At 71.2% G+C, this 115,343-nt stretch carries 83 protein-coding genes, 1 tRNA gene, 1 rRNA gene and 2 pseudogenes (1 of these 87 running past the window's edge); 27 read left to right on the top strand and 60 right to left on the bottom strand.

All coding sequences use genetic code 11. The features are described from left to right. The 6 genes from fxsT to ACFVQG_RS33675 all read right to left on the bottom strand — a co-directional run. Positions 1–1,236, bottom strand: the 5' end (the start) of a protein-coding gene (gene fxsT / locus ACFVQG_RS33700) for an FxSxx-COOH system tetratricopeptide repeat protein (RefSeq protein WP_383390953.1). 1,821 nt of this gene lie to the left of the window's left edge; 1,236 of the gene's 3,057 nt are visible here — the first part of the coding sequence; it begins with the start codon at positions 1,234–1,236; its stop codon lies off the left edge, out of view. A gap of 138 nt (positions 1,237–1,374) precedes the next feature. After that, on the bottom strand, positions 1,375–2,862 hold the full coding sequence (locus ACFVQG_RS33695) for an HEXXH motif domain-containing protein (protein ID WP_383390951.1): 1,488 nt from the start codon (positions 2,860–2,862) through the stop codon (positions 1,375–1,377). Beyond that, entirely contained in the window at positions 2,859–4,055 is a 1,197-nt protein-coding gene (locus ACFVQG_RS33690) for an FxsB family cyclophane-forming radical SAM/SPASM peptide maturase (RefSeq protein WP_383391335.1), read from the bottom strand. Before ACFVQG_RS33690 ends, ACFVQG_RS33695 begins: the two co-directional genes overlap by 4 nt. A 469-nt stretch (positions 4,056–4,524) precedes the next feature. Then, positions 4,525–4,707, bottom strand: a complete 183-nt coding sequence (gene fxsA / locus ACFVQG_RS33685) for an FxSxx-COOH cyclophane-containing RiPP peptide (protein WP_383390947.1) — start codon at positions 4,705–4,707, stop codon at positions 4,525–4,527. A gap of 102 nt (positions 4,708–4,809) precedes the next feature. After that, positions 4,810–6,423, bottom strand: a complete 1,614-nt coding sequence (locus ACFVQG_RS33680; RefSeq protein WP_383390944.1) for a hypothetical protein — start codon at positions 6,421–6,423, stop codon at positions 4,810–4,812. 228 nt (positions 6,424–6,651) lie between these two features. Further along, positions 6,652–6,780: a hypothetical protein gene (locus tag ACFVQG_RS33675; protein ID WP_383390941.1), complete on the bottom strand. Its 129-nt coding sequence runs from the start codon at positions 6,778–6,780 to the stop codon at positions 6,652–6,654. A gap of 385 nt (positions 6,781–7,165) precedes the next feature. On the opposite strand from ACFVQG_RS33675, the gene ACFVQG_RS33670 reads away from it, so the two are divergent. The 4 genes from ACFVQG_RS33670 to ACFVQG_RS33655 all read left to right on the top strand — a co-directional run bounded on the left by ACFVQG_RS33670 (position 7,166) and on the right by ACFVQG_RS33655 (position 12,089). Next, complete coding sequence (locus ACFVQG_RS33670; RefSeq protein WP_383390938.1) at positions 7,166–8,449, top strand: citrate/2-methylcitrate synthase; 1,284 nt, start codon at positions 7,166–7,168, stop codon at positions 8,447–8,449. Positions 8,450–8,531: 82 nt separating this feature from the next. Next, positions 8,532–9,509, top strand: coding sequence for a sucrase ferredoxin (locus ACFVQG_RS33665; RefSeq protein ID WP_383390936.1), 978 nt, complete (start codon positions 8,532–8,534; stop codon positions 9,507–9,509). A gap of 232 nt (positions 9,510–9,741) precedes the next feature. Continuing rightward, positions 9,742–11,412, top strand: a complete 1,671-nt coding sequence (locus ACFVQG_RS33660; RefSeq protein ID WP_383390933.1) for an ATP-binding protein — start codon at positions 9,742–9,744, stop codon at positions 11,410–11,412. Continuing rightward, positions 11,409–12,089, top strand: coding sequence for a response regulator (locus ACFVQG_RS33655; protein WP_383390931.1), 681 nt, complete (start codon positions 11,409–11,411; stop codon positions 12,087–12,089). The genes ACFVQG_RS33660 and ACFVQG_RS33655 overlap by 4 nt, the downstream gene beginning before the upstream one ends. A gap of 155 nt (positions 12,090–12,244) precedes the next feature. Here ACFVQG_RS33655 and ACFVQG_RS33650 read toward each other — a convergent pair whose 3' ends face one another. From ACFVQG_RS33650 to ACFVQG_RS33640, 3 genes are all read right to left on the bottom strand, one after another. Continuing rightward, positions 12,245–13,837 (bottom strand): cation acetate symporter, encoded by a 1,593-nt coding sequence (locus ACFVQG_RS33650; RefSeq protein WP_383390929.1) that lies wholly within the window; start codon positions 13,835–13,837, stop codon positions 12,245–12,247. Next, positions 13,834–14,304, bottom strand: a complete 471-nt coding sequence (locus tag ACFVQG_RS33645) for a DUF485 domain-containing protein (protein ID WP_383390927.1) — start codon at positions 14,302–14,304, stop codon at positions 13,834–13,836. The genes ACFVQG_RS33650 and ACFVQG_RS33645 overlap by 4 nt, the downstream gene beginning before the upstream one ends. Before the next feature lie 96 nt (positions 14,305–14,400). Then, positions 14,401–16,524, bottom strand: a complete 2,124-nt coding sequence (locus ACFVQG_RS33640) for a type IIA DNA topoisomerase subunit B (RefSeq protein WP_383390924.1) — start codon at positions 16,522–16,524, stop codon at positions 14,401–14,403. Between the two features lie 444 nt (positions 16,525–16,968). Between ACFVQG_RS33640 and ACFVQG_RS33635 the strand changes: the two genes are divergently transcribed. Then, complete coding sequence (locus ACFVQG_RS33635) at positions 16,969–17,199, top strand: hypothetical protein (RefSeq protein WP_097269750.1); 231 nt, start codon at positions 16,969–16,971, stop codon at positions 17,197–17,199. Positions 17,200–17,291: 92 nt separating this feature from the next. On the opposite strand, the gene ACFVQG_RS33630 is transcribed toward ACFVQG_RS33635, so the two are convergent. From ACFVQG_RS33630 to ACFVQG_RS33595, 8 genes are all read right to left on the bottom strand, one after another. Further along, complete coding sequence (locus ACFVQG_RS33630) at positions 17,292–18,149, bottom strand: S1 family peptidase (RefSeq protein ID WP_383390921.1); 858 nt, start codon at positions 18,147–18,149, stop codon at positions 17,292–17,294. A 247-nt stretch (positions 18,150–18,396) separates the two neighbouring features. Then, positions 18,397–19,938: an RNA polymerase sigma factor gene (locus ACFVQG_RS33625; RefSeq protein ID WP_383390920.1), complete on the bottom strand. Its 1,542-nt coding sequence runs from the start codon at positions 19,936–19,938 to the stop codon at positions 18,397–18,399. 446 nt (positions 19,939–20,384) lie between these two features. After that, entirely contained in the window at positions 20,385–21,272 is an 888-nt protein-coding gene (locus ACFVQG_RS33620) for a FadR/GntR family transcriptional regulator (protein ID WP_383390917.1), read from the bottom strand. A 162-nt stretch (positions 21,273–21,434) separates the two neighbouring features. Further along, positions 21,435–23,261, bottom strand: a complete 1,827-nt coding sequence (locus ACFVQG_RS33615; protein WP_383390914.1) for an ATP-binding cassette domain-containing protein — start codon at positions 23,259–23,261, stop codon at positions 21,435–21,437. A gap of 94 nt (positions 23,262–23,355) precedes the next feature. Continuing rightward, positions 23,356–24,111, bottom strand: coding sequence for an NUDIX domain-containing protein (locus ACFVQG_RS33610; RefSeq protein ID WP_383390911.1), 756 nt, complete (start codon positions 24,109–24,111; stop codon positions 23,356–23,358). 356 nt (positions 24,112–24,467) lie between these two features. Continuing rightward, positions 24,468–26,879, bottom strand: a complete 2,412-nt coding sequence (locus tag ACFVQG_RS33605) for a glycogen debranching N-terminal domain-containing protein (RefSeq protein ID WP_383390908.1) — start codon at positions 26,877–26,879, stop codon at positions 24,468–24,470. A 341-nt stretch (positions 26,880–27,220) separates the two neighbouring features. After that, positions 27,221–28,729, bottom strand: a complete 1,509-nt coding sequence (locus tag ACFVQG_RS33600) for a DUF4192 domain-containing protein (RefSeq protein WP_383390904.1) — start codon at positions 28,727–28,729, stop codon at positions 27,221–27,223. 120 nt (positions 28,730–28,849) lie between these two features. Beyond that, a complete protein-coding gene (locus ACFVQG_RS33595) occupies positions 28,850–31,009 on the bottom strand; it encodes a RecQ family ATP-dependent DNA helicase (RefSeq protein WP_383390902.1) in 2,160 nt (719 codons plus the stop codon). A gap of 277 nt (positions 31,010–31,286) precedes the next feature. Here ACFVQG_RS33595 and ACFVQG_RS33590 point away from each other — a divergent pair, with 277 nt between their 5' ends. Further along, positions 31,287–31,922 carry a hypothetical protein gene (locus ACFVQG_RS33590; protein ID WP_383390900.1) on the top strand — a complete coding sequence of 212 codons (636 nt, stop codon included), beginning with the start codon at positions 31,287–31,289 and terminating at the stop codon, positions 31,920–31,922. 606 nt (positions 31,923–32,528) lie between these two features. Here ACFVQG_RS33590 and ACFVQG_RS33585 read toward each other — a convergent pair. The 3 genes from ACFVQG_RS33585 to ACFVQG_RS33575 form a co-directional block, all read right to left on the bottom strand. Next, positions 32,529–33,170: a hypothetical protein gene (locus tag ACFVQG_RS33585; protein WP_383390898.1), complete on the bottom strand. Its 642-nt coding sequence runs from the start codon at positions 33,168–33,170 to the stop codon at positions 32,529–32,531. A 68-nt stretch (positions 33,171–33,238) separates the two neighbouring features. After that, positions 33,239–33,940 carry a ribonuclease HII gene (locus tag ACFVQG_RS33580; RefSeq protein WP_383390896.1) on the bottom strand — a complete coding sequence of 234 codons (702 nt, stop codon included), beginning with the start codon at positions 33,938–33,940 and terminating at the stop codon, positions 33,239–33,241. A gap of 81 nt (positions 33,941–34,021) precedes the next feature. Beyond that, on the bottom strand, positions 34,022–34,645 hold the full coding sequence (locus tag ACFVQG_RS33575; RefSeq protein WP_383390893.1) for a TetR/AcrR family transcriptional regulator: 624 nt from the start codon (positions 34,643–34,645) through the stop codon (positions 34,022–34,024). Positions 34,646–34,830: 185 nt separating this feature from the next. Between ACFVQG_RS33575 and ACFVQG_RS33570 the strand changes: the two are divergent. Further along, positions 34,831–36,374: pseudogene (locus ACFVQG_RS33570) on the top strand (MFS transporter). Between the two features lie 386 nt (positions 36,375–36,760). Here the strand turns inward: ACFVQG_RS33570 and ACFVQG_RS33565 are convergent. The 3 genes and pseudogenes from ACFVQG_RS33565 to ACFVQG_RS33555 all read right to left on the bottom strand — a co-directional run bounded on the left by ACFVQG_RS33565 (position 36,761) and on the right by ACFVQG_RS33555 (position 39,070). Then, the gene (locus tag ACFVQG_RS33565; RefSeq protein WP_383390890.1) at positions 36,761–37,666 is read right to left on the bottom strand and encodes an ADP-ribosylglycohydrolase family protein; all 906 of its coding nucleotides are present in this window, start codon (positions 37,664–37,666) and stop codon (positions 36,761–36,763) included. A 12-nt stretch (positions 37,667–37,678) separates the two neighbouring features. Continuing rightward, a pseudogene (locus ACFVQG_RS33560) lies at positions 37,679–38,339 on the bottom strand (histidine phosphatase family protein). Between the two features lie 125 nt (positions 38,340–38,464). Then, a complete protein-coding gene (locus tag ACFVQG_RS33555) occupies positions 38,465–39,070 on the bottom strand; it encodes a YdbC family protein (protein ID WP_383390888.1) in 606 nt (201 codons plus the stop codon). 148 nt (positions 39,071–39,218) lie between these two features. On the opposite strand from ACFVQG_RS33555, the gene ACFVQG_RS33550 reads away from it, so the two are divergent. Continuing rightward, a complete protein-coding gene (locus ACFVQG_RS33550) occupies positions 39,219–39,752 on the top strand; it encodes a TerD family protein (RefSeq protein WP_383390886.1) in 534 nt (177 codons plus the stop codon). Positions 39,753–39,854: 102 nt separating this feature from the next. On the opposite strand, the gene ACFVQG_RS33545 is transcribed toward ACFVQG_RS33550, so the two are convergent. Together ACFVQG_RS33545 and nrdR are read right to left on the bottom strand one after the other, a co-directional pair. Beyond that, the gene (locus ACFVQG_RS33545) at positions 39,855–42,749 is read right to left on the bottom strand and encodes a vitamin B12-dependent ribonucleotide reductase (protein WP_383390883.1); all 2,895 of its coding nucleotides are present in this window, start codon (positions 42,747–42,749) and stop codon (positions 39,855–39,857) included. A 164-nt stretch (positions 42,750–42,913) separates the two neighbouring features. Next, on the bottom strand, positions 42,914–43,465 hold the full coding sequence (nrdR, locus tag ACFVQG_RS33540; RefSeq protein WP_383391333.1) for a transcriptional regulator NrdR: 552 nt from the start codon (positions 43,463–43,465) through the stop codon (positions 42,914–42,916). A gap of 668 nt (positions 43,466–44,133) precedes the next feature. Between nrdR and lexA the strand changes: the two genes are divergently transcribed. Beyond that, positions 44,134–44,913 (top strand): transcriptional repressor LexA, encoded by a 780-nt coding sequence (gene lexA, locus ACFVQG_RS33535; RefSeq protein WP_383390881.1) that lies wholly within the window; start codon positions 44,134–44,136, stop codon positions 44,911–44,913. A 177-nt stretch (positions 44,914–45,090) separates the two neighbouring features. Here the strand turns inward: lexA and ACFVQG_RS33530 are convergent, their stop codons facing one another. The 5 genes from ACFVQG_RS33530 to ACFVQG_RS33510 all read right to left on the bottom strand — a co-directional run bounded on the left by ACFVQG_RS33530 (position 45,091) and on the right by ACFVQG_RS33510 (position 56,009). After that, complete coding sequence (locus ACFVQG_RS33530) at positions 45,091–47,067, bottom strand: ATP-dependent DNA helicase (RefSeq protein WP_383390878.1); 1,977 nt, start codon at positions 47,065–47,067, stop codon at positions 45,091–45,093. A 242-nt stretch (positions 47,068–47,309) separates the two neighbouring features. Further along, entirely contained in the window at positions 47,310–48,008 is a 699-nt protein-coding gene (locus ACFVQG_RS33525) for a GNAT family N-acetyltransferase (RefSeq protein ID WP_383390875.1), read from the bottom strand. Positions 48,009–48,048: 40 nt separating this feature from the next. Then, positions 48,049–50,058: an IucA/IucC family protein gene (locus ACFVQG_RS33520; RefSeq protein WP_383390873.1), complete on the bottom strand. Its 2,010-nt coding sequence runs from the start codon at positions 50,056–50,058 to the stop codon at positions 48,049–48,051. Between the two features lie 1,001 nt (positions 50,059–51,059). Beyond that, a complete protein-coding gene (locus tag ACFVQG_RS33515; RefSeq protein ID WP_383390871.1) occupies positions 51,060–52,064 on the bottom strand; it encodes a helix-turn-helix domain-containing protein in 1,005 nt (334 codons plus the stop codon). A 138-nt stretch (positions 52,065–52,202) separates the two neighbouring features. Next, complete coding sequence (locus tag ACFVQG_RS33510) at positions 52,203–56,009, bottom strand: S8 family serine peptidase (protein ID WP_383390868.1); 3,807 nt, start codon at positions 56,007–56,009, stop codon at positions 52,203–52,205. A gap of 335 nt (positions 56,010–56,344) precedes the next feature. On the opposite strand from ACFVQG_RS33510, the gene ACFVQG_RS33505 reads away from it, so the two are divergent. Then, positions 56,345–57,565, top strand: a complete 1,221-nt coding sequence (locus ACFVQG_RS33505; RefSeq protein ID WP_383390865.1) for a trypsin-like serine peptidase — start codon at positions 56,345–56,347, stop codon at positions 57,563–57,565. A gap of 202 nt (positions 57,566–57,767) precedes the next feature. Beyond that, positions 57,768–58,985: a trypsin-like serine peptidase gene (locus ACFVQG_RS33500; protein WP_383390863.1), complete on the top strand. Its 1,218-nt coding sequence runs from the start codon at positions 57,768–57,770 to the stop codon at positions 58,983–58,985. A 74-nt stretch (positions 58,986–59,059) separates the two neighbouring features. Here ACFVQG_RS33500 and hflX read toward each other — a convergent pair whose 3' ends face one another. The 6 genes from hflX to miaA form a co-directional block, all read right to left on the bottom strand. Further along, positions 59,060–60,553: a GTPase HflX gene (gene hflX, locus ACFVQG_RS33495; protein ID WP_383390860.1), complete on the bottom strand. Its 1,494-nt coding sequence runs from the start codon at positions 60,551–60,553 to the stop codon at positions 59,060–59,062. 216 nt (positions 60,554–60,769) lie between these two features. Further along, on the bottom strand, positions 60,770–62,293 hold the full coding sequence (locus ACFVQG_RS33490) for a M1 family metallopeptidase (RefSeq protein WP_383390857.1): 1,524 nt from the start codon (positions 62,291–62,293) through the stop codon (positions 60,770–60,772). A gap of 68 nt (positions 62,294–62,361) precedes the next feature. Further along, positions 62,362–64,584: a RelA/SpoT family protein gene (locus ACFVQG_RS33485; RefSeq protein ID WP_383390854.1), complete on the bottom strand. Its 2,223-nt coding sequence runs from the start codon at positions 64,582–64,584 to the stop codon at positions 62,362–62,364. 278 nt (positions 64,585–64,862) lie between these two features. Further along, complete coding sequence (gene dapF / locus ACFVQG_RS33480) at positions 64,863–65,732, bottom strand: diaminopimelate epimerase (protein WP_383390851.1); 870 nt, start codon at positions 65,730–65,732, stop codon at positions 64,863–64,865. 45 nt (positions 65,733–65,777) lie between these two features. Further along, positions 65,778–66,317, bottom strand: a complete 540-nt coding sequence (locus ACFVQG_RS33475; protein WP_383391330.1) for a hypothetical protein — start codon at positions 66,315–66,317, stop codon at positions 65,778–65,780. Between the two features lie 107 nt (positions 66,318–66,424). Then, a complete protein-coding gene (gene miaA / locus ACFVQG_RS33470; RefSeq protein ID WP_383390849.1) occupies positions 66,425–67,363 on the bottom strand; it encodes a tRNA (adenosine(37)-N6)-dimethylallyltransferase MiaA in 939 nt (312 codons plus the stop codon). Between the two features lie 220 nt (positions 67,364–67,583). Here miaA and ACFVQG_RS33465 point away from each other — a divergent pair, with 220 nt between their 5' ends. Together ACFVQG_RS33465 and ACFVQG_RS33460 are read left to right on the top strand one after the other, a co-directional pair. Continuing rightward, positions 67,584–67,883, top strand: a complete 300-nt coding sequence (locus ACFVQG_RS33465; RefSeq protein ID WP_383390846.1) for a hypothetical protein — start codon at positions 67,584–67,586, stop codon at positions 67,881–67,883. 23 nt (positions 67,884–67,906) lie between these two features. After that, positions 67,907–68,176, top strand: a complete 270-nt coding sequence (locus tag ACFVQG_RS33460; RefSeq protein ID WP_383390844.1) for an antitoxin — start codon at positions 67,907–67,909, stop codon at positions 68,174–68,176. A 246-nt stretch (positions 68,177–68,422) separates the two neighbouring features. Here the strand turns inward: ACFVQG_RS33460 and ACFVQG_RS33455 are convergent, their stop codons facing one another. The 3 genes from ACFVQG_RS33455 to ACFVQG_RS33445 form a co-directional block, all read right to left on the bottom strand. Next, positions 68,423–69,157 carry a class III extradiol dioxygenase subunit B-like domain-containing protein gene (locus ACFVQG_RS33455; RefSeq protein ID WP_383390841.1) on the bottom strand — a complete coding sequence of 245 codons (735 nt, stop codon included), beginning with the start codon at positions 69,155–69,157 and terminating at the stop codon, positions 68,423–68,425. 51 nt (positions 69,158–69,208) lie between these two features. Continuing rightward, the gene (gene miaB / locus ACFVQG_RS33450) at positions 69,209–70,738 is read right to left on the bottom strand and encodes a tRNA (N6-isopentenyl adenosine(37)-C2)-methylthiotransferase MiaB (protein WP_383390838.1); all 1,530 of its coding nucleotides are present in this window, start codon (positions 70,736–70,738) and stop codon (positions 69,209–69,211) included. Positions 70,739–70,809: 71 nt separating this feature from the next. Further along, on the bottom strand, positions 70,810–71,214 hold the full coding sequence (locus ACFVQG_RS33445) for a MazG nucleotide pyrophosphohydrolase domain-containing protein (RefSeq protein ID WP_383390835.1): 405 nt from the start codon (positions 71,212–71,214) through the stop codon (positions 70,810–70,812). 111 nt (positions 71,215–71,325) lie between these two features. On the opposite strand from ACFVQG_RS33445, the gene ACFVQG_RS33440 reads away from it, so the two are divergent. Then, a complete protein-coding gene (locus ACFVQG_RS33440) occupies positions 71,326–72,327 on the top strand; it encodes a TAXI family TRAP transporter solute-binding subunit (RefSeq protein WP_383390832.1) in 1,002 nt (333 codons plus the stop codon). A 57-nt stretch (positions 72,328–72,384) separates the two neighbouring features. On the opposite strand, the gene ACFVQG_RS33435 is transcribed toward ACFVQG_RS33440, so the two are convergent. Beyond that, positions 72,385–73,863 (bottom strand): sensor histidine kinase, encoded by a 1,479-nt coding sequence (locus tag ACFVQG_RS33435; protein WP_383390826.1) that lies wholly within the window; start codon positions 73,861–73,863, stop codon positions 72,385–72,387. A 10-nt stretch (positions 73,864–73,873) separates the two neighbouring features. Next, positions 73,874–74,560, bottom strand: a complete 687-nt coding sequence (locus tag ACFVQG_RS33430) for a response regulator transcription factor (RefSeq protein ID WP_383390823.1) — start codon at positions 74,558–74,560, stop codon at positions 73,874–73,876. 316 nt (positions 74,561–74,876) lie between these two features. On the opposite strand from ACFVQG_RS33430, the gene ACFVQG_RS33425 reads away from it, so the two are divergent. The 8 genes from ACFVQG_RS33425 (at position 74,877) to ACFVQG_RS33390 (ending at position 81,344) form a co-directional block, all read left to right on the top strand. Then, the gene (locus ACFVQG_RS33425) at positions 74,877–75,653 is read left to right on the top strand and encodes an amino acid ABC transporter ATP-binding protein (RefSeq protein ID WP_383390820.1); all 777 of its coding nucleotides are present in this window, start codon (positions 74,877–74,879) and stop codon (positions 75,651–75,653) included. Positions 75,654–75,729: 76 nt separating this feature from the next. Next, the gene (locus ACFVQG_RS33420; RefSeq protein ID WP_383390818.1) at positions 75,730–76,575 is read left to right on the top strand and encodes a glutamate ABC transporter substrate-binding protein; all 846 of its coding nucleotides are present in this window, start codon (positions 75,730–75,732) and stop codon (positions 76,573–76,575) included. A 138-nt stretch (positions 76,576–76,713) separates the two neighbouring features. Then, on the top strand, positions 76,714–77,391 hold the full coding sequence (locus ACFVQG_RS33415; RefSeq protein ID WP_383390815.1) for an amino acid ABC transporter permease: 678 nt from the start codon (positions 76,714–76,716) through the stop codon (positions 77,389–77,391). Next, positions 77,388–78,290: an amino acid ABC transporter permease gene (locus ACFVQG_RS33410; RefSeq protein WP_383390813.1), complete on the top strand. Its 903-nt coding sequence runs from the start codon at positions 77,388–77,390 to the stop codon at positions 78,288–78,290. The genes ACFVQG_RS33415 and ACFVQG_RS33410 overlap by 4 nt, the downstream gene beginning before the upstream one ends. 186 nt (positions 78,291–78,476) lie before the next feature. Beyond that, positions 78,477–80,195, top strand: coding sequence for an FAD-dependent monooxygenase (locus tag ACFVQG_RS33405; protein ID WP_383391328.1), 1,719 nt, complete (start codon positions 78,477–78,479; stop codon positions 80,193–80,195). A gap of 57 nt (positions 80,196–80,252) precedes the next feature. Next, entirely contained in the window at positions 80,253–80,339 is an 87-nt protein-coding gene (locus tag ACFVQG_RS33400; protein WP_313960178.1) for a putative leader peptide, read from the top strand. 67 nt (positions 80,340–80,406) lie between these two features. Further along, positions 80,407–80,946, top strand: coding sequence for a cysteine dioxygenase (locus ACFVQG_RS33395; protein WP_383390811.1), 540 nt, complete (start codon positions 80,407–80,409; stop codon positions 80,944–80,946). After that, positions 80,943–81,344, top strand: coding sequence for a rhodanese-like domain-containing protein (locus tag ACFVQG_RS33390; RefSeq protein ID WP_383390809.1), 402 nt, complete (start codon positions 80,943–80,945; stop codon positions 81,342–81,344). Before ACFVQG_RS33395 ends, ACFVQG_RS33390 begins: the two co-directional genes overlap by 4 nt. Positions 81,345–81,359: 15 nt before the next feature. Here ACFVQG_RS33390 and ACFVQG_RS33385 read toward each other — a convergent pair whose 3' ends face one another. The 5 genes from ACFVQG_RS33385 to ACFVQG_RS33365 all read right to left on the bottom strand — a co-directional run bounded on the left by ACFVQG_RS33385 (position 81,360) and on the right by ACFVQG_RS33365 (position 86,383). Next, on the bottom strand, positions 81,360–82,319 hold the full coding sequence (locus tag ACFVQG_RS33385) for a sugar ABC transporter substrate-binding protein (protein ID WP_383390806.1): 960 nt from the start codon (positions 82,317–82,319) through the stop codon (positions 81,360–81,362). Positions 82,320–82,683: 364 nt separating this feature from the next. Continuing rightward, complete coding sequence (gene recX / locus ACFVQG_RS33380; RefSeq protein WP_383390804.1) at positions 82,684–83,436, bottom strand: recombination regulator RecX; 753 nt, start codon at positions 83,434–83,436, stop codon at positions 82,684–82,686. Between the two features lie 3 nt (positions 83,437–83,439). After that, positions 83,440–84,570 (bottom strand): recombinase RecA, encoded by a 1,131-nt coding sequence (gene recA / locus ACFVQG_RS33375; RefSeq protein ID WP_383390803.1) that lies wholly within the window; start codon positions 84,568–84,570, stop codon positions 83,440–83,442. Positions 84,571–84,881: 311 nt separating this feature from the next. Next, entirely contained in the window at positions 84,882–86,129 is a 1,248-nt protein-coding gene (locus ACFVQG_RS33370; RefSeq protein WP_383390801.1) for an AI-2E family transporter, read from the bottom strand. A gap of 59 nt (positions 86,130–86,188) precedes the next feature. Continuing rightward, positions 86,189–86,383 carry a DUF3046 domain-containing protein gene (locus tag ACFVQG_RS33365; RefSeq protein WP_383390798.1) on the bottom strand — a complete coding sequence of 65 codons (195 nt, stop codon included), beginning with the start codon at positions 86,381–86,383 and terminating at the stop codon, positions 86,189–86,191. A 77-nt stretch (positions 86,384–86,460) separates the two neighbouring features. Here ACFVQG_RS33365 and ACFVQG_RS33360 point away from each other — a divergent pair, with 77 nt between their 5' ends. Then, positions 86,461–87,405 (top strand): hypothetical protein, encoded by a 945-nt coding sequence (locus ACFVQG_RS33360; protein WP_383390796.1) that lies wholly within the window; start codon positions 86,461–86,463, stop codon positions 87,403–87,405. 6 nt (positions 87,406–87,411) lie between these two features. On the opposite strand, the gene ACFVQG_RS33355 is transcribed toward ACFVQG_RS33360, so the two are convergent. Genes ACFVQG_RS33355 through ACFVQG_RS33345 form a run of 3 tightly spaced genes read right to left on the bottom strand, consistent with a single transcriptional unit; the run spans position 87,412 to position 89,479 of the window. After that, positions 87,412–87,720 (bottom strand): AzlD domain-containing protein, encoded by a 309-nt coding sequence (locus tag ACFVQG_RS33355; RefSeq protein WP_383390793.1) that lies wholly within the window; start codon positions 87,718–87,720, stop codon positions 87,412–87,414. After that, on the bottom strand, positions 87,717–88,433 hold the full coding sequence (locus ACFVQG_RS33350) for an AzlC family ABC transporter permease (RefSeq protein WP_383390791.1): 717 nt from the start codon (positions 88,431–88,433) through the stop codon (positions 87,717–87,719). The genes ACFVQG_RS33355 and ACFVQG_RS33350 overlap by 4 nt, the downstream gene beginning before the upstream one ends. After that, positions 88,427–89,479, bottom strand: coding sequence for an AraC family transcriptional regulator (locus ACFVQG_RS33345; RefSeq protein ID WP_383390788.1), 1,053 nt, complete (start codon positions 89,477–89,479; stop codon positions 88,427–88,429). The genes ACFVQG_RS33350 and ACFVQG_RS33345 overlap by 7 nt, the downstream gene beginning before the upstream one ends. 133 nt (positions 89,480–89,612) lie before the next feature. On the opposite strand from ACFVQG_RS33345, the gene ACFVQG_RS33340 reads away from it, so the two are divergent. The 3 genes from ACFVQG_RS33340 (at position 89,613) to ACFVQG_RS33330 (ending at position 96,536) form a co-directional block, all read left to right on the top strand. Beyond that, on the top strand, positions 89,613–94,562 hold the full coding sequence (locus ACFVQG_RS33340; RefSeq protein ID WP_383390786.1) for an ATP-dependent helicase: 4,950 nt from the start codon (positions 89,613–89,615) through the stop codon (positions 94,560–94,562). A gap of 178 nt (positions 94,563–94,740) precedes the next feature. Next, positions 94,741–95,598 (top strand): Fpg/Nei family DNA glycosylase, encoded by an 858-nt coding sequence (locus tag ACFVQG_RS33335; RefSeq protein WP_383390784.1) that lies wholly within the window; start codon positions 94,741–94,743, stop codon positions 95,596–95,598. A 32-nt stretch (positions 95,599–95,630) separates the two neighbouring features. Beyond that, positions 95,631–96,536: an SDR family NAD(P)-dependent oxidoreductase gene (locus ACFVQG_RS33330; RefSeq protein WP_383390781.1), complete on the top strand. Its 906-nt coding sequence runs from the start codon at positions 95,631–95,633 to the stop codon at positions 96,534–96,536. Between the two features lie 640 nt (positions 96,537–97,176). On the opposite strand, the gene ACFVQG_RS33325 is transcribed toward ACFVQG_RS33330, so the two are convergent. The 8 genes from ACFVQG_RS33325 to ACFVQG_RS33290 all read right to left on the bottom strand — a co-directional run bounded on the left by ACFVQG_RS33325 (position 97,177) and on the right by ACFVQG_RS33290 (position 111,090). Beyond that, the gene (locus ACFVQG_RS33325) at positions 97,177–97,557 is read right to left on the bottom strand and encodes a helix-turn-helix domain-containing protein (RefSeq protein ID WP_003993396.1); all 381 of its coding nucleotides are present in this window, start codon (positions 97,555–97,557) and stop codon (positions 97,177–97,179) included. 109 nt (positions 97,558–97,666) lie between these two features. Continuing rightward, positions 97,667–98,212, bottom strand: a complete 546-nt coding sequence (locus ACFVQG_RS33320) for a CinA family protein (protein WP_383390779.1) — start codon at positions 98,210–98,212, stop codon at positions 97,667–97,669. After that, complete coding sequence (gene pgsA / locus ACFVQG_RS33315; RefSeq protein ID WP_383390777.1) at positions 98,209–99,030, bottom strand: CDP-diacylglycerol--glycerol-3-phosphate 3-phosphatidyltransferase; 822 nt, start codon at positions 99,028–99,030, stop codon at positions 98,209–98,211. The genes ACFVQG_RS33320 and pgsA overlap by 4 nt, the downstream gene beginning before the upstream one ends. Beyond that, positions 99,027–100,511, bottom strand: a complete 1,485-nt coding sequence (gene rimO / locus ACFVQG_RS33310; RefSeq protein WP_383390774.1) for a 30S ribosomal protein S12 methylthiotransferase RimO — start codon at positions 100,509–100,511, stop codon at positions 99,027–99,029. Before rimO ends, pgsA begins: the two co-directional genes overlap by 4 nt. A 94-nt stretch (positions 100,512–100,605) precedes the next feature. Next, positions 100,606–101,445: a helix-turn-helix domain-containing protein gene (locus ACFVQG_RS33305; protein ID WP_383390771.1), complete on the bottom strand. Its 840-nt coding sequence runs from the start codon at positions 101,443–101,445 to the stop codon at positions 100,606–100,608. Positions 101,446–101,727: 282 nt separating this feature from the next. Then, the gene (locus ACFVQG_RS33300; protein WP_383390770.1) at positions 101,728–104,496 is read right to left on the bottom strand and encodes a DNA translocase FtsK 4TM domain-containing protein; all 2,769 of its coding nucleotides are present in this window, start codon (positions 104,494–104,496) and stop codon (positions 101,728–101,730) included. 144 nt (positions 104,497–104,640) lie between these two features. Continuing rightward, positions 104,641–105,321: a two-component system response regulator gene (locus tag ACFVQG_RS33295; RefSeq protein WP_383390767.1), complete on the bottom strand. Its 681-nt coding sequence runs from the start codon at positions 105,319–105,321 to the stop codon at positions 104,641–104,643. A 309-nt stretch (positions 105,322–105,630) separates the two neighbouring features. Next, positions 105,631–111,090 carry a HAMP domain-containing protein gene (locus ACFVQG_RS33290; protein ID WP_383390764.1) on the bottom strand — a complete coding sequence of 1,820 codons (5,460 nt, stop codon included), beginning with the start codon at positions 111,088–111,090 and terminating at the stop codon, positions 105,631–105,633. A 409-nt stretch (positions 111,091–111,499) separates the two neighbouring features. On the opposite strand from ACFVQG_RS33290, the gene ACFVQG_RS33285 reads away from it, so the two are divergent. Further along, on the top strand, positions 111,500–114,253 hold the full coding sequence (locus tag ACFVQG_RS33285) for a SpoIIE family protein phosphatase (RefSeq protein WP_383390761.1): 2,754 nt from the start codon (positions 111,500–111,502) through the stop codon (positions 114,251–114,253). A gap of 50 nt (positions 114,254–114,303) precedes the next feature. On the opposite strand, the gene ACFVQG_RS33280 is transcribed toward ACFVQG_RS33285, so the two are convergent. From ACFVQG_RS33280 to rrf, 3 genes are all read right to left on the bottom strand, one after another. After that, positions 114,304–114,376: transfer RNA gene (locus ACFVQG_RS33280), tRNA-Thr, on the bottom strand. A 98-nt stretch (positions 114,377–114,474) separates the two neighbouring features. Continuing rightward, positions 114,475–115,137 (bottom strand): DegT/DnrJ/EryC1/StrS family aminotransferase, encoded by a 663-nt coding sequence (locus ACFVQG_RS33275; protein WP_383391326.1) that lies wholly within the window; start codon positions 115,135–115,137, stop codon positions 114,475–114,477. Positions 115,138–115,251: 114 nt separating this feature from the next. Further along, positions 115,252–115,343, bottom strand: a 5S ribosomal RNA gene (gene rrf, locus ACFVQG_RS33270); the annotation flags it as partial.

Raw genomic sequence — 115,343 nt, 5'->3', positions numbered from 1 at the left:
GGCGGTCTGGAACGCCAGCGGAAAGTCCGCGGAGACCTTGACGACGTTCTGGTCGATGCCGCCTTCGAGGAGTTCGATGTACGCGCCGACCGTGAGGTCGGAGTCGTTGAGCCAGCCCGCCGTCTGGTCGAGCAGCAGGGGCAGGTCCTCCAGAGCATCGGCCAGTTGGTGGGCGTCAGCCTCCGTCAGCCGGGGCGCGCGGCGGCGGATGAACGCCACCGACTCCTCCCGCTCGTAGACCGGTACCTCCAGCATCCTGCTGTTGTACTCACCCCACTCCTGGTTGCGGGAGGTGATCAGCACATGGCCCGGACCGGTCGGCACCAGGTCCGAGATCTGGTCCGGCTCGTCCGCTCCGTCCAGGATCAGCAGCCAGCGTGCGTACCGATCGCCGCGGCGCAGCGAGTCCCGCACCGCGCGCAGCCGTTCGCCGTAGTCCGGCCGGGTGGACAGCCCCAGTTTCGGGGCGAGTTCGGCGAGGTTGCGGCGGTAGGTCACCCGTTTCTCCGCGTTCACCCACCACACCACGTCGTACTCGGAGCCGAACCGGTACACGTACTCCGCCGCGAGCTGGGTCTTGCCCACGCCGGGCATGCCGTACAGGGTGAGCACGCCCGCACCCGGCTCGGCGCTCTCGAGGCGGTGGTAGGCGTCGTTGAGGAACGACTCGCGTCCGGTGAACCGGGTGTTGCGACGGGGTACCCCGCCCCACACCTCGGGCGGGTCGGCCGGGAACCGGGGACCGCGCCGCTCGTTCTCGGCGGAGCGCGGCAGCGGGGCGGTGGGAAGGTCGAGTCTGTCCAGCAGACGTCGCTCCGCCTCGTCGGCGCCCATGTTGGTCAGCTCGACCGCGACGAGGGCGGCGGTGGCCGTGGGCAGGGAGACCGAGGTGGCCGAGGTGACCGAGACCGCGGCGAAACACGACGGGTCGGGCGCGACCACCTCGCGCAAGGCGGTGTTCCACTCCTCGTAGGTGCGGGGGCCCAGTTGGAAGTACCACTCGCTCACGACGATGAGGACCCGGCCCTCGGCGAGCTTCAGGTCCCGCAGGAGGTCCACGAGGGGCGTGTCCGCCGGGGCGTCCCATCGCAGGTACACCACGCGGTGGCCCCGTCGTTCCAGACGGTCTCCGATCCAGGCGGCCCAGGCCCTGTTGAACCCTGCGAAACTGATGGTGATGGTCTGTTTCGCGGCCCGCTTCCCGGCCGGTCCCGCCGACGCGCGAGCTCCAGACATGCAGCAGCCTCCCCGTACGCAGTACGCGATTGTAGAACCCGGACGCGGCGCACCGGGAGGCTTGTACAGGATTCCTGTCCGCGCCCGCAGTCCGCGTTTCTTTCCGCCAGCGCTAACGATCTGCTTCGGTGTCAGAAACTACGGATGCCCCGAGTAGACGTACCCTTCGTCTCCGTAACGCTGTACCCAGAGGTCACGGGCCGCAGTCACGTACGCGGCAGCGCGTGCGGCGTAGCCCTGGGGTACCGGCCGATCAGCCATCTGCGCGAACGTCTCAGCCATCTGGTCCACGAACCGGCGCCCTTGGCGGGTGAGGCACGCTGCCTCCGCGACCGTCGGCAACGCCGCCCTCACCTGCTCCCGGTAGCGGGCGTGTCGGCTCCAGGCGAATTCGCGCTGGACAGGCTGGGAGACGGTGAGCGCGCAGCGCTGGAAGAAGTCCGCGAGCGCCAGATGCGAGTACGTACCCTGCAGCAGGCCGTCGTAGTGACGGGGATCAGGGCGCCACGGCGCCCAGTACCGCTTCTCCTCACCCGCGTGGTGGAGCGCCACCGCCTCGTGGAGAGCCGCCAGCTTGGCGTGCTGAAGCTCGTGGACGATGGTCGCGGCGAAGGTCGCGGCGGTCGGTGGAGTGCTGGTGAGCACGGCGCCGAACGCCTCCCGGCGGGTGCCGCTGCAGCTTCCCCCGGTGCCCGCCTCGGAAGGCGACCGGGGCGGCGCCGACAGCGGGACCAGGCAGCGCAGCAGGGTCACGGCCTCGGTGACGCGGTGCTCACCCCCGGTCCCCAGCAGGTCCGCGGTGCCCTGCCAGGACTCCAGCCAGCGTTTGCGCTCGGCATCGTCGAGGGTGGTCGTGCCGCTGAGCCCGTCGTAGTGGGAACCGGGGGCCACCGAGCGGAACGGGTCGATGTCGTCGAGTTCCACGGGGGCGAACCCCGGCACCAGGGCCGGGAGTGTGTGGACGGGCGTCCACGCGGGAGCGGCCGACGAGGCTCCGGCACCGTGGCTCAGGTGCACGACGGCGTCAGCGGCCCCTCTCTGGCGGATGGTCAGACGACCGCCCCGGTGATCGACGACGACCGGGGTCTCCCCCGCCCCGGCCGTGCGGAACACCCCGAGGGAGGGCAGCATGAGCACGCCGTCGCGGGCCGTCAGCTCCGCCGTGAACGGTATCCCGGAGCGGGCGGCGACCGCGGCGACGAGCGCGCTGAAGTAGGCCAGTTCTCTCCGCAGCACGCGCGCGTCGCGGGACGTGCCCGTGCCCGCTCGCACGGCACGCAGGCAGCTGAGGGCCCACGCCCCCACCATCGGGTAGAAGAGGCGAGCGCGGGCGGGCGACAGGGGTGACCCTCCCGTCCGGTCCCCGTCGGGCGTGGAGTTCCCCGTGATCAGACCGCCCGCGGCCCGGTCCGCCTCCACCAGCAGCCCCCAGTCCTCCCGCAGCCGTCTCCGCGTCGCCGCGGAGCACACCTCCGGGTCCGCTTCCCCCACGGCGTCCAGGACCGCGCGCACGAGGAGCAGGCGACGGACGTGCTGGTCGTGCACCAGGAGAGCGAGGGTGTGCTCGCCGCCTTCGGTGCGGCCCAGTTCGTCCAGGGCTTCGTCCGGAACCACCGTCGTGATCACGGCGTGCCTCCTTCATACGTCCGTACGTCGTCCAGGGCGGTCACCGGGAGACCGGCCGCGCCGAGCCGCTGCGCCACATGCCGGATGAAGCGTTGCAGGTCGGCGCAGTAGACGGACGGGTTGGCGAAGCCGTGACCGGCCCGGTAGCGGTGGGCGTAGTGGCCGCCGCCGCAGACGCCGAGCAGCGGGCAGGCCCGGCAGCTCGCGGCGAGCGCGGCGGCGCCCGCCTGCCGGGCGCGGACGCCCGGGTGCCGCAACGTTTCGTCGAAGTCGTGCCGGAAGACGTCGAGGCCCGTCTCCGCCGCCCCTTCGTAGCAGGACTTCAGGGAGTCCACCTGCTCGATCGTGCCGTCCGTCTCGACGACCACCGCGTCGAAGGGCGCGAGCCCCAGGGACTCCGTCGCGGCGGGCAGCCCCAGCAGCAAGGCCACGGACTCCTCGAAGAGACGGACGCGGGTCTCCCGTCTTCCGGCTCCCCACCAGCGGTCGAAGAGGGCGCACAGCCAGTCTCCGTACGGGGTCCGGCTGTTCCCTCCGGCGTACGGCGCACCCGTGCCGCTCGGGTCCGGTACGGCGTCCGCCGGGCCGGACGTCCGCAGATGGGGCGGCGGGGCCGACCAGTTGCCGTGCGGCAGCAGGAGGTCCAGCGTGGGCGGGCGCAGCGTGAGCAGGGACTCGTACGTCTCCACCGGGTCCGTCGTCGGATCCACGACCGTGAGGATGCCCGCGTACACCTGGGGTCCGTGATCCGCGAGGAGACGTGCCCCGCGCTCGGCCGCCTGCCAGGACGGGCGCCCGGCGTGATCGACACGGAGGGCGTTGTGGGCGGCCGTGCCTCCGTCCAGGCTGATGCCGACGCGGACGCCGTGCCGGGCCAGGGTGTCGAGCGTGCGTCCGGTGAGCAGGGTGGCGTTGGTCTGGATGACGGGGTGGACGGCGCAGACCTCGGGGACGCGGTCCCGCACGAGGCCGGTGAAGCGGACGAGGGTCTCCGTCCCCGCCAGCAGGGGCTCGCCTCCGTGCAGCACGACGGAGACCGCGGGCAGTTGGTGCACGGCCGCGTGCTCCGCGATGCGGAACGCCGTGCGGTCCAGCACACGGTCCGGTGTGGCGGCGGGGCGTTGGCGCCAGCCCTGGTCGGGGCCTTCGTAGAGGTAGCAGTAGCGGCAGGCGAGGTTGCAGCGGCCGTGCATCTTGACGATGAACTGCCGGAAGGGAACGACTCGCCGACTCGACACCGCGGAGGTTCTACGGCGAGACGACACTCCGGCACCCCCAAGACGCGGCCCTCCGGCCGCTCCGTGGCCCCCCTGCCCGTCCGGGACGGCATTCCCGTACGGGAGCGTGGTGCAAACCGCTTCCGCCGAACCCGCATGCTGCCTGCGCGTGACCTGCCGCGACGGAGAGGGCGACGGGAGCCACGCCGCGCCCGCTGTCTCCCTCTCTGCCGAGCCGCCCCGGCTGTCCGCCTGCTCAGCCGTTCCGCCCCGGCTGTCTCCCACGCTGCCGAGCCGCCCCGGCTGTCTGCCTACTCAGCCGAGCCGCCCCCGCTGTCTCCCACGCTGCCGTTCCGTCCCGGCTGTCTCCCACGCTGCCGTTCCGCCCCAGCTGTCTCCCCACGCTGCCGAGCCGCCCCAGCTGTCTCCCCACTCTGCCAAGCCGTCAGAACGCGTTGTTGAATCCCCAGAGCATTTCGTTCGGCCGCATGGCCCGCTCCCTCAGGTCGGCCAGCACCTCGCCCAGCACCGGATGTCGAAGCGTCCTCAGCTCCTCCAGGTCCAGGGCCAGCAGGTCCGGCAGTTCTTCCTGCTGTCCGGTCGTCTCCGCGCCGTCCGAGTCGGCCACGGCCTCCGCCCCAGCGGTGACGCCTTCGCCCCCGGTAACGTCGTCCCTACCACCTGTCTCGCCCCGCATGCCCATCCTTCCGACCACCTTCCGGCGAGCCGGTCACTCCAGCTCCGCCAGCCGCTGCGCTGTCTGCCGGGCACTCGGCTCACCCGTGTCGACGTGGTCCTCGGGCAGCCTTTCCCACTCCGTGCGGGCGGCCCGGTACGCGTCGCGTGCGGCACGCGGACGGGAAGCCGCCTGATAAGAGATACCCCGCCCATGGTGCGCCTGCGCACACAGTCGCACGGCTTCCTGTCGCCGCCCTTCCGTCTCCGGCGCGTCCTCCGCGGCCCGGGCGGCGGCGACCGCCCTTCTGAACGCGTCGATCGCCGCGTCCAGACGCGGTGCCCGGCCCAGACTCTCGTACGCCTCCAGGCGGACCTGGCCGAGTTCCAGCCAACAGCGCGCGGCCGACATCGCGTCCGTGGCCCCGGCGGCCCCGAGCCCGAAGAGATGCTCCGCCTCCCGCAGGTCCACACGGTCGCCCCGGATGCGGTACCGCAGCATCAGGGCACGGCCGAGCAACAGGAGCCGGTGGGCGAGTGCCCCGCTGTCCAGCGCGGTCTCCGCACGGCAGTCGCGCAACACCCGGATCGTCCGGGAGACCAAGTCCCCAGCCGGGGCACCGCCGTGCGCCGACGCCCTGAGCAGCAGGGCCCCACCCCACTCGGCCAGTACGTCCGCGTGGTCGAGGGCGTCGCGGGGCACCTTGCGCGCGGCTTGCCCGAAGCGGTCGGCGGCCTCTTCCAGGTCCCGCGGATCACGTGACTCCGCGTACCGCGCGAGGGCGACATGTCCGGCCCGCACCAGGAGCGGGGCCCGCTGCCCCTGCTCATGAGCGTGCTCCAGTGCCTCGTCGAGCCGGGTCCGCGCCACGCCGAGCCCTTCGCCCGACCTCAGCAGCGCGTCGACGAGATCGAGGACGATCCGGACGCCTTCCCGGGACCGGCCGGTGGTGGGAGCGGAGGCGTACGTCGCCCGGTGCCGTGCCAGCGCGTGGTCCAGCAGGATCGCGGCCCGTGCCGCGTGATGACGACCCTGCTCGGGGTCGGTCGTGGCCCTCGACAGACGCAGGAGGACGCGCCCGTGGGCCAACGGCAGCTCCGGCGGGCGCAGCCGCGGATCCGGCCAGGCGTCGGCGAACGCCTCCAGCATGCCGATCGCGCTCTGGAGCAAGGCGACGTCACCGCCCAGACGCCACTGCTCCTCCAGAGTGCGCACCCGCTCCAGAGCGAACCGCAGGGCGTCCTCGGTGTGCAGGGCAGGTGCCGCGCAGGCCAGGGCGTATTCCTGGTCGGCGCGACGCAACAGGTCAAGGGCTTCCCCGCGGCTGCCGCCGCGCTCGTGGTCCGCCGCGGAAGCCACCAGCACCCGCGCCAGCACCGCCCGTTCCCGCACGGCACGGGGATGTGCGACGGCACGCCCGGCCGCTTCCTCCGCCTCCCGCAACAGACCGGCGCCGCCCTGGACCTCCCACAGGCGCAGCAGGCACTCGGCGTGCGCGGCCCACACACCGGAGCTGACGGCGGCGGACCGGCGGTGCCCCGTGGCCGCGCGCAACAACTGCACCGCGTCCATGAGGTCCTGCACCATGCCGTCCGCCTCGAACTGGGCCACGAGGTAACGCGCTTGGGCCACGGTGGTGTGAAGGGGACGCTCGTCGGTTCGCGTCATCGTCCTGCGTCCCCCGTGCGGTTCCGGTGACGGTACGGAGCCTTCCTGTGCGCGTGCGGCCGCGCGCAGGGTATGAGCGGTGCACCGCTTGCCGCGTACTCAGCCGCCCTGGTCGTCCCTCGGGTCCGACGCCGCGCCCTCCTTGGGGACGGGGTGCGCGACGCCTCACTGGCCGACCAGGACGGGGCGCCGGTCCCGAGCACTGAGCTGAACACCTGGGTCATCACGTCACCTGCCCGAGCGCTCAGTTCCGGCACGGACGGGCGCGACGGTCTCCAGGGCGGGCAACCGGATCGCGCCGAGGCGTCGTTCACCGGCGCGCCGGTGAACGGGCCACCACTCGCCGGACTCGCTCATAGCCTCGTCCTCGCCGTCACTCGTGCACCAGATCAGCCACCTTCGTCCACCGGGTTCGCGCCACCGGCCACGCCACGCATCAAGCTATCGACCGGCCAGGAGCACCACCAGAGGCTCTGACAGGGCTCGTCTCCCGCTCGACGCGTCCTGGAGGGCTGCCCGGAGCACACTCCTGGAGGCACGGGATTCCTCCACGAGATACCCGACGTGGACACGGAGAATGCGCGCGGCTGCCACCTGGCCGAGGGCGCACCACACATCACGGGCGCTTCGGCAAGGGATCAGTGCGCCCCCATAGCGGCTTGATACGACTGTCCATGATTGATTAGCCTGCTTATATATTGACGGAATCAATGTACGAGGGTGGGTCGATACGGTGACCTCCATGCGCGATCAACAACCCGGCCCCGGCCACCCGGAGCGCCGACTGAGCACCAAAGAGGCCGCCGAACTGCTCGGCGTGAAGCCCGCGACCCTCTACGCGTACGTCAGCCGCGGCCAGCTCAGCAGCAGACGCGCGACCGGCGGCCGGGGCAGCACGTTCGACGCCGGGGAGGTCGAGGCGCTGGCCCGGCGCAACAGGCGGGAGGGCGGCGCCAGTACGGGCGGCTCGGGCGGTGAACTCGCGGTGCGTACCCGTATCACCCTCATCGAGAAGGACCGGTACTACTTCCGGGGGGTCGACGCGGTCGAACTCGCCGCCCGGCACTCCTACGAGGAGATCGCCGAGTGGCTGTGGACCGGCAGCCTGCGCCCCGGTGTCACCTTCACCGCGCCCGGGGCCGTCATCGACGCCGCCCGCCGCGCGGTCGACGCGCTGCCCGAACACACCGCCCCCACCGACCGGTTGAGGGTCGCCGCGATCGCCGCCGCAGCCGCCGACCCGCTGCGCTTCGACCTGTCCGAGGAGGCCGTGCTCGGCACCGCGCGCACCCTCATCCCCACACTCGTCGCGGCGCTGCCGCCGGTACGGCTCACCCACCGCGACCAGGGCCCGCTGGCCCCCCGTCTGTGGGGACGGCTCAGCGGGCGCACGGCCGACGAGGCGTCCCTGCGCGTCCTGGACACCGCGCTGGGCCTGCTCGTCGACCACGATCTGGCCGCCTCGACGCTCGCGGTACGCGTCGCGGCGTCGGCCCGCGCCCACGCCTACGCGGCCGTCTCCGCCGGGCTCGGCGTGCTCGAGGGCCCGCTGCACGGCGCGGCCAGCGGACTGGCCCACCGGATGCTGCTCGACGTGCTCGACCAGGGCGACGCGGCACCGGTGATCGCCGAGGAGTTGCGGGCGGGGCGGCGCATCCCGGGACTCGGCCACCGGCTCTATCCGGGCGAGGACCCACGCGCGCGTGCCCTGTTCGCCCTGCTGGACGACCTCCCCCACGCCGCGCCCGCGCTCGCCGCGGCCCGCGACATCGAGGCCACCGCGGCCCGCCACACCCCGCTGCACGCCAACGTGGACCTGGCGCTCGCCGTCCTCACCGCCTCCTGCGGCATGCCCGCCACGGCAGGCGAGACGATCTTCGCCGTGGCGCGCACCGCGGGCTGGATCGCCCACGCCCTGGAGGAGTACGGGGAGCGCCCCCTGCGGATGCGTCCGAGCGGGCAGTACGTCGGTCCTCGGCCGCCCCAGCCGCTGCCCCCGATCGAGCCGGAGGCAGACCGGGCCTGAACTGGACAGGAGTGGGAAACCCGGACCGGGACACAAGGACACCGGAAGTCACTCCCGATCAACTCAGGTTAGGCTCACCTCTGTGAGTACGTGCGCGACCGTCTCCCGCGACCTAGACGAGCCCGTTTCCGGCACCGCGGCCACGGCGACCACCTGGTTGCTGCTGGAGCAGCCCGGCCCGTGGGGCCCGCGCGCGCTGACCTCCAGCCACCTGGACCCCGCCCTCGGCCGGGCCCTGGAGGCGGCGGCCAAGGGCACGGGAGTACGGGTCGCGCTCATCCGCCGCCCCGGACGGCACGCCGACTCCGGCACCCCGGCGGAGCGCCAGGTGTACGCGGCGCACACGGTGCCGGGCAACGTCTGGCTGCACTCGGCCACCACCTCCGACCCGGGCGACCTGCTCGACCTCGACTTCACCGCCCTCGGCGAGGGCGACCACCGCACCTTCGGCCGGGCCCTGCGGGGCCGCCCCCACACGGGCGACCCGCTCGCGCTCGTCTGCACCAACGGCAAGCGCGACCGCTGCTGCGCCCTGCTCGGCCGCCCGCTGGCCGCCGAACTCGCCGCGTCCGAGGTGCGGGGCGTCTGGGAGGTCACTCACCTGGGCGGACACCGCTTCGCGCCGACGGTGCTGGTCCTGCCGTACGGATACGCCTACGGCCGCGCGGAGGCGCACACCGTCAAGGCGGTCCTGCACGGCGTGCGGGAGGGCCGGATCGTCGTGGAGGGGTGCCGCGGCAGCTCCGCGTGGGAGCGGCCCGGCCAGGCGGCCGAGCTGGCGGTGCGCACGGCGACGGGCGAGTACGCGGCGGGCGTCCTGAGCGTCGTACGGACGGAGGACGCCGTACGGACGGAGGACGCCGTACGGACCGACGGCGCGGCACCTCGCTGGGAGGTGACCGTGGCGCACGTCGACGGGCGCCGCTGGCGCGTCCTGATCGCCCAGGGCGCGTCCCTGCCGCCCCGGCCCGAGAGCTGCGGCACGGCGGTGCTGGGCTCACCCGCGCGGATGGACGTGGTGGCGGTCCGCGAGCTGGCGACGGCGGCGCTGGCGAGCTGAGGGTCCGGAGCTGGCACTGATGACACGCGCGAGCTGAGGGTCCGGAGCTGGCACTGATGACACGCGCGAGCTGAGGGTCCGGAGCTGGCACTGGTGACACGCGCGAGCTGACCGTCGCGGCGTTGAGACCGGGCCGCGCTCGCGAGCTGACCGCCGCGGTGCGGAACCCCTCGTTCAGGATCCGCGCCACATCCTCTTCGACCGCGCGCCTCCAGCACGTACCGTCATGGCCATGAGCCGCACCACCCCCGTACGCCGCCTGCGCCTCGGTCTGCCCCGCCGGGTGTTCTCGCAGGTGCTGCTGATGCAGGTGGCGATCGCCGCGGGAGTCGCGGTGCTCGCGACCGGGCTGTTCCTCGCGCCCCTCAGTGACCAGCTGGACGACCAGGCGATGCGCCGGGCCCTGGCGATCGCCCAGACCACCGCGGCCCAGCCACGGCTCGCCGAGGAGGTCACGAGCACCCCGCCGACGGCAGACGGGCCGGTGCAGCGGGAGGCGGAGCGGATCCGGGAGGCCACGCGGGCGGAGTACGTCGTCGTGATGGACGCGCGGGGCGTGCGCTGGTCGCACACCGAGCCCGCGCAGATCGGCGGACACGTCTCGACCGACCCCAGCCAGGCGCTGGCCGGGCGGGAGGTCATGCAGATCGACGAGGGCACCCTCGGCCGCACCGCGCGCGGCAAGGTCCCGCTGCGCGACGGGGACGGCGACATCGTCGGCGCGGTCTCGGTCGGCATCGCGTACGACAGCGTGCGCGCCCGGCTGATCCACGCGATTCCCGAGCTGCTGGCGTACGCGGGGGGCGCACTGGCGGTCGGCGCGCTGGCCGCCTGGCTCATCGCGCGCCGGGTCCAGCGGCAGACCCATGACCTGGCCTTCTCGGACATCGCGGGGCTGCTCGCGGAGCGCGAGGCGATGCTGCACGGCATCCGCGAGGGCGTCGTGGCCCTGGACCGCGGCGGCAGGATCCGGCTCCTGAACGACGAGGCGCAGCGCCTGCTGAGCCTCGGCGAGGAGTCCGTGGGCCGCTCCCCGGACGAGGCGCTCGGCGCGGGCCGCACCGCCGACGTGCTGGCCGGGCGGGTGACCGGCACCGATCTGCTCACCGTCCGCGGCCAGCGCGTCCTGGTCACCAACCGCATGCCGACCGACGACGGGGGCGCGGTCGCCACGCTGCGCGACCGTACCGAGCTGGAGCAGCTCGGCCGGGAGCTGGACTCGACGCGCGGCCTGATCGACGCCCTGCGCGCCCAGGACCACGAGCACGCCAACCGGATGCACACCCTCCTCGGGCTGCTGGAGCTGGAGATGTACGACGACGCCGCCGCGTTCGTCGGGGAGGTGGTCGGCGAGCACCGGGCCACGGCGGAGGAGGTCGCCGAGCGGATCGGCGATCCGCTGCTCGCCGCGCTGCTGGTGGGCAAGGCCACCGTCGCCGCCGAGCGCGGGGTCGCGCTGCGCGTGTCGGACCGCACCCGGCTCCCGGACCGGCTGGTCGATCCCAGAGGGCTGGTCACGATCGTCGGGAACCTGGTGGACAACGCCCTCGACGCCGTGGCGGGCACGCCGCACGCGCGCGTGGAGGCCGAGTTGTGCACCGAGGGTCGTACGGCCGTGCTCACCGTGCGGGACACGGGGCCCGGAATCCCGGCCGCGCAGCGTGAGTTGATCTTCACGGAGGGCTGGTCCACCAAGCAGTCGCCCGCGCACCGGGAGCGCGGCATCGGGCTGTCGCTGGTCCGCAGGCTCGCCGAGCGGCAGGGCGGCAGCGCGACGGTGGGTGAGGCGGCGGGCGGCGGCGCCGAGTTCACGGTCGTACTGCCGGAAGCCCTGGCCGAACCGGAACCCGCGCTCGCCCTTCCGTCGACGGGGCGGGCCGCAGCTGAGGAGGGGGCGGGATGATCGAGGTCCTGGTCGTGGACGACGACCTCAGGGTCGCGCGGGTCAATGCCGCGTACGTCGAGAAGGTTCCCGGCTTCCATGTCGCCGGGGAGGCGCACAGCGCGGCCGAGGCGCTGCTGCGGCTGGCGGAACTACCCCGGGTGGACCTGGTCCTCATGGACCACTACCTGCCCGACGACACCGGCCTCACGGTGGTCCAGGAGATGCGTCGGCGCGGCCACCAGACCGACGTGATCATGGTGACGGCGGCCCGGGACGTGGCGACCGTACAGGCGGCGATGCGGTACGGGGCGCTCCAGTACCTGGTCAAGCCGTTCGCGTTCGCCGGTCTGCGCGCCAAGCTGGAGGCGTACGCACAGTTGCGGCGGGCCCTCGACGGCGGCGGCGAGGCCGAGCAGGCCGAGGTGGACCGCATCTTCGGCGCCCTGGCCGCCCCGACCGAGCCCGGCCTGCCCAAGGGCCACTCCCCCACCACCGCCGAACTCGTCCGCCAGTCCCTGATGAACGCCGAGGGCCCGCTGTCCGCCCAGGAGATCGCCGAACGCACGGGGGTGAGCCGCCAGACCGCCCAGCGCTACCTGAAGCTCCTGGAGCGCACCGGACGGGCCACACTGACCCTGAAGTACGGCGACGCGGGCCGCCCGGAACACCGTTACGTGTGGGCGACCCGCGCCTGAGGACACGGCCCATGGGGGCGGGGGGAAGGAACCGTGCCCTCCTCCCCTACGGATCCCGGGCCGCCGTGTCTCGCCGTCCCGACGGATCTCCACCGACTTTTCCTACGGCTCCCAGGCCGCCCGCGTGCCACCGGGCCCGTCTGCCGCCCGCACCGCTACGCCGCCCCCGCCCCCGTCAGCGACCGCACCTCGGTCTCCGCGTGCTTGGCCTCGTCGGGTCCTTCCGGCGAGGTGACCGTGCCGAGCCAGCCCGCGACGAAGCCCAGGGGGATGGAGACCAGCCCGGGGTTCTGCAGGGGGAAGTACTGGAAGTCCACGCCCGGGAACAGCGAGTCGGGGCTGCCCGACACCACCGGCGACAGGACGACGAGCAGCACGGCCGGGACCAGCCCGCCGTAGACCGCCCATACGGCGCCTCGTGTGGTGAAGCCGCGCCAGAACAGTGAGTAGAGCAGCACCGGCAGATTGGCGGACGCGGCGACGGCGAAGGCGAGCCCGACCAGGAACGCCACGTTCAGGTCGCGGGCGAGGAGGCCGAGGGCGATGGCGACGACGCCGATGCCGACCGCGGCGACACGGGCCACGGCGACCTCGCCGCGGGGCTCGGTCCGGCGGCGCCGCAGCGACGCGTACAGATCGTGGGCGACGGAGGCGGAGGAGGCGAGCGTGATCCCGGCGACGACCGCGAGGATGGTGGCGAAGGCGACGGCGGCGACCACCGCGAAGAGAACCGTTCCTCCGGTGGAATCCGCACCGCCGCCGAGGTCGAGCGCCAGCAGCGGAACGGCCGTGTTCCCGGCCGCGTTGGAGCCGCGCACGGCGTCCGGTCCGACGATCGCGGCGGCGCCGAAGCCGAGGACGATCGTCATCAGATAGAAGCCGCCGATCAGCCCGATCGCCCAGACCACCGAACGCCGCGCGGCCCGCGCGGTCGGCACGGTGTAGAACCGGGACAGGATGTGCGGCAGTCCGGCGGTGCCCAGGACCAGCGCGAGTCCGAGGCTGATGAAGTCGAAGCGGGCGGTCCAGTCCCCGCCGTACTTCAGCCCGGGGGCCAGAAACGCCGAGCCGTGCCCGCTGCGCTCCGCCGCCGTGGTGAGGAGCCGGTTGAAGTCGCCGTGGAACCGCGCCAGGACGAGCACCGTGAGCGCGATGGTGCCGCCGATCAGCAGGACCGCCTTCACGATCTGAATCCAGGTGGTGGCCCGCATCCCTCCCCACGACACATAGATCACCATCAGCGCGCCGACGCCGATCACGGTCCACGCCCGCGCCGCTTCGCCGCTCCCGCCCAGCAGCAGCGCGACCAGGCTGCCCGCGCCGACCATCTGCGCCACCAGATACAGAACGGACACGGTGACCGAGGAAGTTCCCGCCGCGATCCGCACCGGCCGCTCACGCATCCGCGCGGCGACGACGTCGGCCAGGGTGAACCGGCCGCAGTTGCGCACCAGTTCGGCGACCAGGAACAACACCAGCAGCCAGGCCACCAGGAAGCCCACCGAGTACAGCATCCCGTCGTAGCCGTAGAGGGCGATGAGCCCGGAGATGCCCAGGAAGGATGCGGCGGACATGTAGTCGCCCGCGATGGCAAAACCATTCTCCATCGGGGTGAAGAGGCGTCCCCCGGCGTAGAACTCCTCCGCCGAACCGTGCCGGTCGCGGCTCACCCAGGTGGTGATGCCCAGGGTGACGGCGACGAACACGCTGAACAGCAGCAGCGCCAGCGCCTGGTGATCGCCCGTCACATCGCACCGCCGCGGGCGCCGCGGGTCAGTTCCTGGGTGTCCCAGCGCAGTTCGAGCGCGGCCCGGTCCCGGCGCAGCCGGGCGTGGCGGGCGTAGGCCCAGGTCAGCAGGAAGGTGGTGAGGAACTGGCCGAGCCCCGCCAGCATCGCCACGTTCACCGCGCCGACCACGGGCCGGGCCATGAGGCCGGGTGCGGTGGTGGCGGTCACGACGTAGACGATGTACCAGACGAAGAACCCGGCGACCGCGGGCACCACGAACCGCCGGTACCGGCTGCGTACCTCCTGGAAGGCCGCGCTGCGCTGCACCTCGAGGTAGACATCCGCCGCGGCGACGGCTTCCCGCGCGCCATCGCCGCGGGCGGGCGGCACGGACGCGGCCGGTACGCGCGCCCCGCCCGCCTCGCCCCAGCCGGAGGCGAGCGCGTCATACCAGGGATCGCCGTACCTAGCGTTACTTGAGTGCATGCCCAAGCATGGACAGACCGGGAAGATCCCCGACTCTTCTTCCCTGGGCTCTCACTCCATCAGGTGACGGAGAGTGGGGGCGCCCCCGCGCGGCGGCTACGCGTCGATGCGCGACCGGTCCAGCGTCGCCGCCGAGTTGGAGATGAACTCCTTGCGCGGGGCGACCTCGTTGCCCATCAGCAGGTCGAAGACGCCCTCGGCGGCCTCGAGGTCGGAGAGGTTGATCCGGCGCAGGGTGCGGTGGCGGGGGTCCATCGTGGTCTCGGCCAGCTGGTCGGCGTCCATCTCGCCGAGGCCCTTGTAGCGCTGGATCGAGTCCTTGTAGCGGATGCCCTTGCTCTGGAACTCCATGAGCTTGTCGCGCAGCTCGCGGTCGGAGTACGTGTAGACGTACTTGTCCTGGCCCTTCTTGGGCTGGATGATCTCGATCCGGTGCAGCGGCGGCACCGCGGCGAACACCCGGCCGGACTCGACCATGGGCCGCATGTAGCGGTGGAACAGGGTCAGCAGCAGGGTGCGGATGTGGGAGCCGTCCACATCGGCGTCGGTCATCATGATGATCTTGCCGTAGCGGGCCGTGTCGATGTCGAAGGTGCGGCCCGAGCCCGCTCCTATGACCTGGATGATCGCGCCGCACTCGGCGTTCTTGAGCATGTCGGTCACGGACGACTTCTGGACGTTGAGGATCTTGCCCCGGATCGGCAGCAGCGCCTGGAACTCGGAGTTCCGGGCCAGCTTGGCGGTGCCGAGCGCGGAGTCTCCCTCGACGATGAACAGCTCGCTGCGCTCGACGTCGTCACTGCGGCAGTCGGCGAGCTTCGCGGGCAGCGAGGAGGACTCCAGGGCCGTCTTGCGGCGCTGCGCGTCCTTGTGCTGACGGGCGGCGATGCGCGTCCGGGCGGCCGCGACCACCTTCTCCATGACCACGCGGGCCTGTTGGGCGGCGTCCCGCTTGGTGGCCGTCAGGAAGTCCTTCAGCTCCTTGGAGACCACGTTGTTCACGATCCGGCGGGCCGCCGAGGTGCCGAGCACCTCCTTGGTCTGCCCCTCGAACTGCGGCTCGGCGAGACGGACGGTGACGACCGCGGTGAGGCCCTCCAGGGCGTCGTCCTTGACGACGTCGTCCTCGGCGACGCGCAGCATCTTCTTGGCGCGCAGCACCTCGTTCATCGTCTTGGCGACGGCCTGCTCGAAACCGGCCACATGGGTGCCGCCCTTGGGCGTGGCGATGATGTTGACGAAGGACCTGACCGTCGACTCGTAGCCGGTCCCCCAGCGCAGCGCCACGTCGACGCCCAGCTCGCGCGTGACCTCGGTGGGCGTCATCTGGCCGTGCTCGTCGAGGACGGGGACGGTCTCCTTGAAGGTGCCCTGGCCGGAGAAGCGGAGGACGTCGCAGACCGCCTTGTCGCTGGCCAGGTACTCGCAGAACTCGCTGATGCCGCCGTCGAAGCGGAAGGACTCCTCGCCCTTGCTGCCGCCCTCGCCGAGGCCGTACTCGTCGCGGACGACGATAGTGAGGCCGGGGACGAGGAAGGCGGTCTGGCGGGCGCGCTGGTGGAGGTTCTCCAGGGAGAGCCTGGCGTCCTTGAGGAAGATCTGGCGGTCGGCCCAGTACCGCACGCGCGTGCCGGTGCGGGTCCTGGGGATCTTCTTGGCCTTGCGCAGACCGCTCGTGGCCTCGAACTTCGCGTCCGGCCCCAGCGCGGCGAAGGCGCCGGGCACACCGCGCCGGAAGCTGATCGCGTGGGTGTGGCCGCCGCGGTCGACCTCGACGTCCAACCGGGCGGAGAGGGCGTTGACCACGGAGGCGCCGACGCCGTGCAGGCCGCCGGAGGCGGCGTAGGAGCCGCCGCCGAACTTGCCGCCCGCGTGCAGCTTGGTCATGACGACCTCGACGCCGGAGAGGCCGGTCTTGGGCTCGACGTCGACCGGGATGCCCCGGCCGTTGTCCCGGACCTCCACCGAGCCGTCGTCGTGGAGGATGACCTCGATGTGGTCGCAGTAGCCACCCAGGGCCTCGTCGACGGAGTTGTCGATGATCTCCCAGAGGCAGTGCATCAGGCCTCGACTGTCGGTCGAGCCGATGTACATGCCCGGGCGCTTGCGGACGGCCTCCAGCCCCTCGAGGACGAGCAGGTGCCGCGCGGTGTAGTTGGAACCGTCCCGGTCTGCTCCTGCCAGCAGCGCTGTGGACGGCACGGACGTTTCGGCGGTCACGCGGTTCGCTCCTCGCTGAATTTCAGGTGAGGCCCTGATGGGTAAGGGCCCGGCTTCGGTCGCCGCTCTGAGGGTACCGAGGCCTGGTAGAGCCGTTGTAACGCCACCCTCGTCTGCGGTTTCAGCCTAGACCAACGTCGCATGCTTGTTCGATCCCTCGATGGGGTGAAGTACATATCACGTTCCCTTCGGGGCATGAACCATTTAGGCTCCGGGCACGTCCTCATGAACAAACCGGCAACCCGGCCGGGAGGACCGAATCATGACCGACAGCGCGAAACCGTAAGACACACAGACACGTAATACGGCACATTCGCCGCCAACCGGCAGCAGACGGCCGGCCTCGGAAAGATTTTTCGAGGAAAAGCCCCGAGCGGGAACGTTTTGGGCCTGGTTGGATGTTGACCCTGGTACGACAGCTCGTCGAGCTAGAGAAGAGGCGACGTGACTACTGTTCTGACCCCCGCGAGCCCGCTGACGGCCGCTGATCGCTGCGACCGCTGCGGCGCCCAGGCATACCTGCGCGTCGTCCTGCTCAGCGGCGGAGAACTGCTCTTCTGCGCCCACCACGGCCGCAAGTTCGAGCCGGAACTCAAGAAGATCGCCGCTGAGATACAGGACGAGACGGAGCGGCTGACGACCGCCCCGGCCTCCGCTTCTGAAGAAGAGCGCTGACACCTCGGATCCACGACGAGCCGATCCGGCACAGGCCGGTGTTCGGGCGGTCCCCCGCCTCAGGGGGGCCGCCCGCGCTCGTGGATCCCTCCTTACGCCCCGCCGCGCGGCGCCCTCGCCGCGGTGTCCCACCCGAGCTTCGTCAGCATGTCGGACACCCTGGTGTAGACCCCGGGACTCCCGGACCGCCCGCAGCCGCTCCCCCAGGACACGATCCCGACCAGTCGCCCCTGTGCGACCAGCGGCCCTCCGCTGTCCCCCTGGCAGGCGTCCCGCCCGCCCAGCACCTCACCGGCGCACAGCATGCTGTCCGCCCGGTACTCCCCCTCGCCGCCGCCCGGATACGCACGCTCGCACAGGGCGTCGGACAGCACATGCAGTCGCGCGCCCCGTAGCCCGTTGGCGTAGTCCCCGGAGCCGCTGGCGTCCCCCCAGCCGTAGACCATGGCCGCCGTGCCGGGCTCGTAGGCGGGGTCGCCCGCGGGCGCCATGGTGATGACCGCGTTCCGCGGCAGCGACTCGGCGAGGGTGAGCACCGCGAAGTCCCCGGCGTTGCTGTCCCGGTCGTAGGCCGGGTTCACCCAGGTGTCCCGGACGGCTATCTCCTGCCCCTCCTGGGTCCGCAGGTCCGTGCGCCCCGCGATGACCTTGAGGTCGGTCACCCGCTCCACGGGCCCGCTCAGAACCTCCTCGTCCAGACAGTGGGCCGCCGTGATCACGGTGGTCGGGCCGACCGCCACACCGTCGCAGAACTGCCCCGCCCGCGTACCCCCGAACCGGTCACGGCTGGCCAGGGCCACCGTCCAAGGGCTCTGGGAGACATCGACGGGGAATCCGCCGACGACGATGTTGTCGGCCGCCGCAGGGGCCGTGGAGGCCAGTGGCAGCACGGCTGTCGCAGCGGCCAGGACCAGCGGCCGGGACAGGGCCCGGACAAATGACCGACGCATGCAATCTCCTCACTCCGGGGTGGTCATGGGACACCCAGAGTGATTCACCGGGCACGGCCCCGCACCCGCGCGGGCCAGTGGCGGGTCCGCCGCCCGGGACGGGAAGCTCGCCTCCCGGCACGCGAAAGGCCCGGCTCCCGCCCGGGGACGGGGAAGCCCGCCTCCCGGCACGCGAAAGGCCCGGCTCCCGCTCGGGGAACCGGGCCTTCCGCGTCGTACGGCGCGGTCTCGTCGAGGCAGTCGCGCTTTAGTCGAGGTAGTCGCGCAGCACCTGGGAGCGGGACGGGTGGCGCAGCTTCGACATGGTCTTGGACTCGATCTGGCGGATGCGCTCGCGCGTGACGCCGTAGACCTTGCCGATCTCGTCGAGGGTCTTCGGCTGACCGTCGGTGAGACCGAAGCGCATGGAGACGACGCCCGCCTCGCGCTCCGAGAGGGTGTCCAGGACCGAGTGCAGCTGCTCCTGGAGGAGCGTGAAGCTGACCGCGTCGGCCGGGACGACGGCCTCGGAGTCCTCGATGAGGTCACCGAACTCGCTGTCGCCGTCCTCGCCGAGCGGGGTGTGCAGCGAGATGGGCTCGCGGCCGTACTTCTGGACCTCGATGACCTTCTCGGGGGTCATGTCGAGTTCCTTGGCCAGCTCCTCCGGGGTGGGCTCGCGACCCAGGTCCTGGAGCATCTGGCGCTGCACGCGCGCGAGCTTGTTGATGACCTCGACCATGTGCACCGGGATACGGATGGTGCGGGCCTGGTCGGCCATGGCGCGGGTGATCGCCTGACGGATCCACCAGGTGGCGTACGTGGAGAACTTGTAGCCCTTGGTGTAGTCGAACTTCTCCACCGCGCGGATGAGACCGAGGTTGCCCTCCTGGATGAGGTCCAGGAAGAGCATGCCGCGGCCGGTGTAGCGCTTGGCCAGCGAGACCACCAGTCGGAGGTTGGCCTCCAGCAGGTGGTTCTTGGCGCGGCGGCCGTCCTCGGCGATGATCTCCAGCTCGCGCTTGAGCTTGGGCGCCAGCTTGTCGGAGTTGGCGAGCTTGTCCTCGGCGAAGAGACCGGCCTCGATGCGCTTGGCCAGTTCGACCTCCTGCTCGGCGTTGAGCAGGGGGACCTTGCCGATCTGCTTGAGGTAGTCCTTGACCGGGTCGGCGGTGGCACCGGCCGCCGCGACCTGCTGGGCGGGCGCGTCGTCCTCGTCCTCGTCGGACAGCACGAAGCCCGCGCTCTCGGTGCCCTCGGGCTCCTCGCCCGCCTTGGGCTCCTCGAGCACCTCTTCTTCGATAAGTTCGGCGTCGTCCTTCTTGGCGGCCGTCTTCTTGGCGGTCGTCTTCTTGGCGACGGTCTTCTTCGTGGCCGCCTTCTTGGCGGTCGTCTTCTTCGCAGCCGCCTTCTTGGCGGGCGCGGACTCCTCGGTGGCCTCGGCGACTGCGGGGTCGGCCTGTGCTGCCGGGGCAGCGGTGCTGGCGGTGGCCTTCCTCGCGGACACCGTCTTCGCCGCGACCGTCTTGGTCGCGGTGCGCTTGGCCGGACTCTTCGCTGCGACGCTCTTTCGGGTGCGCTTGGGCTCTGCGGCACTGACCATCAGCGTCACACCCTCTTCCTCGAGGATCTGGTTGAGGCTGCGCAGTACGTTCTTCCACTGAGTGGCCGGAATCTGGTCAGCTTCGAAGGCCCGACGCACGTCGTCGCCGGCGATCTGCCCCTCAGCCTTTCCCCGCTCAATGAGCGCCATGACAGAGACGGACTCGGCGATCTCCGGCGGGAGCGTACGGGATGTGCTGGCCGACACGAACAACCTCTCGGAACGTTGGAAAACGACTTCCGGCTCCGTCCACTGCGGACAGGAGCCGACCACCGGCTTGGGGATGGGCCGACGGCGCGGGCGGGGCCGGGGAAGATGCACAGCGCCTCGTACGGCGTCCGTATTCCCTCCGCGGCTATCACCTCTTAGGTCATCGCGCTGTCCCCACGAGTGTTACGCCCATTCTGCGTGGCCCGAGTCACACCCCGTAAGCATGCAAAAACGGTCAGATGCTGGCAGATGGCTACACCCCTTAGGCGACTACTGTCCGCCATCCCGCCCTTACCGTGCTCTTCCTGATCACCTCTGGCCCCTCGCGCCGTCGGACCCCGCAGGTCGGGAGGGGCCCTGCGGGGTCCGACGGAGGAGGGCGCCGACCGGGCCGTGGCGCAGGAGGAGGGACGCCGCCCGGCCGTGGCGCCCGCGGTGGATGGTCAGTGCTCGCGCGGGGCGGGCACCACGCGCTCCACCTCGGGGTGGACCGTGAGCAGTTGCCGCATGGCCGCCTCGGCGCCCGAGCCGTCGCCCGCGGCGAGCGCGTCGACGATCCTGGCGTGGTGCGCCAGCGTCGTCTCGTTCGGCCGGTCACAGCCGGTGACCGGGCCGCCGGAGACCTGGAGGGCCGCGGACACGATCCCGGAGAGGTGCTCCAGCATGCGGTTCCCGGCGATCTGGATCAGCAGCGAATGGAACTCGGCGTCGGCGCGGGAGAAGGTGAGCGCGTCACCCTGCCCCATGGCGTGGCCCATGATCCCGACCATGTCGGAGAGCCGCTGCTGGACGTCCTCGCGGCCGTGCCCGGCGGCGAGCCGCGCGGCGAGCGGTTCGATGGTCCACCGCAGCTCGCTCAGCTCCCGGCGCTGGTCGTCGCGCTGCGGCCCGAAGGCCCGCCACTCGATGATGTCCGGGTCGAGGAGGTTCCAGTCGCTGACGGGACGCACGCGCGTGCCGACGTTCGGGCGGGCGCTGACGAGGCCCTTGGCCTCCAGGACGCGGAGCGACTCACGGACGACGGTGCGGGAGACCTCGAAGCGCTGGCCGATCTCCTCGGGCACCAGCGGACGGTCGGCGCCCAGGTCGCCGGAGACGATCATCTGGCCCAGCTGCTGGACGAGTTGGCCGTGCAGCCCGCGTCCTCGGCTGCCCGCGGCACGTCGGCCCGCGCGGCCCAGCTCGGGGTCGGCGCCCTCCCACGCGGGGGGCCCGACACGGTCGGGGACCGGGGCCTCGGCGTAGGGGTAGCGGTCGATTTCGCCCGGGCCGGTGAGACCGGAGTCTGCGGAGCGGGCGGAGGTCATCATGGTGTGCGCAAGGGTACTCACGCATCCTTTGTCGGCGCCGTCTCCAACTCCCTTGAGGTCTTTGGTGAAAAGCACACGAAAGGGTGATCGCTCACTTCGTCGCAATTGACGCCTAATCGGAAAGAAATGGGCGTTCCCGGGGGAGTTGTGCGCAGGTCAGGACCGTAAGAGAGCGAACATGCCTCATCGGACCCTGCTCCGCAGGGTCGTGAGCAGGTATGCGCACAGCAGAGCGGTCAGCGACAACGTCAGCGCCCCGCCGACGGGTTGGGCGACCATCCGCGCGAGGGCGGCCACATACCGCTCGCCACCGAAGGGCCACTGCGACAGAAGCACCTCGCGCAAGCGCACGGGCCACCCCGTCGCGGCCCGGACGGACGGCCCTTCCAGCACCCTCTGCACAAGGGGCACCGCGAGGATGGGTACGCCCACCACCGCCGCCAGCCCAGCGGTGGTGGACCGGAACACACCCGCGGCCAGCACCCCGGCCCAGGCGCACCCCACCACCAGCCCGACCCAACTCGCCCCGAGTGACGGCCAGTCCGCGGGAACCTCGGCCAGCTCCGGACCGTAGAAGAGATAGAGCACTTCGGCGTCGCAGACCACGGTGAGGGCGGCCAGGGTGACCGCGGTGACCGCGGCGACGAGGAGCTTCGCGGCCAGCAGCCCCAGGCGGCGGGGCACGGTGCCGCGGTCCGCCGCCAGGGCGGGGTGGCGGAACTCATCACCGAACGCGAGCGCGCCCAGCAGCCCCGCCCCGAGCGCCGCGGGCGGCAACGGCAGCTCCCGCGGCCACGCGGCGAGCAGACGCGGCTGCGGGGTGTGCCCGATGCGGGCGAGGACCACAGCGGCGACGGCGGACACGACGACCACGGCCGCCGTGGTGAGGAAGCCGATGCTGATTCCGGCGGCTCGGCGCAGCTCGTAGCGGAGGGGGCGGAGGGGGGTGGGGGCGGGGCGTACGGAGATGGGGGGTGGGAGGGCTGGGAGGGAGGGGAGGGTCTCGAGGGTGTGGGCGGGGGAGGGGGGGTCGCCAGGGAGAGGTTCGGTGGGGGTCCGTTCCGTTGTCCGGGGTTCGGCTGGGTGCCTGTCATCCGTCGGCAGGGGGACGTCCGGGACGTCCTCCCCCACCCCGGGACCCATGTCCCCAGTCTCGTGGGCGAGTTGGTGTACGAGGACGCCGTGCCGGAACGCGGTCTCGCCGACGTCGGCGCAGCTACTGCCGTACACGGAGAGGCGGTTGCCGCCCTCTCGTACGACCTCTACCGAGCGGTGGGCCGTGCGGGCCTCCTTGGTGAGCAGGGCGGCGAGGCGGGCCGCGTGCGGGCTGCGTACGGCGACCCGGGGGCGCAGCCGGGTGCGGGCGAAGTCCGTGGCGTCCTGGTCGGCGACGAGTCTGCCCCGGTCCAGTGTCACGATCCGGTCGGCGGTGCGGGCGGCCTCCTTCGGGTCGGCCGTGGTGAGCAGGACGGTGCCGCCCTGGCTCGCGTGTGCGCGGAGTGCGCCGTACAGCCAGCGGCTCTCGCGGGCGGAGAGGCCGTCGGCCGGTTCGTCGAGCACGAGTGTGTGAGGGTCGGCCAGCAGTGCGCAGGCCAGGCCCAGGCGGCGGTCCACGCCGCGGGAGAGGGTGCCGAGGCGTTCGTCGCGCAGGCTGACGAGGCCGACGGCTTCGAGCACCTCGTCGGCCCGCCGGACCGGAACTCCCGCTGCCGCGCAGAGCATTCGCAGATGACCCCGGACGGTGCGGCCCGGGTGGCCCGGCACATCGCCGAGAAGCACGCCGACCTCGCGCGACGGGTGGGCGATGCGGTGCAGCGGGCGGCCTCTGAAGTAGGTGATCCCACGGCCCCGTTGCAGCTCGAGCATCAGCCGGAGTGCCGTCGTCTTGCCCGCGTCCGCCGCCCCGAGCAGCGCGGTGACATGGCCCGCGCGCGCTTCGAAGGAGACATCGTCCACGGCGGGGGCGAGGCCCTTGCGGGGGGTGCTGGTCAGTCCGAAGGCCTGGATCACTCTCAGCAAGATAGCGCGCTATATCCCGATTTTCGGGCATCACGAGCCCGCTCCCCGAGCCTGGTCCGGCATCGGGTCATGGCTCCGCCGGGTGCTACACCTCGGGCCGCAGCATCGGAGGGTTGAGCAGGGTGGCCCCGCCCGCCCGGAAGAGCTGGGCCGGTCGTCCGCCCTGGCGCGTGGTCGTGCCGCCGGTGGGGACGAGGAAGCCCGGGGTGCCCGTGACCTTGCGGTGGAAGTTGCGCGGGTCGAGCGCGACGCCCCACACCGCCTCGTAGACCCGGCGCAGCTCCCCGACGGTGAACTCGGGCGGGCAGAACGCCGTGGCCAGCGACGAGTACTCGATCTTGGAGCGGGCCCGCTCCACCCCGTCCGCGAGGATCTGGGCATGGTCGAAGGCGAGCGGAGCCAGCGATTCACCGTCGCGCCCGTATCCGCCCTGCAGGAGTTCCTCGACCGGTGCCCAGCGCGCGTTGCTGGCGTCGCCTCCGGCCCGGGGGGCGGGCAGGTCGGGGGCGAGCACCAGGTGGGCCACGCTGACCACGCGCATCCTGGGGTCGCGCTTGGGGTCGCCGTAGGTCGCGAGCTGTTCGAGATGGGCGCCGTTGTCCTGGGCGGGGACGGCGGGGTCGTGGACGCGCAGCCCGGTCTCCTCGGCCAGCTCGCGTGCGGCGGCCTGCGCCAGATCCTCGTCGGCCCGCACGAAGCCGCCGGGCAGTGCCCAGCGCCCCTGGAAGGGGGGCTCACCGCGGCGTACCGCCATCGCGCAGAGGGCATGGCGGCGCACGGTCAGCACGACCAGGTCCACAGTGACGGCGAAGGGCGGAAAGGCTGACGGGTCGTAGGGCATGCGGCGATCATAGTCGTCTGCCTGACGATAAACACTCCCTTCACCAGCCGCATCGGCGGCTCCTCCACCGGGTTTCGAGGTACGGTCCACGGCTCGCTGCCGCCCGTCGTCCGCTCTGGTGTCGTACGAGGCGGTATAGGTGCTCGGCGCGGTCCACGGCCCACTTCCCGCCCGTCATCCGGTGTGGTGTCGTACGAGGCGGTATAGCTGCTCGGCGCGGTCCACGGCCCACTTCCCACCCGTCATCCGGTGTGGTGTCGTACGAGGCGGTATAGCTGCTCGGCGCGGTCCACGGCCCACTTCCCACCCGTCATCCGCTCTGATGTCGTACGAGGCGGTATGGCTGCTCAGGACGGTCACACGCCCAGTTGGAGCCCATCCGCCGCCTCCTCGACCATGGCGAGCCCGAGTCTGCTGACCCGCACGGAGAAGGGCGCGCCCGCGACCCTCAGTCCGCTCAGGCCGATCTCGCCGAGGGGTGCGCTGTGCATGGGGCGCAGGGTGACCGTGCCTGCCGGGGCGTCGGGGCGGATGCCCGCGAGGGAGGTCAGGAGCAGGATCCCGGCGGCGGCCGAGGTGGCGGCGGGGCGGCAGGCCGCCGGGTGGGGCAGCGGGGCGCTGCCGTCCGTGCGCTGCTCTCCCGCGTACATCTCCGGCAGCCGGTGCTGGAAGGCCTCGGCCGCCGCGAGGACGCCCCGCAGCAGCCCGCTCGCCTCCTTCTCGTAGCCCGCCGCGGCCAGGCCCGCGACGGCGACCGCCGTCTCCTGCACCCGCACGGCACCGCCGCGGTGGCCGAACGGGTTGTACGCCCTTTCCGTCACGCCCAGCCCGCGCAGTCCCCAGCCGCAGTCCATGGCCGGGCTGCCGAGCAGCCGGGCCAGTTGCCCGCTCTGCACGCCATCGAGGAGACCGGGCGCCTGTGCGCCGCCGCCGAGCAGGCCGGTGTCGAAGAGGTGGACGGCACTCGAACCGAGCTGGGGCAGCAGGCGCCCATCGGGGGCTCGGGCGGCGGCGGGCCTTCCGCCTCCCGGCGTGTCGATCCAGAAGTCCTTCCGGAACGCCGCCCGCAGGGCCCGGGCCCACTGCCGCAGCCCGTCGGCGCCCTGTCTGCCGCACGCGTCGAGAAGGTCGGCCCCGAGCAGGGCGGCCCGGTGGGCATGGGCCTGTGTTTCACAGCGGGCGGGGCCGCCGGGCTGTGGATCGCCCAGGTACACGCCGTCACCGACCGTGGTCCGCAGCCAGTTCAGGCAGCGTTCGGCCGCGGGCAGCAGTTCCTCGGTCTCGGGGTCGGGCAGGCCCCAGCGGCGGGCCTCGGCGAGGAGGGCGGGGAACAGCAGTGTGGCTTCGGTGCCCGTGCAGCCCGGCGGCAGGTGGGGGCCCGTGTCCCGGTGTGGGCCGGGGATCATGCCGGAGTGCGGGCCGGTGCCCGTGCGTTGGCCGCGGGCGAGGGTGCGCAGGGTGCCCGCGGCGAGCCGGGTGCCGAGGGGCAGCGCCATCCGGGCCGCGGCGAGCGCCTCGGCCGGGGCGAGGCCGCAGCGCCAGGGTGCCCCGGCCGCGAGGTGGGTGTCGGCGGGGTGGGCGGGGTCGCGGACCAGCAGTCCCTGGAGGTCCGCGATTCCGGCGCGCATGAGCGCTTCCGCTCTGTGGTCGTCGCCTGTCGCGCGGGCAGGTGCCAAGGGACTCGTGGCCGTGTGACCGGCCGCCCGGAGGGGGCCCGAGCCCTCCGGGCGAACCCGGAGTTCGACGCTGGCGCTGCCGTGCGGTGGCAGCTCGACCTCCCAGCGCAGCAGTCCGGCGGAGGCCAGCGCGTCGGTGGGCGGCGGGTGGGCCGTGACCGAGGCCGCGCCGGTAGGGCAGGACCAGCGCAGGCCGGAGTCGTGCACGCTGGCGGGCAACTCGGGTCCCGCGCCGCCGGACGCGATAGTGCCTAGGGCGGCCAGGTCCGTGCCGAGGGCGACTTCGACGGGCAGGCGCAGCGGGCGTGGGGCCGCGCTGTGCAGCGTGATCCGCTCCGTGCCGTCGGCGTGCCGGGTCCGCTCCACGAGGAGGTCCGGGTCCGGGCCGGTGTGGGGCGAGGCCCGCACGGTCCCCACGAAGCGGGCACGATCGGCTCCCGCCATTCGTGCCTGCACGGCGAGCGGCTCCCGCCCGGCCACCCGGACCTGACAGCGGGAGAGCACCCGGCGTCCGGCACGGTAGAAGCCCTCCAGCCCATGGCCGGTCAGCTGCCCGTGCTCGGTGGAGACCGCCAGCCCTGGGAGGGCGACGCAGATCATGGCGGTGTGGGTGGTGGGCAGGTCGGCGGTGCGGGGTGGTTCCCGTCGGCTGTCGGTGGGGGGTGTGGGGTTGCGGTCTTTCGGAGGTGTGGGAGCGGATGCCTTCAGGGTTGCGAGGGCGGGCCCTTCAGAGGGCGTGAGGGTCCTGTCGTCTGCTGGAGAGTGCTCCTTGCCTGGTGCCGGGGGGCGGTCCGTCACCGGGGCCGTCAGTGTCCGTGGGGTGTCGGAGTGGGGCGGGACGTCGCGCTGGGCGACGGCGGGGGTGGTGGGTAGGGCGTCGCGCCGGGCGACGGCGGGGCCTGGACGGTCCTTGCGGTGCTCGTCGTCGGGGGCGGTGTCGTCGTGAGGGGCGTCGATGGCGTGGCCGCGGCGGTGTGGAACGCCGCTGGGCGGGGGCGGCGGGCCCGTCCAGGGGCGTTCAGGAGCCTGCTCGGGCCTGCCGCTGGTGGAGCGTTCACCGTCGGCGGCGGAGGGCGGAGTCGGCTGGTGCATGGGGCGGCTTCCTCTGCGCTCTGTGCGCCTTGGGCGTGATCGGTGCCTGGCGGGGGCTCCGGGAGGACATGGGCGGTGCGGCGGCCCACCCTGCTCAGGCGTTCCGCCACTCAGGTGAACGGAGCCGAACTCCTCCAGGTCACGGCCACGAGGCGGCTTGCCGACCGAATGGCGGCACGGCACCGCCGCCCGGCCGTCCCGTGCCTTCGTCTCGCCGCGAGGCGTGGATCCGTGCACCAAGCCAACTCCCCCGCCACCCCTTGTCCGGGCACGGGCACGCACCGCGCCCACGACCATCCGCCACCCACTGTTCACGCGGCACCGCCAAGACTCGCACTCGCTCACGCGTCCCCCTCGGTTCCATCGCTCACCGGCCGCCCCTCTCCCATGTGGCTGCCGCGACGCCGCGCTGTCCTCTGGCCCACAGCACGGTGGCGGACCCCTCCGGGGCGGCCGTCGGACGGCCGGGGCTTTCCGGGACGACCGTCGCGTGGCCGGGTGCTTCCGGGCGACTTCGAACGGGACCTGCGACCGCTTCCTTCCGGCCGCGGCTCGGCAGCGCGGGTGCCGTCCGCCCCGCTGCCGGGCCGTGTGGCCAGGCCACGTCCTCGGTCCTCTCGTTCGGCGCGGAGGCAGCGGCGGACCGACTCCGGGTCGAGGTCTTCGTTGACCGCCTGGTGGAGCAGCCGGGCGAAGAGGTAGTCGGGGTCGGCGCCCAGCGCCATGGCGAGGGCCTCACGAGCCTCGATGTCATCGCCGGTGGACCAGGCGACCCACCCGACGAGGGTGAGCGGCGCGGCGGCATGCTCTCCGTAGGAACCGACGCATCGCCTGGCCAGGGCCCGCCAGAGCCGGATCGCGGGGGCTGCCTCGTCGCCCTCCATCCACTCTGCCGCGCGGTCTCGGGTCGTACGGTCCTGGAGTCCGAGGATCAGTGTCGCGGCCTCGTCGTCCCCGAGCAGGTCGTCGTCTCGCGAGTCCGCCGTCGCCGTGTCGGAGGCGGGTGGTGCCGAGGTGAGACGGCCCATGACCCGTTCGGCCAGTTCCAGGGTCTCCTCCGCCACCTGAGCGCGGCTCGTCTCGTCGAGGATCCTCGGCACCACGGCGAGACCGGCGGCGTCGAGCGCGGCCTCCTGTTCCACCACGGCGGCGGTCTCCCAGGGAAGCAGCCGTGCGCGCAGATCCCGGAGACTGCCGCGCACTTGCAGTCCGGCGTAGGTGGCCGCCGCGGCCAGGACGGAGGTGCCGGGCAGGCCCATCGGTGTGCCCCCTGCGGGGCAGCAGGCCTCGATGTCGCAGCAGTACGACCAGAAGCGGCCGTCGGAGTTGCAGAGGGCGTCGATCACGGGGACGTCGAGGTTGCCGCACTCGATCCGGAGCTGGTGGGCGAGCGGTCGCAGCCGCTCCATGACCTGTTGGCCGGTTTCCCCGGCTGCCGGTTCCTGGCAGACGTAGGCGACCATCTGCTCGGGCCGGGCTCCCCTGCGCTCGCTGCCCTTCACCAGGCCGTGGGCCAACTGCCTGGCCGCGGACGGCCAGTCGTCCGCGTTCGCGGGGATGCCCAGGCGTGCCCGGCCGCCGAACCGTCCGCGTCCGCCCTGTTCGTGGAGGGCGACCAGCACGATGCTGTCCTCGGGGCGGTACCCGAGCAGATACGGCAGGGCGTCGGCCAGCTCGGCTGGGGTACGCAGGGTGATTTGGTGGGCGCTGAGGGCGCCCTCGTAGGTGCGGGGGCCGAGGTGCCGTACGGGGTCCTGGTGAGTAAGCCCCTCTTCCAGACGGTCGCTTCCCCTCCGTCCGGCAATGTCGTCGTTCTCGAAGGATCCGGTCGTTTCGCCGTGTTGCGTCATGAGTCGACGATCTCGCGGATTGCAATCTTCCGCTTGGACCTGTGGATAACTCGGGTCAGGGCCACGTCAATCCGTATCCGCCCGCGGGCTGCGGCACGGGTGGGGCCGAGATCGAGAAGCTCAGCCAGCGGCAGCCAGGACCAGCGGAAGTACCCCCTTGCCGCCTGCCTGACGGAGGAGGCGCGCGGCGATGGCGAGGGTCCAGCCGGAGTCGGTGTAGTCGTCCACGAGCAGTACGGGCCCCGGGGAGGCCCTCAGGGCGGCAGCCAGTTCCTCGGAGACGGTGAAGGCTCCGGACAACGCCCTGACACGCTGGGCGGAGTTGCTGCGGCGTGCCGTGTGCGCGCCACTCGGTCCGGTATGCGTCAGTGCGCCGAGGAAGGGCAGGCGGCCGATGCCCGCGATGCCCTGTGCGAGGGAACCGACCAGTTGGGGCCGGGCCAGGGAAGGTACGGCGACGACACCCACGGGCCGTTCGGAAGCGTCCGGGACGTTCGGCGCCCAGCCTCCCGGCGAGCGCGCCCAGTCGGCGAGGACGGCCACCGCGGCCCGTAGGACGTCGTCCGGAACCGGGCCGTCCGGCGCGTTCTCGGCCAGCAGCGGACGCAGCCGGTTGCCCCAGCCGATGTCAGAGAGGCGCCCCAGGGCTCGTCCGGTGGAGCACTGTTCCCCGGCCGGGATACGTCCCTTGAGGTCGACGCCCAGTGCGGGCAGGCCCGTGGGCCACATACGGCGCGGCTCGACCTCGACACCCGGGCGGTCCAGTTCCTTCGCGGCTCCCGTCAGTGTCTCCGCCGAAACCGAGGAATCCGCCCAGTCTCCGGCACAGTTGTCACAGCGCCCGCACGGGGCCGCCCCCTCGTCGTCCAACTGCCGCCGCAGGAACTCCATACGGCACCGGTCCGTGTCCACGTAGTCGCGCATGGCCTGCTGTTCGGCCGCCCGCTGCCGGGCCACCCAGGCGTACCGCTCGGCGTCGTAGGCCCATGGCTCGCCGGTGGAGATCCAGCCGCCCTTCACCCGCTGGACCGCACCATCCACGTCGAGCACCTTGAGCATGGTCTCCAGACGGGTGCGCCGGAGGTCGACCAGCGCTTCCAGAGCGGGCACGGACAGCGGCCGTCCGGCGTCGGCCAGGGCCGCGAGGGTCTGCCGCACCTGTGCCTCGGGCGGGAAGGCCGTGTCGGCGAAGTAGCGCCAGATGGCCTCGTCCTCCTTGCCCGGCAGCAGCAGCACGTCGGCGTGCGCCACACCACGTCCCGCGCGTCCCACCTGCTGGTAGTAGGCGATCGGCGAGGACGGCGAGCCGAGGTGCACCACGAAGCCCAGGTCGGGCTTGTCGAAGCCCATCCCCAGCGCCGACGTCGCCACCAGTGCCTTGACCCGGTTCGCCAGCAGGTCGGCCTCGGCCTGGAGCCGGTCGGCGTTCTCCGTGCGCCCCGTGTAGGAGGCCACCGGGAAGCCGCGCTGCCGCAGGAAAGCGGTGGCCTCCTCGGCCGCGGCCACCGTCAGGGCGTAGATGATCCCCGAGCCGGGCAGCTCGTCCAGGTGCTCGGCGAGCCAGGCCAGCCGGTGGGCGGCGTCCGGCAGCCGGACCACCCCGAGTCGCAGGCTCTCCCGCTCAAGCGGTCCGCGCAGCACCAGCGCCTCACCCGCGCCGGTGCCCAGTTGCTCGGCGACATCGGCCGTCACGCGCGCGTTGGCCGTTGCGGTGGTGGCCAGCACCGGCACACCAGGGGGAAGCTCGGTGAGCATCGTGCGCAGCCGTCGGTAGTCGGGGCGGAAGTCGTGTCCCCAGTCGGAGATGCAGTGTGCCTCGTCGACGACCAGCAGACCGGTCGTGGCCGCGAGCCTGGGCAGCAACTGCTCACGGAAGTCCACGGAATTGAGCCGCTCCGGACTGATGAGGAGGACGTCGGTCTCGCCGCGCTCCACTTCCTTGTGGATAGCGTCCCATTCCTCCGGGTTGGCGGAGTTGATGGTGTGCGCCCGGATGCCCGCGCGGGCCGCCGACTCGACCTGGTTGCGCATGAGCGCCAGCAGCGGCGAGACGATCACCGTCGGCCCCGATCCGCGGCGGCGCAGCAGCGCGGTGGCGACGAAGTACACCGCCGACTTGCCCCAGCCGGTGCGCTGCACCACCAGGGCCCGCCTGCGCTCCTTCACCAGCGCGGCCACGGCCTGCCACTGGTCCTCCCGCAACCGCGCCGAACCCCCCGGGTCGCCGACTAGCTCGGCGAGGATGGTGTCGGCTTCGGCGCGCAGATCCAGGTCGTCCATGCCTCCATGCAACCCGATGGCACTGACAATCGGCCACCTCACCGGTGATCGATGCCGACGCGTCACCCGGCACGCCAGCGGGTAGGGATATAAGCGACGGAACGCACGATAAGGACCGGTGACCTCAATTGCTCGTTGCCGCATCTCAGTTCGACAGGAAGAATTGAAGTCCGCTCCCCGCACGGCTGGGCCGTGATCCGGCAGAGCTTCGCTGCGGTGTGCGCTCCCCCGAATCCAGTGACGCCCGCAGTGTGGGCGCGTAGCCGAAGGGAGGATCGTGACCTTCGGATCTGCTCCGTCCTCCGCGGCATCCACGTCGACATCCGCCGACCTGTCCGCCGCATCCGCCAACCCCGTGGCCCGCATGCTCGAACCCGCGGAGTGGGCGGCCGCGGGCATCCCTCTGCTGCGCAACCCCCGCGAGGTCGTCAGTGGACTGCACGCACGTCATCGCCCCAGGCCGGAGACCGCGATCGTCGCGGTCCTCGACCCGGACGAGCGGTTGCGGGCCAGCGCCTCGTTCCTCCGGCGCCCGGCCCCCGCCGACGGCTGGATGTTCCGTAACGCGCTGCTCTCCCAGCTGCGCCGGGTCATACCGCACGACCTGCGCCGCCGCACCCCGGTGCGCACCGCCGTGCTGCTCTACTGCCGTGAGGGCGACGCACGTTGGACGGAGGAGGACGGCGCGTGGATGTGGGGGCTGCGTGACGCCTGCACGCTGCACGGCCTGCGCTGCGGGGCGTACATCACGCTGACCCGCGACGGCTGGCAGGTCCTCGGCGAGGGCCGCGGCGGGCGACGCCCCAGCGCGGACTCCGCACCGGAACCCTTCGCCACCGCCGAGGCACCGCCCCCGCCACTGCGCACCGGCGGGGCCGCCTCGGAGGTCCTGCGCCGCGCGGCGGCACGCTGAGCCTGGGCCCTGACCTCTGCGGTCGCCCCGGGCGGGAAGCACACCAAGCACGGGCGCGAGCAGAGCAGAACGTACGACCGCCCGAACCACGTCCCCGCGCAGGCGGCGGCCCCGCGACTCCGCCGTGAGGCCGAGGGACGCGCAGCCCGTGGCATCGGGCATGCACCACCACCAGGCCGCTTCCGCGATCACGTCGTCCGCGCCCTGCGATACGGCCGCCAGGTGCGGCGAGGCACCCACGCGGCACAGTCGCCGGGCTCCTGGCGCGGCGCCCACGCTGCACGGCCGACGAGTACAGGGCGCAACGCCCACGCTGCACGGCCGACAAGTGCAGGACATGCCCACGTTGTACGGCCCCAAGTCCAGCCAAGGCACCCGTGCGATACGCCTGCCGAGTCCCGCCGAGACGTCCAGTCCACACGGCGCAGTCGCCGAGTACGGACTGACGCCCACCCGGCAGGGGCGCCAAGCACACCACCAGCCCTGGGGCCGCCGCCCACACGCCGACCGGCACCCTCCGCGCACGCCAAAGGAACCACCGTGCTCCGGGACCGCAACACCGCCCCGCCGCCCCCGGTCGGCCCGTTCAGGCCAGCCGGTACCGGCTCAGACGCCCGTGCCCAGCACGGTGTTGATCTGCTGCGGGTCGCCACAGACGATCAGCAGGGCGCCCGCCAGGCCGAGGGCCAGCGGGAGGGCGGTCGCGACAGCGGCGGCGGAGCCCCCGTTGACGGCGACGACCACGACGGGACGGGACGAGGCCCGACCGGCGACGGCGGCGTCGGTGTAGAAGACGTCGTCACCCGCGTCGTGCTGCGCCCAGTACGACGCCTCACCGAAGGACAGTTCATGGGCGGCCCACGGGTGCGGTTCGCCGGTGGTGATCACCAGCACCTCGCCGGGGGCGCGCCCGGACTCCAGGAGCAGATCCACGGCTTCCTCGGCGGCGTCGAGCGCGCCGGTGGCGGAGGCCGGGATCAGCTGGACCTGCGGAGTCTGCGAAGCCCTGCCGGTGGTGGCGGGAGCAGCGGGGCCCGACGGCCCGGGCTTGGCCGCAGCCACGTCACGCGGCGTCCGCTGTACCGGCGGCGCGGGGCGGTGCGGACCGGGACGACCGGGACGCGGCGGAGCCGCGGGGCGGGGGCCGGGTACGGGACGGGGGGTCGGCGCGGTACGGCCACTGGCCGGAGTGGCGCGGGGACCCTGGGCACTCTCGTGAATCTGAGGCTCCTCGGGGATGAGAGGCATGAGCTGATATTTATCAAACGTTGGTGCGGCTCGCGTCAGCGGGTGGCACATACGTGCGATCGGAACCGTCAGAAATCGAAGCCGAGCTGACCCTCGATCCCCGGAACGCTTCCCTCCGCCCAGCTGCGGACCTTCTTGAGGTGCCGCCACTGGGGCAGCGCATCAAGATACGCCCACGACAAACGGTGGTGCGGGGTGGGTCCCCACTCCGCCAGTGCCGCCTTGTGCACGGGCGACGGATATCCGGCGTTGTCCGCGAAACCGAAGTTTGCATGGTCGGTACCCAGTTCGGCCATCATTTTGTCGCGCTGAACCTTGGCGATCACCGACGCCGCGGCGACCGCCACACACGACTGGTCGCCCTTGATCACCGTGCGGACCCTCCAGGGCGTTCCGAGGTAGTCGTGCTTGCCGTCGAGGATCACCGCGTCCGGGCGGACCGGGAGACTCTCCAGGGCACGCGCCGCCGCCAGCCGCAGCGCCGCCGTCATGCCCAGGCTGTCGATCTCCTCGGGAGAGGAGTGCCCCAGGGCGTAGGACGTCACCCACTTCTGGAGTTCCAGGGCAAGCGCGGTGCGCCGCTTGATGGTGAGCAGCTTGGAGTCGGTGAGACCCTCGGGCGGGCGACGCAGTCCGGTGACCGCCGCACAGACGGTCACAGGGCCGGCCCAGGCCCCGCGGCCCACCTCGTCGACACCGGCAATGATCTTCGCTCCGGTCGTGGCCCGCAGGGAGCGTTCGACGGTGTGAGTAGGCGGTTCGTACGGCATGGCGCCCTTAGCCTACGCCGCCGGAAACCGCCTGCGACACCCGGTTGCCCGAGTCGTCCCGGAACCGAAGCGCCCCCGCTCTCAGCCTGCGCTCGACCGCAGCAGCGGCACCATCAACTGATCGACCATTTCCTCGAGATCCTGGTCGTTCCATTCGCAGCCGCACATCTTCGACCGGTACATCATCATGGCCGGTACGGCGTCCCAGACGTATCCGTTCGCCGCGTCGGGTCGCACCTCGCCCCGCTCGATGCCACGGTTGATGACATCGCGCAGGAGCTTGACCGTCGGCTCCACAACACCGTCGACGATGACGCTGTGAAACCGCTCGGCCTCGAAGGTGTCGCATTCGTGAATGACCGACCGCAGCGCGAGACCAGAGCGCGAGAACATCCCGTCGCGCGCCTGCCGACAGAGCGCCAGCAGGTCCTCGCGGACACCCCCCAGGTCCGGCGCCGCCTCCAGACGTGGCAGTCCGGCCCGCAGCGCGTCCGCCACGAGGTCCTCCTTCGACGGCCAGCGGCGGTACACCGCGGCCTTGCCGGTCTGGGCTCCGGCGGCCACCCCCTCCATCGTGAGGCCTTTCCAGCCGACCGTACTGAGTTGTTCCAGCGCGGCGTCGAGGATCGCGCGTTCGAGCACGGCACCGCGCCGACGGGGAGTGGCCGCCGGAGCGGGGGCGGCCGTCCAGCGCGAAGTAACCATTCGTTTGTCTCCAGCGAAGAGGCAGCGGGAATTCCGGGGACGGGGCGTACGCCACGCGGACGCGGCGAGCGACACGCCGCACAAGAGCAACTCAAGTGAACGGTTGCGTTCCCTACTAGAGGCTCACTATCGTTGAGGCCACAGTGAACGCAACCGTTCACTAAGGCGCTCGTGGGGGACTCATAGTGACATCCTCTCAGTTGATCAAAGACACGAAACCGGGTGCGGCTCGTCGGCAGGGACATCCCGGCATCGCGCTCACCGTCATCGCGGCCTGCCAACTCATGGTGGTCCTCGACGCGACGATTGTGAACATCGCGCTCCCGCACATTCAAACGGCTCTCGAGTTCAGCACGACCGACCTGACATGGGTGGTGAGCGCCTACACGCTCACCTTCGGCGGTCTGCTGCTGCTCGGCGCCAGGGCCGGTGACATCCTCGGCCGCCGCCGGGTCTTCATGGCAGGCATTCTCCTCTTCACCTTCGCCTCCATGCTCGGCGGACTGGCCCAGGAGCCCTGGCAACTGCTGGCCGCGCGCGCCCTTCAGGGTGTGGGTGGCGCCATCGCGTCGCCGACCTCGCTGGCCCTCATCACCACCACGTTCCGCGAGGGACCGGAGCGAAACCGTGCCTTCGGTGTCTTCGCCGCCGTCTCCGCGGGCGGTGGCGCCATCGGTCTGCTCGCGGGCGGCATGCTCACCGAGTGGCTCGACTGGCGCTGGGTGCTCTTCGTCAATGTGCCCATCGGTGTGCTGATCGCCGTACTCACACCGCTCTACATCAACGAGTCCGAGCGGCATCCCGGGCGCTTCGACATCGCGGGCGCGCTGACCTCCACCCTGGGCATGGCCTCGCTGGTGTACGGGTTCATCCGGGCGGCGGAGACGGCTGGCGGGACGGCATGACCGTCGGTTCCTTCAGCGCCGCGCTCGTGCTTCTGCTGGCCTTCGTGTTCATCGAATCCCGGGCCAAGGAGCCGATCACACCGCTGAAGATGTTCGCCGACCGCAACCGGTCGGGGACCTATGTGATCATGCTGAGCCTGGCCGCGGCCATGTTCGGGATGTTCTTCTACATCGTGCTGTTCGTACAGAACGTGCTCCACTACAGCCCGATCAAGGCAGGCCTCGCCTTCCTGCCCGTCACGGTCGCCATCGTGATCGGAGCGGGGCTGTCGCAGCAGTTCCTGCCGACGCTGGGCCCCAAGCCGTTCATGGTCGTCGGCTCGGCACTGGTGGTGGTCGGACTGGTCTGGCAGACCTTCATCAGCCCCGACAGCTCGTACGCCAGTGGGGTGCTCGGCCCGATGCTGGTGTTCGGCTTCGGTATGGGCCTGAACTTCGTGACGGCGACGGTCACGGCGGTCTCGGGTGTCGCCGCACATGAGGCGGGTGCGGCGTCCGGCCTGCTCAACGCCACACAGCAGGTCGGCGGATCCCTCGGCCTGTCGATCCTCACGACCGTCTTCGGCACCGCCAGCGCGAACGAGGCGGAGAAACAGATTCCGCAGTTCCTCGCCGAGAGCACCGCGGAGCAGAAGGCCGAGTTCGCACAGACGCAGCAGCTGCCCGCGCCTTGGGGGTACGAGGTGCTCGCTCAGGGCATTTCGACGGCCTTCATCCCGGCCGCCGCGATGGCCGTGCTCGCCCTGGGCACCGCATGGCTGGTGATCCGGGTGCGCAAGAGCGATCTGGAAGCCCTCTCCGGTACGCCCGCTCCCCTGGCCTGAACGCGGCGCACCCCGGAGGACCCCCGACTGCTCAGACATGGGCGTCACGGGGGTCTTCCCATGACCTCCGGGTCGGGCTGGGACAGGCGTCGGACCGGCGACGGCAGCGCGTGCCGACCTCCTCCCGCGCGCCACCGATGCCATCGCGATCCCGACGGACAAGAGCAGCACGACCACAGCCACCCACCCCTGCATGACACCCCCCGCTCCCTCGCCCCTGCCCGCCCGTCGCGCTCGTCGCACAGCGGTTGTCATGGCAACGGGCGAGCAGTCACGGAGAGTTCCCCTCACTCACGGAAAGTCGCGTAGTCCGTAGGTGGGGACAAGGAGCAGCCCACGCCTCCGTCGAGGACCGCCAGAGCCCTGACGGGGTCGCGGCCGATGCCCTACGCCGAGGTCGGCGCCCAGTCCGGCAGTGCCTCGGTCTGCTCCGCCCAGGCCGTGGGCGGCGTTCCCGCCTTGCCCGCGGCGACGACGCCTCCCACGATGGCGCAGGTGGTGTCCACGTCTCCGCCGACCTGGGCGGTCGTCCAGAAGGCCGTTTCGTAGTCACCGAGTGACCGGGCGGCCGACCACAGTGCGAACGGCACCGTGTCGTGCGCCGTCGTACGCCGTCCGCAGCCCAGCACGGCCGCGACCGTGGCCGCGTCGCCGTAGTCGAGCATGTCCCGGGCACGGCGCAGTCCGGCACCGACAGCGCTCTTGGGAATGAGGGCGATGACCCCGTCGAGCAGCACCTCGGCGCTCGGCGGTCCGCCAGGGTCCGCGGCCAGCGCTGCCGCGGCGGCGACGGCCATGGCGCCGACGACGGCCTCCCGGTGCTGGTGTGTGGGGTAGGCCGAGATCTCGGCCTGGTGTGTGGCCTGCTCTGGATCGGAGGCGTACCAGGCCCCCAGCGGGGCGATCCGCATCGCCGCGCCGTTGCCCCAGGAACCCTGTCCGTTGAAAAGCGCGGCGGCCAGCTCGCGCCAGTCGCCGCCTTCCCGGACCAAGCGCAGCAGCCGGTTGACTGCGGGGCCGTATCCGCGGTCGAAGTCGTGGTGCTCGGCGAAGGAGCGGGCGAGGGCGTCCTGGTCGATGCGGTGGTGGGAGGCCAGGACGGCGACCACGGAGCAGGCCATCTCCGTGTCATCGGTCCACTGCCAGGGGCCGGGCGGCAGCTCACGGCGCTTGAGCAGCGGGTAGTTCACCGGAACGAAGAACTGCGAGCCCAGCGCGTCTCCCACCGCGAGTCCGCGCAGGCTGGTCAGGGCGCGGTCCAGGCGCCCGTCGTGAGAGGAGTCAGCGGTCATCGCCCTGCCACTCTATCCGGTGATCCCGTACGGCTCCCGGATCACGCCAGCGTTCGAACGGCCGGTCAAGCGTGTACCTGCCTTCCTCTCCCAGAACGAGCATCCGCATCTCGCCGTTCCCCGGATTCGACAGCGACTCGAACTCCGCGACCGTCCAGTGGAACCAGCGCATGCAGAACAGCCGCATGGCCAGGCCATGGGTCACGATCAGTACGTTCGGCGGGTGGTCGGGGTCCTCGAAGCTGCGGAACAGGCTCTCCAGGAAGCCGCCGACCCGGTCGTAGACGTCGGCGCCGCTCTCCCCCTGTGCGAAGCGGTAGAAGAAGTGCCCGTACGCGTCCCGGTACGCCTTCTGCAACCGCACGTCTTCCCGGTCCTGCCAGTTCCCCCAGTCCTGCTCGCGCAGCCGCGGCTCCTCGCGCACCCGTATGCGTTCGGGGTCGAGGTGGCAGGCGCGGAGGGTCTCGTGCGTACGGCGGTAGGGGGAGACGTACACGCTGACGCGCTCCCGCCCGAACAGTTCCCGTAGCCGTTTGCCGGTCTCCTCGGCCTGCCGCCAACCGCGCTCGGTCAGGGCGAGCGCGTGGTCGGGCTCGCGTTCGTATACGGAGTCATCAACATTGCCCGTTGACTCGCCGTGCCGGACAAGGACGATGCGCCGTGGTCGTGCCATGCCAAAACCCTAGATCGAGTGACGGCCGACTGAGCACCGGTACGGGCTCCATACGGCGTAGGTCACACAATTTCTGCACCGTGGAGCACAGCGACCACATCGGGCACCGGGTTCACAGACGCGGGTCAGACGATCCAGGTCGGCTCCAGCTCCACTATGTCGCCCGTGAGGGAGGCAATGTCCGCCTCGGTCTGGGCACGCAGCGCAAGCCGCTCCACCCGCTCGGTGCGGTACTTGCCGTGCTCCGCGGCCGACTGCCACATCGACAGGATCAGGAACTCGTTGCCGGGCGCCTCACCGAACAGTCCCCGGATCATGCCGGGCGAGCCAGCCATCGCGGGGTTCCACACCTTCTCCTGCATGAGCATGAAGTGCTCGGCGCGTTCCTCGTGGACGCGGCAGTGGGCCACGCGGACCAGGTCGGAGTCCGTGAAGCGCGGCTCGAAGCCGGTCTTCACGTCGAAGCGGTAGTCGAACAGTTTGACCTGGGCGTCCTTGAAGGTGCCCGCCTGCGTCGTGGCAAGCCGGTCATGGGAGCGGGCCATGAACGAGTCGTAGAAGGCACGGCTCTCCCAGAAGGCGAAGACGTGGGCCACTCCGGGCCGCCCCCGGCTCCAGCCACCGCCCTGCCCCCGGAACCCCGGCTCCCCCAGAAGCCCCGCCCATTTTCGCTGCCCCCGCTCGAAACCGCGGCGGTCCACCACGGTGCAGCGAATCCACTTGACCAGCACCGCGCCATCGTAAGGCCAGGGAACGTGGCGTCGGTCACGCTCCGGGGAGATCACGCACGCGTGACCGCACGCGCGCGTGCGAGGATGGACAACCAGCCTGGAATGTCCGCCAGTTGGCAGTGAGGCACACGGAGAAGGGGGAAGTCCGGTGAACGGCCTCATCAAGGGGATCCACAAGGTCGAGATCGCGGTGAAGTGGGATCCGAGTCCGGCGGGGCAGCCGCCCACGGACCTGGACATCGTCGCCGCGACGTACCACGCCGGTGCCCCGTACGGCGATCCCGCCTATGTGGTGCATTTCGACAGCCGTTCTCCCGACGGCACCATCCATCTCAACCGCGACAGCAAGGACGGCAAGGGCTTCGGCTGGGACGAGGTCCTGACAGTGGAGTTCGACCGGATGGACAAGCGGTACGCGCGCGTGGTGGTCGGTGTCGTCATCCAACAGCGGCCCGGTCCTAGGACGTTCGTCAGCGTGATCAAACCGGCGCTGCGCATCCGTGAGGAGTACACCGACCTCGCCACGGACGACTTCGGCGCCGTACTCGGGGCGACCGCGGCGACGGTCGCGGAGTTCGTACGCGAGGACACCGGGGCGTGGGACTTCCGTCCGGGCGTCCAGGGCTTCGAGGACGACCCCGTCTCCTTCAGCAGGACCATGGGCTCCCTGCGCCGCGCCTGACCTCACCACCGAAGAAGAGTCCCTCGACGCCAAGGAGGAGGGCACCGGCCATACGCCGGTGCCCTCCTCCTCGGGTACTACAGGGGGCTACCTGTCAGGCGGTCAGCTGCAACCGCTGGTCGAGCCGCAGCCCTCGCAGATGTAGCAGGAACCGGCCCGCTGCATCTTCGTACCGCAGGAGAAGCACAGCGGGGCGTCCGCCTGGATGCCCAGCTGCATCTCCACCAGCTCGGCGCTGGTGTGGGCCTGCTGCGGGGCGGGCTTCGCCGCCTCGACCTCGGCCTTGGGGGTGGCGACGGCCTTCAGGTCGGTCTGCCGCGGCGCCGACTGGGCCAGGCCCTCGACGTCCATGTCCTCGTCGTCGAGCGGCTCGTAGGAGCCGGTCTCCAGGTGGCGCTGGCGCTCCTCGGCGGAGTGGATGCCGAGCGCGGAGCGCGTCTCGAAGGGCAGGAAGTCGAGTGCCAGACGACGGAAGATGTAGTCGACGATCGACTGCGCCATCCGCACGTCCGGGTCGTCCGTCATACCGGCCGGCTCGAAACGCATGTTGGTGAACTTGGAGACGTACGTCTCCAGCGGCACGCCGTACTGGAGGCCCACGGAAACGGCGATGGAGAAGGCGTCCATCATGCCCGCGAGGGTCGAGCCCTGCTTGGACATCTTCAGGAAGACCTCGCCGAGACCGTCGTCCGGGTAGGAGTTGGCGGTCATGTAGCCCTCGGCGCCGCCGACCGTGAAGGACGTGGTGATCCCGGGACGGCCCTTGGGGAGGCGCTTGCGGACCGGGCGGTACTCGACGACCTTCTCGACCTTGGTGGGCTCGACGGCCGTCGACGCCTCGGTCTTCTCCTCCGCGGGCTCCTTCTTCTTGGCGGAGAGGGGCTGGCCGACCTTGCAGTTGTCGCGGTAGATGGCGAGCGCCTTGACGCCCAGCTTCCACGCCTCGTAGTAGATCTCCTCGACCTCCTCGACGGTCGCCGTCTCCGGCATGTTGACCGTCTTGGAGATGGCGCCGGAGATCCACGGCTGGATCGCGGCCATCATGCGGACGTGGCCCATCGGGGAGATGGCGCGCTCGCCCATGGCGCAGTCGAACACCTCGTAGTGCTCCGGCTTGAGACCGGGGGCGTCGATCACATTGCCGTTCTCGGCGATGTGGGCGACGACCGCCTCGATCTGCTCCTCCTGGTAGCCCAGGCGGCGCAGGGCCTGCGGGACGGTGCCGTTGACGATCTGCATCGAACCGCCGCCGACCAGCTTCTTGAACTTGACCAGCGCGAGGTCGGGCTCGACACCGGTGGTGTCGCAGGACATCGCCAGACCGATGGTGCCGGTCGGCGCGAGGACGGACGCCTGGGAGTTACGGAAACCGTTCTTCTCGCCGAGGCGGATCACGTCCTGCCAGGCCTCCGTGGCGGCGGCCCAGACCGGGGTGTCCAGGTCGTCCATGCGGACGGCCTTGCCGTTGGCGTCGGAGTGCTGCCGCATGACGCGCTTGTGGGCGTCGGCGTTGCGGGCGTAGCCGTCGTACGGGCCGACGACCGAGGCGAGTTCCGAGGAGCGGCGGTAGGCCGTACCCGTCATCAGGGAGGTGATGGCACCGGCCAGGGCACGGCCGCCGTCGGAGTCGTACGCGTGGCCGGTCGCCATCAGCAGGGCGCCGAGGTTGGCGTAGCCGATGCCGAGCTGGCGGAACGCGCGCGTGTTCTCACCGATCTTCTCGGTGGGGAAGTCCGCGAAGCTGATCGAGATGTCCATCGCGGTGATGACCAGCTCGACGACCTTCTGGAAGCGCTCGGTCTCGAAGGACTGGTTGCCCTTGCCGTCGTCCTTCAGGAACTTCATCAGGTTCAGCGAGGCGAGGTTGCAGGACGTGTTGTCCAGGTGCATGTACTCGCTGCACGGGTTCGACGCGGTGATCCGGCCGGACTCGGGGCAGGTGTGCCAGTTGTTGATGGTGTCGTCGTACTGGATGCCGGGGTCGGCGCAGGCCCAGGCGGCCTCGGCGATCTTGCGGAAGAGTGCCTTGGCGTCGACCTCCTCGATGACCTCGCCGGTCATCCGCGCGCGCAGGCCGAACTTGCCGCCCTGGTCCACGGCCGTCATGAACTCGTCGTTGACCCGGACCGAGTTGTTGGCGTTCTGGTACTGGACCGACGTGATGTCGTCGCCGCCCAGGTCCATGTCGAAGCCCGCGTCGCGCAGGACGCGGATCTTCTCCTCTTCCTTGACCTTGGTCTCGATGAAGTCCTCGATGTCCGGGTGGTCCACGTCGAGGACGACCATCTTGGCCGCACGGCGGGTGGCGCCACCGGACTTGATCGTTCCGGCGGAGGCGTCGGCGCCCCGCATGAAGGAGACCGGACCGGAGGCGTTGCCGCCGGAGGACAGCAGCTCCTTGGAGGAACGGATCCGGGAGAGGTTCAGGCCGGCGCCGGAGCCGCCCTTGAAGATCATGCCCTCTTCCTTGTACCAGTCGAGGATCGACTCCATGGAGTCGTCGACGGACAGGATGAAGCAGGCGGAGACCTGCTGGGGCTGGGTCGTGCCGACGTTGAACCAGACCGGGCTGTTGAAGCTGAAGATCTGGTGCAGGAGGGCGTACGCCAGCTCGTGCTCGAAGATCTCCGCGTCGGCGGGCGAGGCGAAGTACTTGTAGTCCTCGCCGGCCTTCCGGTACGTCTTCACGATGCGGTCGATCAGCTGCTTGAGGCCGGTCTCACGCTGCGGGGTGCCGAGGGCACCGCGGAAGTACTTGCTGGTGACGATGTTGACCGCGTTCACCGACCAGAAGTCGGGGAACTCGACGCCACGCTGCTCGAAATTGACCGAGCCGTCGCGCCAGTTGGTCATGACGACGTCACGGCGCTCCCACGACACCTCGTCATACGGGTGCACGCCGGGGGTGGTGTGGATGCGCTCGATACGCAGGCCCTTGGCCGTCTTGGTGCCCTTTGCCCGGGAACCTCGTGCCGGACCGCTCGCCGTCTCTGTCATGCCGCCTCCCTGTACGGGCGAAAACGCCCTGAAGTGCCCCGTTGTTCCCGTGGCACGGTGTTCTGTCTGGTGTTGCGGGCACCCTCTGGCTGCCGCCCGCAACAGGTCTTCGATCGCCGCCGCCCGACCGGGCCCGTACTCCTCGTCCGGTCCCGGCCCACCGGTCAGTCGGCGGCGCCCGCGGGCTCGGGGACCTGCCCGGTCCCCCCGGCCCCGCGGTCGTCTTGCTGGCCCCCCTCGGCCACGTCTTCGTCGTCCGTGGCGGGGTGTCCCGTCTCTTCCCTGAGTTCCGCGATCGCGGCCTCGAAGTCCTCGAGCGAGTCGAACGCCCGGTAGACGGAGGCGAACCGCAGATACGCGACGAGGTCCAGCTCCTGCAAGGGGCCGAGTATGGCCAGCCCCACCTCGTGGGCGGCCACCTCGGCGCTTCCGCTGGCGCGCACCGCCTCCTCGACCCGCTGGCCGAGCTGAGCGAGCGCGTCCTCGGTGACAGGCCGCCCCTGGCATGCCTTGCGCACGCCGTTGATGACCTTGGTGCGACTGAAGGGCTCGGTGACTCCGGACCGCTTCACCACCATCAGCGAGCACGTCTCCACGGTCGTGAAACGACGGGAGCAGTCGGGGCACTGGCGGCGCCTGCGGATCGACGTGCCGTCGTCGGTCGTACGACTGTCGACGACGCGGCTGTCGGGGTGCCGGCAGAAGGGGCAGTGCATGTACTCCATCCCTCCTCACAGCAGACTCAATAGCCTCGTCAGGCCTCACGGGCCCCTCGAAGCAGCCCCAAGCATAGGCGATCAATCCAGGCTCCAAGACCCGGGGGACCACAACTTCTGGGCTGCTGTAGCCATCCAACCACTAGATGTGGGGATTGGCCCGTACAACCACACCTGTCGCGCGTGTCGCGCGCGCGTGGACTGTCCTCACTGGCGGCCTACGGCCACACCATGGGCGCCATACGGCCAGACAGGGCGCGGCGGCGGCAGCGCGGACCGGTCCGCGCTGCCGGAACGAGCGCCGTCCGGCCGCACGGTGACGAACCCGCGACCACCCGGGCGTACCGCGGCGACACTTACGGAGATACCGTGAGCGCCACTGGAGAGAGACGTGGGACTCTCGCGCAGATCTTCCGTGCGAACGAGGGCCGGTGCCCGGTTGACGGGATGCCGGATGGCAGACTGGGGCGCGCCCCCACAGGGGCGTCACCTCGGCGGTGAAGCGTACAGCAATGAGCCCTTTTGTCTGCGCGACAACGCGTAAGCCATACACCCGGATACGTGATCACGTCAGGTGATTCGCGGTTTTTCACTCGAACGTGTGTTTGGCGCAACCTTTCGAAAGCAACTACCGTTGTCCAGCAGGGAGACCATCGAGAGGGGCCGACGTGACCACCACCGCAGACAGTGCCACCATCACTGCCCAGGACCGCTCCCAGGGCCGACTCGAGCCGGTGCATGCCATGAACGAAGCCGCGAATCCCGAGGCACACAAGCGCTCTTTGCCTGGCCGACCTCCAGGCATCCGGGCGGACAGCTCGGGGCTCACCGACAGGCAGCGCCGGGTGATCGAGGTCATCAGGGACTCCGTGCAGCGACGCGGTTACCCGCCGTCGATGCGCGAGATCGGTCAGGCCGTCGGCCTGTCCAGCACGTCCTCGGTCGCACACCAGCTGATGGCACTGGAGCGCAAGGGCTTCCTGCGCCGCGACCCGCACCGCCCGCGCGCGTACGAGGTGCGCGGCTCCGACCAGGCCACCACCGTGCAGCCGACGGACACCGCGGGCAAGCCCGCCGCGTCGTACGTCCCGCTGGTCGGCCGGATCGCCGCCGGTGGCCCGATCCTGGCCGAGGAGTCGGTGGAGGACGTCTTCCCGCTCCCCCGGCAGCTGGTCGGCGACGGTGAGCTGTTCGTCCTGAAGGTCGTGGGTGACTCCATGATCGAGGCCGCGATCTGTGACGGCGACTGGGTCACCGTCCGTCGCCAGCCGGTCGCCGAGAACGGCGACATCGTGGCCGCGATGCTGGACGGCGAGGCCACCGTCAAGCGCTTCAAGCGCGAGGACGGCCACGTCTGGCTCCTCCCGCACAACGCGGCCTACGAGCCCATTCCGGGCGACGACGCGACCATCCTCGGCAAGGTGGTAGCCGTTCTGCGCCGCGTCTGACGCCGCGGTCGGCGGGTCCGCGACCCGCCCCTCCTGCCAGGCCCCGGGACCCCTGCGCCGGTTCCGGGGTCCTGCTGTGCGCGTCTTCGGCTTGCTAAGGCCGCTGCCAGCGCGCTCGCCGGGGCCGGTAGTACGCGGGTGCGGCTGGCCCCGGACGCCGGGGCCAGCCCTTTACGGTCAGCCTTCTTCCGCCGCCTTGGCCGCCGCGTCGATGGCCGCGAGGGACTTACGGACCTGGTTGCGGTCCGTCGTGTACCAGAAGTCGGGCATGGACGCCTTGAGGTAGCTGCCGTAGCGGGCCGTGGCCAGGCGCTGATCCAGCACGGCGACCACCCCGCGGTCCCCCGACGCCCGCACGAGGCGACCGGCACCCTGCGCCATCAGCAGGGCCGCGTGAGTGGCGGCCACCGCCATGAAGCCGTTGCCGCCCGCCTCCTCCACCGCCTTCTGGCGGGCGCTCATCAAGGGGTCGTCCGGGCGCGGGAAGGGGATCTTGTCCATCACCACCAGCTGACAGCTGGAGCCCGGGACGTCGACGCCCTGCCAGAGCGAGAGCGTGCCGAACAGGCAGGTCTTCGGGTCGGCGGCGAAGTTCTTGATCAGCTCGCCGAGGGTTTCCTCGCCCTGGAGGAGGATCGGGAACTCGGGAATGCGTGAGCGCAGCTCCTCGGCGGCGAGCTGAGCGGCCCGCATCGAGGAGAACAGCCCCAGGGTGCGGCCTCCGGCCGACTGGATCAGCTCCGTCAGCTCGTCCAGCATGTCCGCCCGGTCACCGTCCCGCGCGGGTCGCGACAGATGCCGGGCTACATACAGAATGCCCTGCTTGCGGTAGTCGAAGGGCGAGCCGACGTCGGTGCCCTTCCACTGCGGGACATCGTCACCCTCAGTGCCCTCGGGGGCGAGTCCCAGGGAGGCGCCGACGCCGTTGAAGTCGCCGCCGAGCTTCAAGGTGGCAGAGGTGAGGACCACGGAACGGTCGGTGAACAGCTTCTCGCGCAGCAGGCCTGAGACGGACATCGGAGCCACGCGAAGGGAGGCACCGAAGCGGTCGTGGCGCTCGTACCAGACGACGTCCCACTCAGAGCCGTTCACGATCCGCTCCGACACGTCGTGGACCGTCTCGACGGAGGCCAACGCCTGCTTGCGGACCGCGTCCTCGTCCTGGACGGACTTGTCACGGGTCGCGCCGATGCCCGAGATGACCGTACGGCAGGCGTCGCGCAGCGCCATCAGGGCGTAGGCGAGGTCTTCCGGGATCTCCTCGAGGCGGCCCGGCAGTGCCAGCTCCATCAACCGCTCGAAGCCCTCGGCGGCGGTCTGGAGCTGGTCGGCGGCCTTCTCGTTCACGAGCTTGGCGGCGCGGCGCACCGCGCGGTTGACCTGGCCAGGGGTCAGCTCACCGGTGGCGACGCCGGTGACGCGCGAGACGAGTTCGTGGGCCTCGTCGACGATCAGCACCTCGTGCTGCGGCAGCACGGGGGCGCCCTCGATGGCGTCGATCGCGAGCAGGGCGTGGTTGGTGACGACGACCTCGGCGAGCTTGGCCCGCTCCCGGGCCATCTCGGCGAAGCACTCGGCGCCGTAGGCGCACTTCGAGGCGCCCAGGCACTCCCGCGACGAGACCGACACCTGCGCCCACGCGCGATCGGAGACGCCGGGCGTGAGATCGTCCCGGTCACCGCTCTCCGTGTCGTCCGACCAGTCGCGCAGTCTCAGCAGGTCCTGCCCCAGCTTGCTGGTGGGCGCCGCCGCCTCGAACTGGTCGAACAGGCCCTCTTCCTCATCCTGCGGAACGCCCTCGTGCAGCCGGTGCAGACAGAGGTAGTTCGATCTGCCCTTGAGCATCGCGAACTCCGGGCGGCGGCGCAGCAGGGGGTGCAGTGCGTCGACGGTGCGCGGCAGGTCCCGCTCGACGAGCTGGCGCTGGAGGGCCAGGGTCGCGGTCGCTACGACGACTCGCTCCCCGTGCGCGAGGGCGGGCACCAGATAGCCCAGCGACTTGCCGGTGCCGGTGCCTGCCTGGACCAGCAGATGCGAACCGCCGTCGATCGCCTCCGCGACGGCTTCGGCCATGGTCACCTGGCCGGGGCGCTCCGTGCCGCCGACGGCAGTGACGGCAGCGTGCAGGAGTTCAGGGAGTGAGGGCTTCGTCATAGCGCGACCACCCTACGGCCAGGCACTGACAAGCGGGTGATCGTGGCGGTGTGGGGGGTGGGATCAGGACCTCGGGTTTGACGTGTGGTGACCGGGTCGGACCGGTTGGGTCAAGGGTCGGATGGGCCAGGAGAGGAGTGGGGTGGGTTCCGACCGACTGCCGGCCACGAAAAAGATTGGCGGGTGTCGGAACCGGATCGCCGCGAGCGGTGTACCAGAAGTGAATACGCGATCGCGAGGCGTTACATCAGATCGCGCAGGGACCGGTCTCGGAGCATGAGGGCGGCCCGCTTGGCGGGCAGGTCAACCTCGTCGAAGAACTGGAAGCCCGCGCTCAGGAAGGCGGCCATGGAGGGAATGTTACGGAGATCGGGTTCCGCGACGACACGCGCGCAGGCGGGTCGTCTATCGAGTACGAGGTCAGCGACCGCTCTGAGCAGGGTGCTGCCGAGCCCTCGCCCGCGGTCGGCGGCACCACCGATGAGGAGGTGGATACCGGTGTCGTGAGGCCGGGCCCGATAGCGGCGGGCCAGCGGGTCGAGGTCGGCACGGTAGATCTCCCAGTAACTCATCGGCGTGCCGTCGAGCATGCCGACGCAGGGGAGGCTGCGTCCGTCGCCGTTGAGCTGGGCCAGCAGGTGGTCCTGGGTCGTGTCCCGGGGTCCGGCCAGATTCCAGAACGCCGAGACGGCGGGGTCGTTCATCCAGCCGTGGATGAGCGGGAGGTCCCGTTCGACGCGCACGGGGAGGAGATGGAGCACGCCTGCGGGTGTGGGGGTCGGTCCCCAGTCGGCCATGTGGTCCAGAAGCTCACCTGTGGCGACCGTCTCCTCGATGGTGTCCGTCGCCTCCGTGGCGAAGAGTGCGACGAAGTCATCAGGCAGTCGCAGGTCCAGGGTGTCTTCGTTGTCCGTGCTGGGGCTGGTGCCGGTGGGAGACATGGCGAGGCTCCTCTCAGTCGGTGGGGGTGGGGCATGTTCCTCAGGAATGAAGGGGGTTGGCGATGGTGACGTACACGGACTGGGTGTCCACGGGGCCGACGAGTTCGTCGAGTCCGTCCAGTCGGGTCAGCAGATTGGCCTTGCAGCGCAGGACGGGTGAGTCGAGCAGACGGGCGGGCAGGGAGCTGCGCAGCGGCGCCGGGCCCACGGCGAGGCCGGTCAGAAAGTGGCGAAGGGCGGCGAGCAGCAGTCCCTCGTCGGCGAGACGTTGCGAACCGAACGCGCCGATGAGACCAAGCACGTTGTTGATCACCAGGTAGTAGGTGAAGCGCTCGTCGGTGACTTCGTCGGAGACGAAGGTGTCGCTGCACTCGCCGATACCCGGCAGTCGGGCGTCGAGTTCCTTGCGGCGGGAGTCGCGGAAGTAGTAGCCCTGGTTGTCTCGGTAGCGGCCTCCTGTGGGCCAACCGTCACCGTCCAGCAGGAGCAGCGTGTTCTGCTGGTGCGCCTCCAGGGCGAGGCCCGCCTCGCCGTCCAGCCACAGTACGGGCCTGACGACCTGCTCCAGGTAGCGCAGGAACCACTCGGCAGCCACCGCTTCGAGTGGGCGGCCGGTTCGGGCGGCGATGCGGGTCACGACGTCGGCCAGCCGGGATGGAACGGCGGACCTGCCGCTCTGCGGTCGACCGGCGTCGGTGTCCGGGTGGGTGCCGGGCTGACTGTCCCACGGGGGGCGGAACTCGGAGCGTGGCTGGGGTGCGACAAGGGCGGCGACGCAGGAGATGTCGTCCGACGGTGTGAACGGGTTGTGGCGAATCATCACGTCGAGTCCCGGCACGGGGTTGCCGTCCGGACCGTCGACGGCCAGCCAGGCCGGGTCGCGGACGATGTCGAAGCCTGGGTGCGCCGCCCGCCACTGCTGGGACAGACCACTGCGCAGCAGACGGTGGACCTCGACACCACGGTGGAGTTCCTTGCGGAGGTTCTCGCGGCGGGAATTGGTGATCTCCAGCCCGAGCGACAGCTTGAGCATGGCAGGGCTGGCGGAACGGTAGACGGTGCGCACGGAGGAGGTGGGGTGCCAAGAGGGACCGTGTTGTCCGAGGTCCCGGAGCAGTCCGGCGTCGAACAGGTCGGCGACTCCGGGACGGTGTCGGACTTCGCGCGACTGCCAGGGGTGCAGCGGCAGGGCGACGCGGCCGTCCGGCAACCGGAGTTCCGCACCGGCGAGTCGGGCGATGAGTTGAGGTGCCCGGACGGGACGACCGCGCTCGGTCCAGGCCGAGTCGGCGGCGAGTGCGGAGGGAGCTACAGCGATCCAGTGGAGCGGAAAGGAGCCGTGCAACTCGGGTGAGTACTGCCGGGATTCGGCTTCGGAGAGGCCCTCGCGACTCTTCGGCGTCGGATGCAGGGGATGGCCGAGCAGAAGAGACTGCTCGGCGGTGAGGAAACGGTCGGACTGGCTTGGCGGAGGTTCTCTGCGGTCGCTGATGAAGGTGGCGACACGGCGGACGGAGTCGGCGACCCGGGCGACTAGGTCAGCACCGTTGCTGGGGCCTTGTGCGGAGGCAGTTGAGGCAGCCGTGTCCCTCTCCCGGCAGAGCAGGGCCGCGAGGGTGACCGCGTCTACCGGCGCGGAGGGCTCCGTCGCATCGGCCAGGTAAAGCGGGCCGAAGCGGTGCCATCCCGTCGGGGACCAGTAGTGGACCGTGGCGAGCAGGGTGATGCCGGTGGCCCGCAGGGGGACTCGAAGGGTGCCGTCGGCGGGCGCGGGGAGGCCCGCTTCTCGCACCCAGCAACGCAACAGGGTTTCCACAGCTGCGGTGTTGGCCACGGTGTGCGGGTCGGGGTGATTCATGGGATCGGCGGCTGTCTGGTCCCAACGTGTGGCCGACGGTCGCTCACCGTGCTGCCGGGGGACGGATTCCGGTGGCGCTGCCATGGTCGCTGTAAGGGCGGCTGGTGGCGACGGGCGAGGGCGGGTGCCTGTGCTCGTAACGGCGCTGTCCCTGCTGCCGGTGCTGCCGTCGGGTGTGGAGCTGGTGTTCACGTCAGGTCCCTTGAGCGGTCGTTCGACGTCGCGTGGAGGTGTGCCGGGGCGCGTGGTCAGGGATGAGGGCGTGTGTCTGTGGTGGGCAGGCGCATCGGGAGGGAGTGGGAGTGCGTGAGGTGAAAGGGCGGTGGCTCCGGCGGCAATGGCGGGCTGGACTGGAGCACGGAGTTCACTGCCTCGGCGGAGCGGTCAAGTACTGCCGCCGTCTGTTCGTGGCTGATGGCCAGCACTGGGAGGAGGCGGCGGACACGGGCGGAACGGCCGCCGAGGCCGACGATCAGGCCCCGGTGGAGGCACTCGCGGTGAACCGCGGCAGCGGTCTCGGGGGCGGGAGGCTGGGCGGCTCCGTGTGTGAGGTCTCGGTTCTCCGTGTCCGGGCCCGTGAATGCCACGCCGATCATCAGTCCCCGGCCGTGTACCTCGCCAGCGCACGGGGATGCCAGGCGGTGGGCGCGGAGGTGGGAGAGCTTGCGGGAGCCGACGCTTGCCGCGCTTGGGGCATCGGGCTCCCCGTCACTGAGGTCGTCGCGGTGGACGATGGCGGCCAGTCGGAGGCTGCCCCCGATGGCTCTGGCCAGAATCATCACGTCCGGTGTGACGCCGCAGTACTCGACGGCCACGATGGGCAGGGCGCGTGCGTAGGTGCGGGCCGCCGTGTCGCGGGTCGGCTGGCGGCGGGGCTTCCCCACGGTCACGGTCACGACTTCCCGTCCTTCCGAAGCTCAGAGGCGAGTTGGCGGCTCGCGCTCCCCGTAAGGCGCTCCCTTGGGGCCGCTACTCCCGAGGCATGGGATGACCGGCAGTCGGGCGTGGCCGACCGGTGGCCGGAGACCCGGACCCGGGGTACCGAAGCCCCCGCCCTTGGCGGTCCCGGGCACGAGGACGCCCCCGGGCGGCGGACCGCTCACCGCTACCAACACCGGTGCGTTCACCGGGTTACGGGTTACTTCGAGATCCGCGTCTGGGGTGACCTGGCCGAGGCGGCACAGGGTCTCACCTCACAGCCACCCTTGCCGGGCTGCCTGCCAGGCGAGCTGCATCCGCGTCGTCGCTCCGGCCAGTTCCATCATGCGTTGGATGTGGCGTTGGACGGTGCGGCGGCTGAGTCCCATCTGGGTCGCGATCGCCTTGTCGGCGACGCCTGCCACGAGCAGGGAGAGGAGCCGTCGGTCGGTGGCCGAGAGCGGGTCGGTGGCGCCGGAGCCGTCCGTGCCCGAGACGGATCCGCTGTCGTCGACGATCAGGGGGACGCCGTCCTCCCAGTAGCGTTCGAAGAGGGCGATCAGGGCGGCCAGCAGGTTGCTGTCGCGCACCAGCGCGGCGGTGGGCACCTCCGGGTTGCCCTGGGGCCCGCCGGGCACGAGGGGGCAGATGGCGATGGCGCGGTCGGCGATCGCCAGGCGGAGCGGCAAGTGGGGGACGGCTCGGGCGATCTCTCCGGCTCGCACGCCTTCGGCGACGTTGTCGATGGCGCCCTCGTCGTCGAAGAAGGCCTTTTCGTACAGCACCCGGTAGTGGACTCCGCGGGCCAGGGCCTCGTACTCGGCCCTGTTGCTGCCCGAGGGCATCGCCACGTACTGGGCCTTGCAGAACCACAGCATCTCGTCGCGGGCGCCGGCCTGAATCTGCCGCAGGTGCTGGCGCAGTGCCTCGGCGCCGGTGATGACCTCGATGAGTTGGCCGATGTCCTGACGGCGCATGGTCTCGCGGTAGGCCTCCAGCAGTCCGGTGGCCTCCGCGCGGGCGAGGTTGAGGGCGTCGGTGCTGCGCTGCAGTCGGGGGACGAGCGCCACGTCGGGGGGTGTGGGCCGGTAGTGCAGGGGGACGCCGTCGCTCTGGCTGACCATGCCCTTGGCGGTGAGACCGCCCAGAACGGAGTGGGTGTCGGTGAGGGAGAGGCCGCTGCTGTCGGCGATCTCCTGGGCCGAGGCCCATCCGGCGGCCACCAGCAGGCGGTACACGGTTTCCTCGGATGCGGTGATCCCGGCAGCCTGGAGCGTCAAGGCGCCCTCCCGCGGTTCGACGCTATGCAGTCACGCCAATCGTTGAATACCGTACAACACTGGGTGGCCGTGGTGCGCAGGGCGGGCGTGTGGCCGCCGGGTTGGTGGCCACACGCCCGTCCGCAGGATGCCCCCGGGTCAGCCGCGGTGGGTGTACGCGCGGGTCACGGTCTGGCGAACCGAGTTTCCGGCAGCGTCCTTGGCGGTGACGCGGAGGGTCACGAAGGCGTCGCCGCGTATCGGCCCCGGCCTCTTGACGGTGGCGGAGAAGGCGTTCCCGCCCTTGCCCTTGACCGGGACCTTGGTGAAGTGCCGCCCGTCGTCGTAGGAGACCTCGACCTGGACGCCCACCCCGCGCGGTGCGGCCAGGCCGTCCTGGTGGCGGACCGTCAGGCCGAGCAAGTGGGAGCGGCCGGGGCCCACGGCGTTGCGCTCGTCGACGGGCACCCCGTAGTCGAGTTGGAGCAGTGGCAGTCGGGTCGCTTCCGCCGCCGGGGCGGACTGGAAGGTCCAGGAGGTGTCCGTGGCCGTGGCGTGGTTCCACTCCTCCGACCCGCGGCTGGTCTCCAGGCGCAGCCGGTACACGGCGCTGCCGGACGGCACCTCGAGGTTCCGCCAGGCGTCAGGGGCGTCGGTCAGCTTCTTACCGTTGCGGAAGAGTTCGACGTTGGCCGTGTCGCCCGACGGGGCCTCCCGAACGCCGACGCCGATGCCGCCGCCACCGGTGATCAGTCGGGACCAGTGGCCGGCCTGGCCGTCGGTGAACTCGGGGATGCGCAGCCGCAGGCTGTCCCCGACCCGGGTGGAGGGTGTTCCGGCGCCGCGCGGGATCGAGGGACGCACCACGGCGCCCTGCCAGGTCTCCTTCACCCGCTCGCCCGGCCGGTAGGTGCGGGTCGTGTCCCGCAGTCCGGTGCTCAGGGGCCTGTCCACGTCACCGACGGTCTCGTGGTGCACGACGTGCTCCCACACGGTGTCACCGGCGCTGACGTACTCGGTGCGCTCGAAGGCGGTCGGTACGTGGCGGGTGTACTGGAGCCAGGTGAACTCCTGGTGGGGGCGCCGGGCGAAGCGCTGTTCGGCCGCCCAGGGCTCGCCGCCGTTGTCGGCGTAGACCGACCGTACGACGGCGCTGTTCTTCTCGGAGACGGTGTGGATCACCTGGTCCGGGATGCGCTGGGTGGACACCTGCATGACGTCGTAGAGGTACGGGCTGCGTGCCGTGCCGGTGATCGCCAGGGTGGTGGTCCGCTTCTGGATGCGCTTCAGCAGTTCCGCGCCCTCGTCGGCGCCGATTCTGATGAGGGGCAGGGCCCAGCGTTCCCCGTCGGGTGTCCACCGGGTCCAGGCGTTGTCGGAGAAGTGGACCACCACCAGGCCACGGGCACCGGCGGCGGCCGCCTGCTCGGCCAGCGCGGGTCCGGTCACGCCCTCCTCGTCGGTGATGACGGCGAGCTTCCCGCGGGCCGCCCGGAAGTCGGGGTGGGAGGTGCTGCCCGCGGCGACCGCGGTGAGCCGTTCGCCGCGCTGGTCGAAGGGCGGCGACTGAGGCATGTAGTAGGCGCCCAGGTCGTCGCTGCCGCCGACCACCCCGGCCTTGAGCATCGGGGCGACGAGCTGCCAGCGGGAGGCGAACTCGAAGGTGCCCTCGGTGACTTCGGCGGTGGGGCTGACGTAGACGCCCTCGATGCCGTCGAAGTACATGGTGCCGTCGATCCAGCCGTGGCCGTCGATCTCGCGGTACGACTGGAAGCTCAGGACGCCGCGCTGTTCGGCGGGCCGGGGGGTGCGGATCTGGACCTTGGTCGTCTTGCGGGGGTCGACGACGGCGGTCGTGTCCTTGGTGACCTTCACCTCGGGGAGGATGACCTGGCGGAGCAGCACTCGCCCGTCGACGTACTCCGTGGAGCCGGAGACAATCTGGTAGGTGCCCTCCTCGACCTCGGCGACGGCGTTCGCCCGGTCGGTGTACTCCACGAAGCCGTCGGCGCCCCAGATCATGGGGAGCGACTCCACCTGCTGGCCGGTGTTGTCGTAGGACACCACCTTGAGCCCGTGCACGGGGCCGCGCACGGTCAGGCTCAGCGTGGTGTGGACGGTGGCCGAACCGTCGGGGGCGGTCGCCGTCAGGTAGCCGTAGTAGTCGCCCTGGGAGGCGCGGGCCGGGTCGACGCTGAGCGGGACCTCGGCCGTGGCACCGGCCGGGACGGTCACGGACGACGAGCCCAGGGCCAGCGTTCCCGCGCCCGGCTCCCGGCCGCCGGTGGTGGCGAGTTGGGCGCTGAGGTCGAGGGTGAGGCTCCGGCTGGAGGTGTTGGTGTAGCGGACGGTTCTGGTACGGGTGCCGGTGTCGTCCCTGCTGAAGGAACCGAGCGCGACGGTGCCGGTGGCGGACACCGGGGCCTTGGCGGCCGCCGCCAGGTCGATACGGCCGCCGCCCTGCTCGGTGACGCGCTGGCCGGAGATCGTGCGGGCGGTGCTGATCAGGGCGTTCTTGAGCTGTTCGGCCGTCCAGTCGGGGTGCTGCTGGGCGAGCAGGGCGGCGGCTCCGGCTACGTGCGGGGCGGCCATGGAGGTCCCGGACGCCGCGACGTAGGTGCCGTCGACGATCTCGCCCATGGTGGTGCCCTGGGCGCGCGCCGCCACGATGCCCACACCGGGTGCGGTCACATCGGGCTTGACCCCGTCGTCGCCGAGGCGCGGTCCACGGCTGGAGAACGGGGCGAGGGACTCGTCACGGTCCACGGCGCCGACGGTCAGTGCCGCGTCGGCGGCGCCGGGGGCGCCCACGGTGCCCGGTCCGGGACCGGCGTTGCCCGCCGCGACGACGAACAGCGCGCCGGAGGAGGCGGAGAGTTCGTTCAGGGTGCGGCTCATCGGGTCGGTGCCGTCGGTGGGTTCCGCGGAGCCGAGCGACATGTTGATGACCTCGGCACCCTGGGCGACGGCCCATTCCATGCCGTCGATCACCTGGGACTCGGTGCCGTAGCCATCGTCGCCGAGGACCTTGCCGATCAGCAGGTCCGCGCCGGGCGCCACGCCCTTGCGGCTGCCACCCGAGGCGGCGCCGGAGCCGCCGACGATGGAGGCGACGTGCGTGCCATGGCCGAAGGCGTCACCGGTGCCGCCACTGCCGGAGAAGTCCTCGGCCGCGCTGATGCGTCCGGCCAGGTCGGGGTGGGCGGCGTCGGCGCCGGTGTCCAGGACGGCGACCCTGACGTTCTCGCCCTTGAGCCCGCTTTTCCACACCTCGGGGGCGCCGATCTGCGCGGTGCTGCGGTCCAGCGTGGCGTTCACCCGGCCGTCCAGCCAGATCTTGGGTGTGGCCGCGCGGGAGGACATCTCCCCCGTGGCGGGGACGAGCCGCTTCCAGAAGACACCGAGGTCTTCCGCCGGGATCCGCACCGCCTCGGCGTCGAGGGTCTCCAGCCGACGCCGGGGGGCGTCGTCGGCCGTCAGCGCGGTCAGGCGGCGCAGCGCGGAGTCCGCCACCCCAGCGGTATCGCCGAGGATCAGCGGCAGCGAGTCGGTGTGCGCCTCGTCGTAGTGCTGGTCGAGCAACGAGGTGACGTCGAAGAGGCCGCGGTCCAGCCGTCCGGCCGCGACCAGTTCGGCCGCGTCGGAGGGGAGGACGGTCAGCCGCCCCTCCTCCTCGATGGTGCGGAAGAGCACGTCCGTGCGCCTTTCCCCCGGCACCACCGAGGCGGCTCGCCGACCGTCCGCGCCGGTCACCACGGTCACGCGGTCACCGGTGACCAGCCGCACAGTGGCACTGGCACCCGCTCCGGCGACAGCAGTCCCGCTTGCTTCCCCAGCCGCCGTTACCGTCGTCTCCCCCCTGGCCACTCGAGGGCCGTCGGCCGTGCCCGCCGACACCGGCGTCACCGCCCCGACGGTCAGGGTCAGCCCCGCCGCCACGGTCGCCGCGAGGCGTATCCGTCTCATGAGTGTCCGTGCCTTCCGTCATGGGTGAACGGCGTGTTGGCGCCGCGGTTCCCGGCTGTCCACACGGTTGTGCCGTGCCGTTGGTGCTGCACAGAATCCGCCGCGGCCGGAGGCGGTGTCACCGTTTTCCAGGTGGCACAGGTGGGACATGTCACAACGGCGACAGCGCGGCCACCGGGGCCGTCAAGTCCGCGGAGCGGGACACCCCTTGGACGAAGGCCAGGTCAGACGCCTTGTAGCCGAACCGTTGCCGTTCCGTCGGCAGTCACCCACAGCGAGCGCATAGTGTGGTCCGCCGCAGGGCAGAGACCGTTCACCCCAGGGGGAGTTACACCATGCGATCCATACGGCCGTCGTTCACTGCTCGCCGGGCCAGGAGCACGCGCCGCAGAACCTCCCCCGTGCTGGCCGCCGTAGCCCTCGTGTCGGCGGTCGCGCTGACGGCCACGGCCTGCGAGTCGGGAGACGGTGGGGCGGACGTCGACGCGGCGGCGTCCGCGGCGGCCGGGGCCGACGACAAGTTCCAGCTGCCGGACGACATCAAGGACCGGCTCAAGGAGCACGGGATCGACATCGACAAGTGGCGGGACGGCGCCTGGAAGGACTGGAACAAGGACGACTGGCTGCGCGAGGCCGACGACTTCATCAACCCGATCATCGAGGACCTCTGGGACCCGGACCGGATGCGGGATGCGGAGGAGCCCGAGCAGGAGGTCGACAACGACATCTCCGGCGACCAGGGCGTGACCGACCCGACTCCGGCACCGGTGGAGGCCGAGGCCGTACCGGCGTCGTACCACTCCAACGCGCCCGAGGCGGGCAAGGTGTTCTTCGACTCGCCCGAGGGCACGATGGTCTGCTCGGCCACGGTGGTGCAGGACCCGGCGAACCCCGGCAAGTCGAACATGGTGTGGACGGCGGGCCACTGTGTGCACGCGGGCAAGAGCGGCGGCTGGTACCGCAACATCGCCTTCGTGCCGTCGTACAACGACTCGGCCATGTCCTCGGCGGAGCTGCCGAACGCCAAGAAGGAGGAGGTCGCTCCGTACGGCGTCTGGTGGGGTGACTGGGTGCAGACCTCGGACCAGTGGATCGAGCAGGGCGGTGCGACCGGCGGTGACGGTGCCTCGTACGACTTCGCGGTGCTGCATGTGACGCCGGAGGAGGGCGCCGGTGGCAAGTCGCTGGAGGAGATGGTCGGTTCGGCGCTGCCGGTGGAGTTCAACGCCCCGGCCGTGACGGGGATCGAGAACATGACGGCGACCGGCTACCCGGCGGCTCCGCCGTACGACGGTCAGACGCTGTACCAGTGCCAGGACAAGCCGGGGCGCCTGTCGCTGAACGAGGCGGACCCGACCATGTACCGCATCGGCTGCACGATGACGGGCGGTTCGTCGGGTGGCGGCTGGGTGGCCACGGGGTCGGACGGCAAGCCCGCGCTGGTGTCCAACACCTCGATCGGCCCGGTCACCGCGGGCTGGCTGGCCGGTCCGCGGCTGGGCGAGGAGGCCAAGGGCGTCTTCGACTCGGTCAGCGAGAAGTTCGCGGGCCAGTGACCTACCGGTAGACGCGGCAGGGGCTCGTGCGGCGGCGTGCGTTCGACGGAAACCTTCACCGTCCCGCCGCCGTTCGACCCCAGCCGCACGGCATGATTGCCTGGCACGTCCATGACATCGACTCCATGACATCAATCGCGACAATCGCGACAACGTGACAGCACAGCGCTTACGCACGTGTTCCAACGGGGGTTACCGCACCATGCGTTCACTACCTACGTCCTTCATCCACCGCGGCGGCAGGCGGCGCCGTCTGCTCGCCGCCACGGGTCTCGTCGCCGCGCTGGCGCTCACCGCCACCGCCTGCGGCGGCTCCGACGAGGACACCGCGGGCGGCGACCCCGGTGCCGCGGCCTCCGCGTCCGGAGCCGCGGACGGCGCCGACGGCAAGGCCGAGATCCCGGGCGGCATCGCGGACCGGCTCAAGGAGCACGGCATCGACGTCGACGCCTGGAAGGACGGCGGCTGGCAGGACTGGGACAAGGACAAGTGGCTCAGTGAGGCCAAGGACTTCGTCAACCCGGTGATCGAAGGCCTCTGGAAGCCCGAGCGGATGAAGTCCGCCCAGGAGGCCGACAAGACCATGACGACCAAGGACGAGTCCTCGGTCCAGGGCGTCAGCGACCCGGAGCCCGCGCCCGTCGAGGCGCAGGCCGAGAAGACGCCGTACCACGAGAACGCGGCACCGGTCGGCAAGATCTTCTTCGACTCCCCCGAGGGGTCGATGGTCTGCTCCGGCACGGTGATCAAGGACGTCAACAACCCGGGCAAGTCCAACCTGGTGTGGACGGCCGGTCACTGCGTGCACGCGGGCGGTGGCGGCGGCTGGTACCGCAACATCGCCTTCGTCCCGGCCTACAACGACCTCGGCAAGTCCGAGGCGGAGCTGACCAACGCCAATCCGCAGGAGATCGCCCCCTACGGCAACTGGTGGGCGGACTGGGCCGCGACCTCGAACGGCTGGATCGAGGGCGGCTCGGAGTCCGGCGGCGCGGGCGCGGCGTACGACTACGCCGTGCTCCATGTGCAGCCGGAGCAGGGCTCGAAGTCGCTGGAGGAGACCGTCGGCGCGGCGCTGGACGTGGACTTCTCCGCACCGGCCGCGGCGGAGGCCGGTCAGATGGGCGCCTGGGGCTACCCGGCCGCACCGCCGTACAACGGCCTGAAGATGTTCAAGTGCCTGGACGAGCCGGGCAGGCTGTCGCTCGCCCCGTCGCTGCCGACGATGTACCGCATCGGCTGCACCATGACCGGAGGCTCCTCCGGCGGCGGCTGGTTCCGGGTGGTCGACGGTGAGACCAAGCTGGTCTCCAACACCTCGATCGGCCCGCTCGACAACACCTGGCTGGCCGGACCCCAGCTGGGACAGGACGCGCAGGCGCTGTACGAGAACATGAGCGAGACCTACGGCGCTCAGTGACCGCACGCACGGCAGCACGCGGAAGGCGCGCCCCTCACACCAGGGGCGGGCCTTCCGTATGGGCTACGAACGGCTCAGGCAGCCGACGCCGGAACGTACGGCGCCAGCTCCGCGGCCAGTTCCTCGTGCACCCGCACCTTGAGCAGGGTGCCCTCCGGGGTGTGCTCCTCGGAGAGCACCTCGCCCTCGTCGTGCGCACGGGCGACCAGCTTGCCGCGGGTGTACGGCACCAGCGCCTCGACCTCGACGGACGGCCGCGGCAGCTCGTTGTCGATCAGCGCGAGCAGCTCGGGGATGCCTCGCCCGGTGCGGGCGGAGACCGCGATGGAGCGCTTCTCGATCCGCAGCAGCCGCTGGAGGACCAGCGGGTCGGCCGCGTCAGCCTTGTTGATCACGACGATCTCGGGTACGCCGGTGGCGCCGACGTCCCTGATCACCTCGCGCACGGCGGCCAGCTGCTCCTCCGGGTCCGGGTGCGAACCGTCCACCACGTGCAGGACGAGATCGGCGTCGCCGACCTCCTCCATGGTGGAGCGGAACGCCTCGACCAGGTGGTGCGGCAGATGCCGGACGAAGCCGACGGTGTCGGCCAGGGTGTAGAGCCGACCGCTCGGGGTCTCGGCCCGGCGCACGGTCGGGTCGAGGGTGGCGAACAGCGCGTTCTCCACCAGCACACCCGCGCCGGTCAGACGGTTGAGCAGCGAGGACTTGCCCGCGTTGGTGTAGCCCGCGATGGCGACCGAGGGCACCTTGTGGCGACGACGCTCCTGGCGCTTGATGTCGCGGCCGGTCTTCATCTCCGCGATCTCCCGGCGCATCTTCGCCATCTTCTCGCGGATCCGTCGCCGGTCCGTCTCGATCTTGGTCTCACCGGGGCCACGGGTGGCGAGGCCGCCGCCCTTGCCGCCGCCCATCTGGCGGGACAGCGACTGACCCCAGCCGCGCAGCCTCGGCAGCATGTACTGCATCTGCGCGAGCGCCACCTGCGCCTTGCCCTCTCGGGACTTGGCGTGCTGGGCGAAGATGTCGAGGATCAGGGCCGTTCGGTCGATGACCTTGACCTTGACGACGTCCTCGAGGTGGATCAGCTGGCCAGGGCTCAGCTCACCGTCGCAGATGACGGTGTCAGCGCCGCTGTCCAGCACGATGTCGCGCAGTTCCAGAGCCTTGCCGGAGCCGATGTAGGTCGCCGCGTCGGGCTTGTCACGGCGCTGGATCACGCCGTCGAGCACGAGGGCGCCCGCGGTCTCGGCGAGAGCCGCCAGCTCCGCGAGGGAGTTCTCCGCGTCCCGCACGGTCCCCGAAGTCCAGACGCCGACGAGGACGACCCGCTCCAGGCGGAGCTGGCGGTACTCGACCTCGGTGACGTCCTCGAGTTCGGTGGAGAGGCCCGCGACGCGGCGCAGGGCCGCGCGCTCGGAGCGGTCGAACTGGTCGCCGTCCCGCTCTCCGTCGATCTCGTGGCTCCAGGCGACGTCCTCTTCCATCAGGGCATCGGCCCGAAGACCTTCGGGGGAGGTGTGCGCGAAGCGCTGAGTGTCCTGGGAAGGGGAAGAAGAGGAGGTCATTGGGTCCTTACGTCGATGGGGAATCCGTTGTGCGACGACGGGGGCCGGAGCCGGGGGCTCCGGGCCTGCTGTGTGGTCCGTCACTGCTCACAACGCACGAGTGCCCCGGGAGATTCCCGCGACCCGTGGCCCGAGCGGGTGGACCGTGCCGCCGACCTGAAGATGGTCGCACGGAACGCCCCGTCTCGTCACCGGGTTATCTCCCGGCCGTGGCCTTCACCCGCGGGCCCTGTTGGCCCCCGGGGCCTTGGTCACCCCGGGCGCCTTGGCGGGCGCCGCCGGCTTCCAGTCCGGGTGTCCCGGCATCGGCGGGGTCTTCGCGCCGTAGAGCCAGCCCTTGAGGAAGCCGCTCAGGTCGCGTCCGGCGATGTCGGAGGCGAGCCGGGTGAAGTCGGCCGTGGTCGCCGTGGAATCCAGGTGGCGGCTGACCCAGGCCCGCTCCAGGCGTGCGAAGGCGGTGTGGCCGATCTCCTGGCGGAGGGCGTAGAGGACCAGGGCGCCGCCGTCGTAGACGTTCGGCCGGAAGATGCCGAACCGGTCGCCGTCCTGGGGCGCCCTGGGCGCGGCGGGCGGTCCTCCCGCCGCGCGCCACCCGTCGGAGGCGCCGTAGGCCGCCCTCATGCGCAGGGCGAGCGGCCGGTCGCCCTTCTCCTCGGCGTACAGCGCCTCGTACCAGGTCGCGTGCCCCTCGTTCAGCCACAGGTCTGACCAGGTGCGCGGGCTGACGCTGTCGCCGAACCACTGGTGGGCCAGCTCATGCACCATGATCGAGTCGACGTACCACTCGGGGAACGCGGGGTTGGTGAACAGCTCTCTCTCGAAGAGAGAGAGCGTCTGCGTCTCCAGTTCGAAGCCGGTGGCGGCGTCGGCCATGAGCACGCCGTAGGTCTCGAAGGGGTAGGGCCCGACCTTCTCCTCCATCCAGGCGATCTGCGCCGGTGTCTTCTTCAGCCACGGTTCCAGCTTCGCGCGGTGCTCGGTGGGCACCACGTCGCGTACCGGCAGCCCGCGCGGGCCGGTGCGGTGCAGGACCGTGGAACGCCCGATGGAGACCTGGGCCAGCTCGGTGGCCATGGGGTGCTGGGTGCGATACGTCCAGGTGGTGGCCTGGCCCGCGCGCCGCAGGCCGCTGCGCAGCCCGTTGGCGACGGCCGTGTAGCCCGCGGGCGCGGTGACCCGGATGGTGAACATCGCCTTGTCGGAGGGGTGGTCGTTGCACGGGAACACCAGATGCGCGGCGTCCGCCTGGTTGGCCATGGCGAGCCCGTCCTTGGTCCGCACCCAGCCGCCGCCGCGACCGCCTTCGGCGGGCACAGGATCGCTGGTGTGCCGCACGGTGATCCGCATCCAGCTGCCCTCGGGCAGCGAGGTCCGGGGGGTGATCACCAGGTCCTCGCCCGCGTCGGCGTAGGTGGCGGGCAGCCCGTTGACCTCGACCGAGCCGACCTCTCCCCGGTCGAAGTCCAGGTTGACGTGGTCCAGCGGTGCGGTGGTCCAGGCGTCGATGGTGGTGACGGCCTGGAGCGGCTTGCTGTTGCTGCCGGGATAGGTGAAGGCGAGGTCGTACGACGCCACGTCGTATCCCGGGTTGCCGAGGTGCGGGAAGAGCCGGTCGCCCACGCCCAGCGGGGTCGGCGGGGCGCTCGCGGCGACAAGGCAGACGGAGACGGCGGAGGCGAGCAGCGCCGCCTTCAGCCGTCGGGAGGTCCTGAGGATCCCGGTGCGGGAGGTGAGCAGCATCCCCCACGGCTATCAGCGCGCGCGTACCGCACGTCGACGACGCGCGCCGGGCGCACCCGAACGGGGTGTCAGGAGGCCGAGGCCGGGTGCTGCGACCGGCTCACGTCGTACACGCCGGGCACGTTCCGCATGGCGCGCATCAGGGCGGGCAGGAGGGCGGCGTCGGGGAGTTGCAGGGTGTAGGTGTGGTGCACCCGCTGCTGGCTCGGCGGTTCCACGGTGGCCGAGACGATCTCGGCGCCCTGGAGGGCGATGGCCTCGGTCAGGTCCGCGAGCAGATGCGGGCGGCCGAACGATTCAGCGAAGAGCGTGACCCGGCATCCGGTGGTCTCGTCCCCGGCGGGCTCGTCCCAGCGCACGTCGACCTCCGCGCGCCCCGTGTTCTTCATCCGCGCCACCGCCGCGCACTCCACGCGGTGGACGGTCACCGCGCCCCCGCGCACGGCGAAGCCGGTGACCTCGTCGGGGGGTACGGGTGTACAGCAGCGCGCGAGCCGGACGCTCGCGCCGGGCAGATCCACCAGTGCGCCCACGGAAGAGGAACGGGCGGGGGCGGGGCGGGGGCCGGACTCGGCGCCCACCGGGTCCGCGTCCGGTTCCTCGGCCCTCGTATCGGCCGCGCCCCCGCCTGAAGCCTCGGCCGCGCCCCCGCCTGGAGCCTCGGCCGCGTCCGCGTCCCGCCCGTCGGCGTCCGTCCCGGCCGTCGCGGGGTGCGCCGTGAGCCACCGCTGGATGGCGATCCGCGCGGCGGGGGTGTGGGCGTGCTCCAGCCACTCCCTGGAGGGCTCGGAGGCCGGGTCCTGGCCCATGAGGAGCTGGACGGTGTCGCCGTCCCTCAAAACCGTGCTCAGGGTCGCCAGACGGCCGTTCACGCGCGCGCCGATGCAGGCGTGCGCGTCCTCGCCGTACTGGGCGTACGCGGCGTCCACGCAGGTCGCCCCCTCGGGCAGGCCGAGCGTGCCGCCGTCGGGCCGAAAGACGGTGATCTCGCGGTCCTGGGCGAGGTCCTCGCGCAGCGTCGACCAGAAGGTGTCCGGGTCGGGCGCCGCCCGCTGCCAGTCAAGGAGGCGGGAGAGCCAGCCGGGCCGGGTGGGGTCCTCGCGCTCGCCGTCGCCGGGCTCGTCGGAGGCAGGGGGCGCGTACGGGTTGCCGAGCGCCACGACGCCCGCCTCCGCGACCTTGTGCATCTGGTAGGTGCGGATGAGGACTTCGGCGACCTGGCCGTCCGGGTGGGCCACGGCGGTGTGCAGCGACTGGTAGAGGTTGAACTTGGGTACGGCGATGAAGTCCTTGAACTCCGAGACGACGGGCGTCATACAGGTGTGCAGCTCACCCAGGACCGCGTAGCAGTCGGCGTCCTCGTTGACCAGCACCAGCACCCGTCCGAAGTCGGCGCCGCGCAGCTGTCCGCGTTTGCGGGAGACGCGGTGCACGGAGACGAAGTGGCGTGGGCGGATGAGGACTTCGGCGGAGATGTCGGCCTCGCGCAGGACGCCGCGCGTGTCGTCGGCGATCGCGGCGAGCGGGTCGTCGACGCGGGCCGCGTTCTCGGCGATCAACTCGCGCGTGTGCTCGTACTCCTCGGGATGCAGGATCGCGAAGACGAGGTCTTCCAGCTCGGTCTTGAGGGCCTGGACGCCGAGCCGTTCGGCGAGCGGGATGAGGACGTCCCGGGTCACCTTGGCGATGCGGGCCTGTTTCTCGGGGCGCATCACGCCGAGGGTGCGCATGTTGTGCAGCCGGTCGGCGAGCTTGATCGACATCACCCGGACGTCGTTGCCGGTGGCGACGAGCATCTTGCGGAAGGTCTCGGGCTCGGCGGCGGCGCCGTAGTCGACCTTCTCCAACTTCGTGACCCCGTCGACGAGATAGCGGACCTCCTCGCCGAACTCGTCCCGGACCTGATCGAGCGTCACATCGGTGTCCTCGACGGTGTCGTGGAGGAGGGACGCGGTCAAGGTGACCGTTTCCGCACCGAGTTCGGCGAGGATCAGGGTCACGGCGAGCGGGTGGGTGATGTACGGCTCGCCGCTCTTGCGCATCTGCCCGCGGTGCGAGGACTCGGCCAGGACGTAGGCGCGGCGCAGCGGTTCGAGGTCGGCGTCGGGATGGTGGGCGCGGTGCGCGTCGACGACATGGCCGATGGCGTCGGGCAGCCGGTCGCGGGCGCCGGGGCCGAGCAGCGCGGCGCGTCCCAGGCGGCGCAGGTCCAGCCGTGGACGAGCCCTCCTGCGGGGGGCTGTTGGCACCACGGGGCCTGGGGTCGCAGGGTTCGTGGCCTCCGCACTCATGGGCACCTCCGGCTGCGTGGACCGGCGGACGGGGTGCCCCAGGGCGGACACGGCTCAGGAGATGGCGACTTCTCCCCCGTCCGGGCCGGTGCTTGATGCTATCGAGCCCATCACGCGCGACTGACCGCCTCTCGCCGAGCGTGAAACGGATCACCCATTCGAGGGAAGGTTTGGACGTTTACGGCCGTTTGATCCGCGCTCCTGGAAGGCCGCGGGCTCGAACCCGTATGCGGCCATCCACCCGTGCGCTCTCCTGTGCGCCCCCGAAATGTCCGTTCTCAGCGCACCGCTTCGGCCAGCCACTCCCCGTCGATCTCGCCCTCGGCGACGATCACCGCGGGGCCGGTCATCTCGATCTCGCCGTCCGGCCGTTCGGTGATCAGCAGACGGCCGCCGGGGACGTCCACGGTGTACGTCACCGGGGTGCCGGTGACGGCCGGGTCGGCGCCGTCGCGGCGGGCGGCGGCCACGGCCACGGCACACGCGCCCGTGCCGCAGGAGCGGGTCTCTCCGGCGCCGCGCTCGTGCACGCGCATCGCCACGTGCCGGGGCCCTCGGTCGGCCACGAACTCGACGTTGACCCCCGTCGGGTAGGCGGAGGCCGGGCGGAACGGTGGCGCTTCGTACAGGTCCCCCGCGTGGGCGAGGTCGGCCACGAAGGCGACCGCGTGCGGGTTGCCCATGTTCACGTTGACCGCGGGCCAGCTGCGCTCGCCGACGCTCACGGTGACGTCCCCTTCGGGGAGGCGCGCTCTGCCCATGCCCACGGTGATGTCGCCGTCCTTGGCGATGTGCACCGTCTTGACGCCCCCGCGCGTGGCGACGGCGACGTCTCCCTCGGTGACATGTCCGGCGCGCTGCAGATACCGGGCGAAGACGCGTACGCCGTTGCCGCACATCTCGGCGATCGAACCGTCACCGTTGCGGTAGTCCATGAACCACTCCGCCTCGGCCGCCATCTCCCGGGCCTCGGGGTGGGCGGCGGACCGCACCACGTGCAGCAGGCCGTCCCCGCCCATGCCCGCGCGGCGGTCGCACAGGGCGGCCACGGTGGCCGGGGGCAGGTCGATGGCGTTCTCGGGGTCCGGGACGATCACGAAGTCGTTCTCCGTGCCGTGCCCCTTGAGGAAGGCGATCCGCGTGCTCATTCCTCGATCGTACGGGCTGGGTACGACAGCCGGTCGCCGCGCCGGTCAGCGCAGCCGGGCCACCCGCCACACGGCGAGCACCACGACCGCGGCCACCACCACGACGTAGGCGAGCACCACCCGCCAGTCGACGCGGCGGCCGGAGCCGCGCTGCGGCAGGCCTGGCCAGGTGTAGCCGACCTTGCGGGCGGCCATCATGCCCCAGCCCGCCGCACAGGAGCAGATCAGCAGGCCCAGCATCGCGATCATGGCGCCGCTGTCGCCGAAGTCGAAGGCGAGCGGGAACGCGAACATCAGGGAGCCGAGGGCACCCAGGCCGACGATCGGCGCGAGCTGCCAGATCCGCATCCGGCGCTGCGGGCGCAGCTCGACCTCGACCTCGGGCCCGCCCACGAACATCTCGTCCGGCTCGGGGCCGTCGGCGGTCACGCCGCCGTGCGTGTCGTCGGGCCCGTCGGGGCTCAGACGGGCGTCGTCCTGCTCCGGTACGTCACCGCCGTCGGCACCCGCGGTGCCGACGTGCTCGGTGCCGAGTTCGGCGTCCTGCGCCGTTTCTTGTGCGGTGTCACGAGGGCCGGCCTCCATCGCCACGCGCCCTCCCAACTAGGACTTCACTGGTCGATCGAAGCTCGATGATGGCATGGCACCACAGGCCCCGATGACGGCCGGAGCGTCCCGATGCCATGACGTGATCAGGCTGTAACCGGTCGTTCGACCAACGTCAGTGCGAGTGCCGGAAGTTCCGTGAGGTCCGTCGCGGCCCCACTCAGCCAATGCACGCGCGGGTCGCGTCTGAACCATGAATCCTGACGGCGCGCGAAGCGCTTGGTGGCACGGACGGTCTCGACCCTGGCCTCCTCCAGGGTGCACTCACCGGCGAGCGCGGCGAGTACCTGCTGGTAGCCGAGGGCGCGGGCCGCCGTACGCCCCTCGCGCAGCCCTTGCGCCTCCAGTGCGCGCACCTCGTCGACGAGGCCGCGCTCCCACATCCGGTCCACCCGGCGCGTGATGCGTTCGTCGAGTTCGGGGCGGGCCACGTCGACGCCGATCTGGAGGGTGTCGTAGACGGAGTCGTGTCCAGGAAGGTTGGCGGTGAAGGGCTGGCCGGTGATCTCGATCACTTCCAGGGCGCGGACGATCCGGCGGCCGTTGCTGGGCAGGATCGCCCGCGCGGCCTGCGGGTCGGCGGCGGCGAGGCGGGCGTGCAGGGCGCCGGAGCCGCGCAGGGCGAGTTCCTCCTCAAGGCGCGCCCTGACCTCGGGGTCGGTGCCGGGGAAGTCCAGGTTGTCGACGGCGGCGCGGACGTAGAGGCCGGAGCCGCCGACGAGGACGGGCCAGCGTCCGGCCGCGAGCAGTGCGTCGATGCGCGCGCGCGCGAGTCGCTGGTACTCCGCGACGGACGCCGTGACGGTGACGTCCCAGACGTCCAGGAGGTGGTGCGGGACGCCGCCGCGCTCCTCGCCCGTCAGCTTCGCGGTTCCGATGTCCATCCCGCGGTAGAGCTGCATGGAGTCCGCGTTGACGACCTCGCCTCCGAGTTGCCGGGCGAGAAAAACGCCCAGATCGGACTTTCCTGCCGCGGTCGGTCCGACGACGGCGATGACTCGGGGGGCGGGGGCTGCGCTGCTCACCGGACCAGTCTCCCAAACCTCCGCCCGTGCCCTCGAACGAGTTACGTGACGAGCCGCGCGCGGCGTCGTTGCCCGTTGCGAGGTTCTCGCCGCCGGTTTGCGCAGGCGGTGACCCGGGTGACGCGATCGGACGCTCTCCCAGGCTCTGGGCTTCGGCCGGGCAGGGGGACTCTCATGGCGACGCGGGATTTCGCTCGCACGAGTAACGTATGGAGCTGATATGGGCGTTTTTGCACGACTTCTTCGAAGGTCCAAGGCTACGGAGGAGGCGGCCACCGGAACCGGGACACCGGAGTCCGGTACCGCCGAGGCCGAGGTCGAGACCGAGGCCGAGGCCGAGGTGACCGTGGAGGCGGCGGAGGCCAAGGGGTCCCCCGAGGCCGACGCGGGCGACACGGTCGCACAGGAGACGGCGAAGGACGGCGCCGAGGGCAGCGGCGCGGACGGCGTCGAGATCCCGAAGCAGCAGTCCGCCGAGGCGGCGGCCGACAGCGAGGCCGGTGAGGGCGCCCGCACGTAACTGCCCGCGAGGGAAGGTGAACGATGGGTCTGTTCGACAATGTGAAGGCCAAGCTCAGCCCTGCCAAGGACAAGGTCTCGGGCCTCGCGCAGCAGCACGGGGACAAGATCCAGCACGGCCTCGACAAGGCCGCCAAGGCCGTCGACGAGAGGACCAAGGGCAAGTACAGCGACAGGATCCATACGGGGACGGGCAAGGCCAAGCACGCCATGGACCGACTCGCCCACAAGGACGACACCGGCACCGGCGACGGCCCCACCACGCCACCGTCCTCACCGCCGCCGACTCCCTGACCCGCACATCCACAGCCGGACCCACATCCAACGGCGGACGGCCGAGGGGCATCGCGCTCCCGGCCGTCCGCCGTTTCGCGCTCGGGGGAAGGCGCGGGGGCGGCGGGTCGGGTCTCCTGGTGCCCTTCTCACGGCGGACGTCGGTATGCGTCGCACTGTTCCGTCGCGGGCGACCGGACGCCGAGATGCGTTCCGCGCGACCAGACGCCGAGACTCGTTCCGCATGGCCACGCGCTCAGGCCTCCTCTACGACCACGTCGCGACCAGATACCCCACGCCGTAAGGCGCGCCCTCGTACAGCAGGGACCCGGTGAGTCCCGCTTCCTCGCCCGCGCCCGCCAGGGTCTGCCAGGCGGCCCGGCCCGAGGCCTTCAGTTCCCGGGCGAGGTCACGGTCCAGGGTCTTGAGCGCCGCGATGTCCGCCACCGACAGCGCACGTGCCACCTCCGTGTCGAAAGGCTCCGCGCGCGGGTCCAGGTAGCCCGGCGCCTTCAGGGTCCGGCAGGCGCTGGCGTCGGCCATCACCAGCATCGCCACCCGATCGGCCCGGGCGGCGACTGCCCTTCCGATATCAGTACACCGCTCGGGGCTGATCGGTTCCCGCAGGGCGAGGCCTTCCATCGGGGCGTCGGACCAGCCGGTGCGCTCCAGCAGCCATGCGGCGACCGCCAGCGAGGTCGGCAGCTCCTCGGGCTCCGTCGCCCCCGCCTGGCCCAGCCGTACGGTCACGTCGACGCCGAAGCCCCGGAAGGAGCCCCGCGCTCCCTCGGCGTACGCGCGCGTGTCCGGTGTGTCCCGGTCCGCCGGGGCGCCGGTGTCGGCCGGGCCGAGCACGATCAGCAGGTCCGGACGGGCCGCGGCGAGTACGCCCAGGGCGTCCGTGCACGCGGCCCGCGCGGTGTCCAGTTCGGGTGCGGCGCCCGCGGCGACCTCGGGGACGAGGAGGGGCGGACAGGGGCAGACTGCGGCGGCGACAAGCATGATCCGCAGCGTAACCGCGGGTGGGGAAGGGTGCGACGACCGGACTCCCGGTCAGTCGCAGCCGCAGCCGCCCGCCGCCGCGACCGGCTGCGGGGCCGGGGCGCCGATCTTCGGCAGGCCGAGCAGGACGCCCTTCGGCTTCGCCGCCGCCTCGGTGGTGCGCTTCTCCCAGGCGTCGCCCGCGCGCGTGCGGCGCACGTCCAGCACCGGGCCCTCGGCGAGGAGGTGGTGCGGGGCGGCGTAGGTGATCTCGACCGTGACCACGTCGCCGGGGCGGACCTCCTGCTCCGGCTTGGTGAAGTGGACCAGGCGGTTGTCGGGGGCCCGCCCGGAGAGGCGGTGCGTGGCGCCGTCCTTGCGGCCCTCGCCCTCGGCGACCATCAGCTCCAGGGTGCGGCCGACCTGCTTCTTGTTCTCGTCCCAGGAGATCTCCTCCTGGAGGGCTACGAGACGCTCGTAGCGTGCCTGGACGACCTGCTTGGGGATCTGGCCGTCCATCTCGGCGGCCGGGGTGCCGGGGCGCTTGGAGTACTGGAAGGTGAACGCCTGGGCGAAGCGGGCCTCGCGGACGACGTGCAGGGTCTGCTCGAAGTCCTCCTCGGTCTCGCCGGGGAAGCCCACGATGATGTCGGTGGTGATCGCCGCGTGCGGGATGGCGGCGCGCACCTTCTCGATGATCCCGAGGTAGCGGTCCTGCCGGTAGGAGCGGCGCATCGCCTTCAGGACGGTGTCCGAGCCCGACTGGAGCGGCATGTGCAGCTGCGGCATCACGTTCGGCGTCTCCGCCATCGCCGCGATCACGTCGTCCGTGAAGTCGCGCGGGTGCGGGGAGGTGAAGCGGACGCGCTCCAGACCGTCGATCGCGCCGCAGGCCCGCAGCAGCTTGCTGAACGCCTCGCGGTCGCCGATGTCGGAGCCGTAGGCGTTGACGTTCTGGCCGAGCAGGGTGATCTCGGAGACGCCCTCGGCGACCAGGGCCTCGACCTCGGCGAGGATGTCGCCGGGACGGCGGTCCTTCTCCTTGCCGCGCAGGGCCGGGACGATGCAGAAGGTGCAGGTGTTGTTGCAGCCGACGGAGATCGACACCCAGGCCGCGTAGGCGCTCTCGCGGCGCGTGGGCAGGGTGGACGGGAACGCCTCCAGGGACTCGGCGATCTCGACCTGCGCCTCTTCCTGGATGCGGGCGCGCTCCAGCAGGACGGGCAGCTTGCCGATGTTGTGCGTGCCGAAGACGACGTCGACCCAGGGCGCCTTCTTCACGATGGTGTCCCGGTCCTTCTGGGCCAGGCAGCCGCCGACCGCGATCTGCATGCCGGGCCGCTTGGCCTTCTTCGGCGCGAGGTGGCCGAGGTTGCCGTAGAGCCGGTTGTCCGCGTTCTCGCGTACCGCGCAGGTGTTGAAGACGACGACGTCCGCGTCACCGTCGGAGCCCTCGGGCGCGCGCACGTACCCGGCGTCCTCCAGCAGTCCGGCCAGACGCTCGGAGTCATGGACGTTCATCTGGCATCCGTAAGTGCGGATCTCGTACGTCATGGTGCTGGGAACGTCCACTGCCGGGCTCCGGTCGCTGCTGCTGGTCATGGAACAAGGGTAGGTGCTCCCGGGAAGCCCCCGGTCCGGCGTCGTGGGGCGGGCCCGGCGGCCCCGCCCCGTCAGCCGCCCTCGGGCCGCCAGCCCTGTCGTCGTAGTACGGCGGAGACGTCCGGCGCCGTGTAGTGCGCGCCCTTGAGGACCTTGCCGTCGGGGCGGCGGTCGACCTGGCCGTCGGGTCCCCGCTTGGACATGTTCGAGCGGTGGACCTCGGCGATCACCTGGTCGAGGTCGACGCCGTGCACGAGGGCGGTGCCGTAGGCGACGTAGACGACGTCGGCCAGCTCGTGGGCGAGCCGGTCGAGCGGGCCGGTGACCGAGACCTCGGCGACCTCCGCGGCCTCCTCGGCGAGCAGCTCACCCCGGTGCGCGGCCAGGTCCGCGGGCACCTCGGTCGGTCTGCTGCGGGCGTCCAGGCCGAAGGCGAGATGGAACTCACGGACCAGATCGGCGGGCGAGGAACTCATGCCACGACTGTAACGAGGGCCTCTGACAGTGCCCCTCTCCCCCTCTCGCCCACGTCTCGGTGTGACAACATCCCTGGTCAGTCCGGCGCACCGGCTGGCAGGATCGCGCGCATGTCCAAGGTGTTCCCCCGGGTAGGCGGGCGCTGGGCCCTGCGGGGCGCGGCCGTCGGCCTGGTGGTGCTCGGGTTGCTGCTGTGGTGGCTGCTGCCGCTGGGCGAGAAGCCGCCGAGCGGGACGATCACCTTCAGTACCGGGACGCCTCGCGGGGTGTACCAGAAGTACGGCACGCTGCTGCGTACCGAGTTCGACAAGGACATGCCGGATCTGACGGTGCGGCTCGTCACCAGCGACGGTTCGCAGCAGAACATCTCGCGCGTGGCGACCGGGCAGGCGGACTTCGCGATCGCCGCGGCGGACGCGGTGGAGACGTACCAGCTCAACGACGGCTCCGGCGCCGACCGACTGCGCGGTGTCGCACGGCTGTACGACGACTACGTCCATCTCGTCGTCCCGCACGGCTCGGACATCGACTCCGTCGCCGATCTGGAGGGCAAGCGGGTGGCGATAGGGCTGCCCCGCTCGGGGGTGCGGCTGATCGCGGAGCGGGTGCTGAAGACGGCGGGCATCAACTCGCGGCAGGACATCACTCCGCTGCCGGACGGCATCGACACCGGCCCCGACCGGCTGCGGCGGGGCGAGATCGACGCGTTCTTCTGGTCGGGCGGACTGCCCACGGACGGGCTGCGGGAACTCGCCCAGACGTTCGACTTCCGGCTGATCCCGATCGACACCGAGTTCGTGTCCCGGCTGCACCGGCAAGGGCCGGGCACCCACTACTACCGCGGCACCAACATGCCCCTGTCGCCCTACCGCCCCGGTCGGCAGGAGGCCGGGACCGTGCCGACCATCGCGGTGTCCAATGTGCTGATCACCCGCAAGGACGTCGACCCGAGGCTGATCGAGTGGGTCACCCGGACGGTCCTCGACAGCCGGGACGGGATCGGGGCCCATGTCCACTCCGCGCAGCTGGTCGATCTGCGCACGGCCATCTACACCGATCCGCTGACGCTGCACGAAGGGGCCAGGCGCTACTACCGCTCGGTCAAGCCGTAGCGCCGTGGCGCCGTAGCGCCGTGGCGCCATAGCGCCATAGCGCCATGATTACGGCGGTCAGGTCGCCGGACCCGACCTCGGCACCGTCACCGTCACCTTCAGCCCCCGCGCCCCTCCGCAGTCACCCGAGTCACCCGAGTCACCCGAGTCACCCGAGTTGCCCGAGTCACCCGGCTTTCCGGGCAGATGATGGTCGTAGGCGATCCGCCCGTCCCCCGCCGCGAGCAGGGCGCGGGAGATGGAGAGGCCGAGGCCGGACCCCTTGACGTTCTGGTGGCGGCCACTGCGCCAGAAGCGGTCGCCGATGCGGGACAGTTCCTCGTCGGTGAGGCCCGGGCCCTGGTCGGCGACCACGATCGTCGAGGTGTCGCCGTTGGAAGCGACCCGGACCTCGACGCTCTTGCCCTCCGGGGTGAACTTCACCGCGTTGTCGATCACCGCGTCCAGGGCGCTGGACAGGGCGACGGGGTCGGCCCAGGCGGTCGTCGCCGGGCAGTCCCCCGCCAGCCGTACCCCCTTGGCCTCCGCGGTCGGCGACCATGCGGCGACGCGCTCGGCGGTCAGCGCGCCGATGTCGGTCAGCTGGAGGTCGGCGGCGGAGTGCTCGGCCAGCGCGAGGTCGAGCAGGTCGTCGAGGACCTGGGCCAGTCGGCGGCCCTCGGCCCGGACGGAGGCGATCTCCTCATTTCCCTCCGGCAGTTCGAGTGCGAGCAGTTCGATGCGCAGCAGCAGCGCCGAGAGCGGGTTGCGCAGTTGGTGCGAGGCGTCGGCGACGAAGGCGCGCTGCTGCTCCAGGACGTCCTCGACGTTGTCCGCCATCTCGTTGAACGACCGGGCCAGCCGCCTGAGTTCCGGCGGTCCGCTGGCGACCGCGACCCGCGACTTCAGCCGCCCGGTGGCGATGTCGTGCGTGGTGGCGTCGAGAATGCGTACGGGCCTGAGGACCCAGCCGGTCAGCCGCAGCGCCGCGCCGACGGCGAGCAGCATCGCGGCGATCTCCCCCGCGCCGATGACCAGCCAGCCGTACAGGGTCTTGGAGCGCATCTGGTCGGTGGGCGAGTCGGTCACGACGACCGCGACGACGTCACCGTCCCGGATCACCGGCGACGCCACGACCAGGCGCCGCCGCTGCCAGGGCCACACCTGTTCGGGGTCGTCGCTGCGGCGGCTGAGCAGCGCCTCGTCGAAGGCGGCGCGCACATCGCCGGTCTGGGGGAGCAGCCAGTCCACCGGGGCATTGGCCATGGGGGTGCGATTGCGGTAGAAGACGCCGACCCGAATGCCGTAGACCTTGTGGAAGCTGTCGAGTTCGCGGCTGAGGGTCTCCAGCCGTTCGTTCGGCGGCGAGGGCGGTGCTCCGCCGGGGGTGTCGGTGACGAACTGGGCGAGGGCCGCGAAGAACGCCGTGTCGTCGATCCGGTCGACGACCACCCGCTGCTGCTGCGCCGCGGCCACGCTGACGGCGAGCGGCACCCCGAGGGCCAGCAGTACGGCCGCCATGAGGACGATCAGCAGCGGCAGCAGACGTGTGCCCACCCCCGCCCCGCTAGGCGGCGGGCTCGACGAGCCGGTAGCCGACGCCGCGCACGGTCTCGATCAGCGCGGGCATGCGCAGCTTGGCGCGCAGGGAGGCCACGTGCACCTCGAGGGTGCGTCCGGTCCCCTCCCAGCTGGTGCGCCACACCTCGCTGATGATCTGTTCGCGGCGGAAGACCACGCCCGGGCGCTGCGCCAGCAGGGCGAGCAGATCGAACTCCTTGCGGGTCAGTTGGACAATCGAACCGTCCACCCGTACCTGCCGGGTGGGCAGCTCGATGTGCACCGATCCCAGCCGCAGCGCCGTGCCGCCGCCCCCGGAGGCGTCCTCCTGGACGGTGCGTCGGCTCACGGCGTGGATCCGCGCGAGCAGCTCTCCGGTGTCGTACGGCTTGACCACGTAGTCGTCGGCGCCCAGGTTGAGGCCGTGGATGCGGGAGCGGACGTCGGCCCGCGCGGTCACCATGATCACCGGCACGGTGGTGCGCTTGCGGATCTTGCCGCACACCTCGTAGCCGTCCTGGTCGGGCAGCCCCAGGTCGAGCAGGACCACACCGAACCCCGCCCCCTCGGGGACGAGCGCCTGGAGGGCCTCCTCGCCGCTGCGCGCGTGGGTGACGTCGAAACCGTGCCGCGCGAGGACCGCGGACAGGGCGGCGGCCACATGGTCGTCGTCCTCGACGAGCAGCAGTCTCATCCTGGCCTCCTTCGGTTCATCGGCGATACGGATCAGGGTCACCGGCCGTACCCGACCGGCGGGTAGACATGGGTGGAAAAGCACGCACGCGCGCGTGCACATCGCAGTCACGCTGATGGACGACGACGACGTCAAGAGCGTTCCGGTCGCGTGAGGTTTCCGTTATGCGGCCGATACGGGCGCGGCTCACCTACGCTACGAGCCGTATCCGGAAGCTACCGGATCGTGATACTCAAATTCGCCTCAGATGTAATGACGCAGTTCGCGTAGGGTAGCTACTGTCCTCCGAAACCGAGGAGGACGGAGCCAGTAAGCGATGACCGAAGTATCGGTGGCCAAGGAAGACGTGGCCGCGACCGGCGAGCTGGTCGTCCTGAAGGGCGTCAACAAGCACTTTGGCGCGTTGCACGTGCTCCAGGACATCGATCTGACGATCGCCCGCGGCGAGGTCGTCGTGGTCATCGGGCCCTCCGGGTCCGGGAAGTCCACCCTGTGCCGCACCATCAACCGCCTGGAGACCATCGACTCGGGTGACATCTCGATCGACGGCAAGCCGCTGCCCGCGGAGGGCAAGGCCCTGGCGAGGCTGCGTGCCGATGTGGGGATGGTCTTCCAGTCGTTCAACCTCTTCGCGCACAAGACCGTGCTCGAGAACGTGATGCTCGGCCAGATCAAGGTCCGCAAGGCCGACAAGAAGAAGGCCGAGGAGAAGGCGCACGCCCTGCTGGACCGGGTCGGCGTCGCCACCCAGGCGGAGAAGTACCCCGCCCAGCTCTCCGGCGGCCAGCAGCAGCGTGTCGCCATCGCGCGGGCCCTGGCCATGGACCCCAAGGTCATGCTCTTCGACGAGCCCACGTCGGCGCTCGACCCGGAGATGATCAACGAGGTCCTGGAGGTCATGCAGCAGCTCGCCCGCGACGGCATGACCATGATCGTGGTCACCCATGAGATGGGCTTCGCCCGATCGGCCGCCAATCGCGTGGTGTTCATGGCGGACGGCCGCATCGTCGAGGAGGCTGCGCCCGACCAGTTCTTCAGCAATCCGCGCAGTGACCGTGCCAAGGATTTCCTGTCGAAGATCCTGCACCACTGACGGCGCTGGCCGCCCGGCGGCCACCCGCGTCACCCGCACCGACGGTTCTCTCTTCATCAGGCAAAGGATGTTCACCATGAAGCTCCGCAAGGTCACCGCCGCGGCCGCCGCAGCACTCGTTCTCTCCCTCACCGCGACCGCCTGCGGCGGGGACGACGGCGGCGACGACAACGGCTCGGGCTCCGGTGGCGGCGACAAGATCAAGGTCGGCATCAAGTACGACCAGCCCGGCCTCGGCCTGAAGGAGCCGGACGGTTCCTTCTCAGGCTTTGACGTGGATGTGGCCACGTATGTGGCCAAGGAGCTGGGGTACGAGGCCGACCAGATCGAGTGGGTCGAGACCAAGAGCGCCGACCGTGAGAACGCCCTCGCGCGTGGCGACGTGAAGTTCATCGCGGCCACCTACTCGATCACCGACGAGCGCGACCAGAAGGTCGACTTCGCCGGTCCCTACCTGCTGGCCCACCAGGACCTGCTGGTCAAGGCGGACTCCGACATCACCGAGGCCACGGACCTCAACGACAAGAAGCTGTGCTCCGTGACCGGCTCGACCTCGGCGCAGAACGTCAAGAACGACTTCGCCCCGAAGGCCCAGCTGAAGGAGTACGGCACCTACTCGGAGTGCATCGCGGGTCTGCAGAGCGGCGCCGTGGACGCCGTGACGACCGACGACTCGATCCTCGCGGGCTTCGCCGCCCAGGACCAGTACGAGGGCCAGTTCAAGCTCGCGGGCCTGAAGCTCAGCAACGAGAACTACGGCATCGGCGTCAAGGACGGCGACAAGGCGACCGTGGACAAGATCAACACGGCGCTGGAGCAGATGGTCAGCGACGGCAGCTGGGACACCGCGGTCAAGGACAACTTCGGCCCGGCCGACTACAAGAACGAGCCGGCTCCGGAGATCGGCAACATCGTCAAGTAACGGACTGCTTGTTCATGGGCGGCGTTCCCCGAGGAGCGCCGCCCAGCACCGCGGAGTCCTTCCGGCGCGCCGCCGTCCGCCGCGATCACGGCGGCGGCGCGCCCGTCCGCCACCAGCCACCCGGAAGCGCGGGAGATCGTGTTCGACTTTCTTTCTGAGTATGACAATCCAACCCTGTTGGGCGCCTTCTGGGTGACGGTGCAGCTCACCGTGTTCTCGGCCATCGGCTCCCTGATCTGGGGCACCCTCCTGGCGGCGATGCGGGTCAGCCCGGTCCCGCTGATGCGCGGGTTCGGCACGGCGTACGTCAACATCGTCCGGAACATCCCCCTGACGGTCATCATCGTCTTCACGTCGCTCGGTCTCGCCGACATCTTCGGTGTGACGATGGGCGCCCCCGACGACTTCGAGGTCCAGGGCTTCCGGCTCGCGGTGCTCGGCCTCATCGCCTACACCGCGGCCTTCGTCTGCGAGGCGCTGCGCTCGGGCATCAACACCGTCCCCGTCGGACAGGCCGAGGCGGCCCGTGCGCTCGGGCTGAGCTTCAGCCAGGTGCTGTCCCTGATCGTGCTGCCGCAGGCGTTCCGCTCGGTCATCGGCCCGCTGGCCAACGTCCTGATCGCGCTCACCAAGAACACCACGGTGGCGGCGACGATCGGTGTGGCCGAGGCGGCCCTCCTGATGAAGGAAATGATCGAGAACGAGGCCCAGACGGTGCTCATCGGCGCGGTCTTCGCCTTCGGTTTCGTGGTACTGACCCTGCCGACCGGCCTGATCCTCGGCTGGCTCAGCAAGCGACTGGCGGTGAAGCGGTGACCTCGGTTCTCTACGACGCCCCCGGCCCCAAGGCCAAGCGGCGCAACGTCATCTTCTCGGTCGTCTTCTTCGCCCTGCTCGCACTGCTGCTGTGGTGGATCTGGACGGTGATGGACGACAAGGGCCAGCTGAAGTGGTCCCTGTGGAAGCCGTTCACCGAGTCGCAGGCATGGACGACGTACCTGCTGCCCGGCCTCGGCGACACCCTGAAGGCCGCCGCGCTCGCGATGATCATCGCGCTGCCGCTGGGCGCCTTCTTCGGCATCGCGCGCATGTCCGACCATCGCTGGGTGCGCGTTCCGGCCGGTGCGGTCGTCGAGTTCTTCCGGGCCATCCCGGTGCTGCTGCTGATGCTGTTCGCCAACGAGTTCTACGCACGTTCGACGGACGTCAGCAGCGCGGACCGGCCGCTGTACGCGGTCATCACCGGCCTGGTGCTCTACAACGCCTCGGTCCTCGCCGAGATCGTCCGCGCGGGCATCCTCGCCCTGCCCAGGGGGCAGACGGAGGCGGCCCAGGCGATCGGTCTGCGCAAGGGCCAGACCATGACCAGCATCCTGCTCCCGCAGGCGGTCACGGCGATGCTCCCGGCGATCGTCACCCAGCTGGTCGTCATCGTGAAGGACACCGCGCTGGGCGGCGTCATGATCGGTTTCACCGAGCTGCTGAGCGCTCGTGGCACCCTCGCGGCCAACTACGCCAACGTCATCCCCAGCTTCATCGTGGTGGCGATCATCTACGTCGTCGTCAACTTCATCCTCACCAGCTTCGCGAGCTGGCTGGAGGGCAGGCTGCGGCGCAGCAAGCGCAGCACCGGCGCGGTGCTCGGCGCGGACGACGTCGAGGAGCTGAACGCCGCGGAGATCGGCGGCAGCTACGCGACCGGAGCCGAGAAATGACCCGTCAAGTGGTCTGAGTGGCCCAGCGGAGCAACACCGGAGGCAGTGGCATGATCGCCACTGCCTCCGTCACTTGACGCAAGCAGCGGCAATGGGTTGCATACGTTCTGTGATCGTGCACCCTGCTCCAACCTCTTGTTCACATACGTCCCTCAGGACACCGCCGTGGGCAGGGGGCGCCGCGCCGTGGACCCGGTGATCATCGTCGGGGCGGGGCCCGTCGGGCTCACGCTCGCGCTGGCGCTGGCCCGCCAGGAGGTGCCGTCTGTAGTCCTCGACGAGGGTCCGGGCTACGACGAGACACGGCTCGCCCGCACGGTCGTCCTGCGCGAGGACACCACCGCCCTGCTCGCGCGGCTGACCGGTGTACCGATCGCCGAGGCGGGCGCGCACTGGGCCGGATGGCGGTCGATGCGGCGCAAGCAGGTGATGCGCGCCTTCGAATTCGACACCGCTCCCGGCACCCGGCCGGACGAGCCCGACGACGACGCCGACTTCGGCTTCGGCCCCGCCGAGCAGCCCCATGGCGAGCCCGCCGAAGCGGCCGGACCGTCCCCCCTGCACCTCGCCCAGCATGTGCTGACCGGCGCCCTGCGCGCCGCCCTCTCCCGCGAACGGCTGGTCAGGATCGCCACGAACAGCCGCCTCGACGCTCTCGAACAGGAGTCCGGCGGCGTCACCGCGCACACCCGCGGCCCCGAGGGCACCTACTGGCGCGGCAGTTACCTGGTCGGCTGCGACGGCCCCCGCTCCACCGTGCGCAAACTCCAGGACATCCGCTTCCCCGGCCGTACCGCGGTGGAACGTCACGCCGTCGCCGCGCTGCGCACGGAACTTCCTTGGCCCGGCCAGGCGTTGCTCCATCGGACGCCACCGTGGCGGACGTCGGGACCCTCGGGCGGGGAGGTGACCGCGCGCCCGCTGCCGGACGGCGTCTGGCGGCTGGACTGGCTGCTGCCGCCCGGCAAGGACCTGGTCACGCCCGAGCTGCTGGTGGCGCGCGTCCGGGAGACCCTCGCGGGCTGGACCGGCGGCGCCTCACCGTCGTACGAACTGCTCGACACCGGCGTGCACACCGTCCACCACCGGCTGGCGCGCCGCTGGCGGGTCGGCCGGGTCTTCCTCGCCGGGGACGCGGCGCACTGCCTGGGCGCGCTCGGCACCCAGGGGCTGGACGAGGGGGTGCGGGACGCCGACAACCTCGCCTGGAAGCTGGCACTGGCCTGGCACCACGGGCCGAAGGAGGCGCTGCTGGACAGCTATCAGACCGAGCGGCGCGCGGTCGTCGCCGCCCGGCTGCGCGCCGCCGACCAGGCGCTGCCGATACTGCGCGGCGGCAAGGGCCTGCGCGCCTACGTCCCCGGCACCGCCCGGGGCCACGACGCGCTGCTCACCGACGGTCACCTGGGACGCGGCGCGCTCGGTGCGCCGGGGTCGTACGCCTCCTCGCCGCTCACGCCCCGGCATCTCGAGGCGGAGATTCCCGTGGACACCCCGCCGGGGGCGCCGGTGACCGATGTGCGGGTGACGGCGGAGGACGGCGCGTTCGTACGGCTGCGGGACCGGCTCGGGCGCGGCGCGCTGCTCGTCGTACTGATCGCGCCCGGTACGGGTGTGTGGGAGCGCAAGCACTGGGTCACCGCCGGTGTCATGCCCCGGCTGGCGGCGGCGGTGGCGGCGCTGCCGCATCCCGCCGAGCTGCTGGTCGCCGAGAGCTATCCGGGGGCCGCCGCGCATACCGTGCTGCTCGTGCGCCCCGACGGCCATCTGGTCACCGCACTGAACGGCGTGCGTCCCGCCGACCTGTACACGGCCGCCGAGACGGCCCTCGGCGGCGCGGCGGCGCCCAGGGCGACCGAGGCCGCGCAGGCTTCGGAGGCGGGTGCCGCGGCCGGGTCCCGCTGAAATCCGCGTGTTGACGCGGAGTTGACCGGGGGGCGCCCTCGTGCTGTACTCCGGATCATGACCGACACCTGTGTGCGCCTGTGGCGGAGGGTCCATATGGACCTGGTCCGCTACGCGGGCTGCGTGTGTCGTCCGTCCTGCTGAACTCGCACTCCTCCACCGCGCCGCCGCGATGCCGCGCGTCTCCTTGCGAACACCCAGGACGGTACCCATGTCTGCCCAGCCCGCTGTCTCCACGTCTGCTTCCCCTTCCGCCGCGCCACCCACCCAGGCGGACCTCCTCGACTTCGTACGGCACACCGCCGCCGACGCCGAGTTGATCTCCTCGCTCCCGCTCGACCCCGAAGGCCGCACCTGGGTACGGCTGAACGGCCCGGGCGGCAGCGAGGCCTGGCTGATCGGCTGGCCGCCCGGCAGCGGCACCGGCTGGCACGACCACGCCGACTCCATCGGCGCCTTCACGACCGCCGCCGGTGCGCTCAGGGAGAACTCGCTCGCCGCACGGCTGCCCACCGACGGCTGGCAGACCCTCGAACTCACCGAAGGCGTCGACCGGGAACGCCACCTCGCCGCCGGGCAGGGCCGCTCCTTCGGCCGCCACCATGTGCACGAGGTCCTCAACGCCTCCCCCGAGGAGCACGCCGTCTCCGTCCACGCCTACTACCCACCGCTGCCACGGATCCGCCGCTACAGCCGCAGCGGGCCGATCCTGCGCCTGGAGCAGGTCGAGCGCCCGGAGGACTGGCAGTGAGCGGCACGCACGAACAGGCGGTCTCCATCGACGAGTTGCTGGAGCGGGTACGCGCCGGATACGACCGCATCGAACCGCTCGACGCGTACGAGGCCCACCGAAGCGGCGAGGCGCTGCTGGTGGACATCCGGTACGCGGCCCTGCGCGAGCGGGACGGGCTGATTCCCGGGGCGCTGGTCGTGGAGCGCAACGAGCTGGAGTGGCGCCTCGATCCCCGGGGCACCCACCGTGTCCCCGAGGCCACGAGTCATGACCTGTGTGTCGTCGTGATCTGCGACGAGGGCTACGCCTCCAGCCTGGCGGCGGAATCCCTGCATCGGCTGGGACTGCGCCGGGCGACCGATCTGGTCGGGGGGTTCCAGGCGTGGCGGGCGGCGGGGTTGCCGGTGTCGCGGTAGGCGTGGGGAGGCCGGTCAGAGTTCGTCCGGGCAGTACAGCGGGGCCGTGTCGGCGTTGCCCTCGGTGAGCAGCCGGATCGGCGTCTTGGCGATCTTCTCCGCGCGCCAGTCGCGCAGCAGGGCGATGGTGTTGGTGACCGCCAACTCTCCCGTGTCGGCGGGGGAGTTGGAGACCGTCGCGGAGAAGCGCCCGTCCTTGAGCGCGGCGAGGGCCTCGTCGGTGCCGTTGATCGTCACGATCTTCACCCCGGTGGCTCCGGCCTCGTCGAAGGACTCGCGGGCGGCGAAGGCCATCTCCTCGTTGGCGACGAACGCGTAGTCCAGTCCGGGATGGGTCTCGATCATGTTCCGGGCCACGCCGCGCGCTTTGCCGGGGTCGAACATGCCGGGCTGGTTCGCCACCACGCGGGCGTTCTCCGCCAACGCCTGCTTGAACCCGCTGACCAGCAGATCGGAGGCGGCGCCCGGCGCTCCCGCGATGATGCCGACCTCCACGTCCCGGCCCGCGGCGTCGTCGGTGATCCAGTCGGCGTCCAGCTTCCCCACCGTCCTCAGATCGACGACCACGGCGCCCAGGATGTCGTCGGGGTCGGTGCTGATGGAGGTCAGGAAGACGGGGATACCGGCGCTGTGCGCCTTGGCGATCGCGCGCTGGAGGGAGGCGGTGCTGACGGTCTGCAGGATGATCGCGTCCACGTCCCGCGCGATCATGTCCTCGACGTTGGCCAGTTCCTTCTCGGCGTCCTGCTCGGAGTTGGCCGTGACGATCCTCGCGAAGTTGTTCCTGGTCGTGATCTCGACCGACCGCTGGAGGCAGGTGTGGAACTGGGTGCTGCCGCCGTTGACGAAGCCGAGCCTGAGAGGACCGTCGTCGGAGTCGTCGGCACCGGGCTGGAACCCACAGGCGTTGAGCAGCAGGCCGGTACCGGCCAACGAGACGAGCAGGGATCTTCGTGCGCGGGCAGGCAGGGACACGGGGCAGGCCGCCTTTCGAGCCGTACGAATGGACCGGCCGAAGCTAACCCCGCCCCAAACCACTCGAGCCCTTCCCGGCGCGCACACTAAGCCTGCGCGACAGCGGGGGGCTCGGCTGGAGGGCTCGGCTGGTCCGTCTGGGCTCGTCTCAGGGGCGAGGCGGCGTGTCTCCAGGACTTACCTCATGGGCTCGTCTCAAGGACGGCGCGTCTGCAAGACCTGCCACAAGGGCTCGTCTCAAGGACGGCGCGTCTCCAGGACTTACCACAAGGGCTCGTCCCAAGGACGGCGCATCCCCAGGACCTGCCACAAGGGCTCGTCCCAAGGACGGCGCATCCCCAGGACCTGCCACAAGGGCCCCGTCTCAGTACCCCTCGTCGTCGAGGAACTCCGTGTCCTGCCCCTCCTCCTCCAAGGCCTGCCGCACCACCCGCAGGGCCATGCCCTCGGAGTAGCCCTTGCGCGCGAGCATCCCGGCGAGGCGGCGGATGCGCTTGTCGCGGTCGAGCCCTCGGGTGGCGCGCAGCTTGCGGGCGACGAGTTCGCGGGCGGTCGTCTCCTCCTGCTCGGAGTCGAGCTGGGAGACGGCCTCGTCGATCAGCGTGGAGTCGACGCCCTTGGTGCGCAGCTCCCGGGCGAGCGCGCGCCGGGCCAGACCCCGGCCGTGGTGCCGGGACTCCACCCAGGCGTCCGCGAACGCGCCGTCGTTGATCAGCCCGACCTCCTCGAACCGCGACAGCACCTCCTCGGCGACCTCGTCCGGAATCTCCCGCTTGCGCAGCGCGTCGGCGAGTTGCTTGCGCGTGCGCGGGGTCCCGGTGAGCAGGCGCAGGCAGATCGCCCGTGCCCGCTCCGCCGGGTCCCCTGAGGATCCCTCCTTCTCGGCCCTCGACAAGAAGGAGGGGCCCCCATCTTCCGCGTCCGCCTCGCCGAAGCCACGCTTACGGCGCCTGCGGACCCCACGCGCCCCGTCACCGGCGTCCCTGCCGGAAGGCGCGCCGTCTCCGGATCCGTCGTCCCCGTACGCCAGGCCGCCGGGACCGCCTTCGATGCCCCTCCCCCGTGGGGCACCGGAGGCCGCGTGCTCGTACTCGGCCCAGTCGGTTCGTCGTGTCACGGGTCAGCTCTTGGCTGCGGCGGCCTTGGTCTTGGTGGCCTTGGCGGTCGCCGGAGCCGGGGCCGACTTGGCGGCGGCGTCGCCCGTGGCGGTGGTGACCGCGGCGTCCGCGCCCGGTTCGGCGGCGGGCTCCTCCGGCCGCACACCGACGCCCAGCTTCTCCTTGATCTTCTTCTCGATCTCGTTGGCCAGGTCGGGGTTGTCCTTGAGGAAGTTGCGCGCGTTCTCCTTGCCCTGGCCGAGCTGGTCGCCCTCGTACGTGTACCAGGCACCGGCCTTGCGGACGAAGCCGTGCTCCACGCCCATGTCGATCAGGCCGCCCTCGCGGCTGATGCCGTGGCCGTAGAGGATGTCGAACTCGGCCTGCTTGAAGGGCGGCGCGACCTTGTTCTTGACGACCTTGCAGCGGGTGCGGTTGCCGACCGCGTCCGTGCCGTCCTTCAGGGTCTCGATGCGCCGGATGTCGATACGCACCGAGGCGTAGAACTTCAGCGCCCGGCCACCGGTCGTGGTCTCCGGCGAGCCGAACATCACACCGATCTTCTCGCGGAGCTGGTTGATGAAGATCGCGGTGGTCTTGGACTGGTTGAGCGCGCTGGTGATCTTTCGGAGCGCCTGGCTCATCAGGCGGGCCTGGAGACCCACGTGCGAGTCGCCCATCTCGCCCTCGATCTCGGCGCGCGGGACGAGCGCGGCGACGGAGTCGATGACGATGAGGTCGAGCGCGCCGGAGCGGACCAGCATGTCCACGATCTCCAGCGCCTGCTCGCCGTTGTCGGGCTGGGAGAGGATCAGGTTGTCGATGTCGACGCCGAGCTTCTTCGCGTACTCGGGGTCGAGGGCGTGCTCCGCGTCCACGAACGCGACCTGGCCACCGGCCTTCTGCGCGTTGGCCACCGCGTGCAGGGTCAGGGTCGTCTTACCGGAGGATTCCGGTCCGTAGATCTCCACGACACGGCCGCGCGGCAGGCCGCCGACGCCGAGGGCCACGTCGAGGGCGGTCGAACCGGTCGGGATGACCTCGATGGGCTCCTTCGACCGCTCGCCCATGCGCATGACCGCGCCCTTGCCGAATTGCCGTTCAATCTGTGCGAGCGCGGCGTCGAGCGCCTTCTCGCGGTCGGTACCTGCCATGGGTTCCACCCGGTTTGCTTGAGTCGATCGCTTCACGTCAAAGACGCTAACGCCTGCCACTGACAATGCGCCCCGACGCGGGTCCGGCCTGTGGATAACTTCGGGACATCCCGCTACTTAACGGGACGCAATCCCCTTCGGGAACCCCGCCGGAGCCTCCATAAGAATGGATGTTCGATTTTCGTGTCAAGCGCACCACGCGCCACTCGGGCCCGCGCCGGGCGCCACTCCCGGACCCACGCCACGCACCAGCCAGACCCGCACCAGCCCCGAGCCAACGACCCCCGCGACCGCCCGCCCACAACCGTCGCTCAGGCAGTCGTCCGCTCCTCCGACTCGGGTGCCGGGCCCCGCGGGGCCCACAGTCGACGCGCGCGGGTGACCATGCCGGGACCCGGCACGCGTCGCCGGTGTCCATGGACCCGGGGGTCGTCCGTCACGTCGTACCGCTTCACATAGGCCCCGAGGAACGCCTGGAGCGTGGCGACCGCCGGGATGGCGATCAGGGCGCCGACCGCGCCGAGCAGCGCGGTGCCCGCGACGACCGAGCCGAAGGCGACCGCAGGATGGATGTCCACGGTCCTCGACGTGAGCTTGGGCTGCAGCACGTAGTTCTCGAACTGCTGGTAGATCACCACGAAGACCAGCACCCACAGCGCGTACCAGGGATCCACGGTGAAGGCGATCAGCATCGGCAGGGCGCCCGCCAGATACGTGCCGATGGTCGGGATGAACTGGGAGACCAGACCGACCCAGACGGCGAGCACCGGCGCGTAGGGGATGCCCAGGGCCGCCAGCAGTATGTAGTGCGAGATACCGGAGATCAGCGCCATCAGCCCGCGCGAGTACAGATAGCCGCCGGTCTTGTCGACGGCGATCTCCCACGCGCGCAGCACCTCGGCCTGCCGGGCGGGCGGCAGCACCGAGCACAGCGCGCGCCGCAGCCGTGGCCCGTCCGCGGCGAAGTAGAACGAGAACAGCGCGACCGTCAGCAACTGGAACAGACCGCCCAGCACCTGCGCGGAGACGTCCAGGACGCCGGTGGCGCTGTTCTGGACGTACTTCCGGAGCCAGTCGGAGTGCAGCAGGCCCTCCTGGATGTCGACCCGTCTCAGCTCGGTGTTGAACGTGGTGTTGACCCAGTTGATGACGGAGTCGAGGTACTCCGGGAACCCCTCGATCATCTTGATGATCTGACCGGCGAGCATCGACCCGAGCAGGGTGATGAACCCGGCGACCGCGATGACCAGGCCGAGGAAGACCAGGAAGGTCGCGAGCCCGCGGCGCATGCCGCGCAAGGCCATCCAGCTCACCGCGGGCTCGATGGCCAGGGCCAGGAAGAACGCGATGAGTACGTTGATCAACAGACCGGTGAGCTGGTGGAAGGCCCAGCTGCCGAACTGGAACAGGGCGACGAGCGCCAACGCCAGCACCATCGCGCGCGGCAGCCAGCGCGGCATGCGCGCGCCAGGCGCGGCGACGCCGTCGGCACGCGGCCGGACGGACGCCGTCGGGGAGTCGGATTGGTCGGCCTGCGCGGTCTCGTCTGTGGATGCCACGGAGCAAGTCTCGCCCACGCCGCCGGTGATCGGGGCCGTGCCGCGATCTTCGTGACGGGTCAGCGCTTTTCTTGTGGCACGTTCATGACGGTGCACACCGCCCGCCACACGTCCTTCGCCTCCCAGCCAGCGTTGAGCGCCTCGTTCACCGTGCGCCCGCCCAGCTCCGACATCACATGATCGCGCGCGAAGGTGTCGGCGTACCCCGCACCGAAGTGCTCCGCCATCCGCTCCCAGAAGACCGTCAACCGCATGCCCCCAGTATCCCGCCCCTGAGTGGGGCCCGGCCGGGACCCCTTGCCGGGGCCGCCCGAGCCCCTACGGTCGCTCCATGGCCGCAACAGGAGCATTCCCACTCCCCCCGACGTCTCCGGCGCGCTCCCCGATCTTCCGCGCCGAGCACTTCGTCTGGCTCACCGCACGGGTGCTGGAGCAGCGTCTGTTCACCCACCACTTCCTGAACGGCGGCGCGGACCCCGTGGAGACCGCGCTGGACGCCTACCGCAACGACGACGGCGGCTACGGCCACGCCCTGGAGCCCGATCTGCGCGGCCCCGTCAGCCAGCCGCTGCACACGGCGCACGCGCTGCGCGTCCTGGACGCCATCGGGCGCTGCGCCGGACAGCGTGTGGAACGCGTGTGCCGCTATCTGACCTCGGTGTCCACCCCCGAGGGCGCGCTCCCGGCCGTCGAACCCAGCCAGCGCGGCTATCCGGCGGCCCCTTTCGTCCCGGTCGTCGACAACCCGCGCGGTGAACTGCTCGCCACCGGTCCGGTGGTCGGCCTGCTGCACCGCAACGAGGTGTGGCACGCCTGGCTGTTCCGCGCCACGGACTTCTGCTGGCAGGCCGTCGAGTCCCTGGAGCGGTCCCACCCCTACGAGATCGAGGCCGCCGTCGCCTTCCTCGACTCCGCGTCCGACCGCCCGCGCGCGGAGGCCGCCGCCGACCGCCTGGGCCGCCTGGTCCGCGAACACCGCCTCGCGGTCCTCGACCCGGACGACCTGGAGGCGTACCCCGTAGCGCCCGGCTACGCCCCGCGCGAGCACCACTTCCCGCACGACTACGCGAGCACTCCGCACTCCCTCGCGCGCGCGTGGTTCACCGACGACGAGATGGCGCGCTCCCTTGACTTCCTCTTCGGCGCCCAGGAGGAGGACGGCGGCTGGCCGGTCCGGTGGCGCCAGTGGGCTCCGGGCACGGCCCTGGAGGCACGTCCCATGGTGACGATCGCGGCACTGCGCACCCTGAGGGCACACGGCCGCACCATCGGCTGACCCGCCTCACCAGCCCAGGGCCCGCACCCCCGCGGTCACCACCACGGCCGCCGCGACGACCAGCAGGAAGGGAGCACGCAGCACCAGCGCCACGGCGGCCGCGGCGAGCCCCGCCGCCCGCGCGTCCAGCACCAGCGTCCGCCCGTCGGCGAAGGTCTGCTGCGCCGTGAGGGCCGCGAGCAGGGCCACGGGCAGCAGCGCGGCAAGCCGCCTGACCAGCGGCTTCTCCAACGCACCCGCCGGAATGAGCAGCCCGCCTAGCTTGACGGCGTAACACCCGACGGCGGTCACACCCACCGCGATCCACACGTTCAACGATCCTCACCGTCCCCATGCCCCCGACGCCCCCGCGCCCACAAGACGACCGGCGCCGCGAGCGCGGCCACCAGCACCGGCACCCCGGCGGGCAGCACCGGCAGCAACCCCAGCCCCAGCACGACGGCGAGCCCCGCGACGGCCCGCTCGGCCCCGCTCTTGAGCATCGGCGCCAACAGCGCCAGGAACACCGCGGGCCCGGCCGCGTCGAGTCCCCACGCGTCCGTGTCCCCGATGGCCTCGGCGCCCAGCGCACCCAGCAGCGTGGTGAGGTTCCACAGCACATAGAGGCTCAGCCCCGTGACGGTGAACCCGATCCGCGCACCACGCCGGGTGCGCTGCGCCAACGCGACGGCGGCCGTCTCATCGATCACCCACTGGGCGGCGAACGGCCGCACCGCGCGGGGCAGCGCCAGCACCTGCGACAGGCGCAGCCCGTAGAACGCGTTGCGCACCCCCAGGAAGAAGGCCCCCGCCGCGGCCGTGAACGGATTGCCGCCCCCCGCGAGCGCCCCCACCAGCGCGAACTGAGACGCGCCGGTGAACACCAGCAGACTCAGCGCACAGGTCTGCCACACCGTGAGCCCACTGCCCGCGGAGGTCACCCCGAAGGCGAACCCGGACAGCCCCACCGCGACGCCGACGCCGAGGGCGTCCCGCACGACGGCGGAGTCCCTCTCCCCCGTATCCGCAACTACCGTCTGATCTACCACCCGCCGGACGGTAGCGGCGGCCCCGACGAAGCGTCTTGTACGTTCTTGCGCTCCCGTCGTACGTTTCTGCGCTCCCGCAGATCTGGTCCGCGCTCGTCCTTCCGCCGGTCTTGTCCGCTCTCGTGCTCCCGCTGATCTTGTGCGTTCCCGTGCTCCCGCTGATCCTGTGCGTTCCCGTGCTCCCGCTGATCCCGTGCGTTCCCGCGCTCCCGCTGACCGCGTACGGCCATACGTTCCCGCTGATAGGCGCCCGGAGGCACCCCCACGATCCGGCTGAAGTGCCGGTTCAGATGCGGCTGATCCGTGAACCCCACCGCCGCGGCGGCCTCCACCGGCGACGTCCCCGCCTCCAGCAGCCGCCGGGCCCGCTCGACGCGGGCGTTGGTCAGCCAGGCGTGCGGAGGCATGCCGTAGACGTCCCGAAAGGCCCGCAGCAAGGCGAACGGGCTGGTCCCCAGCTCCCCGGCCAACCGCTCGAGACTCGGCGGCGCGGCCATCCGCGCCTCCAGGATCTCCCGGGCCCGCGCCGCGTTCCGCGCCCCCGCCGTCCGCACGTCCCGCCGGGGCGGGGTCCCGCCGTTCCGCCGCAGCAGCCGCGTCACGGCGACCCGCAGCAGGGTGTCGGCGGCCAGCGCGTTGCCTTCCTCGGCGGCGCGCAGCACCTGGTGCACGACTCCCACGGTGTAGGGGTCATCCAGCACAGGCCGCACAAACCCGGGCGTCCCTCGTGAAAGGGTCGTCTCGGCGGCTATCTCGGCCACCACCTCCGGGGACGGGTAGACCGCCCCGTACCGCCAACCCTCCGGCACCCCGGCCCGCCCGGTGTGCGGAGTATCGGGGTTGACCAGGGCCAGCGCACCGGCCCCGGCGTACTGGTCACCGCCACCGTGGTGAAAGACCTCCACCCCGTCCACGACGGCGGCGATCACGAAGTGCTCGTGCGTATGGCGCACGAACGTCTTGCGCACATACCGGGCCCGCAGCAGATCGACACCGGGCAGCTCCTCATACCGCCAGTGCCGCGCCCGCTCACGAGATCCATCCATAAGTCCCATTCTCAACCAACGGGGAGACACGACGACCCGCGGCCGTCGTGCGGTCCCGACCCCGCCCCGGCGCCCCCGACCGACATATCCCCAGCTCAGCCCGAATGTCAGTGCCGAGGTGCAGGATGGACGCATGGTCAGCGACGCACACCGAGCCCTGGACGGCTTCTCCCGAGCGACCCGCGGTTGGTTCACGGGCGCCTTCTCCGCGCCCACCGCGGCCCAGGCGGGCGCGTGGCAGGCCATCAGCGAGGGTTCCGACGTCCTGGTGGTCGCGCCGACCGGCTCAGGCAAGACCCTCGCCGCCTTCCTCGCCGCCCTGGACCAGCTCGCCTCCACGCCCCCGCCCGCCGACCCCAGGAAGCGCTGCCGGGTCCTGTACGTCTCCCCGCTGAAGGCCCTCGCCGTCGACGTCGAGCGCAACCTCCGCAGCCCCCTGACCGGCATCCGCCAGGAGTCCGTGCGCCTGGGCCTGCCCGAGCCCGAGGTGAAGGTCGGCATCCGCTCCGGCGACACCCCCGCCGCCGAGCGCCGCGCCCTGGCCACCCGCCCACCGGACATCCTCATCACCACCCCCGAGTCCCTCTTCCTGATGCTGACGTCGGCCACCCGCGACGCGCTGACCGGCATCGAGACGGTGATCCTCGACGAGGTCCACGCGGTGGCGGGCACCAAGCGCGGCGCCCATCTCGCCCTCTCCCTGGAGCGCCTCGACGAACTCCTGCCGAAACCGGCCCGCCGCATCGGCCTGTCGGCCACGGTCCGCCCCGTCGACGAGGTGGCCCGTTTCCTCTCCCCGCAGCGCAGGGTGGAGATCGTCCAGCCGAAGTCGGGCAAGGAGTTCGACCTGTCGGTCGTCGTCCCGGTGGAGGACCTCGGCGAGCTGGGCGGTTCCCCGGTGGCCGACGGCTCCGAGGGCGCCGAGCGCCCGTCGATCTGGCCGCACGTCGAGGAGCGCATCACCGACCTCGTCCAGTCCCACCGCTCCACGATCGTCTTCGCCAACTCCCGCCGCCTCGCGGAGCGCCTCTGCAACCGGCTCAACGAAATCGCCTACGAACGCGCCACCGGCGAGACCCTGGACGAGCACCACGCCCCCGCCGAACTCATGGGCGGCTCCGGGGCCGCCCAGGGCGCCCCGGCCGTCATCGCCCGCGCCCACCACGGCTCGGTCTCCAAGGAACAGCGCGCCCTCGTCGAGGAGGACCTCAAGGCGGGCCGCCTCCCCGCCGTGGTCGCCACCTCCAGCCTGGAGCTGGGCATCGACATGGGCGCCGTGGACCTGGTCGTCCAGGTGGAGTCCCCGCCCTCCGTGGCCTCCGGCCTGCAGCGGGTCGGCCGCGCGGGCCACCAGGTCGGCGCGGTCTCCACCGGCGTGGTCTTCCCGAAGTACCGCGGCGACCTGGTCCAGTCGGCGGTGGTCACCGAACGCATGCGCACCGGTGCCATCGAGTCCCTGCGGATCCCGGCCAACCCGCTGGACGTCCTGGCCCAGCAGCTCGTGGCCATGACCGCCATGGACACCTGGCACTTCGACGACCTGCTGGCCATGGCCCGCCGAGCCGCCCCCTTCGCCTCCCTGCCCGAATCCGCCTTCACCGCGGTCCTGGACATGCTCGCGGGCCGCTATCCGTCCGACGCGTTCGCTGAGCTACGCCCGCGTGTGGTGTGGGACCGGGTGACGGGCACCATCACCGGCCGCCCAGGCGCCCAGCGCCTCGCCGTCACCTCGGGCGGCACCATCCCGGACCGCGGCCTCTTCGGTGTCTTCCTCGCCGGAGCCGACCCCAAGAAGGGCGGCGGCCGCGTCGGCGAACTCGACGAGGAGATGGTCTACGAGTCCCGCGTGGGTGACGTCTTCACCCTGGGCACCAGCTCCTGGCGCATCGAGGACATCACGCGCGACCGGGTCCTGGTCTCCCCGGCGCCGGGCGTGCCGGGCAGGCTGCCCTTCTGGAAGGGCGACCAACTGGGCCGCCCGCTGGAGCTGGGCCGCGCGGTGGGCGCGTTCCTGCGCGAGGTCGGCTCACTCACCAAGGAGGACGCCCGCCTCCGGCTGCTCGCCGCGGGCCTGGACGCCTGGGCCGCCGACAACGTCCTGTCCTACCTGGACGAACAGCGCGAGGCCTGCGGCCACGTCCCGGACGACCGCACCATCGTCGTCGAGCGCTTCCGCGACGAGCTGGGCGACTGGCGGGTGGTCGTGCACTCCCCCTTCGGCGCCCAGGTGCACGCCCCGTGGGCGCTCGCACTGGGCGCCCGCCTCTCCGAGCGGTACGGCATGGACGCGCAGGTCATGCACGCCGACGACGGCATCGTGCTGCGCCTCCCGGACGCCGACCTGCTGAGCCTGGACCTGCTCGACCAGGAGCCCGTGAAGGCGGGCACGGAGTACGACGCCGAGCAGGCCCCGGTCGGCGCGGCGGACGTCGTCTTCGACAAGGGCGAGGTCGACCAGGTCGTCACCGACCAGGTGGGCGGCTCGGCCCTGTTCGCGTCCCGGTTCCGGGAGTGCGCCGCCCGCGCGCTGCTGCTGCCGCGCCGCAACCCGGGCAAGCGCACCCCGTTGTGGCAGCAGCGCCAGCGCGCCTCCCAACTGCTGCAGGTGGCGGGCGAGTTCGGCTCGTTCCCGATCGTCCTGGAGGCGGTCCGCGAGTGTCTCCAGGACGTCTTCGACGTCCCCGGCCTCGTCGAGCTGATGGGCGACCTGGAGTCCCGCAAGGTCCGCCTGGTCGAGGTCACCACCCCCGAGCCCTCCCCCTTCGCCCGCTCCCTCCTCTTCGGATACGTCGCGCAGTTCCTGTACGAGGGTGACTCCCCGCTCGCCGAGCGCCGCGCCGCCGCGCTGTCGCTGGACTCCCGGCTGCTGGCCGAGCTGCTCGGCCAGGCGGAGCTGCGCGAACTGCTCGACGCCGAAGTGTTGACCGAGCTGGAGCGCGAACTCCAGTGGCTCACCGAGGACCGCCGCGTCAAGGACGTCGAGGGCGTCGCGGACCTGCTGCGACTGCTGGGCCCGCTCACCGACGCCGAGCTGGCCGAGCGCGGCGCCGAACCGCAGTGGGCCGGGGAGCTGGCCGGGGCCCGCCGCGCCATCCGCGTCCGGATCGGGGGTGCCGACCACTGGGCGGCCGTCGAGGACGCGGGCCGCCTGCGCGACGCCCTCGGCACCGCCCTGCCGGTCGGCGTCCCGGAGGCCTTCACCGAGCCGGTGAAGGACCCGCTCGGCGACCTCCTCGCGCGCCACGCCCGCACCCACGGCCCCTTCACCTCGGCCACCGCCGCCGCCCGTTTCGGCCTGGGCGTCGCGGTCACCGAAGGCGCCCTCCAACGCCTGGCCGCGAGCGGCAGGGTCGTACAGGGCGAGTTCCACCCGGCGGGCATCGGCCAGGAGTGGTGCGACGCGACGGTACTGCGCCGACTGCGACGCCGTTCCCTGGCCGCGCTGCGGCATGAACTCGAGCCGGTGCCGCCCCCGGCGCTCGCCCAGTTCCTCCCCCAGTGGCAGCACATCGGCAAGGGGCACAGCCTGCGCGGCATCGACGGCTTGGTGCGCGCCGTCGAACAGTTGCAGGGCGCGTCCGTGCCCGCCTCCGCCCTGGAGAAGCTCGTCCTGCCGTCCCGCGTCATGAACTACACCCCGGCGATGCTCGACGAACTCACCGCGTCCGGGGAGATCGTCTGGGCCGGAGCGGGCGCCCTCCCCGGCAAGGACGGCTGGGTCTCCCTCTACGTGGCGGACGCGGCCCCGCTGCTCCTGCCGCCACCGCACCCCCTGGAGCTGACCGCGCTCCACCAGTCCGTCCTGGACGCCCTCTCCGGCGGCTACGGCCTGTTCTTCCGCCAGATCGCCGACCAGGTGCGCGCCACCACCCACCCCGACGCCACCGACCCCCAACTGGCCGACGTCCTGTGGGACCTGGCCTGGTCCGGACGGCTCACCAACGACACGCTCACCCCCATGCGCTCCCTGCTCGGCTCCGGCCGCACCGCGGGCTCCACGGCCCACCGCGCCAAGCGCACGGTCCCGCGCGGGCGTTACGGCTCCCTGACGGCCGCCGCCCGCACGGCGTCCCGCAGCGGCCCGCCGACCGTCGCCGGACGCTGGTCCCTGCTGCCCGCCCGGGAACCCGACACCACCGTGCGCGCCCACGCCCTGGCCCGCACCCTCCTCGACCGGCACGGCGTCGTCACCCGGGGAGCCGTCGCCGCGGAGGGCGTCGAGGGCGGCTTCTCGGCGACGTACCGCATCCTGTCCGCCTTCGAGGAGACCGGCCAGGCCCGGCGCGGCTATGTGGTGGAGGGCCTGGGCGCCGCCCAGTTCGCGATGGACGGCGCGGTGGACCGCCTCCGCGCGGTCGCCAACGCCCGCGACCGGGGAGCCGCCCCACCATCCGTCCCCGACTTCGGCGACGGCTTCCCCACGGACGCGGCCAGGCACCCGGGCACCTTCCTGAGCACCGGAGCCGATACCGAAGCCGACGGGGACCCCTACTCCACCCACGACTTCGGCGAACCCGACCCCTTCGCCCCCTCCCCCGACAACAACAGCGGCTACGGCTACGACTCTCCGTCCGCACACCCCTCCCCAGGCGACTACGTCTCCCCCCGCGACCTCCCCCCGCAAGCTCCCCCGCCCTGGCAACACGGCACCCGCACCCCGTACGACGCCCGCCGCAGCCGCGCGTCCGCCGCTTCCCGCGCGGTCGTCCTGGCCGCCGCCGACCCGGCCAACGCCTACGGCGCCGCACTGCCCTGGCCCGAGCCACCGGAGGGCGCGGGCCACAAGCCGGGCCGCAAGGCGGGCTCGCTGGTGGTCCTCGTCGACGGTGAGCTGGCCCTCTACATGGAGCGCGGCGGCAAGTCCCTGCTGGCCTGGCCCGCCGCCCCGGACGGCCCGCCCGCCGACGACACCCGCCTGCGCGACGCCGCGGAGGCCCTCGCCGCAGCCGCCCGCGCGGGCTCCCTCGGCACGGTCACGGTCGAGCGCGTCAACGGCAACCCGGCCCTGACCTCCCCCATCGGCACCCTCCTGGAAGGAGCGGGTTTCATCGCCACCCCGCGCGGCCTCCGCCTGAGAGCCTGACCGCCGAACCCCATCCCATCCCATCCCCGACCCGCTCCCGCCCCCGGCCCCACCCCCGACCCCGACGGGCCCCGGCCCGACCCCCGACCCGCTCCCGCCCCACGCCCCACCCCCGACCCCGACGGGCCCCGGCACCATCCCCGACCCCGACCGGCCCCGGTCGTGTCACCCTGGACCCATGCCCGAAGGAGACACGGTCTGGCAGGCCGCGAGGCGGCTGCACGGCGCGCTCGCGGGCAGGACGCTGACCCGCTCCGACCTGCGGGTCCCCAAGTACGCCACCGCCGACCTCACGGGCCGCGCCGTCCTGGACGTCACCCCGCGCGGAAAGCACCTGCTCACCCGCGTCGAGGGCGGTCTGACCCTGCACTCGCACCTGCGGATGGACGGCTCCTGGAAGGTGTTCACCCCCGGCCAGCGCTGGACGGGCGGCCCCGCCCACCAGATTCGCGCCATCCTCGGCACCGCTGACCGCACGGCCGTCGGCTACCGCCTCCCCGTCCTCGAACTCCTCCGCACCACCGACGAACACCGCGCCGTGGGCCATCTCGGCCCCGACCTCCTGGGCCCCGACTGGGACCCCGACCGGGCCCTCACCAACCTCCTGGCGGACCCCGCGCGCCCCCTCGGCGAGGCCCTCCTGGACCAGCGCAATCTCGCGGGCATCGGCAACGTCTACAAGAGCGAGCTGTGCTTCCTGCTGGGCGTCACGCCCTGGCTCCCCGTCGAGGACGTCCCCGCCGACCGGGCCGCCCAGCTCGTCACCCTCGCCAAGAAGCTCCTGGAGGCCAACCGGGACCGTCCCGTCCGCACCACCACGGGCCGCCGTGGCCAGGACCTGTTCGTCTACGGCCGCGCCTTCCGCCCCTGCCTGCGCTGCGGGACCCCGGTCCGCGTCGCCGACCAGGGCGACGGCTCCCGGGAGCGCCCCACCTACTGGTGCCCCACCTGCCAGCCCGGCCCCGCACCGGCCCCCGGCACCCCGCAGGCACGCCGAGCCCGCCAGCCGTCCCGCGGGATCCGCCCACCCAATTGACGACCCGTCAGAAACGCCCGTACCTTCCCCGCATGGCCGCCCAGCCGCACGACCCCACCCCGAAGCACCCCACCCCGAAGCACCCCACCCCGAAGCACCCCACTCCGAAGCGTTCCACTCCGAAGCACTTGACTCCGAAGCGCTTCACCCCAGGGCCCTCCGCCCCAGGACCCGCCCCCCTCAGGGCCTACGACCTCACCGGCCGCACCGCCTTCGTCACCGGCGCCGCCAGCGGCATCGGCCGCGCCTCGGCGGTGCTGCTCGCCCGGGCCGGAGCGACCGTGCACTGCGCGGACCGGGACGCCCAGGGCCTGCACGAGACGGCGACCCGCATCAAGGCACTGGGCGGCACGGCACACCCGCACCACCTGGACGTCACCGACCACGACCGCCTCCGGGAGGCCGTGGGCTCGTGCGAGCGGCTCGACGTCATGGCCGCGATCGCCGGGATCATGCACCGCAGCCCGGTCTTGGAGACCCGCGACGAGGACCTGGACCGAGTGCTGGACGTCAACTTCAAGGGCGCCCTCCACGCCTGCCAGGAGGCGGCCCGCAAGATGCTGGCCCAGCAGAGCGGCGGCAGCATCGTCACCATGGCCTCCGGCGCCGTCGACACCGGCGGCCCGGGCCTGCTCTGCTACGGCGCGGCCAAGGCGGCGGTCGTCCAGCTGACCAAGACGCTCGCGACCGAGGTCGGCCGGTACGGCATACGCGTGAACGCCGTCGCGCCGGGCTGGATCCGCACCCCCATGACGGAGCACCCCGACAGCGAGGCCGAGCAGCGCACCGAGGCCCTCATGGCCCGCAGGTCCCCCCTAGGCCGGGTCGGCGAACCGGACGACGTCGCCCACACCGTCCTGCACCTGGCGTCCGACGCGTCCGCCTTCACGACGGGCCAGATCCTCCGCCCGAACGGCGGAGTGGCCATGCCGTGGTGACCCCGGAGGACTCCCGACCGCCGCCCGCGTCCCCCCGCCACGCGACCATCCACCGCCGCCCACCCACGGCTCCCTCGGCCCGCGCCTTGGCCACACAGTGCACGGGCAACAGGCTCAGCCCCCACCCCCCGGCCGCCACCGCCCCCTCCACCAGCCCGGCATCCGGGGCCACCACCAGCCGCACCACGGCCCACCACCACACCGCCCCGAGCCCCGCGACGGCCCCCCAGCGCGCTATCCGCCCGACCATGGCCCGTCACCTCCAGCCCGATGCCAGTAAGCCCTCCCCGCCCGCCAGGACGACGCTAGAGAGGCACCTCACCGACCGGGAGGGCGCATCAGCGGCACAAAGGCGCACCGCGGGCATCGCGCGCACCGCTCACCACTGGCCGCGAGATCGACGAGGGCACCCCGCAGCGCCAGGGAAACGGTCTTCGCCTCCCTCGGCCGACCGATCAGTCACTCAACGATGACCGCAACCCCCCGAACCGGCAAACGGACCAAGGCGAACCGAGTCCACCGCCCCCACCAACGCGAAAACCCCGACCACGCCCCTCCGGATCTTCCCGGAGGGACCCCTGGCCGGGGCCTCACAGTCTTGGTCGGTCAGCCGCTCATCGGCGTCCGGACCGCACCCTCATCACGCGGCGACCACGTCCACCGCTTCCGCCGGCGCCTTGATGGTCACCCGTTCCGGTGGCACACCGGTCACCGAGACGGAGCCCAGCATCGGACGAACCGGCGTGGGCACGGGCTCGCTCGGGGTGGCCGCAGCGGACTGGGCCAGCTCGGCGAGGGCGAGTTCGTCGCTCACTTCCCGCATCAGTTCGGACATCCGTACGTCCAGCGCGTCGCAGATGGCGGAGAGCAGTTCGGAGGAAGCCTCCTTCTGCCCCCGCTCCACCTCGGAGAGATAGCCGAGTGAGACTCGGGCGGACGAGGAGACTTCGCGCAGAGTACGGCCCTGGCGTTGGCGCTGCCGACGCAGCACGTCACCCAGCAGGCGACGGAGCAGAATCATCGGTGGCTCCCTCCTCGGACCGCGTAGCCGCATCCTTCACGCCCCACCGTACCGCCTCGCGCCGCGGCCGTGCGGGGAGCGATGTCGTGTTCACTCAGGGCTGCAAACATCAAAACCCCCCGTTCTGTTCCGTATCCTGTGCCCGCTCATTCCCGGTCTGTTCGCCCGCAAGCTCCTGGAGGAGCAGGGTGAGTACGCTCCGTACACTCTCTCTACGAATTTCCGCCCGGTCGCCGTTCAACCGCAGCGCCCGCACTTTTCCGCCAGGGGCGGAACCGGAACCGGGTCCGAAGGGCCCGTCCACGGCGACGAAGACCGTCCCCACGGGCTGCCCGTCCTGCGGTTCCGGACCGGCGACACCGGTGGTCGCTATGCCCCAGTCAGCGCCGAGGACCCTCCGGGCTCCCGCCGCCATCTGTACCGCGACCTGCGCATCCACCGCTCCGCGCTGCGCCAGCAGGGTGGCGTCGACGCCGAGCAGCTCATGCTTGAGCGCGGTGGCGTACGCCGTGATCGATCCCCGCAGCGCCTTGGACGCCCCCGGGACCGCCGTGATCTCCGCGGCCACCAGTCCACCGGTCAGCGACTCGGCGACGGCGACCGTCTCGCCCCTCACGCTGAGTAGTCGCACGACGTCGGCGGCCGTGGAACTCACCCTTCCGTCTCCTCCAACGCGGCCTTGCGCTCGGCGATTCCCCGCCTGCGCAGCACAATGGCCTGTCTCACATAGTCCAGCCCGGTCACCACCGTCAGGACGACCGCCGCGGCCATCACCCAGAACCTCAGTGTCGCCAGCCACCCCGTCAGTGCCAGCACGTACATCCCCACGGCCACGCCCTGGGTGAGGGTCTTGAGCTTGCCGCCCCGGCTCGCCGGGATGACGCCGTACCGAATGACCAGAAAACGCAGGAGCGTGATCCCGAGTTCCCGCCCGAGGATCACCACCGTCACCCACCACGGCAGATCGCCCAGCGCGGACAGACAGATCAGCGCCGCCCCCATGATCGCCTTGTCGGCGATGGGGTCGGCGATCTTCCCGAAGTCGGTGACGAGGTCGTACGTCCGCGCGAGATGGCCGTCGAACAGGTCGGTGATCATGGCGATGGCGAAGGCCGCCCACGCGAGCGACCGCCAGGCCGGGTCGTAGCCGCCGTCGGCCAGCATCAGCGCGATGAAGCCGGGGACGAGCAGCAGCCTGAGCATGGTCAGGAGGTTGGCGACATTCCAGACGCTGGCCTGGTTGACGGCCGCAGCCGCCAGCTTGCCGCCCCGCGCGGGACGACCGTCGTCCTGGTTCTCCGGCGGCTCCTGCGAGGCGCGCACCTCCTGCGCCCCCGGCTCACCGGAAGCGGCGGTCGGCTCGGCGGCCCCGGAAGCCTCCCTCGGCGTCGACGTCCCCCTGGGTTTCGGCGATCCGCCGACGGACTGCGCCCGGGAGGAGCCACCCGCGGCGGACGCCGGTACTCCGGTCATCTCCCCGCCTCCTCAGTGCCGTCGGGCCCGCCGACGAGCGCGCCCTGCAAGGGCTCGGCCACCAGGTCGACACCCTCGGTACCGACCACCTTCGCGTCGACCATGCGGCCGACCCGCAGCCCCGTGCCGCTCGTGAGCAGCACCTGCCCGTCCGTCTCGGGCGCCTGGTGCGCCGCACGGCCGTAGACGCCCTCCTCGGCGTCCACCGACTCCACGAGCACCCGCACCGTCTCCCCGAGGCGCTCCTCGGCCCGCTGGGAGACCAGTTCCTCGGCCAGCCGGGAGATGTGGGCGAGCCGCTCGGCGACCACGTCCGGGTCGAGCTTGTTGTCGTAGGTGGCGGCTTCCGTGCCTTCCTCGTCGGAGTAGCCGAAGACACCGATCGCGTCCAGCCGCGCGCCGTTCAGGAACCGCTCCAGCTCGGCGAGGTCGGCCTCGCTCTCGCCGGGGAAGCCGACGATGAAGTTGGAGCGCACCCCGGCTTGGGGCGCCTTGCCGCGGATGGTGTCCAGCAGCTCCAGGAAGCGGTCGGTGTCACCGAAGCGGCGCATCGCGCGCAGCACGTCCGGAGCGGAGTGCTGGAAGGACAGGTCGAAGTAGGGGGCGACCTTCGGGGTGGAGGTCAGTACGTCGATCAGGCCGGGCCGCATCTCCGCGGGCTGCAGGTAGCTCACCCGCACCCGCTCGATGCCGTCGACCTCCGCCAGTTCCGGCAGCAGCGACTCCAGCAGGCGGATGTCGCCCAGGTCCTTGCCGTAGGAGGTGTTGTTCTCGGAGACCAGCATGATCTCCTTGACGCCCTGCTCGGCCAGCCAGCGGGTCTCGTTCAGTACGTCGCTCGGGCGGCGGGAGATGAAGGAGCCGCGGAAGGAGGGGATGGCGCAGAAGGTGCAGCGCCGGTCGCAGCCGGAGGCGAGCTTCACCGAGGCGACGGGCGAGCCGTCCAGTCGGCGGCGCAGCGGCGCGCGCGGGCCGGAGGCCGGGGCGAGGCCTTCCGGGAGGTCGAGCGGGCCGTGCCCGGGGAGCGCGACCTCGGCCGCGGACTCCTGCCGCTGCGCGGGGCTGATCGGCAGCAGCTTGCGCCGGTCGCGCGGGGTGTGCGCGGCGTGGACGCCACCGCTCAGGATGGTCTGGAGCCGGTCGGAGATGTCGGCGTAGTCGTCGAAGCCGAGCACGCCGTCGGCCTCGGGGAGGGCCTCGGCGAGTTCCTTGCCGTACCGCTCGGCCATGCAGCCCACCGCCACGACGGCCTGGGTTCTGCCGTGTCCCTTGAGGTCGTTGGCCTCCAGGAGGGCGTCGACGGAGTCCTTCTTGGCGGCCTCGACGAATCCGCAGGTGTTGACGACGGCGACGTCCGCGTCCTCGGCGTCCTCGACGAGCTGCCAGCCGTCCGCCTCCAAACGGCCTGCCAGCTCCTCCGAGTCCACCTCGTTACGGGCGCAGCCAAGGGTGACCAGTGCGACGGTACGGCGTTCAGGCATGGGCTCAAGACTACTTTGTCCGACTGACAGCCCACGTCGACGGGGCTGGACGCGTCCACGGACACCTCCAGCCCCGCGTTCCGGGCGCATCCCGCTAGCCCGCCTGCGGGTCACCCTTCGTGTACGTCAGCCGCTCCACGGCCCCCGGCTGGAAATCGTCCTCGATCTTCTTGCCGTTGACGTGCAGCTGGATCATCCCGGCGTCGCCGAGGACGAGGTTGATCTTGGAGCTGTCCTGGAAGGTCTTGGAATCGCCCTGTTCCAGCAGACCGTCGAAGAGGAGTCGGCCGTTGTGGTCCTTGGCCGAGATCCAGCTGCGGCCGTCGACCGCGGCGACCTGGACGGTGACCTTGTCGCGGGGCGCGGCGGCGATGGCGCTCTCGGTCGGATCGGGCTTGGGGTCGGCGGGCTTCTTGGTCGCGGCGCTCGGCGACGGCGACGTGGACGCCTCGGGCGCGCCGCCCTCGGCGACCTGCTGTCCCGCGCCGCCCTCGGACTCGCCCTTGAACGCGGTGAACGCGACGAAGCCGACGACGGCGACGATCGCGGCGACCATGGCCGCGGTCCAGTTGGGCCCCCGCCGCTCGGGGCGGATGCGCTCCGCCTCGAACAGGGGTGCGGCCGGGGTGGGAGCGGGGCGCCCGCCGTGCTCGGAGTCGTACTGGGAGATCAGCGGGGCCGGGTCGAGGTGGACGGCCTTGGCGAGGGTCCGGATGTGACCGCGGGCGTAGACGTCCCCGCCGCAGGGGGCGAAGTCGTCGGCCTCGATCGCGTGCACGATGGCGATACGGACCCGGGTGGCGGTACTGACGTCGTCGACGGTCAGCCCGGCGGCGATGCGTGCCTGCTGCAGGGCTCGGCCGACGGAGGGGCGGGCCTCGTCGGAAACGTCTTCGAATGGACGCTCGTCTTCAGGGGAGTTGCCGATGGACACGGGGGCGCCTTTCGAGCGTGTAGCCACCTGCTGGAGGTTCAGTCTAGGGGGGGTGCGAAAGGGTGGGGCAACCGGGCGGAGGGACTTTGTACGCCATCGGAATGGCCGGTCATGCCGATGGTGCGTGAGATGCGTTTCGCTTCCCTCAACTTGACGTGCGTCACAGGGAAACGGTTGCTCACTGATCCCTTACGGGTGAGTCACGATCCCGCATCCGGCCGAAACCCCATCCGCCGTCCGCGCAACCGCCCCGCCGCGCGACGGGACCTGGCCACCGTCTCTCTACGCACCATCCTCCCCACGGATGACCGCCAGCACACCGTCCAGCTCATCGGGTTTCACCAGAACGTCACGCGCCTTGGACCCCTCGCTCGGCCCGACGATGTTCCGCGACTCCATCAGGTCCATCAGCCGCCCGGCCTTCGCGAAGCCGACCCGCAGCTTGCGCTGGAGCATCGAGGTCGACCCGAACTGCGTCGAGACCACCAGCTCGGCCGCCTGGCACAACAGGTCGAGGTCGTCGCCGATGTCCTCGTCGATCTCCTTCTTCTGCTTGGTCCCCACCACGACGTCGTCCCGGAAGACGGGCGCCATCTGGTCCTTGCAGTGCTGGACGATCACCGCGACCTCTTCCTCGGTCACGAAAGCGCCCTGCATCCGGGTCGGCTTGTTCGCGCCCATCGGCAGGAACAGCCCGTCGCCCTTGCCGATCAGCTTCTCGGCGCCCGGCTGGTCGAGGATCACGCGCGAGTCGGCGAGCGAGGAGGTGGCGAAGGCGAGCCGTGACGGCACGTTCGCCTTGATCAGGCCGGTGACCACGTCCACCGACGGCCGCTGCGTCGCCAGCACCAGATGGATACCGGCCGCTCGCGCGAGCTGCGTGATCCGCACGATCGCGTCCTCGACGTCCCGCGGCGCGACCATCATCAGGTCGGCCAGCTCGTCGACGATCACCAGCAGGTACGGGTAGGGCTGAAGCTCCCGCTCACTGCCTTCCGGCGGTTTGACCTTGCCCTCGCGCACGGCCCGGTTGAAGTCGTCGATGTGGCGGTAGCCGTAGGCGGCCAGGTCGTCATACCTGAGGTCCATCTCCCGTACGACCCACTGGAGCGCCTCGGCGGCCCGCTTCGGGTTGGTGATGATGGGGGTGATCAGGTGCGGGATGCCCTCGTAGGCGGTCAGCTCGACGCGCTTGGGGTCGACCAGGATCATCCGGACGTCCTCCGGGGTCGCCCGCATCATCACCGAGGTGATCAGACAGTTGATGCAGGACGACTTGCCGGACCCGGTGGCACCGGCGACCAGCATGTGCGGCATCTTCGCCAGCGAGTGCATGACGTAGCCGCCCTCGACGTCCTTGCCGAAGGCCACCAGCATCGGGTCGTCGTCCTCGGCGGACTCCGCGAGCCGCAGGACGTCACCGAGGTTGACCATCTCCCGGTCGGTGTTCGGGATCTCGATGCCGACCGCCGACTTGCCGGGGATCGGGCTGATGATCCGTACGTCCGGGCTGGCGACGGCGTAGGCGATGTTCTTGGTCAGCGCGGTGATCCGCTCGACCTTCACGGCGGGGCCCAGCTCCACCTCGTAGCGCGTCACCGTCGGCCCGCGCGTGAAGCCGGTCACCCGGGCGTCGACCTTGAACTCGGAGAACACGGTGGTGAGCGACTCGACGATGGCGTCGTTGGCGGCGCTGCGCGCCTTGCCGGGGCCCCCGCGCGTGAGGAGGTCCAGGGACGGCAGGGAGTAGGTGATGTCGCCGGAGAGCTGGAGCTGTTCGGCGCGCGGCGGCAGTTCGCGGGCGCCCGGGGGCGGCGTCTTGGTGAGGTCGGGGACCTCGGCCTTGAGCTGCCGCGGCTTCTGCTTCTCCTGCGGGGGCCGTGCGTTCTCCTGCTGGGGCCGTGCGTTCTCCTGCTGGGGTCGCGCGGCCGGGACGGGCCTCGGCGTCGGGGTGGTCTCCTCGCGGTCGCCCGCGCTCACGCCCTGGGTGAGGTCGGCGACGACCGGGGAGGGCGGCATCCCGTGCAGCACCGCCCCGTCGAGCGCCGCGGCGGCGGCCGCGGCGACGTCCACGGCGTCCATCTGCCGGTCCATCTCGGGCTGCGGCACGGCGGAGCGCCTGGGGCGGCTCCGACGCCGGGAGAGCGCCTCCTGCTCGGCGTGGTCGGGGTCGTACGCCTCCGGGGCGGGAGCGCGCCTGCGGCCGCGCGCGGGCAGCGCCTCGCGCCACTGCTCGTCGTAGCGCGCGTCGTCCTCGCCGAGCGGGTCCTCCTCGGGATCGCGCAGCAGTCCGAGCTTCACCCCGAGCAGCCGCAGCCGCTGCGGGATGGCGTTGACCGGGGTGGCCGTCACGACCAGCAGCCCGAAGACGGTCAGCAGGACGAGCAGCGGTACGGCGAGCACCTCGCCCATGGTGTAGTTCAGCGGGGTGGCCGCGCCCCAGCCGATGAGGCCGCCCGCGTCCCGTATGGCCTGCATGCCGTCGCTGCGGGCGGGTGAGCCGCAGGCGATGTGCACCTGGCCGAGGACGCCGATGACGAGCGCGGACAGACCGATGACGATCCGCCCGTTGGCCTCGGGCTTCTCCGGGTGCCGGATGAACCGTACGGCGATCACCGCGAGCAGGATCGGCACCAGCAGGTCGAGCCTGCCGAAGGCGCCGGTCACCAGCATCTCGACGAGGTCGCCGACGGGTCCGCGCAGATTCGACCAGGTGCCCGCGGCGACGATCAGCGACAGCGCGAGCAGCAGCAGCGCGACGCCGTCCTTGCGGTGCGCGGGGTCGAGGTTGCGGGCGCCCTGCCCTATGCCGCGGAACACCGCCCCGACGGCGTGCGCGAGCCCGAGCCAGACGGCGCGTACGAGCCGGTAGACGCCCCCGGTCGGGTTGGGTGCCGGTTTCGGCGGCGCCGCCTTCTTGGCGGCGGCCTTCTTCGCCGGTGCCTTCTTCGCGGGGGCTTTCTTGGCCGCGGTCTTCTTCGCCGGAGCCTTCGCGGAAGCGGCGGCCTTCTTCGCGGGCTGCTTCTTGGCTGCGGAGGGACGTGAGGCCATGGGTGTGAGGTTACCGGTGGACCCCCCACCCGACACGTCTGGCTACCGCTTCACCCATTCGTGTCGCGCCTCGGCAGCCCCAAAGGTGACGTCACATCACCGCGCCATCGAACGGGGGCAACCGCCGCAGCGGAACCGGCAGTTCTACGACGGCAACGAGGTCGCCCCGCCGACGCCCGGCTCCAGCGCGTCCAACGCCCGCCGCAGACCGGTGAGTTTGCGCTCCAGATGCGCCGCGGTGGCCACCGCCGCCGCGTCCGCCGACTCGTCGTCGAGCTGCTTGGAGAGCGCCTCGGCCTGCTCCTCGACCGCCGCCAGCCGCGCCGACAGCTCGGCCAGCAGACCGGCCGACTGCTCCTTGCTGCCGCCGCCGACACCGGCCTTGCCGCCGCCCTCCAACTGGAGCCGCAGCAGCGCCGCCTGCTCCCGTAGCTGGCAGTTCTTCATGTACAGCTCGACGAACACGGAGACCTTCGCGCGCAGCACCCACGGGTCGAACGGCTTGGAGATGTAGTCGACCGCGCCCGCCGCGTAGCCGCGGAAGGTGTGGTGCGGGCCGTGATTGATCGCGGTGAGGAAGATGATCGGGATGTCCCGGGTCCGCTCGCGCCGCTTGATGTGCGCGGCGGTCTCGAAACCGTCCATTCCCGGCATCTGCACATCCAGCAGGATGACCGCGAAGTCGTCCGTGAGCAGTGCTTTGAGCGCTTCCTCCCCGGACGATGCCCGCACCAGCGTCTGATCGAGCGCGGAGAGAATCGCCTCCAGCGCCAGCAGATTCTCCGGCCGGTCATCGACCAGGAGGATCTTGGCCTTCTGCACCATGGCCCGCCCTCCTCGCCCCGGCGTGGGGCCACCCCTGTCCGCAGGACTTGGCGCGGCGCCGCCCGGCGCCACCCCAGGGGACGGCTCCCTTGCGCCGCCCGTCCTCGTGCCGGTCATCGTAGCCGCACCCCGCTTGTCGCCACACCCTGTCACCGCGATGTCACTGTGCACGTAGCAGAAACGTAGCGGGAGACCAGAAGGTTCCCCGAATCACGCGCTTCCACACACCCTCCACCACACTGAGTCAACAACTCCGCGCATCAGTCGAGGCCTTGCGCCGTGCCCACGCTCCCGCCTCGGACGTCGCCCTCACTCCTGCCGCATCCACGTCGCCATGACCGACAGCAGGTGATCGGGGTCGACGGGCTTGGTCACATAGTCCGAGGCGCCCGACTCGATCGCCTTCTCCCGGTCGCCCTTCATCGCCTTCGCGGTCAGCGCGATGATCGGCAGCCCGGCGAACTGCGGCATGCGCCGGATCGCCGTGGTCGTGGCGTAGCCGTCCATCTCCGGCATCATGATGTCCATCAGCACCACCGCCACGTCGTCGTGCTGCTCCAGGACCTCGATCCCCTCGCGGCCGTTCTCGGCGTACAGCACCGAGAGGCCGTGCTGTTCCAGGACGCTGGTCAGCGCGAACACATTGCGGATGTCGTCGTCGACGATCAGCACCTTCTCGCCGCCGAACCGGATGCTCCGCATGGACTGGGCTGCCGCGTCCTGCTCGGTGGCGGCCCACTGCTCGGGCTGCCCCTGCGGCAGTGCCCGCGGCTCGGCCGCCGCCGCCCTGCGCCGCCGCCGGAAGAGGGCCGCCGCGCCGTTCTGCGTCTCGCGGTACGACTTCACCTCGGCCGGCGTCTCGATCTCCACGTCCGACAGCTCGGGCGCGGGCAGGATCAGGCTCCCGGGGTCCAGCGCCGCGACCGGCTGCTGATAGCCGTGCGGGGGCAGTTCGCTCGGGTGCAGCGGCAGGTACAGCGTGAACGTCGAGCCTCGCCCCGGCTCGCTCTGGGCGTGGATCTCGCCGCCCAGCAACTGCGCGATCTCGCGCGAGATGGACAGTCCGAGGCCGGTGCCGCCGTACTTGCGGCTGGTGGTGCCGTCGGCCTGCTTGAACGCCTCGAAGATGACCCGCATCTTGCTGGCCGCGATGCCGATGCCGGTGTCCGTCACCGAGAACGCGATCAGCTCCGCGTCCCGGTCGGTCAGCGAACCGGCGTCCACCAGCTGGTCCCGGATCTGCTGCGGAACGTCGTCCCGCGCGGGCCGGATGACCAGCTCCACCGAGCCGGAGTCGGTGAACTTCACCGCGTTCGACAGCAGGTTGCGCAGCACCTGGAGCAGCCGCTGCTCGTCGGTGTGCAGGGTGGCGGGCAGCTCCGGCGACACCCGCACCGACAGGTCCAGGCCCTTCTCCGCGGTCAGCGGCCGGAAGGTGGCCTCCACGTAGTCGACGAGCTGGACGAGCGCGATACGCGTCGGGGAGACGTCCATCTTGCCCGCCTCGACCTTCGACAGGTCGAGGATGTCGTTGATCAGCTGGAGCAGGTCGGAGCCCGCGCCGTGGATGGTCTCGGCGAACTCCACCTGCTTCGGGGTGAGGTTGCCGTCCGCGTTGTCGGCGAGCAGCTTGGCCAGGATCAGCAGCGAGTTCAGCGGCGTACGCAGCTCGTGCGACATGTTGGCGAGGAACTCGCTCTTGTAGCGCATGGAGACGGCCAGTTGCTCGGCGCGCTCCTCCAGGACCTGCCGCGCCTCCTCGATCTCGGTGTTCTTCACCTCGATGTCGCGGTTCTGCTGGGCGAGCAGCTCGGCCTTCTCCTCCAGCTCGGCGTTGGACGCCTGGAGGGCCTTCTGCCGCTGCTCCAGCTCCGCCGAGCGCAGCCTCAGCTGCTCGGTCAGCTCCTGCGACTGCCTCAGCAGCACCTCGGTCTTGGTGTTGACGGAGATGGTGTTGACGCTCGTCGCGATCATCTCGGCGATCTGGTTGAGGAAGTCCTTCTGGATGTGCGTGAACGGCGTGAAGGAGGCCAGCTCGATGACGCCGAGCACCTTCCCCTCGAACAGCACCGGCAACACGATCACCTGCACGGGCGGCGCCTCCCCGAGCCCGGAGGAGATCTTCAGATAGCCGCTGGGCGCGTTCTCCACCAGGATCGTGCGCTTCTCCTGGGCGGCGGTCCCGACGAGCGCCTCACCCGGCGCGAACGACGTCGGCATGGACCCCATCGAGTAGCCGTACGAGCCCAGCATCCGCAGCTCGTAGCGGTCGTCGCCGTCGGCCGCCTGGTCCTGGCCCTCGACCATCGGCAGGGCGACGAAGAACGCGCCGTGCTGGGCGGAGACCACCGGCGTCAGCTCGCTCATGATCAGCGAGGCCACGTCCTCCAGATCGCGGCGCCCCTGCATCAGGGCGGAGATCCGAGCGAGGTTGCCCTTGAGCCAGTCCTGCTCCTTGTTGGCGATCGTGGTGTCGCGCAGGTTGGCGATCATCTTGTTGATGTAGTCCTGCAGCTCCGAGATCTCCCCGGAGGCGTCCACGTCGATCTTGAGGTTGAGGTCGCCACGGGTCACCGCGGTCGCCACGCGCGCGATGGCGCGCACCTGCCGGGTCAGGTTCCCGGCCATCTCGTTCACGGATTCCGTGAGGTCGCGCCAGGTGCCGTCCACGTCACGCACGCGTGCCTGCCCGCCCAGCTGCCCCTCGGTGCCCACCTCACGGGCCACGCGGGTGACCTCCTCGGCGAAGGAGGACAGCTGGTCGACCATGGTGTTGATGGTCGTCTTGAGTTCGAGGATCTCCCCGCGCGCGTCGATGTCGATCTTCTTCGTCAGGTCGCCCTTGGCGATGGCGGTGGTCACCATGGCGATGTTGCGCACCTGACCGGTCAGGTTGGACGCCATCTGGTTGACGGACTCGGTGAGGTCCTTCCAGGTGCCCGCCACACCCGGTACGTGCGCCTGACCGCCCAGGATGCCGTCCGTGCCCACCTCGCGGGCCACCTTGGTGACCTGCTCGGCGAACGAGCTCAGCGTCTTCACCATGGTGTTGAAGGTGTCGGCGAGCTGCGCGACCTCGCCGCGCGCCTCGATCGTCACCGTCCGCGTCAGATCGCCGTTGGCGACCGCCGCCGCGACCTGGGAGATGTTCCGCACCTGCACGGTCAGGTTCTTGGCCATCAGGTTGACGTTGTCGCTGAGGTCCTTCCAGATCCCCACGACGCCGGGCACGTGCGCCTGCCCGCCGAGGATGCCCTCGGTGCCCACCTCGCGGGCCACGCGCGTGACCTGCTCGGCGAAGGACGAGAGCTGGTCCACCATCGTGTTGACGGTGGTGACCAGTTCGAGGATCTCGCCCTTGGCGTCGACGGTGATCTTCTTCGACAGATCGCCCTTGGCGACGGCGGTGGTGACCTCGGCGATGTTGCGGACCTGGATGGTCAGGTTGTTCGCCATGAAGTTCACGGACTGCGTGAGGTCCTTCCAGGTGCCGGAGACCCCCTGCACCTCGGCCTGGCCGCCGAGGATGCCCTCGGTGCCCACCTCGCGCGCCACGCGCGTGACCTCTTCGGCGAACGACGACAGCTGGTCGACCATCGTGTTCAGGGTGTTCTTCAGCTCCAGGATCTCCCCGCGCGCGTCCACGGTGATCTTCTGGGAGAGGTCACCCCGGGCCACCGCGGTGGCGACCTGCGCGATGTTGCGGACCTGGCCGGTCAGGTTGGACGCCATGCCGTTCACGGAGTCCGTCAGGTCCCGCCACACGCCCGCGACGCCCGGCACCTGCGCCTGCCCGCCCAGGCGCCCCTCGGTGCCCACCTCACGGGCCACCCGCGTCACCTGGTCGGCGAAGGCGGAGAGCTGGTCGACCATCGTGTTGATGGTGTTCTTCAGCTCCAGGATCTCCCCGCGCGCGTCGACGTCGATCTTCTGCGACAGGTCACCGCGCGCCACGGCCGTCGTCACCTGGGCGATCTGCCGCACCTGGGACGTGAGGTTCCCGGCCATGAAGTTGACCGAATCCGTCAGTTCCTTCCAGGTGCCGGACACGCCGTCCACCCGCGCCTGACCGCCGAGCCGCCCCTCGGTGCCCACGTCCCGGGCCATCCGCGTGACCTGCTCGGCGAACGACGACAGCTGGTCCACCATGGTGTTCACGGTGTTCTTCAGCTGGAGCATCTCGCCGGACACGTCGACGGTGACCTTCTGCGACAGGTCGCCGTTGGCCACGGCCGTCGTCACCTGGGCGATGTTGCGCACCTGTCCGGTGAGGTTGCGGAACGCCGTGTTGACGGAGTCCGTCAGGTCCTTCCAGGTCCCCGCCGCCCCCGGCACCTGCGCCTGACCGCCCAGCTCACCCTCGACACCGACCTCGCGCGCCACGCGCGTGACCTCGGCCGCGAACGCGGAGAGCTGGTCCACCATCCCGTTGACGGTGTTCTTCAGCTCCAGCATCTCCCCGGCCACGTCCACGGTGACCTTCTGCGACAGATCACCGCTGGCCACCGCCGTCGTCACCGCGGCGATGTCGCGCACCTGGGTGGTCAGGTTCCGGAAGACGGTGTTGACGGAGTCCGTCAGGTCCTTCCAGGTCCCCGCCGCCCCCGGCACGTTCGCCTGCCCGCCGAGCCGCCCCCCGCCGCCGACCTCGTTGGCGACACGGGTGACCTCGTCCGCGAAGATCCGCAGCGTCTCGGTCATCTGGTTGATCGTCTCGGCGAGCTGCGCGACCTCGCCCCGCGCGGGCACGGTCACCTTCCGCGACAGATCACCGCTCGCGACCGCGGTCGTCACCTCGGCGATCCCGCGCACCTGAGCGGTGAGGTTCCCGGCCATGGTGTTGACGGAGTCGGTCAGCTCCTTCCACACCCCGGCCACCCCGGGCACCTGGGCCTGACCGCCCAGCTCACCCTCGGTGCCCACCTCGCGCGCGACCCGGGTCACCTCGGAGGAGAACGCCGAGAGCTGGTCCACCATCGTGTTGACGGTTTCCTTCAGCTCCAGCATCTCCCCGGCCACGTGAACCGTGACCTTCCGGGACAGATCACCCTTGGCGACCGCGGTCGTCACCAGCGCGATGTCCCGCACCTGCGCCGTCAGCCGGTACGCCATCGTGTTGACGGACTCGGTCAGGTCCTTCCAGGAACCCGACATGCCGCGCACCCGGGCCTGCCCGCCCAGCTTGCCCTCGGTCCCCACCTCGCTGGCCACGCGCGTGACCTCGTCGGTGAACGTCGACAACTGGTCGACCAGGTTGTTGACCGTCCGCCCGACCTTCAGGAACTCGCCCCGCAGCGGATGCCCGGTCCCGTCCGGCGCCTGCGTCCGCAGGTCCATCCGCGGCGAGAGATCACCGTCCGCGACCGCCGACAACACCCGGCTGACCTCGGAGACCGGCCAGACCAGATCGTCGACCAGGGCGTTCGAGGCGTCGATGGCCGCCGCCCAGGACCCCTCGGAAGCGCCTGTCTCCAGCCGTTCCGTGAGCTTCCCCTCACGCCCCACCATGCGCCGTACGCGCGACAGCTCACCCGTGAGGTGCAGATTCCGGTCGGCCACCTCGTTGAAGACGGCCGCGATCTCGGACATCACGCCGTCGCCGGACACGGTCAGCCGTTTCCGGAAATTGCCGTCCCGCATGGCCACCAGAGCCGTCAGCAGCCGGTTCAGGGCAGCCGTGTCGACCTCGGTGGTCCCGTGACGACTGCCCAGGGAGCGTCCGCCCTTCGCGCGCGTCTTCGTGGCCCGCGTCGCTGCGCCAGACTCCACTGTGTCCCTCCCGCAGGGGTCGACCGTTGCTGCTGTGCTCGGGTGCTGCTCGGCGTACTGACCTACTAACAGTTGTTACTACCAGTCGGTCACTACTGGGTCATTCCTACCGGACCTGCCGGAGTTCCAGGCCGCCGAAGGGCTGCTGCCCGCCATACCCGGATCACACTCGGCCTGCCCGGAGCTTCACCAGAAGCCTGCCCAGTGTTTCACCCATGCCGAACCAGGCCATAACAGTTCGGCAGCTTCGCACATCGTCCGCACACCCTCCGGGCGGAAACACTGGTGACCGGCATCCGCATGGACCGCGAAGGTAAGTAACCTTGCATGCGGCTGTCCAGCCGCGCCGGTCCGTCCGGCCTGGGCGGTGGCACGGATACGAGCGGGCATCGGAGGGGCGGCCGCACACATGACCACCGGACTGATCCCGGGGGGACAGCCCCCGGACCCCCGGCCGACGGGCATTCTGCCGTCGCAGACGCGACGCGAGCCGGTCGATCCGGGGGCGCAGCACGTCGAAAGCAGGTCGAGGAGTTCCGTGATCACCGCGCGCGCGGCCGCCACCTTCGAGCCCGTCGGGCGCTCGGTCGCGTCGGCCCGCTCCTTCGTCCGCGACACGCTCCAGGGCTGGGGCTTCGGCGACATCGTCGACGACGCCGTGGTCCTCACCAGCGAGCTGGTCACCAACGCCGTGGTGCACGCGGGCACCGCCGCGGACGTCCTGTGCCTGCGTTCCGAGGACGGCGTACGCATCGAGGTCGCCGACCGCTATCCCGAGCGCGAGGTCCCGCTGCAGAGCTCCGCCGTCAACATGGGCAGCCCCGACCGCGAGGGCGGACGCGGCCTCCAGCTCTGCGCCGCCCTCGCGGGCCGCTGGGGCGTCGAGTACACCCCGACCCACAAACAGGTCTGGTTCCAGCTCGACCTCCCCCAGCGCTCGGTCGGTACCCGCACCGCCGGCCCCTCCCTCCCGTCCGACCTCCTGCCGCTCGCCGACGCACGCGTCCGGGTCGCCGTCATCCAGATCGACCGCGGCGGCGCCATCACCGCCTGGAACGACGACGCCGAGGACCTCTTCGGCTACCCCGCCGAGCAGGTCACCGGCAAGCCGCTCACCGACTTCGCCGCCTGGCCGCACACCCCCGGCACCAGCACCGGCATCGCCGAGGCCCTGCAGCTCTCCCGCTGGGAGGGCAGCTACGGCATCCGCGCGGCCAACGGCCGCGTCACCCCGGTCTACGCCTCCCACCTGCGCGTCCGCGACACCTCCGGCGACCCCTCCACGGTCTGCCTGCTGGTCCGCGACCACGAGCGGGCCGTACTCCAGACACCCACGCGTGTCACCGGCGGATCCGACTCAGGTAGTACCTCCGAGGGCCAGAGCGCCGATCCGTTCGAGGTCTTCATCGGCTCCCCCGCCCCGGACGACCTCGACGGCCTCCTCCAGCGCACCGTGGAACGCGCGCGCGACATGCTCGACGCCGACGCCGCCTTCCTCCTCCTCGCCACCGACGACGAGACGGAACTGGAAGTACGCGCCTCCACGGGCCTGCCCTCGGCCCGCCAGCGCTTCGCCCGCGTCCCCGTCGAAGGGGGCTCCGGCCGCTACGGCTCCGCCCGCATGCCCGCCGTCCACGACGACCTCACCGCGGTCGCCGGAGCGGTGCCCCTCCTCAACGGCACCGGCATGCGCTCCGTCGTCACCGTCCCCCTCAAGGTGGAGGGCCGCCTCACCGGCTCGCTCGGCGTCGCCGCCGAGGCCCCCGGCCGCTACTCGAACGAGGAGGCCCTGCGCCTCCAGTTCGCCGCCGACCGCATCGCCCTCGCCGTCGAGTCCGCCCGCCTCGGCGAACTGGAACGCCTGCGCCGCGGCTCCCTCAGCTTCCTCGTCGAGGCCTCCGACCTCCTCGCGGGCACCCTGGACCGCGACCAGACCCTCGCCCTGATGGCCCAGATGACGGTCCCGACCCTGGCCACCTGGTGCGCGGTCTACACGATCGCCGACCAGGCCTCGGAGCCGTATCTCTCCTACGTCCTGCACGAGGACGAGGAACTGATCGACGGCATCAAGTCGCTCCTCTCCAAGATTCCCCCGCCCGACCCGGTCCCCACCCCTGGCGCCCGCGTCTGGTCGGCCCCCGCCGAGGTCGCCCACCAGGCCGCCCTGCGCACCTCCATGCGCAGCCTCGGCCTCGGCGAACCCGCCACCGTCAGCTCCGGCATCGGCACCACCCTGGCCACCGCGGGAGCCGTCGGCGGCGAGACCGTCGTCCTCCCGCTGGTCGCCCGCAACCGCGTCATCGGCATGCTGACCCTCGGCAAGCCGACCGACGAACACTTCCGCCAGGAGATCCTCGAACTCGCCGAAGACCTCTCCCGCCGCGCCGCCCTGGCCCTGGACAACGCCCGCCTCTACTCCGAGCGCACCGCCATCAGCCAGTCCCTCCAGCGCAGCCTGCTGCCCCCGGACGTGCCCCAGATCGACGGCGTCGAGGTCGAGGTCATCTACCGCGCGGCGGGCGAGGGCAACGAGGTCGGCGGCGACTTCTACGACGTCTTCCCCATCCGCGACGGCGCCTACGGCTTCGCCATCGGCGACGTCTGCGGTACGGGCCCCAACGCGGCGGCCGTCACCGGCCTCGCCCGGCACGCCCTGCGCCTGCTCGCTCGCGAGGGCCTCAGCGGCCCGGCCGTCCTCCAGCGCCTCAACTCCGCGATCCTCGACGAGGGCGCCCGCAGCCGCTTCCTGACCCTCCTCTACGGCGAGATGCGCCCGCAGGAGGACGGCAGCGCGGAACTGAAGGTGGTCTGCGCGGGCCACCCCCTCCCGCTCCGCCTCCGCCAGGACGGCACGGTCGAGTCCGCCGCCGAACCCCAGCCGCTCCTCGGCGTCCTGGAGGACCTGGAGCTGTACGAGCAGACGGTGACCCTCGACCCGGGCGACGTCCTCCTCTGCGTCACGGACGGCGTCACCGAACGCCGCGAGGGCACCCGCATGCTGGGCGACGACGGCCTCGCCGACGTCCTCACGACCTGCACGGGCCTCACCGCGGGCGCGGTCGCCGCCCGCATCATGCGCGCTGTGGAACGCTTCGCCTCCGACGCCCCGTCCGATGACATGGCCATCCTGGCGATGCGGGTACCGGGCCCGCACCCCGTCTGAGGAAACGACGAAGGCCCCGCCCAACCGGGCGGGGCCTTTCTCAATCTCCGAGCCCCCAAACGGAATCGAACCGTTGACCTTCTCCTTACCATGGAGACGCTCTACCGACTGAGCTATAGGGGCCTGTCACCTCGCGAGGTTTCCCTCGCGGCAACGGAATAGATCATACCCCGAACAGACCCGTGCTCCCAACCGACGGGAAGTCAGGCCCCCGGCCGGGATCAGTGGGCGAACTGCAACAACCCGCCCAGCGCATTGCACGCCGAGGCGATCCGGTGCATGTCCCGCCGCGTCAACGAGGCGTCCACGGGCAGCGAAAGCGTCTCGTCCGCGGCCCGCTCCGTCTCCGGCAGCGACACGCACTGCCGGAATTCCGGCAGCCGATGCACCGGCGTCTTCACCGGCACCCGGCAGTCAACGCCCTTGGCCCGCAGGGCCCGTGCGAAAGCGTCCCGGTCCGGCCGCCCATTGCCGGGCACGCGCACGACGTACTGCTGATAAGTGTGCCCCACACCCCCCTCGGGTGTGCGCACCCCCTTCAACTTCCCATCCAGATAAGCGGCCCGCTGCCTGCGCTGAGCAACCTCGTCGTACGGCGCCTCGGACTCCCCCTGCTCCAGCACCAGCAGCCCGTGCCGCTGCCCCACGCCATGCAGCCGCACCACGTCAGCGGGCCGACCGAAGCGGTGTACGACAACGACAGCCGACGTCCGCGGACTTACGACCGCTTCGACCGCCAACGCGTCGAGGCAGTACGTCCCCGGATCCACGTCGGCGAACACCGGCCGCGCCCCGGCCAGCATCACGGCCTCGGCGACCTCCACGTTCCCGAAGGCCGGAACGACGACCTCGTCACCGACGCCGATACCGGCGGCCCTGAGCATTGCAGCAGTACCCATGCTGGGGATGCTGGGCGCGCAACGTGAACTCCAAGTGACGCAGAACAAAAAAGGGTTGGTCCCGGAACCGAAGTTCCGGGACCAACCCTTCTAATAATTGTTCGGCGGCGTCCTACTCTCCCACAGGGTCCCCCCTGCAGTACCATCGGCGCTGTAAGGCTTAGCTTCCGGGTTCGGAATGTAACCGGGCG

Origin of the sequence: Streptomyces sp. NPDC057877 (assembly GCF_042796855.1) — a bacterium.
Lineage (GTDB): Bacteria > Actinomycetota > Actinomycetes > Streptomycetales > Streptomycetaceae > Streptomyces.
Note: the sequence above shows the minus strand (reverse complement) of the source record. Positions and strands in the feature narration are given on the sequence as shown.

What these genes read in the sequence shown, in the direction of transcription:
- ACFVQG_RS33565 (WP_383390890.1), bottom strand. Translation starts at nt 37,666, where the DNA reads ATGACCGCTGACTCCTCTCACGACGGGCGCCTGGACCGCGCCCTGACC.
- ACFVQG_RS33670 (WP_383390938.1), top strand. Translation starts at nt 7,166, where the DNA reads ATGCGCGATCAACAACCCGGCCCCGGCCACCCGGAGCGCCGACTGAGC.
- ACFVQG_RS33525 (WP_383390875.1), bottom strand. Translation starts at nt 48,008, where the DNA reads ATGTCTCCCACCGGCACCAGCCCCAGCACGGACAACGAAGACACCCTG.
- ACFVQG_RS33545 (WP_383390883.1), bottom strand. Translation starts at nt 42,749, where the DNA reads ATGACAGAGACGGCGAGCGGTCCGGCACGAGGTTCCCGGGCAAAGGGC.
- ACFVQG_RS33330 (WP_383390781.1), top strand. Translation starts at nt 95,631, where the DNA reads ATGGCCGCCCAGCCGCACGACCCCACCCCGAAGCACCCCACCCCGAAG.
- ACFVQG_RS33655 (WP_383390931.1), top strand. Translation starts at nt 11,409, where the DNA reads ATGATCGAGGTCCTGGTCGTGGACGACGACCTCAGGGTCGCGCGGGTC.
- ACFVQG_RS33455 (WP_383390841.1), bottom strand. Translation starts at nt 69,157, where the DNA reads ATGCTTGTCGCCGCCGCAGTCTGCCCCTGTCCGCCCCTCCTCGTCCCC.
- ACFVQG_RS33300 (WP_383390770.1), bottom strand. Translation starts at nt 104,496, where the DNA reads ATGGCCTCACGTCCCTCCGCAGCCAAGAAGCAGCCCGCGAAGAAGGCC.
- ACFVQG_RS33500 (WP_383390863.1), top strand. Translation starts at nt 57,768, where the DNA reads ATGCGTTCACTACCTACGTCCTTCATCCACCGCGGCGGCAGGCGGCGC.
- ACFVQG_RS33460 (WP_383390844.1), top strand. Translation starts at nt 67,907, where the DNA reads ATGGGTCTGTTCGACAATGTGAAGGCCAAGCTCAGCCCTGCCAAGGAC.
- ACFVQG_RS33395 (WP_383390811.1), top strand. Translation starts at nt 80,407, where the DNA reads ATGTCTGCCCAGCCCGCTGTCTCCACGTCTGCTTCCCCTTCCGCCGCG.
- ACFVQG_RS33400 (WP_313960178.1), top strand. Translation starts at nt 80,253, where the DNA reads ATGACCGACACCTGTGTGCGCCTGTGGCGGAGGGTCCATATGGACCTG.
- ACFVQG_RS33345 (WP_383390788.1), bottom strand. Translation starts at nt 89,479, where the DNA reads ATGGATGGATCTCGTGAGCGGGCGCGGCACTGGCGGTATGAGGAGCTG.
- ACFVQG_RS33600 (WP_383390904.1), bottom strand. Translation starts at nt 28,729, where the DNA reads ATGACGCAACACGGCGAAACGACCGGATCCTTCGAGAACGACGACATT.
- ACFVQG_RS33690 (WP_383391335.1), bottom strand. Translation starts at nt 4,055, where the DNA reads ATGCACGGCCGCTGCAACCTCGCCTGCCGCTACTGCTACCTCTACGAA.
- ACFVQG_RS33485 (WP_383390854.1), bottom strand. Translation starts at nt 64,584, where the DNA reads ATGAGTGCGGAGGCCACGAACCCTGCGACCCCAGGCCCCGTGGTGCCA.
- ACFVQG_RS33425 (WP_383390820.1), top strand. Translation starts at nt 74,877, where the DNA reads ATGACCGAAGTATCGGTGGCCAAGGAAGACGTGGCCGCGACCGGCGAG.
- ACFVQG_RS33465 (WP_383390846.1), top strand. Translation starts at nt 67,584, where the DNA reads ATGGGCGTTTTTGCACGACTTCTTCGAAGGTCCAAGGCTACGGAGGAG.
- ACFVQG_RS33660 (WP_383390933.1), top strand. Translation starts at nt 9,742, where the DNA reads ATGAGCCGCACCACCCCCGTACGCCGCCTGCGCCTCGGTCTGCCCCGC.
- ACFVQG_RS33420 (WP_383390818.1), top strand. Translation starts at nt 75,730, where the DNA reads ATGAAGCTCCGCAAGGTCACCGCCGCGGCCGCCGCAGCACTCGTTCTC.
- ACFVQG_RS33430 (WP_383390823.1), bottom strand. Translation starts at nt 74,560, where the DNA reads ATGAGACTGCTGCTCGTCGAGGACGACGACCATGTGGCCGCCGCCCTG.
- ACFVQG_RS33605 (WP_383390908.1), bottom strand. Translation starts at nt 26,879, where the DNA reads ATGCACCAGCCGACTCCGCCCTCCGCCGCCGACGGTGAACGCTCCACC.
- ACFVQG_RS33325 (WP_003993396.1), bottom strand. Translation starts at nt 97,557, where the DNA reads ATGATTCTGCTCCGTCGCCTGCTGGGTGACGTGCTGCGTCGGCAGCGC.
- ACFVQG_RS33275 (WP_383391326.1), bottom strand. Translation starts at nt 115,137, where the DNA reads ATGCTCAGGGCCGCCGGTATCGGCGTCGGTGACGAGGTCGTCGTTCCG.
- ACFVQG_RS33675 (WP_383390941.1), bottom strand. Translation starts at nt 6,780, where the DNA reads ATGAGCGAGTCCGGCGAGTGGTGGCCCGTTCACCGGCGCGCCGGTGAA.
- miaB (WP_383390838.1), bottom strand. Translation starts at nt 70,738, where the DNA reads ATGACCAGCAGCAGCGACCGGAGCCCGGCAGTGGACGTTCCCAGCACC.
- nrdR (WP_383391333.1), bottom strand. Translation starts at nt 43,465, where the DNA reads ATGCACTGCCCCTTCTGCCGGCACCCCGACAGCCGCGTCGTCGACAGT.
- rimO (WP_383390774.1), bottom strand. Translation starts at nt 100,511, where the DNA reads ATGCCTGAACGCCGTACCGTCGCACTGGTCACCCTTGGCTGCGCCCGT.
- ACFVQG_RS33630 (WP_383390921.1), bottom strand. Translation starts at nt 18,149, where the DNA reads ATGCGTCGGTCATTTGTCCGGGCCCTGTCCCGGCCGCTGGTCCTGGCC.
- ACFVQG_RS33440 (WP_383390832.1), top strand. Translation starts at nt 71,326, where the DNA reads ATGTCCAAGGTGTTCCCCCGGGTAGGCGGGCGCTGGGCCCTGCGGGGC.
- ACFVQG_RS33530 (WP_383390878.1), bottom strand. Translation starts at nt 47,067, where the DNA reads ATGACGAAGCCCTCACTCCCTGAACTCCTGCACGCTGCCGTCACTGCC.
- ACFVQG_RS33340 (WP_383390786.1), top strand. Translation starts at nt 89,613, where the DNA reads ATGGTCAGCGACGCACACCGAGCCCTGGACGGCTTCTCCCGAGCGACC.
- ACFVQG_RS33335 (WP_383390784.1), top strand. Translation starts at nt 94,741, where the DNA reads ATGCCCGAAGGAGACACGGTCTGGCAGGCCGCGAGGCGGCTGCACGGC.
- ACFVQG_RS33595 (WP_383390902.1), bottom strand. Translation starts at nt 31,009, where the DNA reads ATGGACGACCTGGATCTGCGCGCCGAAGCCGACACCATCCTCGCCGAG.
- ACFVQG_RS33285 (WP_383390761.1), top strand. Translation starts at nt 111,500, where the DNA reads ATGACCACCGGACTGATCCCGGGGGGACAGCCCCCGGACCCCCGGCCG.
- pgsA (WP_383390777.1), bottom strand. Translation starts at nt 99,030, where the DNA reads ATGACCGGAGTACCGGCGTCCGCCGCGGGTGGCTCCTCCCGGGCGCAG.
- ACFVQG_RS33505 (WP_383390865.1), top strand. Translation starts at nt 56,345, where the DNA reads ATGCGATCCATACGGCCGTCGTTCACTGCTCGCCGGGCCAGGAGCACG.
- dapF (WP_383390851.1), bottom strand. Translation starts at nt 65,732, where the DNA reads ATGAGCACGCGGATCGCCTTCCTCAAGGGGCACGGCACGGAGAACGAC.
- ACFVQG_RS33575 (WP_383390893.1), bottom strand. Translation starts at nt 34,645, where the DNA reads ATGGTTACTTCGCGCTGGACGGCCGCCCCCGCTCCGGCGGCCACTCCC.
- ACFVQG_RS33360 (WP_383390796.1), top strand. Translation starts at nt 86,461, where the DNA reads ATGGCCGCAACAGGAGCATTCCCACTCCCCCCGACGTCTCCGGCGCGC.
- ACFVQG_RS33610 (WP_383390911.1), bottom strand. Translation starts at nt 24,111, where the DNA reads ATGCCCTACGACCCGTCAGCCTTTCCGCCCTTCGCCGTCACTGTGGAC.
- recA (WP_383390803.1), bottom strand. Translation starts at nt 84,570, where the DNA reads ATGGCAGGTACCGACCGCGAGAAGGCGCTCGACGCCGCGCTCGCACAG.
- ACFVQG_RS33580 (WP_383390896.1), bottom strand. Translation starts at nt 33,940, where the DNA reads ATGCCGTACGAACCGCCTACTCACACCGTCGAACGCTCCCTGCGGGCC.
- ACFVQG_RS33680 (WP_383390944.1), bottom strand. Translation starts at nt 6,423, where the DNA reads ATGACGCGAACCGACGAGCGTCCCCTTCACACCACCGTGGCCCAAGCG.
- ACFVQG_RS33365 (WP_383390798.1), bottom strand. Translation starts at nt 86,383, where the DNA reads ATGCGGTTGACGGTCTTCTGGGAGCGGATGGCGGAGCACTTCGGTGCG.
- ACFVQG_RS33475 (WP_383391330.1), bottom strand. Translation starts at nt 66,317, where the DNA reads ATGGAGGCCGGCCCTCGTGACACCGCACAAGAAACGGCGCAGGACGCC.
- ACFVQG_RS33445 (WP_383390835.1), bottom strand. Translation starts at nt 71,214, where the DNA reads ATGAGTTCCTCGCCCGCCGATCTGGTCCGTGAGTTCCATCTCGCCTTC.
- ACFVQG_RS33490 (WP_383390857.1), bottom strand. Translation starts at nt 62,293, where the DNA reads ATGCTGCTCACCTCCCGCACCGGGATCCTCAGGACCTCCCGACGGCTG.
- ACFVQG_RS33510 (WP_383390868.1), bottom strand. Translation starts at nt 56,009, where the DNA reads ATGAGACGGATACGCCTCGCGGCGACCGTGGCGGCGGGGCTGACCCTG.
- ACFVQG_RS33585 (WP_383390898.1), bottom strand. Translation starts at nt 33,170, where the DNA reads ATGCCTCTCATCCCCGAGGAGCCTCAGATTCACGAGAGTGCCCAGGGT.
- ACFVQG_RS33295 (WP_383390767.1), bottom strand. Translation starts at nt 105,321, where the DNA reads ATGGTGCAGAAGGCCAAGATCCTCCTGGTCGATGACCGGCCGGAGAAT.
- ACFVQG_RS33645 (WP_383390927.1), bottom strand. Translation starts at nt 14,304, where the DNA reads ATGCACTCAAGTAACGCTAGGTACGGCGATCCCTGGTATGACGCGCTC.
- hflX (WP_383390860.1), bottom strand. Translation starts at nt 60,553, where the DNA reads ATGACCTCCTCTTCTTCCCCTTCCCAGGACACTCAGCGCTTCGCGCAC.